General features: G+C 72.7%; 108 protein-coding genes, 2 tRNA genes and 1 riboswitch (2 of these 111 only partly in view). Of the genes, 42 read left to right on the top strand and 68 right to left on the bottom strand.

Annotated features, from left to right (window positions below):
• Positions 1-211: the 5' end (the start) of an extracellular solute-binding protein gene (locus tag ACZ6JS_RS01345; RefSeq protein ID WP_469295020.1), read on the bottom strand. The gene continues 1,070 nt to the left of window position 1, outside the view; 211 of the gene's 1,281 nt are visible here — the first part of the coding sequence; it begins with the start codon at positions 209-211; the stop codon falls past the left edge of the window.
• A 289-nt stretch (positions 212-500) separates the two neighbouring features.
• On the opposite strand from ACZ6JS_RS01345, the gene ACZ6JS_RS01340 reads away from it, so the two are divergent.
• The 3 genes from ACZ6JS_RS01340 to ACZ6JS_RS01330 all read left to right on the top strand — a co-directional run bounded on the left by ACZ6JS_RS01340 (position 501) and on the right by ACZ6JS_RS01330 (position 3,822).
• Positions 501-1,265, top strand: coding sequence for a GntR family transcriptional regulator (locus tag ACZ6JS_RS01340; protein ID WP_400929167.1), 765 nt, complete (start codon positions 501-503; stop codon positions 1,263-1,265).
• 140 nt (positions 1,266-1,405) lie between these two features.
• Positions 1,406-3,628: a carbon starvation CstA family protein gene (locus ACZ6JS_RS01335; protein ID WP_469295018.1), complete on the top strand. Its 2,223-nt coding sequence runs from the start codon at positions 1,406-1,408 to the stop codon at positions 3,626-3,628.
• Positions 3,625-3,822, top strand: a complete 198-nt coding sequence (locus ACZ6JS_RS01330; protein ID WP_469295016.1) for a CstA-like transporter-associated (seleno)protein — start codon at positions 3,625-3,627, stop codon at positions 3,820-3,822. Before ACZ6JS_RS01335 ends, ACZ6JS_RS01330 begins: the two co-directional genes overlap by 4 nt.
• 44 nt (positions 3,823-3,866) lie before the next feature.
• Here ACZ6JS_RS01330 and ACZ6JS_RS01325 read toward each other — a convergent pair whose 3' ends face one another.
• Entirely contained in the window at positions 3,867-4,079 is a 213-nt protein-coding gene (locus tag ACZ6JS_RS01325) for a hypothetical protein (protein ID WP_469295015.1), read from the bottom strand.
• Here ACZ6JS_RS01325 and ACZ6JS_RS01320 point away from each other — a divergent pair.
• From ACZ6JS_RS01320 to ACZ6JS_RS01310, 3 genes are all read left to right on the top strand, one after another.
• The gene (locus ACZ6JS_RS01320) at positions 4,078-4,575 is read left to right on the top strand and encodes a GNAT family N-acetyltransferase (protein WP_469295013.1); all 498 of its coding nucleotides are present in this window, start codon (positions 4,078-4,080) and stop codon (positions 4,573-4,575) included. The genes ACZ6JS_RS01325 and ACZ6JS_RS01320 overlap by 2 nt on opposite strands.
• A 51-nt stretch (positions 4,576-4,626) precedes the next feature.
• A riboswitch (cobalamin riboswitch) is annotated at positions 4,627-4,748 on the top strand.
• Between the two features lie 135 nt (positions 4,749-4,883).
• Positions 4,884-7,265, top strand: a complete 2,382-nt coding sequence (locus ACZ6JS_RS01315; protein ID WP_469295012.1) for a ribonucleoside-diphosphate reductase subunit alpha — start codon at positions 4,884-4,886, stop codon at positions 7,263-7,265.
• Entirely contained in the window at positions 7,265-8,281 is a 1,017-nt protein-coding gene (locus ACZ6JS_RS01310) for a ribonucleotide-diphosphate reductase subunit beta (protein ID WP_469295011.1), read from the top strand. Before ACZ6JS_RS01315 ends, ACZ6JS_RS01310 begins: the two co-directional genes overlap by 1 nt.
• Before the next feature lie 117 nt (positions 8,282-8,398).
• Here ACZ6JS_RS01310 and ACZ6JS_RS01305 read toward each other — a convergent pair whose 3' ends face one another.
• Complete coding sequence (locus tag ACZ6JS_RS01305; RefSeq protein WP_469295010.1) at positions 8,399-8,623, bottom strand: hypothetical protein; 225 nt, start codon at positions 8,621-8,623, stop codon at positions 8,399-8,401.
• Positions 8,624-8,704: 81 nt separating this feature from the next.
• On the opposite strand from ACZ6JS_RS01305, the gene ACZ6JS_RS01300 reads away from it, so the two are divergent.
• The gene (locus tag ACZ6JS_RS01300; RefSeq protein ID WP_469295008.1) at positions 8,705-9,670 is read left to right on the top strand and encodes a helix-turn-helix domain-containing protein; all 966 of its coding nucleotides are present in this window, start codon (positions 8,705-8,707) and stop codon (positions 9,668-9,670) included.
• Here ACZ6JS_RS01300 and ACZ6JS_RS01295 read toward each other — a convergent pair.
• The 9 genes from ACZ6JS_RS01295 to ACZ6JS_RS01255 all read right to left on the bottom strand — a co-directional run bounded on the left by ACZ6JS_RS01295 (position 9,636) and on the right by ACZ6JS_RS01255 (position 19,054).
• A complete protein-coding gene (locus ACZ6JS_RS01295; protein ID WP_469295007.1) occupies positions 9,636-11,324 on the bottom strand; it encodes a PQQ-binding-like beta-propeller repeat protein in 1,689 nt (562 codons plus the stop codon). The two genes, ACZ6JS_RS01300 and ACZ6JS_RS01295, sit on opposite strands and share 35 nt — an antisense overlap.
• Before the next feature lie 102 nt (positions 11,325-11,426).
• Positions 11,427-12,071: a peptide deformylase gene (gene def / locus ACZ6JS_RS01290; RefSeq protein WP_469295006.1), complete on the bottom strand. Its 645-nt coding sequence runs from the start codon at positions 12,069-12,071 to the stop codon at positions 11,427-11,429.
• Between the two features lie 83 nt (positions 12,072-12,154).
• The gene (locus ACZ6JS_RS01285) at positions 12,155-13,147 is read right to left on the bottom strand and encodes a tetratricopeptide repeat protein (RefSeq protein ID WP_469295005.1); all 993 of its coding nucleotides are present in this window, start codon (positions 13,145-13,147) and stop codon (positions 12,155-12,157) included.
• 120 nt (positions 13,148-13,267) lie between these two features.
• Entirely contained in the window at positions 13,268-14,527 is a 1,260-nt protein-coding gene (locus ACZ6JS_RS01280) for an HD-GYP domain-containing protein (protein ID WP_469295004.1), read from the bottom strand.
• Positions 14,524-16,077, bottom strand: a complete 1,554-nt coding sequence (locus tag ACZ6JS_RS01275) for an HD-GYP domain-containing protein (RefSeq protein WP_469295003.1) — start codon at positions 16,075-16,077, stop codon at positions 14,524-14,526. Before ACZ6JS_RS01275 ends, ACZ6JS_RS01280 begins: the two co-directional genes overlap by 4 nt.
• Positions 16,078-16,275: 198 nt before the next feature.
• The gene (gene rsrA, locus ACZ6JS_RS01270; protein WP_469295002.1) at positions 16,276-16,581 is read right to left on the bottom strand and encodes a mycothiol system anti-sigma-R factor; all 306 of its coding nucleotides are present in this window, start codon (positions 16,579-16,581) and stop codon (positions 16,276-16,278) included.
• Complete coding sequence (locus tag ACZ6JS_RS01265; protein WP_046777160.1) at positions 16,578-17,222, bottom strand: sigma-70 family RNA polymerase sigma factor; 645 nt, start codon at positions 17,220-17,222, stop codon at positions 16,578-16,580. Before ACZ6JS_RS01265 ends, rsrA begins: the two co-directional genes overlap by 4 nt.
• 291 nt (positions 17,223-17,513) lie before the next feature.
• Entirely contained in the window at positions 17,514-18,164 is a 651-nt protein-coding gene (locus ACZ6JS_RS01260; protein WP_469295000.1) for an alpha/beta hydrolase family protein, read from the bottom strand.
• A gap of 71 nt (positions 18,165-18,235) precedes the next feature.
• Positions 18,236-19,054, bottom strand: coding sequence for an SOS response-associated peptidase (locus tag ACZ6JS_RS01255; protein ID WP_469294999.1), 819 nt, complete (start codon positions 19,052-19,054; stop codon positions 18,236-18,238).
• A gap of 53 nt (positions 19,055-19,107) precedes the next feature.
• On the opposite strand from ACZ6JS_RS01255, the gene ACZ6JS_RS01250 reads away from it, so the two are divergent.
• The 4 genes from ACZ6JS_RS01250 to ACZ6JS_RS01235 all read left to right on the top strand — a co-directional run bounded on the left by ACZ6JS_RS01250 (position 19,108) and on the right by ACZ6JS_RS01235 (position 22,688).
• Positions 19,108-19,821: a M50 family metallopeptidase gene (locus ACZ6JS_RS01250; protein ID WP_469294998.1), complete on the top strand. Its 714-nt coding sequence runs from the start codon at positions 19,108-19,110 to the stop codon at positions 19,819-19,821.
• A 64-nt stretch (positions 19,822-19,885) separates the two neighbouring features.
• Complete coding sequence (gene aroA, locus ACZ6JS_RS01245) at positions 19,886-21,244, top strand: 3-phosphoshikimate 1-carboxyvinyltransferase (RefSeq protein WP_469294996.1); 1,359 nt, start codon at positions 19,886-19,888, stop codon at positions 21,242-21,244.
• Between the two features lie 8 nt (positions 21,245-21,252).
• A complete protein-coding gene (gene rsgA, locus ACZ6JS_RS01240; protein WP_469294995.1) occupies positions 21,253-22,263 on the top strand; it encodes a ribosome small subunit-dependent GTPase A in 1,011 nt (336 codons plus the stop codon).
• 101 nt (positions 22,264-22,364) lie between these two features.
• Positions 22,365-22,688, top strand: a complete 324-nt coding sequence (locus tag ACZ6JS_RS01235) for a DMT family transporter (RefSeq protein ID WP_366678933.1) — start codon at positions 22,365-22,367, stop codon at positions 22,686-22,688.
• Here ACZ6JS_RS01235 and ACZ6JS_RS01230 read toward each other — a convergent pair.
• Positions 22,654-23,196: a TetR/AcrR family transcriptional regulator gene (locus ACZ6JS_RS01230; RefSeq protein WP_469294993.1), complete on the bottom strand. Its 543-nt coding sequence runs from the start codon at positions 23,194-23,196 to the stop codon at positions 22,654-22,656. The two genes, ACZ6JS_RS01235 and ACZ6JS_RS01230, sit on opposite strands and share 35 nt — an antisense overlap.
• A 156-nt stretch (positions 23,197-23,352) precedes the next feature.
• On the opposite strand from ACZ6JS_RS01230, the gene hisN reads away from it, so the two are divergent.
• Both hisN and ACZ6JS_RS01220 read left to right on the top strand, forming a co-directional pair.
• Positions 23,353-24,156 (top strand): histidinol-phosphatase, encoded by an 804-nt coding sequence (gene hisN, locus ACZ6JS_RS01225; RefSeq protein ID WP_469294992.1) that lies wholly within the window; start codon positions 23,353-23,355, stop codon positions 24,154-24,156.
• Between the two features lie 172 nt (positions 24,157-24,328).
• Positions 24,329-24,721, top strand: a complete 393-nt coding sequence (locus ACZ6JS_RS01220; protein WP_031151587.1) for a CBS domain-containing protein — start codon at positions 24,329-24,331, stop codon at positions 24,719-24,721.
• Between the two features lie 69 nt (positions 24,722-24,790).
• Here ACZ6JS_RS01220 and ACZ6JS_RS01215 read toward each other — a convergent pair whose 3' ends face one another.
• Positions 24,791-26,242: a catalase gene (locus ACZ6JS_RS01215; RefSeq protein ID WP_469294991.1), complete on the bottom strand. Its 1,452-nt coding sequence runs from the start codon at positions 26,240-26,242 to the stop codon at positions 24,791-24,793.
• Positions 26,243-26,389: 147 nt separating this feature from the next.
• Between ACZ6JS_RS01215 and ACZ6JS_RS01210 the strand changes: the two genes are divergently transcribed.
• Positions 26,390-26,806, top strand: coding sequence for a Fur family transcriptional regulator (locus ACZ6JS_RS01210; protein WP_469294990.1), 417 nt, complete (start codon positions 26,390-26,392; stop codon positions 26,804-26,806).
• A 133-nt stretch (positions 26,807-26,939) separates the two neighbouring features.
• Here the strand turns inward: ACZ6JS_RS01210 and ACZ6JS_RS01205 are convergent.
• From ACZ6JS_RS01205 to ACZ6JS_RS01190, 4 genes are all read right to left on the bottom strand, one after another.
• Positions 26,940-27,013 (bottom strand) — tRNA-Met (locus ACZ6JS_RS01205).
• Positions 27,014-27,101: 88 nt separating this feature from the next.
• Positions 27,102-28,958: a tetratricopeptide repeat protein gene (locus tag ACZ6JS_RS01200; protein ID WP_469294988.1), complete on the bottom strand. Its 1,857-nt coding sequence runs from the start codon at positions 28,956-28,958 to the stop codon at positions 27,102-27,104.
• A 192-nt stretch (positions 28,959-29,150) separates the two neighbouring features.
• Positions 29,151-29,224: transfer RNA gene (locus ACZ6JS_RS01195), tRNA-Met, on the bottom strand.
• Between the two features lie 52 nt (positions 29,225-29,276).
• Positions 29,277-32,228: a UPF0182 family membrane protein gene (locus ACZ6JS_RS01190; protein ID WP_469294987.1), complete on the bottom strand. Its 2,952-nt coding sequence runs from the start codon at positions 32,226-32,228 to the stop codon at positions 29,277-29,279.
• Positions 32,229-32,285: 57 nt separating this feature from the next.
• Between ACZ6JS_RS01190 and ACZ6JS_RS01185 the strand changes: the two genes are divergently transcribed.
• Complete coding sequence (locus ACZ6JS_RS01185; RefSeq protein WP_469294985.1) at positions 32,286-32,855, top strand: PPA1309 family protein; 570 nt, start codon at positions 32,286-32,288, stop codon at positions 32,853-32,855.
• Positions 32,856-32,880: 25 nt separating this feature from the next.
• Here the strand turns inward: ACZ6JS_RS01185 and ACZ6JS_RS01180 are convergent, their stop codons facing one another.
• The 4 genes from ACZ6JS_RS01180 to ACZ6JS_RS01165 all read right to left on the bottom strand — a co-directional run bounded on the left by ACZ6JS_RS01180 (position 32,881) and on the right by ACZ6JS_RS01165 (position 36,260).
• Positions 32,881-33,972, bottom strand: coding sequence for a YlbL family protein (locus ACZ6JS_RS01180; RefSeq protein WP_469294984.1), 1,092 nt, complete (start codon positions 33,970-33,972; stop codon positions 32,881-32,883).
• 154 nt (positions 33,973-34,126) lie between these two features.
• Positions 34,127-34,342, bottom strand: a complete 216-nt coding sequence (locus ACZ6JS_RS01175) for a hypothetical protein (protein ID WP_469294983.1) — start codon at positions 34,340-34,342, stop codon at positions 34,127-34,129.
• 164 nt (positions 34,343-34,506) lie between these two features.
• Entirely contained in the window at positions 34,507-34,968 is a 462-nt protein-coding gene (locus ACZ6JS_RS01170) for a molybdenum cofactor biosynthesis protein MoaE (protein WP_030658779.1), read from the bottom strand.
• 113 nt (positions 34,969-35,081) lie between these two features.
• On the bottom strand, positions 35,082-36,260 hold the full coding sequence (locus ACZ6JS_RS01165) for an SDR family oxidoreductase (RefSeq protein ID WP_469294982.1): 1,179 nt from the start codon (positions 36,258-36,260) through the stop codon (positions 35,082-35,084).
• Between the two features lie 194 nt (positions 36,261-36,454).
• Here ACZ6JS_RS01165 and ACZ6JS_RS01160 point away from each other — a divergent pair, with 194 nt between their 5' ends.
• Positions 36,455-37,873 carry a zinc-dependent metalloprotease gene (locus ACZ6JS_RS01160; protein WP_469294981.1) on the top strand — a complete coding sequence of 473 codons (1,419 nt, stop codon included), beginning with the start codon at positions 36,455-36,457 and terminating at the stop codon, positions 37,871-37,873.
• Positions 37,870-38,403, top strand: a complete 534-nt coding sequence (locus tag ACZ6JS_RS01155) for an NUDIX hydrolase (protein ID WP_469294980.1) — start codon at positions 37,870-37,872, stop codon at positions 38,401-38,403. The genes ACZ6JS_RS01160 and ACZ6JS_RS01155 overlap by 4 nt, the downstream gene beginning before the upstream one ends.
• Positions 38,404-38,479: 76 nt before the next feature.
• Here the strand turns inward: ACZ6JS_RS01155 and ACZ6JS_RS01150 are convergent, their stop codons facing one another.
• The 4 genes from ACZ6JS_RS01150 to ACZ6JS_RS01135 all read right to left on the bottom strand — a co-directional run bounded on the left by ACZ6JS_RS01150 (position 38,480) and on the right by ACZ6JS_RS01135 (position 42,292).
• Entirely contained in the window at positions 38,480-39,235 is a 756-nt protein-coding gene (locus ACZ6JS_RS01150; protein WP_469294979.1) for an AIM24 family protein, read from the bottom strand.
• Positions 39,236-39,252: 17 nt separating this feature from the next.
• A complete protein-coding gene (locus ACZ6JS_RS01145) occupies positions 39,253-39,933 on the bottom strand; it encodes an AIM24 family protein (protein WP_469295522.1) in 681 nt (226 codons plus the stop codon).
• A gap of 20 nt (positions 39,934-39,953) precedes the next feature.
• Positions 39,954-41,570 carry a TerD family protein gene (locus ACZ6JS_RS01140; protein ID WP_469294978.1) on the bottom strand — a complete coding sequence of 539 codons (1,617 nt, stop codon included), beginning with the start codon at positions 41,568-41,570 and terminating at the stop codon, positions 39,954-39,956.
• A 182-nt stretch (positions 41,571-41,752) separates the two neighbouring features.
• On the bottom strand, positions 41,753-42,292 hold the full coding sequence (locus ACZ6JS_RS01135) for a M48 metallopeptidase family protein (protein WP_469294976.1): 540 nt from the start codon (positions 42,290-42,292) through the stop codon (positions 41,753-41,755).
• Between the two features lie 222 nt (positions 42,293-42,514).
• Between ACZ6JS_RS01135 and ACZ6JS_RS01130 the strand changes: the two genes are divergently transcribed.
• Complete coding sequence (locus tag ACZ6JS_RS01130) at positions 42,515-43,669, top strand: TOMM precursor leader peptide-binding protein (RefSeq protein ID WP_469294974.1); 1,155 nt, start codon at positions 42,515-42,517, stop codon at positions 43,667-43,669.
• 75 nt (positions 43,670-43,744) lie between these two features.
• Entirely contained in the window at positions 43,745-45,073 is a 1,329-nt protein-coding gene (locus tag ACZ6JS_RS01125) for an ABC1 kinase family protein (RefSeq protein WP_469294973.1), read from the top strand.
• A gap of 12 nt (positions 45,074-45,085) precedes the next feature.
• Here ACZ6JS_RS01125 and ACZ6JS_RS01120 read toward each other — a convergent pair whose 3' ends face one another.
• From ACZ6JS_RS01120 to ACZ6JS_RS01100, 5 genes are all read right to left on the bottom strand, one after another.
• A complete protein-coding gene (locus ACZ6JS_RS01120; protein WP_469294972.1) occupies positions 45,086-45,292 on the bottom strand; it encodes a hypothetical protein in 207 nt (68 codons plus the stop codon).
• A gap of 98 nt (positions 45,293-45,390) precedes the next feature.
• Positions 45,391-45,720, bottom strand: a complete 330-nt coding sequence (locus ACZ6JS_RS01115; RefSeq protein ID WP_469294971.1) for a hypothetical protein — start codon at positions 45,718-45,720, stop codon at positions 45,391-45,393.
• Complete coding sequence (locus ACZ6JS_RS01110; RefSeq protein WP_030029453.1) at positions 45,717-46,088, bottom strand: WhiB family transcriptional regulator; 372 nt, start codon at positions 46,086-46,088, stop codon at positions 45,717-45,719. Before ACZ6JS_RS01110 ends, ACZ6JS_RS01115 begins: the two co-directional genes overlap by 4 nt.
• Before the next feature lie 183 nt (positions 46,089-46,271).
• Entirely contained in the window at positions 46,272-46,595 is a 324-nt protein-coding gene (locus ACZ6JS_RS01105; RefSeq protein ID WP_381626056.1) for a hypothetical protein, read from the bottom strand.
• Positions 46,596-46,762: 167 nt separating this feature from the next.
• Positions 46,763-48,928 carry an ATP-dependent DNA helicase UvrD2 gene (locus tag ACZ6JS_RS01100; protein WP_469294969.1) on the bottom strand — a complete coding sequence of 722 codons (2,166 nt, stop codon included), beginning with the start codon at positions 48,926-48,928 and terminating at the stop codon, positions 46,763-46,765.
• A gap of 170 nt (positions 48,929-49,098) precedes the next feature.
• On the opposite strand from ACZ6JS_RS01100, the gene ACZ6JS_RS01095 reads away from it, so the two are divergent.
• A complete protein-coding gene (locus ACZ6JS_RS01095; RefSeq protein WP_030772737.1) occupies positions 49,099-49,359 on the top strand; it encodes a mycoredoxin in 261 nt (86 codons plus the stop codon).
• Positions 49,360-49,434: 75 nt separating this feature from the next.
• Here ACZ6JS_RS01095 and nudC read toward each other — a convergent pair whose 3' ends face one another.
• From nudC to ACZ6JS_RS01070, 5 genes are all read right to left on the bottom strand, one after another.
• Positions 49,435-50,376: an NAD(+) diphosphatase gene (gene nudC / locus ACZ6JS_RS01090; RefSeq protein ID WP_469294968.1), complete on the bottom strand. Its 942-nt coding sequence runs from the start codon at positions 50,374-50,376 to the stop codon at positions 49,435-49,437.
• 51 nt (positions 50,377-50,427) lie between these two features.
• Positions 50,428-51,843: a dipeptidase gene (locus tag ACZ6JS_RS01085; RefSeq protein ID WP_469294967.1), complete on the bottom strand. Its 1,416-nt coding sequence runs from the start codon at positions 51,841-51,843 to the stop codon at positions 50,428-50,430.
• Between the two features lie 9 nt (positions 51,844-51,852).
• Complete coding sequence (locus ACZ6JS_RS01080; RefSeq protein WP_469294966.1) at positions 51,853-55,758, bottom strand: UvrD-helicase domain-containing protein; 3,906 nt, start codon at positions 55,756-55,758, stop codon at positions 51,853-51,855.
• A 107-nt stretch (positions 55,759-55,865) separates the two neighbouring features.
• Positions 55,866-59,309, bottom strand: coding sequence for an ATP-dependent helicase (locus tag ACZ6JS_RS01075; protein ID WP_469294965.1), 3,444 nt, complete (start codon positions 59,307-59,309; stop codon positions 55,866-55,868).
• Between the two features lie 180 nt (positions 59,310-59,489).
• Positions 59,490-59,900 (bottom strand): MGMT family protein, encoded by a 411-nt coding sequence (locus tag ACZ6JS_RS01070; RefSeq protein ID WP_469294963.1) that lies wholly within the window; start codon positions 59,898-59,900, stop codon positions 59,490-59,492.
• A 119-nt stretch (positions 59,901-60,019) separates the two neighbouring features.
• On the opposite strand from ACZ6JS_RS01070, the gene ACZ6JS_RS01065 reads away from it, so the two are divergent.
• Positions 60,020-62,833, top strand: coding sequence for a lysylphosphatidylglycerol synthase transmembrane domain-containing protein (locus ACZ6JS_RS01065; RefSeq protein ID WP_469294961.1), 2,814 nt, complete (start codon positions 60,020-60,022; stop codon positions 62,831-62,833).
• Between the two features lie 256 nt (positions 62,834-63,089).
• Here the strand turns inward: ACZ6JS_RS01065 and ACZ6JS_RS01060 are convergent, their stop codons facing one another.
• The gene (locus ACZ6JS_RS01060; RefSeq protein ID WP_469294960.1) at positions 63,090-63,866 is read right to left on the bottom strand and encodes a YwiC-like family protein; all 777 of its coding nucleotides are present in this window, start codon (positions 63,864-63,866) and stop codon (positions 63,090-63,092) included.
• A gap of 473 nt (positions 63,867-64,339) precedes the next feature.
• On the opposite strand from ACZ6JS_RS01060, the gene ACZ6JS_RS01055 reads away from it, so the two are divergent.
• Positions 64,340-64,477 carry a hypothetical protein gene (locus tag ACZ6JS_RS01055; protein WP_469294959.1) on the top strand — a complete coding sequence of 46 codons (138 nt, stop codon included), beginning with the start codon at positions 64,340-64,342 and terminating at the stop codon, positions 64,475-64,477.
• A gap of 81 nt (positions 64,478-64,558) precedes the next feature.
• Positions 64,559-66,181, top strand: coding sequence for an alpha/beta hydrolase (locus ACZ6JS_RS01050; RefSeq protein WP_469294958.1), 1,623 nt, complete (start codon positions 64,559-64,561; stop codon positions 66,179-66,181).
• An 86-nt stretch (positions 66,182-66,267) separates the two neighbouring features.
• On the opposite strand, the gene moeZ is transcribed toward ACZ6JS_RS01050, so the two are convergent.
• The 7 genes from moeZ to ACZ6JS_RS01015 form a co-directional block, all read right to left on the bottom strand.
• Positions 66,268-67,446, bottom strand: a complete 1,179-nt coding sequence (moeZ, locus tag ACZ6JS_RS01045; protein WP_469294957.1) for an adenylyltransferase/sulfurtransferase MoeZ — start codon at positions 67,444-67,446, stop codon at positions 66,268-66,270.
• Between the two features lie 63 nt (positions 67,447-67,509).
• On the bottom strand, positions 67,510-68,265 hold the full coding sequence (locus tag ACZ6JS_RS01040; RefSeq protein ID WP_469294955.1) for a spherulation-specific family 4 protein: 756 nt from the start codon (positions 68,263-68,265) through the stop codon (positions 67,510-67,512).
• Positions 68,253-69,263: an NAD-dependent epimerase/dehydratase gene (locus ACZ6JS_RS01035; RefSeq protein WP_469294954.1), complete on the bottom strand. Its 1,011-nt coding sequence runs from the start codon at positions 69,261-69,263 to the stop codon at positions 68,253-68,255. The genes ACZ6JS_RS01040 and ACZ6JS_RS01035 overlap by 13 nt, the downstream gene beginning before the upstream one ends.
• A gap of 132 nt (positions 69,264-69,395) precedes the next feature.
• Positions 69,396-70,298 carry a hypothetical protein gene (locus ACZ6JS_RS01030; RefSeq protein ID WP_469294953.1) on the bottom strand — a complete coding sequence of 301 codons (903 nt, stop codon included), beginning with the start codon at positions 70,296-70,298 and terminating at the stop codon, positions 69,396-69,398.
• Complete coding sequence (locus ACZ6JS_RS01025) at positions 70,295-71,917, bottom strand: DUF3492 domain-containing protein (RefSeq protein WP_469294951.1); 1,623 nt, start codon at positions 71,915-71,917, stop codon at positions 70,295-70,297. The genes ACZ6JS_RS01030 and ACZ6JS_RS01025 overlap by 4 nt, the downstream gene beginning before the upstream one ends.
• Positions 71,918-72,874: 957 nt before the next feature.
• Positions 72,875-74,308, bottom strand: a complete 1,434-nt coding sequence (locus ACZ6JS_RS01020) for a DUF3152 domain-containing protein (protein WP_469294950.1) — start codon at positions 74,306-74,308, stop codon at positions 72,875-72,877.
• 5 nt (positions 74,309-74,313) lie between these two features.
• On the bottom strand, positions 74,314-75,309 hold the full coding sequence (locus ACZ6JS_RS01015; protein ID WP_469294948.1) for an alpha/beta fold hydrolase: 996 nt from the start codon (positions 75,307-75,309) through the stop codon (positions 74,314-74,316).
• A gap of 132 nt (positions 75,310-75,441) precedes the next feature.
• On the opposite strand from ACZ6JS_RS01015, the gene ACZ6JS_RS01010 reads away from it, so the two are divergent.
• The 4 genes from ACZ6JS_RS01010 to ACZ6JS_RS00995 all read left to right on the top strand — a co-directional run bounded on the left by ACZ6JS_RS01010 (position 75,442) and on the right by ACZ6JS_RS00995 (position 77,244).
• Positions 75,442-75,657, top strand: coding sequence for a hypothetical protein (locus tag ACZ6JS_RS01010; RefSeq protein ID WP_469294946.1), 216 nt, complete (start codon positions 75,442-75,444; stop codon positions 75,655-75,657).
• Positions 75,658-75,804: 147 nt separating this feature from the next.
• On the top strand, positions 75,805-76,443 hold the full coding sequence (locus tag ACZ6JS_RS01005; RefSeq protein ID WP_469294945.1) for a TetR/AcrR family transcriptional regulator: 639 nt from the start codon (positions 75,805-75,807) through the stop codon (positions 76,441-76,443).
• A 161-nt stretch (positions 76,444-76,604) separates the two neighbouring features.
• A complete protein-coding gene (locus ACZ6JS_RS01000; RefSeq protein WP_030772789.1) occupies positions 76,605-76,832 on the top strand; it encodes a DUF3107 domain-containing protein in 228 nt (75 codons plus the stop codon).
• A 112-nt stretch (positions 76,833-76,944) separates the two neighbouring features.
• Positions 76,945-77,244: a hypothetical protein gene (locus tag ACZ6JS_RS00995; RefSeq protein WP_469295520.1), complete on the top strand. Its 300-nt coding sequence runs from the start codon at positions 76,945-76,947 to the stop codon at positions 77,242-77,244.
• Positions 77,245-77,340: 96 nt separating this feature from the next.
• Here ACZ6JS_RS00995 and ACZ6JS_RS00990 read toward each other — a convergent pair whose 3' ends face one another.
• A complete protein-coding gene (locus ACZ6JS_RS00990) occupies positions 77,341-78,099 on the bottom strand; it encodes a ferritin-like fold-containing protein (RefSeq protein ID WP_469294944.1) in 759 nt (252 codons plus the stop codon).
• A gap of 447 nt (positions 78,100-78,546) precedes the next feature.
• Here ACZ6JS_RS00990 and ACZ6JS_RS00985 point away from each other — a divergent pair, with 447 nt between their 5' ends.
• The 3 genes from ACZ6JS_RS00985 (at position 78,547) to ACZ6JS_RS00975 (ending at position 81,773) form a co-directional block, all read left to right on the top strand.
• Entirely contained in the window at positions 78,547-80,565 is a 2,019-nt protein-coding gene (locus ACZ6JS_RS00985; protein WP_469294943.1) for a DEAD/DEAH box helicase, read from the top strand.
• A 101-nt stretch (positions 80,566-80,666) separates the two neighbouring features.
• Positions 80,667-81,524, top strand: coding sequence for an alpha/beta fold hydrolase (locus tag ACZ6JS_RS00980; RefSeq protein ID WP_469294942.1), 858 nt, complete (start codon positions 80,667-80,669; stop codon positions 81,522-81,524).
• Between the two features lie 96 nt (positions 81,525-81,620).
• On the top strand, positions 81,621-81,773 hold the full coding sequence (locus ACZ6JS_RS00975; RefSeq protein WP_167344722.1) for a hypothetical protein: 153 nt from the start codon (positions 81,621-81,623) through the stop codon (positions 81,771-81,773).
• Positions 81,774-81,848: 75 nt separating this feature from the next.
• Here ACZ6JS_RS00975 and ACZ6JS_RS00970 read toward each other — a convergent pair whose 3' ends face one another.
• The 4 genes from ACZ6JS_RS00970 to ACZ6JS_RS00955 all read right to left on the bottom strand — a co-directional run bounded on the left by ACZ6JS_RS00970 (position 81,849) and on the right by ACZ6JS_RS00955 (position 84,785).
• Complete coding sequence (locus ACZ6JS_RS00970) at positions 81,849-82,454, bottom strand: MarC family protein (RefSeq protein WP_469294940.1); 606 nt, start codon at positions 82,452-82,454, stop codon at positions 81,849-81,851.
• A gap of 76 nt (positions 82,455-82,530) precedes the next feature.
• The gene (locus tag ACZ6JS_RS00965) at positions 82,531-83,394 is read right to left on the bottom strand and encodes a PHP domain-containing protein (protein ID WP_469294939.1); all 864 of its coding nucleotides are present in this window, start codon (positions 83,392-83,394) and stop codon (positions 82,531-82,533) included.
• Positions 83,395-83,495: 101 nt separating this feature from the next.
• Positions 83,496-84,140, bottom strand: a complete 645-nt coding sequence (locus ACZ6JS_RS00960) for a DUF6758 family protein (protein ID WP_469294938.1) — start codon at positions 84,138-84,140, stop codon at positions 83,496-83,498.
• Positions 84,141-84,200: 60 nt separating this feature from the next.
• The gene (locus tag ACZ6JS_RS00955; RefSeq protein WP_469294936.1) at positions 84,201-84,785 is read right to left on the bottom strand and encodes a suppressor of fused domain protein; all 585 of its coding nucleotides are present in this window, start codon (positions 84,783-84,785) and stop codon (positions 84,201-84,203) included.
• Positions 84,786-85,159: 374 nt separating this feature from the next.
• Between ACZ6JS_RS00955 and ACZ6JS_RS00950 the strand changes: the two genes are divergently transcribed.
• Both ACZ6JS_RS00950 and ACZ6JS_RS00945 read left to right on the top strand, forming a co-directional pair.
• A complete protein-coding gene (locus ACZ6JS_RS00950) occupies positions 85,160-86,275 on the top strand; it encodes a magnesium and cobalt transport protein CorA (RefSeq protein ID WP_469294935.1) in 1,116 nt (371 codons plus the stop codon).
• 185 nt (positions 86,276-86,460) lie between these two features.
• Positions 86,461-86,976 carry a hypothetical protein gene (locus ACZ6JS_RS00945; RefSeq protein ID WP_469294933.1) on the top strand — a complete coding sequence of 172 codons (516 nt, stop codon included), beginning with the start codon at positions 86,461-86,463 and terminating at the stop codon, positions 86,974-86,976.
• 15 nt (positions 86,977-86,991) lie between these two features.
• On the opposite strand, the gene ACZ6JS_RS00940 is transcribed toward ACZ6JS_RS00945, so the two are convergent.
• Positions 86,992-87,783 carry a hypothetical protein gene (locus ACZ6JS_RS00940; protein ID WP_469294931.1) on the bottom strand — a complete coding sequence of 264 codons (792 nt, stop codon included), beginning with the start codon at positions 87,781-87,783 and terminating at the stop codon, positions 86,992-86,994.
• A gap of 187 nt (positions 87,784-87,970) precedes the next feature.
• Between ACZ6JS_RS00940 and ACZ6JS_RS00935 the strand changes: the two genes are divergently transcribed.
• From ACZ6JS_RS00935 to ACZ6JS_RS00925, 3 genes are all read left to right on the top strand, one after another.
• On the top strand, positions 87,971-89,242 hold the full coding sequence (locus tag ACZ6JS_RS00935; protein WP_469294929.1) for a magnesium transporter MgtE N-terminal domain-containing protein: 1,272 nt from the start codon (positions 87,971-87,973) through the stop codon (positions 89,240-89,242).
• Between the two features lie 85 nt (positions 89,243-89,327).
• Positions 89,328-89,921: a DUF1003 domain-containing protein gene (locus ACZ6JS_RS00930; RefSeq protein WP_469295519.1), complete on the top strand. Its 594-nt coding sequence runs from the start codon at positions 89,328-89,330 to the stop codon at positions 89,919-89,921.
• 87 nt (positions 89,922-90,008) lie between these two features.
• Positions 90,009-91,124 carry an Mrp/NBP35 family ATP-binding protein gene (locus ACZ6JS_RS00925; protein ID WP_469295517.1) on the top strand — a complete coding sequence of 372 codons (1,116 nt, stop codon included), beginning with the start codon at positions 90,009-90,011 and terminating at the stop codon, positions 91,122-91,124.
• Positions 91,125-91,197: 73 nt separating this feature from the next.
• On the opposite strand, the gene ACZ6JS_RS00920 is transcribed toward ACZ6JS_RS00925, so the two are convergent.
• The 5 genes from ACZ6JS_RS00920 to sigE form a co-directional block, all read right to left on the bottom strand.
• Positions 91,198-91,950, bottom strand: coding sequence for a hypothetical protein (locus tag ACZ6JS_RS00920; protein WP_469294927.1), 753 nt, complete (start codon positions 91,948-91,950; stop codon positions 91,198-91,200).
• A 137-nt stretch (positions 91,951-92,087) separates the two neighbouring features.
• A complete protein-coding gene (locus ACZ6JS_RS00915; RefSeq protein ID WP_469294926.1) occupies positions 92,088-92,516 on the bottom strand; it encodes a sec-independent translocase in 429 nt (142 codons plus the stop codon).
• A gap of 118 nt (positions 92,517-92,634) precedes the next feature.
• Positions 92,635-94,005 carry a S1C family serine protease gene (locus ACZ6JS_RS00910; RefSeq protein ID WP_469294924.1) on the bottom strand — a complete coding sequence of 457 codons (1,371 nt, stop codon included), beginning with the start codon at positions 94,003-94,005 and terminating at the stop codon, positions 92,635-92,637.
• A gap of 54 nt (positions 94,006-94,059) precedes the next feature.
• Positions 94,060-94,728 (bottom strand): zf-HC2 domain-containing protein, encoded by a 669-nt coding sequence (locus ACZ6JS_RS00905; RefSeq protein ID WP_469294922.1) that lies wholly within the window; start codon positions 94,726-94,728, stop codon positions 94,060-94,062.
• Entirely contained in the window at positions 94,725-95,504 is a 780-nt protein-coding gene (sigE, locus tag ACZ6JS_RS00900; RefSeq protein WP_469294921.1) for an RNA polymerase sigma factor SigE, read from the bottom strand. The genes ACZ6JS_RS00905 and sigE overlap by 4 nt, the downstream gene beginning before the upstream one ends.
• Before the next feature lie 177 nt (positions 95,505-95,681).
• Here sigE and ACZ6JS_RS00895 point away from each other — a divergent pair, with 177 nt between their 5' ends.
• Positions 95,682-96,344, top strand: a complete 663-nt coding sequence (locus ACZ6JS_RS00895) for an O-methyltransferase (protein WP_030032218.1) — start codon at positions 95,682-95,684, stop codon at positions 96,342-96,344.
• A 27-nt stretch (positions 96,345-96,371) separates the two neighbouring features.
• Here the strand turns inward: ACZ6JS_RS00895 and ACZ6JS_RS00890 are convergent, their stop codons facing one another.
• Positions 96,372-96,989 (bottom strand): hypothetical protein, encoded by a 618-nt coding sequence (locus ACZ6JS_RS00890; RefSeq protein WP_469294920.1) that lies wholly within the window; start codon positions 96,987-96,989, stop codon positions 96,372-96,374.
• Between the two features lie 127 nt (positions 96,990-97,116).
• On the bottom strand, positions 97,117-97,284 hold the full coding sequence (locus tag ACZ6JS_RS00885) for a DUF3117 domain-containing protein (RefSeq protein ID WP_003966491.1): 168 nt from the start codon (positions 97,282-97,284) through the stop codon (positions 97,117-97,119).
• Between the two features lie 333 nt (positions 97,285-97,617).
• On the opposite strand from ACZ6JS_RS00885, the gene chcB reads away from it, so the two are divergent.
• Positions 97,618-98,421 (top strand): 2-cyclohexenylcarbonyl CoA isomerase, encoded by an 804-nt coding sequence (gene chcB / locus ACZ6JS_RS00880; RefSeq protein ID WP_469294918.1) that lies wholly within the window; start codon positions 97,618-97,620, stop codon positions 98,419-98,421.
• Between the two features lie 58 nt (positions 98,422-98,479).
• Here the strand turns inward: chcB and ACZ6JS_RS00875 are convergent, their stop codons facing one another.
• Complete coding sequence (locus tag ACZ6JS_RS00875) at positions 98,480-99,091, bottom strand: DNA-3-methyladenine glycosylase I (protein WP_469294916.1); 612 nt, start codon at positions 99,089-99,091, stop codon at positions 98,480-98,482.
• The gene (locus ACZ6JS_RS00870) at positions 99,088-99,420 is read right to left on the bottom strand and encodes a DivIVA domain-containing protein (RefSeq protein WP_030853395.1); all 333 of its coding nucleotides are present in this window, start codon (positions 99,418-99,420) and stop codon (positions 99,088-99,090) included. The genes ACZ6JS_RS00875 and ACZ6JS_RS00870 overlap by 4 nt, the downstream gene beginning before the upstream one ends.
• Before the next feature lie 76 nt (positions 99,421-99,496).
• Here ACZ6JS_RS00870 and folP point away from each other — a divergent pair, with 76 nt between their 5' ends.
• Complete coding sequence (gene folP / locus ACZ6JS_RS00865) at positions 99,497-100,357, top strand: dihydropteroate synthase (RefSeq protein ID WP_469294915.1); 861 nt, start codon at positions 99,497-99,499, stop codon at positions 100,355-100,357.
• A 65-nt stretch (positions 100,358-100,422) separates the two neighbouring features.
• Here folP and ACZ6JS_RS00860 read toward each other — a convergent pair whose 3' ends face one another.
• A complete protein-coding gene (locus ACZ6JS_RS00860; RefSeq protein ID WP_469294912.1) occupies positions 100,423-101,181 on the bottom strand; it encodes an LOG family protein in 759 nt (252 codons plus the stop codon).
• Between the two features lie 64 nt (positions 101,182-101,245).
• A complete protein-coding gene (gene dapE / locus ACZ6JS_RS00855; RefSeq protein ID WP_469294911.1) occupies positions 101,246-102,325 on the bottom strand; it encodes a succinyl-diaminopimelate desuccinylase in 1,080 nt (359 codons plus the stop codon).
• A 78-nt stretch (positions 102,326-102,403) separates the two neighbouring features.
• On the opposite strand from dapE, the gene ACZ6JS_RS00850 reads away from it, so the two are divergent.
• Both ACZ6JS_RS00850 and ACZ6JS_RS00845 read left to right on the top strand, forming a co-directional pair.
• Positions 102,404-103,396, top strand: coding sequence for a hypothetical protein (locus ACZ6JS_RS00850; protein WP_469294910.1), 993 nt, complete (start codon positions 102,404-102,406; stop codon positions 103,394-103,396).
• Positions 103,397-103,676: 280 nt separating this feature from the next.
• Complete coding sequence (locus ACZ6JS_RS00845; protein ID WP_469294909.1) at positions 103,677-104,042, top strand: ATP-binding protein; 366 nt, start codon at positions 103,677-103,679, stop codon at positions 104,040-104,042.
• A 67-nt stretch (positions 104,043-104,109) separates the two neighbouring features.
• On the opposite strand, the gene dapC is transcribed toward ACZ6JS_RS00845, so the two are convergent.
• Both dapC and fdxA read right to left on the bottom strand, forming a co-directional pair.
• Positions 104,110-105,204, bottom strand: coding sequence for a succinyldiaminopimelate transaminase (gene dapC / locus ACZ6JS_RS00840; RefSeq protein ID WP_469294908.1), 1,095 nt, complete (start codon positions 105,202-105,204; stop codon positions 104,110-104,112).
• A gap of 109 nt (positions 105,205-105,313) precedes the next feature.
• The gene (fdxA, locus tag ACZ6JS_RS00835) at positions 105,314-105,643 is read right to left on the bottom strand and encodes a ferredoxin (protein WP_030027294.1); all 330 of its coding nucleotides are present in this window, start codon (positions 105,641-105,643) and stop codon (positions 105,314-105,316) included.
• Positions 105,644-105,760: 117 nt separating this feature from the next.
• On the opposite strand from fdxA, the gene ACZ6JS_RS00830 reads away from it, so the two are divergent.
• A complete protein-coding gene (locus ACZ6JS_RS00830; RefSeq protein ID WP_469294906.1) occupies positions 105,761-106,747 on the top strand; it encodes a GNAT family N-acetyltransferase in 987 nt (328 codons plus the stop codon).
• Between the two features lie 65 nt (positions 106,748-106,812).
• The gene (locus tag ACZ6JS_RS00825; RefSeq protein WP_469295515.1) at positions 106,813-107,538 is read left to right on the top strand and encodes a transglutaminase family protein; all 726 of its coding nucleotides are present in this window, start codon (positions 106,813-106,815) and stop codon (positions 107,536-107,538) included.
• Between the two features lie 164 nt (positions 107,539-107,702).
• Here the strand turns inward: ACZ6JS_RS00825 and ACZ6JS_RS00820 are convergent, their stop codons facing one another.
• The 5 genes from ACZ6JS_RS00820 to ACZ6JS_RS00800 form a co-directional block, all read right to left on the bottom strand.
• Positions 107,703-109,775 carry a peptidoglycan binding domain-containing protein gene (locus ACZ6JS_RS00820; RefSeq protein WP_469294905.1) on the bottom strand — a complete coding sequence of 691 codons (2,073 nt, stop codon included), beginning with the start codon at positions 109,773-109,775 and terminating at the stop codon, positions 107,703-107,705.
• Between the two features lie 205 nt (positions 109,776-109,980).
• The gene (locus ACZ6JS_RS00815; RefSeq protein ID WP_469294904.1) at positions 109,981-110,364 is read right to left on the bottom strand and encodes a DUF6113 family protein; all 384 of its coding nucleotides are present in this window, start codon (positions 110,362-110,364) and stop codon (positions 109,981-109,983) included.
• Complete coding sequence (mshB, locus tag ACZ6JS_RS00810) at positions 110,361-111,257, bottom strand: N-acetyl-1-D-myo-inositol-2-amino-2-deoxy-alpha-D-glucopyranoside deacetylase (RefSeq protein WP_469294903.1); 897 nt, start codon at positions 111,255-111,257, stop codon at positions 110,361-110,363. Before mshB ends, ACZ6JS_RS00815 begins: the two co-directional genes overlap by 4 nt.
• Positions 111,258-111,341: 84 nt before the next feature.
• Complete coding sequence (locus tag ACZ6JS_RS00805) at positions 111,342-111,536, bottom strand: hypothetical protein (protein WP_030036986.1); 195 nt, start codon at positions 111,534-111,536, stop codon at positions 111,342-111,344.
• 360 nt (positions 111,537-111,896) lie between these two features.
• Positions 111,897-112,086 carry the final stretch of an ABC transporter ATP-binding protein gene (locus ACZ6JS_RS00800; RefSeq protein WP_469294902.1) on the bottom strand. Its footprint extends 875 nt past the window's final position, so 190 of the gene's 1,065 nt are visible here — the last part of the coding sequence; the start codon falls outside the window, past its right edge — the gene reads right to left on this strand; its stop codon occupies positions 111,897-111,899.

The raw sequence follows: 112,086 nt of genomic DNA, 5'->3' as shown, positions 1-112,086 counted from the left end.
CGACCTTGACCGTCACACCGGGGTGCTTGGCCGAGAACTCCTTGTTGACCTCGTCGATCCAGGCCTTCGGCGCGGAGCCGTCCATGACCCAGACGGTGATCTCCTTGGGACCCGCGTCGGCCTTGGCCTTGTCGTCGTCCCCATTGCCACACGCCGCGAGTCCGACCATCATGCCCGCGACACCGACCGCCGCGATGAGCTTGCGCTTCACGCCACCCTCCTCAGGGATGCCTGCCTGCACTTCCCTTGCCCGCCGCGGTGACATACGCGAAGTACTGCCGTGGGGCTGGGATCTGATCCATATTGGTGTAGACCAGTAGCTGGAGCTTGGCCTAGACCTTTAGGGGTGTCAAGGGTCTAATGAGCGGGTGCCCGGTCCGTTATCGGACCGACACCTGGGGAGAGAGAAGGCCTGTACCCCCAGTCGTGTCACCATGTGACCGCACATATCGGAGGAGCCGGTGACGGCAGCGAAACTGGAGTCGGGAAGGCGGGCGGCGATGGCCACCGAAGGGGCACTCACGGAGCCGGACGGCGGGGCAGTCACTCGCACGGCACGTGTACCCAAGTACTACCGACTCAAGCGGCACTTGCTCGACATGACCGAGACGCTGCCGCCCGGCACCCCGGTACCGCCGGAGCGCACGCTCGCGGCCGAATTCGACACCTCGCGGACCACGGTCCGCCAGGCCCTCCAGGAACTGGTCGTCGAGGGGCGGCTGGAGCGGATCCAGGGCAAGGGCACCTTCGTCGCCAAGCCCAAGGTCTCCCAGGCCCTGCAACTGACCTCCTACACGGAGGACATGCGGGCCCAGGGCCTGGAGCCGACCTCGCAGCTCCTCGACATCGGCTACGTGACCGCCGACGACACCCTCGCCGGTCTGCTCAAGATCAACACCGGTGGGCGGGTGCTGCGCATCGAGCGGCTGCGCCTGGCCAGCGGCGAGCCGATGGCCATCGAGACCACCCACCTGTCGGCCAAGCGCTTCCCCGCGCTGCGCCGCTCGCTCGCCAAGTACACCTCCCTCTACACCGCCCTCGCCGAGGTGTACGACGTCCACCTCGCGGAGGCCGAGGAGACGATCGAGACCTCCCTGGCCACCCCGCGCGAGGCTGGCCTGCTCGGCACCGACGTCGGGCTGCCGATGCTGATGCTCTCCCGGCACTCCCTGGACGCCGACGGCGAACCGGTGGAGTGGGTGCGGTCGGTGTACCGCGGCGACCGCTACAAGTTCGTCGCCCGACTCAAGCGCCCCGCCGTCTGACCTGGCACTGCGGTTCCGGACCGCGGGCCCGCGTACCCGATTCCTTCACATACCGGATTGCGGACGGGGTCTTACGCTCACCGGGCCATCCCCCGTAGATTCCCTGCGCTTACGCAGATGATCGACGAGGGGACGAGGTCATGCCTGAACCGGAAGCAACAGGAACACAACGGGACACGGCGAGTCCGGCAACCCCATCGGGCTCGCCCTCCCCCAAGTCCATCGCCGTGTGGGTGCTCGTCGGACTCGTCGGCGCCGTCGGCTGGGGCGTGCTGGCGCTCTCGCGCGGCGAGGAGATCTCCGCGGCCTGGCTGCTCGCCGCGGCGCTGGGCTCGTACGCCATCGGCTACCGCTTCTACGCGCGCTTCATCGCGCACCGCGTACTGAAGGTCGACGCGACCCGGGCCACCCCCGCCGAACGCCTCGACAACGGTGTCGACTTCCATCCCACCGACCGCCGGGTGCTCTTCGGCCACCACTTCGCCGCCGTCGCCGGAGCCGGCCCGCTCGTCGGTCCCGTGCTGGCCGCGCAGATGGGCTACCTGCCCGGGACCATCTGGATCGTCGCGGGTGTGATCTTCGCCGGTGCCGTCCAGGACATGGTGACGCTGTTCTTCTCCACCCGCCGCGACGGCCGTTCGCTCGGCCAGATGGCACGGGACGAGATCGGCCCTGTGGGCGGAGCCGCCGCCCTGGTCGCCGTGTTCGCCATCATGATCATCCTGCTGGCGGTGCTGGCCCTGGTCATCGTCAACGCCCTGGCGCACTCGCCCTGGGGCGTCTTCTCCATCGGCATGACCATCCCGATCGCCGTCTTCATGGGCTTCTACCTGCGCGTCCTGCGGCCGGGCCGGGTCACCGAGGTCTCCCTCATCGGTGTCGCCCTGCTGCTGCTCGCCATCGTCGCGGGCGGCTGGGTCGCCGAGTCCTCCTTCGCCGGGACCTTCACCCTGGAGAAGGAGACGCTCGTCATCTGGATGGTGGTGTACGGCTTCCTGGCGTCGGTCCTGCCGGTGTGGATGCTGCTCGCGCCCCGCGACTACCTCTCCACCTTCATGAAGGTCGGCACCATCGCGCTCCTCGCGATCGGCGTGGTCATCGCGATGCCGACGCTGAAGATGCCCTCGATCACCGACTTCGCGGCCCGCGGCGACGGCCCGGTCTTCGCCGGGTCGATGTTCCCGTTCGTCTTCATCACCATCGCGTGCGGCGCACTCTCGGGCTTCCACGCCCTGGTCTCCTCGGGCACCACCCCGAAGATGATCCAGAAGGAGACCCAGGTCCGCATGATCGGCTACGGCGCCATGCTGACCGAGTCGTTCGTCGCCGTCATGGCGATCATCGCGGCCTGCATCATCGAGCCCGGCCTCTTCTTCGCGGTGAACTCCCCTCCCGGGATCATCGGCACCACGGTCGAGTCCGCCTCGCAGGCGGTGACGAACTTCGGCTTCGCCATCTCCCCCGAGGCGCTCACGCAGGCCGCCAAGGACGTCGAGGAAGCCAGCCTGCTGTCACGTACGGGCGGCGCGCCGACCTTCGCACTCGGAATGTCGGAGATCTTCTCCTCCGTCATCGGCGGCACCGGGATGAAGGCATTCTGGTACCACTTCGCGATCATGTTCGAGGCGCTCTTCATCCTGACGACGCTCGACGCGGGCACCCGCGTGGGCCGGTTCATGCTCCAGGACACCCTCGGCAACGTCCACAAGTCCTTCAAGGACGTCAGCTGGAAGCCCGGCGTGTGGTTCGCGAGCGCGATCGTGGTCGGCGCGTGGGGCTACTTCCTGTGGGTCGGCATCAAGGACCCGCTGGGCGGCATCAACCAGCTCTTCCCGCTCTTCGGCATCGCCAACCAGCTGCTGGCCGCGGTCGCCCTGGCGGTCTGCACCACGCTGCTCGTGAAGTCCGGCCGGCTCAAGTGGGCCTGGGTGACGGGTGTCCCGCTGGTCTGGGACGCCACGGTGACCCTCACCGCCAGCTACCAGAAGGTCTTCTCCGAGGACGTGAAGGTCGGCTTCTTCGCACAGCGCGACAAGTACCAGGCGGGCATCGACGCCGACAAGGTACTGGCCCCCGCGAAGAACATGGACGACATGCACACGATCGTCACCAACGCCACGGTCGACGGCGTGCTGTGCGCCCTCTTCGCGGTGCTGATCGTCGTGGTCCTCGCGGACGCGCTGCGCACCTGCGTCAAGGCCGTCCGCGACCCGGGGTCGGCGAAGCTCTCCGAGGTCCCGTGGACCGAGTCGAAGATCGTCGCCCCGGCGGGCCTGATCGCGACCGCCGAGGAGCGGGCCCAGCTCGCCGCCGCGGCCGGCCGCGATTCCGGCGGCGGGCAGGTCAAGGAGCCGGTGGGGTGAACACCGTACGGAGCGTGCTGGCCAGGGCCCGGTTCTACGTACGGGAGTTCTCCGGGGAGGCCGCCTACGACCGGTACGTGGCCCACGCGCGCTCGCACGACCCGGACGCGGAGGTCCTCACCCGCCGCGCCTTCGAACGCGCCCGCACGGACGCCCGCGAGGCGGACCCCCGCGAGGGCTTCCGCTGCTGCTGAACCATGCGAAGGGCCCCGCCGTCGGCGGGGCCCTTGCGCGTTGCTCAGCGCACCCAGTCCTTGAGGACCTCGGTCTGAAGGGTGACGCCGACGGGGCCGGGCAGCGCGATGTCCGTTCCACACGGCACGAGGTGAACGCTCTCGTACCGCCCGCCGTGGGGCTGGCTGTGGACGGAGACCTCGCACGTGGTCCCCGACGGTGTCGCCTCCGACGACAGCGCCGGGCGCCGACAGACGTCCTGCACACTCGACCGCATGGACATGGTGATCAGAACGGCGGTGCCCGCCGACTACGCGCAGCTGGGCGAGATCACGGCGCAGGCCTACCTCGCCGACGGGCACCTGGACTTCAACGAGGACGACGCCTACCTGAACGTGCTGCGCGACGTGGCCGGCCGGGCCGCGCTGGCCGAGGTGCTCGTCGCCGAGCGCGACGGGCGGCTGCTCGGCGGGGTGACCTTCGCCGCACCCGGCAGCCCGCTCGCCGACGTCGCCGGCCCGGACGAGGCCGAGTTCCGGATGCTGGCGGTTGCCCACGCGGCCCGCGGCCGGGGCGTCGGCGAGGCCCTGGTGCGGGCGTGCGTGGACCGGGCGCGGGCCGTCGAGGGCGTCACGGGGGTCGTCCTCTCCACCCAGCGCAGCATGGCCGGGGCCCACCGGATCTACGCCCGGCTGGGCTTCGTACGCACTCCGGAGCGGGATTGGGGGCCCATCGAGGGCCTGACACTCCTCACGTATCGACTCAAGCTGTAGCCACGCCGACACTACATGTGGGGGTTGCCGCACAAGGGCGCCCCCACATGTATGCTCATGCCTGCTGTCGCCGCAGGGGAATCCGGTGGGAATCCGGAACTGTCCCGCAACGGTATGAAGTGTCCGGCATCCGGACACCAAGTCCGATGACCTGCCGGCAGCGCGCCCGGATCGACCGAACCGGGTGCCGACACGTCCGGGCCTCGCGGTTGGGCCGGTGGACGCCATGCGGTGTGCCCTCCTGCCACGCCCGCATGCGCCCGCGCCCGACCGCCGATGACCGGGCCGAGCGAGGGAGAGCTCCCGCCGTGACCATCGCGCCTTCCGCACCGCGCGCCGAGTCCGTTTCTGGCGACAACACCGAGGGCCCGGGGGCCACGCTGCTGCGTACCCTCACCGAACTGACGGCGGACCTCCCCGACACCGACCCCGGCCGCGTCGCCGCCGCCGCGCTCCGCGGCCGCAGCTCCGCCGCCGACGAGGCCGAACTGCGCGGTCTGGCCACCGAGTCCGCGGCCGGGCTGATCTCCGAGGACCCCGCGTACTCGAAGCTCGCCGCCCGTCTGCTGACGCTGGCCGTGCGCGACGAGGCCGCGAGCCAGGGCTCCACCTCGTTCTCCGCCTCCGTCGAGGTCGGCCACCGCGAGGGCCTGATCGCCGACCGCACCGCCGAGTTCGTGCGCACGCACGCGAGCCGCCTGGACGCGCTGGTCGAGCACACCCTCGCCGAGGGCGCCGACGACCGGTTCGGCTTCTTCGGCCTGCGCACCCTGCACAGCCGCTACCTGCTGCGCCACCCGATCACCCGTCAGGTGATCGAGACCCCGCAGTACTTCATGCTGCGCGTGGCCTGCGGCCTGGCCGCGGACGAGAGCGTCCAGGCCGTCGAGGAAGTGGCCTCGCTGTACCGGCTGATGAGCCGCCTCGACTACCTGCCCTCCTCCCCCACGCTCTTCAACTCCGGCACCCGGCATCCGCAGATGTCCTCCTGCTACCTGCTGGACTCGCCGCTGGACGAGCTCGACTCGATCTACGACCGCTACCACCAGGTCGCACGCCTGTCGAAGCACGCGGGCGGCATCGGCCTGTCGTACTCCCGCATCCGCGCCCGCGGTTCGCTGATCCGCGGCACCAACGGCCACTCCAACGGCATCGTGCCGTTCCTCAAGACGCTCGACGCCTCCGTCGCCGCCGTGAACCAGGGCGGCCGCCGCAAGGGCGCCGCCGCGGTCTACCTGGAGACCTGGCACGCGGACATCGAGGAGTTCCTGGAGCTGCGCGACAACACCGGTGAGGACCAGCGCCGCACCCACAACCTGAACCTCGCCCACTGGGTGCCGGACGAGTTCATGCGCCGCGTGAACGCCGACGCCGAGTGGTCGCTGTTCTCCCCGGCGGACGTGCCCGAGCTGGTCGACCTGTGGGGCGACGAGTTCGACGCCGCGTACCGCAAGGCGGAGGCCGACGGCCTGGCCCGCAAGACGATGCCCGCCCGCGACCTGTACGGTCGGATGATGCGCACCCTCGCGCAGACCGGCCAGGGCTGGATGACCTTCAAGGACGCCTCCAACCGCACGGCGAACCAGACCGCCGAGCCGGGGACCGTCGTCCACTCCTCGAACCTGTGCACCGAGATCATCGAGGTCACCAACGACGGCGAGACGGCCGTCTGCAACCTCGGATCGGTCAACCTCGGCGCCTTCGTCGTGAACGGCGAGATCGACTGGGAGCGCCTCGACGAGACCGTCCGCACCGCGGTGACCTTCCTCGACCGCGTCGTGGACATCAACTTCTACCCGACCGAGCAGGCCGGCCGGTCCAACGCCCGCTGGCGTCCGGTGGGCCTGGGCGCGATGGGCCTCCAGGACGTCTTCTTCAAGCTGAAGCTGCCCTTCGACTCCCCCGAGGCGAAGGCCCTGTCCACCAAGCTCTCCGAGCGCATCATGCTGGCCGCGTACGAGGCCTCCTGCGACCTCGCCGAGCGCAGCGGCCCGCTGCCGGCCTGGGAGCAGACCCGCACCGCGCGCGGCGTCCTGCACCCGGACCACTACGACGTCGAGCTGAACTGGCCGGAGCGCTGGGACGCGCTGCGCGCCCGCGTCGCCGAGAGCGGCATGCGCAACTCCCTGCTCCTGGCGATCGCTCCGACGGCCACCATCGCCTCCATCGCCGGCGTGTACGAGTGCATCGAGCCGCAGGTCTCCAACCTGTTCAAGCGCGAGACCCTGTCGGGCGAGTTCCTCCAGGTGAACGGCTACCTGGTGGAGGAGCTCAAGCAGCTCGGCGTGTGGGACGCCCAGACCCGCGAGGCACTGCGCGACTCCTCCGGCTCGGTCCAGGGCTTCGGCTGGATCCCGGCCGAGGTCCGCGAGCTGTACCGCACGGCGTGGGAGATCCCGCAGCGCGGCCTGATCGACATGGCGGCGGCGCGTACGCCGTTCCTGGACCAGTCGCAGTCGCTGAACCTGTTCCTGGAGACGCCCACCATCGGCAAGCTCAGCTCGATGTACGCGTACGCCTGGAAGCAGGGGCTGAAGACCACGTACTACCTGCGTTCGCGTCCGGCGACGAAGATCGCCCGCGCCGCGCAGGCCGCCACCGCCGCTCCGGCGGCGCTCCCGCAGGCCGTCGACGCCGATGCCCTGGCCTGCTCCCTTGAGAACCCCGAGTCCTGCGAGGCATGCCAGTAATGAGCTCCACCGACAACAAGAACCTCCTGGACCCGGGCTTCGAGCTCACGCTCCGCCCGATGCGCTACCCGGACTTCTACGAGCGCTACCGGGACGCGATCAAGAACACGTGGACGGTGGAGGAGGTCGACCTCCACTCGGACGTCGCGGACCTCGCGAAGCTGACGCCCGCCGAACAGCACATGATCGGCCGTCTGGTCGCGTTCTTCGCGACCGGCGACTCGATCGTCTCGAACAACCTCGTGCTGACGCTCTACAAGCACATCAACTCCCCGGAGGCGCGCCTGTACCTGTCGCGCCAGCTGTTCGAGGAGGCCGTGCACGTCCAGTTCTACCTGACGCTGCTCGACACCTACCTGCCCGACCCGGACGACCGCGCGGCCGCCTTCGACGCGGTCGAGGAGATTCCCTCCATCCGCGAGAAGGCGCAGTTCTGCTTCAAGTGGATGGACTCGGTCGAGAAGATCGACCGGCTGGAGACGCAGGCCGACCGCCGCCGCTTCCTGCTGAACCTGATCTGCTTCGCCGCGTGCATCGAGGGCCTGTTCTTCTACGGCGCCTTCGCGTACGTGTACTGGTTCCGCTCGCGCGGTCTGCTGCACGGCCTGGCCACCGGCACCAACTGGGTGTTCCGTGACGAGACCATGCACATGAACTTCGCGTTCGAGGTCGTGGACACGGTCCGCAAGGAGGAGCCCGAGCTCTTCGACGACGCCCTCCAGCAGCAGGTCACCGACATGCTGAAGGAGGCCGTGGAGGCGGAGCTGCAGTTCGGCCGCGACCTGTGCGGCGACGGCCTGCCGGGCATGAACACCGAGTCGATGCGCGAGTACCTGGAGTGCGTCGCGGACCAGCGCCTGGTCCGTCTCGGGTTCCCCCCGGTGTACGGCTCGCAGAACCCGTTCTCCTTCATGGAGCTGCAGGGCGTCCAGGAGCTGACGAACTTCTTCGAGCGCCGCCCGTCGGCCTACCAGGTCGCCGTCGAGGGAACCGTCGATCTGGACGAGGACTTCTAGCCGGACGGGGACTTCCGGTCCCAGATGCGCCGAGAGCCGGGACGCGACGTGATCGCGTCTCGGCTCTTCGCGGTCCGGGGCGGGGGAAGGGACGCCTGCGGGAGGGCGTCGGCGGGCTCAGTGGGCGAGGCGCCCGCGGCGCCACGCCGCGGAGCGCGGTCCGCGCTGGCGCGGGGTGGGCGGCATGCCGCCCGCCTTCTGCCGCGGCAGCCACACGAGCCGGGTCTCGACGGCCCGCAGCTGCCGGTCGGTCCGCCGCTCGCGCAGGACCCCGTACAGGCTGGGGGCGAGCAGCAGGGAGGCGACGGCGAGGACGGCGAGGTAGCTCAGGAACGTGTTCATGTCTCCACTGTCCCTCTGTACGCACAACCCCGCGAGTGGCAGGACTGTCATGAAAGAGTGAATTACTGCCACACTGGATGCATGCTGACCAACGTGGCCGTGGCCCTCCTCGACGAAGTGGCCCCCTTCGAGTTCGGGATTTTCTGCGAAGTCTTCGGGATCGACCGCAGCGACCACGGCCTGCCGGTCTACGACTACGCCGTGTGCGCGGCGGAGGACGGCCCCCTGACCATGTCGGGGACCGGTTTCGCGTTCGCCCCCGCCCACGGACTGGAGCGGTTGGAGAGCGCCGACCTGATCTGCGTGCCCGCCTTCCGCAACGCCTCCGAGCGCACCTACCCGGAGCCGCTCCTGGCCGCGCTGCGCCGCGGTGTGGAGCGCGGCTCGCGGGTACTCAGCGTGTGCAGCGGGGCATACGTACTGGGCGCGGCCGGGCTGCTGGACGGCCGGCGCTGCACCACGCACTGGATGCACGCCGCGGCCCTGGCGCAGCGCTTCCCGCGGGCGCTGGTCGACCCGGACGTGCTCTACGTCGACGAGGGCCCGGTGATCACCTCGGCCGGCACCGCCTCCGGCATCGACGCCTGCCTCCACCTGGTGCGCCAGGAGCACGGCGCCGAGGTGGCCAACGCGATCGCCCGGCGGATGGTCGTACCGCCCCACCGGGACGGCGGGCAGGCGCAGTACATCCAGCGGCCGCTGCCGCGCACGCCCTGCGACACGGTGGGCGAGGTGATCGGGTGGATGGGCCGCCACCTGGAGGAGGAGATCACCGTCGAGCAGCTCGCGGAGCGCGCACACATGTCACCGCGGACCTTCGCCCGCCGCTTCCTCCAGGAGACCGGCACCACGCCGTACAAGTGGCTGCTGCGCCAGCGCGTCCTGCTGGCGCAGGAGTTGCTGGAGTCCACCGACGACACGGTCGACGCGATCGCCGGCCGCTCCGGCTTCGGCAACGCGGCGGCCCTGCGCCACCACTTCCTGCGGACCCTGGGCACCACGCCGAACGCCTTCAGGCGTGCCTTCCGGGGCCCGCAGGCCGCCTGAGGCCCGTCGGCCCGATCGGGCGGTCCCACCCGTACTCCACGATGCGTCCGTCGACCGTCCCGACCAGCAACTGCCCCTGCGGCGCCACTGCGAGGGACAGCGCGCAGGTCGGGACCCCGTCGACGGCGAGGGTGATGCGCCGGCGCACCGCGCCCGTCTCGGCGTCCAGGACCGTCAGGGCCCCGGAGGCGTCGGCGGCGTAGACGTTCTTCCCGTCCGAGTCCAGGGCCGTCGCGCGGTGGTCGCCGCGGTGCTCCCACAGCACCGTGCCGCCCAGGGAGCGCCGTACGACGTAGCAGCTGCCCGGACGGCGCGCGTGCGGCTCGTGGACGGACCCGGCGTACACCAGGGACTGCGCGATCTCCACCGCCGGACCGCCGAGGTGGTCCTCCCCCGGCGGCCGGCCGTGCGGGAAGAGCGGCCGCGGCGTGCCGTCCTCGTCCACCGCGCCGACCCACAGGTCCCGGTGCGACCACTGCGCGTGGTCGCCCACCAGCACGTAGGGCCGGCTCGGACGGCGCACCGGGAACGGGTGGTTGAACAGGGTGAAGGCGCCGGGCTCCGGGCCCCGCGGCACCTCGGCGGCAGATGCGGATGGACCCGCGGTGCCCTCCAGCTCGGACAGCGACAGCCGTTCGCGTCCCGCGCCCGGCTCCCCCACCGGCCGCAGGACCATCCGCCGGCCGCCGCCCGGCACCAGGACCGCGTACCCGTCGGGTCGCACGGTCTCCACCACCCGGCCGGTGTCGACCTCGATGCGGGCGATCCGGGCCCCGCCCGGCTTCCAGCCGGGGGGAGCGTGGGGCCGGAGCCGCTCGGCGTTGGCCCACACGGACGCCGCGTCGCCGGACATCACCAGCTGACGGCCGCCCTCCTCGTCCCGGACCGCCCACTGCCGTTCCCCCGAGGGCAGCCACGACTCCGCGAGGACGCCCTCGAGCGCGGCCAGCACCCGGCCGTCCGGAAGTGCCTCGACCGCCCACACCCGCCGCCGCAGGGACCACTCCCGGCCGGCCGCCCCCGCCAGCTCCGTCAGCAGGCGGCGGGCCTGCGGGCCGCGGTCCGGCCGGTCGTAGGGCGCCACGGGCACGTCCAGTTCCTCGCCGAGGACGTCTCCCGGCCCGACCGCGCCCCAGTCCGCCCGGTGCACGACGGCCGCGTGCCCCTGCTCGTGGGCCACCGGACCCTCCCAGTCCTCGGACGGGCTCAGCACCAGGCGCAGGTCGGCCGCGCCGCACCACGCAACGTCGAGGACCTCCCGCTCGTACTCCAGGGCGGACACGACGCCGCCGGTGTCCAGGCGGACGAGCAGCAGCTCACCTTCGAAGAAGTAGCCGCCGTCGTAACATCCGGTGCCCACGGCCAGCAGCGGCAGGACCGGGTGGAAGGCGAGCGCCCGCACGGGCTTGCCGGAACGCAGCACGTACCGGCACCGAAGGCCGTCCCGCTCGTACACGCCGATGCGGTGCCCGGACCACCCGGTGCCCCAGGGTCCGCCCCTCCAGTGGGCCGAGCCCACGTCGCCGCCGACCGCGAGCAGCCCCGAGCGGTCGTCGGCGACGGCCACGGCGGGGTCCCCGATCTCGGCGAACGGCCCGCCGCCGAGCACGCGCCGCACGGTCGGCTCGGGGAGCTCAGGGGCTTCACGGGTCATACGGTTCCCCCCGGGACGGCGGCACGACGGACCGCCGCCCCCCGGGCGGGGGCGCGCGGAATCCTCATGGTCGGCGGCGGGCCCGGCGCACGCCAGCGCGCCTCAGGCGTTGGGGACGGTCTCGTAGCGCGGGGTGCCCTCGGCCATCTGACGCAGGGCGTCCTTGCGGTCCCGCTTGGACAGCCGGTCGATGTACAGGTAGCCGTACAGGTGGTCGGTCTCGTGCTGCAGGCAGCGGGCGAAGTAGCCGGTGCCGCGGACCTTGATCGGGTTGCCCTGGGCGTCCTGGCCCTCGACCTCGGCGTAGTCCGGGCGGGCCAGCGCGGCGTACGCCGTCGGGACGGAGAGGCAGCCCTCGTTGGAGTCGTCCAGCACCCGCGAGCCGGCGGGGAGCTCGACGAGCTTCGGGTTGACCACGACACCGGTGTGGCGCACGCCCTCATCGTCCGGGCAGTCGTAGACGAAGACCTTGGCGTCGACGCCGATCTGGTTCGCGGCCAGGCCGACGCCCTCGGCCGCCTTCTGGCTGGCGAACATGTCGTCGATCAGCTTGGCCAGCTCGTCGCCGAACTCGGTGACGTCCTTGCACTCGCGGTGCAGGACCGGGTTGCCGACGACCGTGATCGGGCGGGCGGTGCCGCGCTCCCGGTGGGCCAGCTCGCGCGCCTCACAGTCCTCGGTGTCCACGACGTACCCGTCGTTCACGACCTCGCCACCATCGACAACCTGGTTCTCCTGCTGCGCCATGTCCGCCGTACGCCTTCCGTAAGTCCCGGTCACCGGTGGTCGCCGATGGCCACCGATGTGCCCGTACAGCCTACGGCCCCGTTTCAGCAGACTTCTTCGAGATCCCGCCACTCGCGGCTGTCAGGGCTGTCGGCGACCCAGCCGTCGAGGAGGCCGCGCACGAGTCCGGCCGGGGCCGCAATGCCGCATTCGCGCTCGGGCACCCACAGGGATCCCGAGCCGGCCGTACGGTGCCCCAGCGGCCCGGGGTGTCCCGGCTCGCTGTGGTCGTGCGGATCGAGGTGCTCGCCGTCGCCCTCGTCGCTCGGCATCTCGCTCTCCGAGCAGGTCCGGCACAGCAGCCGCACCGACGAGGACCAGTCCTCTGCGGCGAAGCCCGCGTCCGAGGCCAGCTGCTCCAGCGCGTCCCGGTCCGCCTCGCTGGCCGCCTCCAGCAGCACCACCCAGGTCGGCACCGGCGAGGGCGCCCACAGCTCGATCTCGTCGAACACCGGGTACGAGGGGCCTGCCGCGGTCACCCGCTCGCCGTGCGGGACCCCGTCGTGGAGCACGACCTCGCCCCAGCGCCGCCCCGAGGAGGGCAGCGGGATCGACAGCACCTCCAGGCGGGCCGGATCCAGCCTGCGGCCCCACACCACCTCGGCCTCGCCCTCCGGCGAGAGCCGCACGGCGGCGCTGCCGAGTTCCATGCCGACCGGTTCGCCGTTCCCGCCGCCGTGGGGGTCGCCGGGCACCTTCAGGCCGTACGCCTGCCAGGCCCGCCGGGCGAGCGGCCAGTCCTGGAGCGCGGTGGCGGCGATGCCGACGTTCCACCAGTCCGGTGCGCCGGTCTCACGGTCCAGCAGGGCCACGGCGCGCAGTCCGGCGGCCCTCGCCTGCTCCCAGTCGTGCCGGAACTTGTGGAGCAGGGCCAGGTTGAACCAGGACTCGGAGAGCCAGGGCTCCAGGTCCGCGGCTCTGGTCAGAAGCGCGCCGGCGTCCTCGTACCGCCCGTCGCCGATCAGCGTGAACGCGCGGTCGGTGGCCTGCCGCCACGAGGCGGAGGGCCGATGCCGTACCTTCCCGAAGATCCTCACGATTCCCGCCTGCCTGGGGGCACCCTCCCAGCGGTGGCTGGGGGACTACGGTGCAGCCTTGCGGACACTCTTACTGGCATCCAACCATGCCCACTCGGACGGCCGCTCATTACCCATGGGTTACCCCGGTGGGACGGGCACCACTCTGCCACGTCCGCCCCTGGCCAGAACCCTCGCCAGGCACTCCACGACCTCCGGCTGGTAATCGCGCCCGGTGCCCAGACGGAGCTGTTCCAGGGCGGTCAGTGAGCCGCCCGGGTGACGGTTCCCGCCGACGAGGTCGTCATAGGCGTTGACCGCCCGCACGATCCGGGCGAGCGGAGGCTGCTCCCGGTACGGGTCCGCCTGCCGCTCCACCACCACGGCGACCTCGGCGGGCACCCCCGCCTGCCGGGCCACCTCCCCGCCCAGCGCGGCGATCCGGCGGGCCTCGGCGGCGGGCAGCGCGGCGGTGGCCCCGTCCGGCACCGGGTCGACCAGGGAGAGCTGGCCGATGTCGTGCATCAGGGCGGCGTACTCCAGCACCGTGAGCTCCCGTTCCGACAGGCCCAGCTCACGGCCGACGGCGCAGCTCAGGGCCGCCACCCTGCGGGAGTGGCCCGGCGGGGTGTATCCGGCGATCTCGGTGGCCCGGGCCAGGGAGGTGATCGTCTGGCGGTAGGTGGTGCGGATCGCGGTGATCCGGTGGAAGGACAGCTGGGTCAGCAGGAGCGGCACGCTGAAGACGGGGATCGCCCACAGGCCCGCGACGGCCGCGCCGAGCGCGATGACGACGCCGGTGGCGCAGATCGCCGGGCCGATGCCGAGCTGGGCGCGGAGCCCGTCGCGCAACAGGGGGCCGTACGGCCGGCCCGTGCGGGCCCCGCCGAGGGCAGTGGCGAGTACGGCGTCGCACAGGGCGACGAGGACCAGCAGGAGCAGCAGGAAGACGACGAGGTACGGGCCCTGGCCGACCCGCTCCTCCAGCCGGCCGGAGTGGTGGAGCGGCTGGAAGCAGGCGGCGGCGAAGGCGACCGTGAGCACCCGGCGGGCCAGGTGGTCGGCAGCGGGCCCGCCGCCGCGGGCCACGTGCGGGACGATCCCGGCGAGGGCAGCGGCGGCGACGACGGCGACCGTCTCCAGCACCCCGTGGTGGGTCGGCCGGTCGGCATTGTGGCCGAGCAGGGCGTAGGCGAGGGCGCCGGCCGAGCCGAGCGGCGCACCCTGGTGGGCGGGGGCGCCCGGACGGTCCCTGCGGGCAAGCTCGCCGACGGCGACCAGGGTGCCGAAGGCCAGGGCGATCCCTGGCTCGGCCAGGCCGTTCCACAGGGTGAGGGCGAGGGCGACGACGGCGAGCGCCCCGGCCGCGACGCGCACGGCCCAGGCGGCGGCCCCCCTCACCGCCCGCCCCGGGCGGGCGGGAGCGGGCCCTCGGCGCCGCTCTGCCCCGCACCGGCCCGGCGGCCCGCCGGGACGCCCTGACCGGAATCGGGAGCAGAACCGGAACCGGAAGCGGAAGCGCGAGCGGGTCCGGCTCCGGGACCCGCCCGGGAGCCCCGGCCGCGCAGTGCGGCCGGCTCCGCCGCCGCAGTGGGCACCCCGGCGTGCCCGTCGGCGGCGGAAGCGATCACCTGGAGGTCGTCGTCCGAGGTGACCACGGGATGCCAGCCGTGCCGGCCGATCGCTTGCGTCAGGGCCCGCACCATCGCCGGATCGAACTGGGCCCCCGCGCACCGCTCCAGCTCGGCGAGGGCGGTGGGCACCGGCCGGGCCCGGCTGTACGAGCGGGTCGAGGTCATGGCGTCGAAGGCGTCGGCCACCGCCACCACCCGGGCCAGCACCGGGATCTGCTCGCCGGTCAGCCCGTACGGATAGCCGGTGCCGTCGACCCGTTCGTGGTGGTGCAGGATCGCGGACCGGGCCTCTCCCAGGAAGCCGATGCCGCGCACCATCTCGTGCCCGTACTCGGGGTGCAGCTCGATGGTCCGCCGCTCCTGCGGGGTGAGCGGCCCGTCCTTGCGCAGCAGCCGGGTCGGGACGCCGATCTTGCCGACGTCGTGCAGGATGCCGGCGATGCGCACGACTTCCAGGCGGTCCTCGGCCATCCCCAGTTCGCGGGCGATCATCGTGGAGGCCTGGCCGACCCGTTCGCTGTGGCCTCGCGTGTAGCGGTCCTTGATGTCGACGGCGTGGACCAGTGCCCGGATGGTGGCCTGGTGGGCGGCGCGCTCGCGGTGGTACTGGGCGAAGACCCAGCAGGAGACGTACATCGGCAGCAGGACGAGCAGCGCGGCCGGGACCCCGTACGGGCTGCGCCACATGACGGCCATCATCAGGCCGGCGAGGCCGTGGACGCAGTGCGGGGCGAGGGAGCCGGTGGCCAGGCCGTGCCAGGCGGTGGCGGCCGGCCTGCGCTCGGCGGCGGCCAGGATGCCCCCGTCGAGGGCGGTGACCACCAGGCAGAATGCGGCCGCCGCCGCCGTCGCGGGGAGCATCGCATAGGGGAAGTCGGCCGGCCACGCGGGGTGCCCGGCCCCGGCGGAGGGCCCTCCGCCGAGCGCGGCCGGGCCGCCCAGCAGCCGGAACACCTGTCCCGCCGCCCACGCGCCGACGGCCTGCTGGGCTCCGTGCCACACCCGGCGCACCGCGGCGGGCCGCTGGACCACGGTGGCGGCCAGGCCCGCGGGCAGCGCCACCAGCGCGGCGGCGGCGGGCGGCAGCAGGAGGACGGCGGCGAGCACCACGGGGAGGAAGGAGCCGATGCCCTCGGGCACCCGCCCGCCCGGGAGCGGGCAGAGCTTCACGAGTTCGCAGCCGAGGTAGAGCACGGCGAGCAGGGTCACGGCCGGCCAGGGCGTGGCGGGGTCCGTCACGGCCGGGGCGGTGCAGGCGAGCGCCGCCAGGACGGTGCAGAGGACGAATCCCCGCGCGGCCGGCGGAAGACCCCGCATGGCGCTCTCCTCCCCTGGGCCGTGCAAGCCGGGTGCCGAATCGGACCGGTACCGATTGGGGAGAATAGGTGGGGCCCCGAGCGGGGTGGGCCACATTTTCGTATTACGCCATGCGGACGCCCCCGGATTAGCACATTCGGGTGAATGAACTGATCTTCCGGGGGCGGTTGTTCAGCGATCCGACCGTGACCGGAGAGGTCAGCCGGGTGTGGGATTGTCGGCGGTGACGTCGTGGTCGGGCACCGCCTGCCCGGACCGGATCAGCTCGATCCGGCCCATCACCTTCGAGCGCAGGTCCGAGGGCACGTCGTCCGACCCGCAGCAGCGCTTGACCAGCTTCTTCACGGCCTGTTCCAGGCCGTACTTCTCCAGACAGGGATTGCACTCGCCGAAGTGCGTCTCGAACTTCGTGCAGTCGCTGTCGGGCATCTCATGGTCGAGGAACTCGTACAGGTGGTCCAGGACCTCAGAGCACTCTGTCTCGTGCGGCTCTCCGCAACTCATGAGCCCGTGCCTTTCCGGTCGTTCGCCTCTCCCGCGCCCGCGGGGACCAGCCCGCGCTCGCGGGCGTAGTCCTCCAGCATTCCGCGGAGCTGGCGGCGGCCACGGTGCAGTCGCGACATGACCGTTCCGATGGGTGTACCCATGATGTCCGCGATCTCCTTGTACGCAAAGCCCTCTACGTCTGCAAGATAGACCGCGATGCGGAACTCTTCCGGAATGGCCTGCAGGGCTTCCTTCACGTCCGAGTCGGGCAGGTGGTCGAGCGCTTGCGACTCGGCCGAGCGCAGTCCGGTCGACATGTGCGACTCGGCGCGCGCCAGCTGCCAGTCCTCGATCTCCTCCGCGGCGCTGCGCTGGGGCTCGCGCTGCTTCTTGCGGTAGGAGTTGATGAACGTGTTGGTCAGGATGCGGTACAGCCACGCCTTGAGGTTGGTGCCTTCGCGGAACTGGTGGAAGGACGCGTATGCCTTCGCGTACGTCTCCTGGACCAGGTCCTCGGCGTCGGCCGGGTTGCGCGTCATGCGCAGCGCGGCCGAGTACATCTGGTCGAGGTAGCCGAGGGCGTCCCGTTCGAAGCGCGCATTGCGCTCCAGGGTCGTCTCCTCCGCGTGGCCTTCGTCGGTCCCAGCGACAGGACCCACCTCCTCCGACTGCGTGGCGGCTCCGAAAGCGGATCCGCTCGAATCGGAGAATAGTCGACCCTCCCGGGCCCCCGCCGCCCGAAGCGGGCCGCGCTTGGGGGCGGGCAGGACCGTCCAGTCCAGGTCAGCGGCCTGCGGACGGTTCTGGCTGATGACCTGGGTCATGCGTTCCCTCTCCTCCGACGTTTCGTACGTACCGGCATCCGGGACAACGCCGGGGGCGGTGCGGCGCATTCCCCTGCGCGCCACGGGCTTTCGGCTTCCGCCGGGCCGGGAGCCGTGTGGTCCGCGTCACCCGGGAAGCCGCGCGAGCCACTCCCCGACTGCCTCGGTGATCGTCCGCAGGGCCTCCTCCTGGGTGGTGGCGGCCTTCTTCGGCACGGCGAACCCGTGATCGCCGTGGGCCACCTCCACGAGCTCGTACGGGTGCCTCCCGCCCGGCACCGGGAACTCCTCGGGTCGGCCGAACGGGTCCCGGCCGCCCTGGACCACGAGGGCGGGGCGGCCCGCCCCCGTCAGCTCCCCGGCGCGGGACTTCTCGGGCCGGCCCGGCGGGTGCAGCGGGAAGGCCAGGGCCAGTACCCCGGCGGCGCCCAGCTCCTCGGCGGTGCGGCAGGCCACACGGGCCCCGGCGCTGCGCCCGCCCGCAACCACCGGCAGCCCGGGCCGTGCGAGCGCCGGCCACAGCCCTCGCCAGCCCTCGTCCAGCACCTTGGGCGCGGCGGCCACCTTCTTCCCGGCGACCCGCCAGGGCTGTTCGACGAGCGCCACCGTGATCCCGCGGGCGGGCAGGGCGGCGGCCAGGGCCTGGAGGTCCCTGGCCTCGATGCCGCCGCCGGCGCCGTGGCCCAGGGCGAGGACGAGCCGGGCCCCGGGGGCGGTGTGCCACGTGATGCGGGCCTCGCCCGCCGGGGTGTCGACACTCTCGGTACGCGTGGTCATGCCCCCATCGTGCCGTCCCGGCCGGGCAAGGGGGTCTCCTGCCGGTCCGCCCCGATCGGCATGGCGCCCCCTCAGAAGAGGGTGCCCTCCTCCGGCGCGGCCAGCTCGGTCAGCAGTTCCGGCCCGTTGTTGCGCACGCTGCTCACGGCGGTGGACACCGGGTAGGCGCGCATCAGCCCGCCAGGCGGCGGTGCGAGCAGCTCCCGCAGCGAGCCCTCGGTATCGCTGTTCGCGGGGTCCAGCCAGGCGTCCCAGCGGTCGGGGGTGAGCATCAGCGGCATCCGCGGGTGGATCTCGGACAGCGAGCGCGGCCCCTCGGCGGGGGCGACCCCCAGCGGCCCGGTCTCGGCCTCGGTGGTGATCACCGAGCAGGTGACCCACCAGGCGAGGGGGTGCTCGTCGGGCAGGGTCCGGTCGCGCCAGAACTCGTATATGCCGGCCATGGCGAACACGGAGCCGTCGGAGGGGAGCACGAAGTAGGGCTGCTTGCGGGCCCGCTTCTTCCTTCCCTCCACCTCCAGTTGCCGCTCGTCGTGGGCGGTGACCCACTCGTAGTACCCGTCGGCGGGGATGATGCAGCGGCGCTGGGCGAACGCGCGGCGGAAGGACGGCTTCTCCTGCAGGGTTTCCGCCCGGGCGTTGATCATTCGGGCGGCGCCGTCGGGGTTCTTGGCCCAGGAGGGCACGAGTCCCCATTTCAGGACGCGCAGCTGGCGAACCGGACGCGGGTGCGAAGCGTCCTTCAGGGGACGGTCGAGGACGACGTGGACCTCCTTCGTCGGCGCCACGTTGAAGTCGGGGGCCAGGGCATCCTCCGGCTCCCACTTCTCGATGCCGAAGGCCTCCACGAGGTCCTGCGGTCCACGACTCGCTGCATACCGTCCGCACATGGCTGCCACACTGCCATGTCCACCGCACACCACCGCAAGGAGTCCGCCACCCTATGGACAGCAGCACGACGGCCGGCCTGTGGGACCGGCTCACGGGCATACAGACCGCACCGGAGCAGTGGCTGGTGATCGCGACCGGCGTGGTCGCCCTGGCCGCCGTGGGGCCCCGCCCGCTGTGGCGGCTGTCGCGCAACGCCATCACCATCGCGCACGAGGGCGGGCACGGCCTGCTGGCACTGCTCACCGGGCGCCGACTGAGCGGGATACGCCTGCACTCCGACACCAGCGGGGTCACCGTCAGCCGGGGCAGGCCGACGGGGCTGGGGATGATCCTGACCGCGGCCGGCGGCTACACCGCACCCTCGCTGCTCGGCCTCGGCGGGGCGGCCCTGCTGTCGGCGCACCGCATCACGCTGCTCCTGTGGGCGGCCACGGCCCTGCTGGTGGCCATGCTCGTGATGATCCGCAACGCGTACGGGGCGCTGACGGTGGTGCTGACCGGCGGAACCTTCCTGCTGGTGTCCTGGCTGACCCCGGCCGACGTGCAGGCGGGCTTCGCCTACCTCGTCGTGTGGTTCCTGCTGCTGGGCGGGGTCCGGCCGGTCTTCGAGCTGGGCGCCAAGCGGCGGGGCGGTGCGGCGCCGGATTCCGACGCCGACCAGCTGGGCCGTCTCACCCACTTGCACCCGGTGGTGTGGCTGCTCTTCTTCCACGTCGTCGCGCTGTGCTCGCTGGTCGGCGGCGGCCGCTGGCTGCTCGGCCTGTGACCACCCTCTGAGACCGGGAGGCGATCAAGATCCGGGCCCGGAGGAAGCCACTAAAGTGGGGGCCATGACCGAGACCCCCGCCCCTGCCCTCTGGCCCGCTCCGCTCGCCGATGGGACCGTCCACGCCACCGTCACGGTGCCGGGGTCCAAATCGGTCACCAACCGCGCCCTGGTCCTGGCCGCCCTCGCCTCCGAGCCGGGCTGGGTGCGCCGCCCGCTGCGCTCGCGCGACTCCCAGCTGATGTCGGACGCGCTGCGCGCGATGGGCGTGGGCATCGAGGAGACCGTCTCCTCCAGCTCCGCCGGCGCCGGCGCGAGCGGCGAGGCCTGGCGGGTCATCCCCGCGGCGCTGCACGGCCCGACGACGGTGGACGTCGGCAACGCCGGAACAGTCATGCGCTTCCTGCCGCCCGTCGCCACCCTCGCCGACGGCGACATCCGCTTCGACGGCGACCCGCGCTCCTACGAGCGCCCGCTCGGCCAGGTCATCACCGCCCTGCGCACCCTCGGCGCCCGTATCGACGACGACGGCCGGGGCGCGCTGCCCATGACCGTCCAGGGCGGCGGGGCCCTGGAGGGCGGCACGGTCGAGATCGACGCCAGCAACTCCTCGCAGTTCGTCTCCGCCCTGCTGCTGTCCGCCCCGCGGTTCAACCAGGGCGTCGAGGTCCGGCACGTGGGCGGCAACCTGCCGTCGATGCCGCACATCCGGATGACCGTGGAGATGCTGCGTGCGGCGGGCGCCCAGGTGGACACCCCCGAGGCCGGCGGCGAGAAGAACGTGTGGCGGGTCTCCCCCGGCGCCCTGCTGGGCCGCGACATGGTCGTGGAGCCGGACCTGTCGAACGCCCAGCCCTTCCTGGCCGCGGCCCTGATCACGGGCGGCACGGTGACCGTTCCCGACTGGCCGCGCCGCACCACGCAGCCCGGTGACGCCCTGCGCCGGATCTTCACGGAGATGGGCGGGTCCTGCGAACTGACGGACGCGGGACTGGTGTTCACCGGCACCGGCAAGATCCACGGTATCGACGTGGACCTGAGCGAGGTCGGCGAGCTCACCCCGGGCATCGCGGCCGTGGCGTCCCTGGCCGATTCGGAGTCGGTGCTGCGCGGGGTCGCCCACCTGCGGCTGCACGAGACGGACCGGCTGGCCGCGCTGACCGAGGAGATCAACGCGCTCGGCGGCGACGTCACCGAGACCGAGGACGGCCTGCGCATCCGGCCGCGCCGGATGCACGGCGGGGTGTTCCACACGTACGAGGACCACCGGATGGCCACCGCGGGCGCGGTGATCGGCCTGGCCGTGGAGGGCGTGCAGATCGAGAACGTGGCCACGACCGCGAAGACCCTGCCGGACTTCCCCAGGATGTGGACGGACATGCTGGCCGGGGACGCGGGACCCGAAGCGGGTGCGGGAGCGTAGGGCACGTCATGCGCAGGTACGGCAAGCACACCGACGAGGACGACATCCGCCAGCGCCCCAACCCCAAGGGCAACCGGCCACGGACGAACATCCGGCCCAAGCACGAGGATGCCTCCGAGGGCTTCGTCCTGACCGTCGACCGGGGCCGGCTGACCTGCCTGGTCGACGGCCGCACGATCACCGCGATGAAGTCCCGGGAGCTCGGGCGCAAGGCGGCGGTCGTCGGCGACCTGGTCTGGATCGTCGGCGACCTGTCCGGCAAGAAGGACACGTTGGCCCGGATCGTGCGGATCGAGGAGCGCAAGTCCGTCCTGCGGCGCACCGCGGACGACGACGACCCGTACGAGCGGGTGGTGGTCGCCAATGCCGACCAGCTGGCGATCGTCACCGCCCTGGCAGATCCGGAGCCGCGGCCCCGGATGATCGACCGCTGCCTGGTGGCGGCGTACGACGCCGGCCTGGAGCCGCTGCTGGTGCTGACCAAGTCCGACCTGACCTCCGCGGACAAGATCCTGGAGATCTACTCGACGTTCGGCCTGAACTACGTGGTCACCAACCGCGAGGAGCTGGCCGCGGGCGGCGCGGCCGAACGGGTCCGCGAGCATCTGACCGGCCGGATCACCGCGTTCGTCGGCCATTCCGGCGTGGGGAAGACCACCCTGGTGAACGCGCTGGTCGCCGAGGGCCGCCAGCGCGCCACCGGGCACGTGAACGCGGTCACCGGCCGCGGCCGGCACACGACCACCTCGGCGCTGGCGCTGCCGCTGCCCTCGGGTGACGGGTGGGTCATCGACACCCCGGGCGTGCGTTCCTTCGGCCTGCACCACGTGGACCCGTCCCGGGTGATCCTGGCCTTCCCGGACCTGGTGCCCGGTACGGAGGAGTGCCCGCGCGCGTGCAGCCACGACGAGCAGGACTGTGCGCTCGACAAGTGGGTGGAGGACGGCCACGCGGATCCGGCGCGGCTCTATTCGCTGCGGCGACTGCTGGCGACGCGTGAGCGCCGCGAGGGCGACTGACCGACCCGGCGGGTATGCCGTGTTTGTCGGAGGACCTGTCTGGATAAGTGCATAATCGCAGCAAGTGACGCGATGTCACATGACGCGGGGAGGCATTCGCCATGGCGTGGCTGCTGGTCGTCGTCGCGGGACTCCTGGAGACCGGTTTCGCGGTGTGCCTCAAGCTCTCCCACGGATTCACCCGGCTCTGGCCCACCATCGCCTTCGCCTGCTTCGCGCTCGGCAGCTTCGGCCTGCTGACCCTGGCCCTGAAGAAGCTGGATGTGGGTCCGGCGTACGCGGTCTGGACGGGCATCGGCGCCGCCGGTACCGCGATCTACGGCATGGTCTTTCTCGGGGACCTGGTCTCCACCCTCAAACTCGTCTCGATCACGCTGGTCATCCTGGGGGTCATCGGGCTCCAGCTGTCCGGATCGGCGCACTGAGCAGCCCGATCAGCTCCCCCGGCCCCGGCTCCTCCCCCGGCGCGATCACGTAGGAGAGGGCGAGCCGCACCGCCAACTCGCACCGCTGCGGGCCCTCCCCCGGCGTGAGCGCGGCGGCCGCCCGGTCGCGCACCGTCCGGGCGAGTTCTCCGGGCCCCGGGTCGCGCCCGCCCGCCGCGGGCAGGCCCGGCCCCCAGCTGCCGGTGAGCAGGGCCCGCACGAGCGGGTGCGCGCGGGCAGCCCGTACGGTCCACTCCGCGACCGCGGCGAGCCGCTCGGGGGCCCGGACCGGGGTGGCCAGGACCCGGTCCACCCCTTCCAGGTACCGGTCGGCCGCTCGGCGTACCAGGGCGCGGCCCAGGCCGGCCTTGCCGCCGAACTCGTTGTAGAGCGTCTGCCGCGACACCCCGGCCGCGGCGGCCACGTCGACCATCCGGACGTCCGGCCAGGGGCGCGCCGAGAGCGCCGCTGCCGCCGCGTCCAACAAGGACTCCCGGGCTGCTGGCATCCGCGCCTCCCCGCCTCGGTTCTCCGGCCAGAGTTGACGGGCCGCCAGACCCTGTCAAGGGCGCACCGACTGTCAAGGGGCGCGTCCGGCCGGACGCGCGCGGCCGCACTGTGGACCTCGTTGGCCGGTGTCCGGGAGTCTCGCTACTGTTCGGGCATGCCCGAGTATGACGATGACCTGCGCCTTGCCCTCGAACTCGCCGACGCGGCGGACGTCGCCACGATGGAGCGGTTCCGCGCCCTCGACCTGCAGGTCGAGACGAAGCCGGACATGACCCCGGTGAGCGAGGCGGACAAGGCCGCCGAGGAGGTCGTCCGGGCCGGCATCGCGGCGGCCCGGCCCGACGACGCCATCCTGGGCGAGGAGTACGGGCTCGAGGGCAGCGGCCCGCGCCGCTGGGTCGTGGACCCGATCGACGGCACGAAGAACTACGTCCGCGGGGTCCCCGTGTGGGCGACCCTGATCTCCCTGATGGCGGAGGGCGGGGACGGCGTGTTCCGCCCCGTGGTCGGCGTGGTGTCGGCGCCGGCGCTGGGTCGGCGCTGGTGGGCGGCGCAGGGCTCCGGCGCGTACTCGGGGGGCGCGCTGGGCGAGCCCACCCGGATCGGCGTGTCCCGGGTGGGCGAGCTGGGCGACGCCTCGTTCGCGTACTCCTCGCTGAGCGGCTGGGAGGAGCAGGGGCGGCTGCACGGCTTCCTGGACCTCGCGCGGGCGTGCTGGCGCACCCGCGGATACGGGGACTTCTGGCCGTACATGATGGTCGCGGAGGGGTCCCTGGACCTGTGCGCGGAGCCGGAACTGAACCTGTGGGACATGGCGGCCATCGCGGTCGTGGTCCAGGAGGCGGGCGGCCGCTTCACCGACCTGGACGGGGTCGACGGCGTGCACGGCGGCAACGCGGCGGCGTCGAACGGACTGCTCCACGACGAGATGCTCGGCCTGCTCCGCCCGCGCGCCTGACGCGCCCCCGCGCCGGGCGCGCTCCTTTCGCACGCCTCCTTGCTGGCCCTCCCGGTCCGTGGGAATCTGGGAATCCCCCCGCTTGTGCCTTTGTGAAACGTTTCACTGGAGGCGGCTTCGCGTTGTGCACCCACCGAAAGCAGGGGGAATCACCCAGGAGGTGGCTCTCTTCATGCTCGTCCGTGACGCAATGAGCACCGTGATCCTCACCCTCGGACCCGCACACACCCTCCGGCAGGCGGCCTGCCTGATGTCCGGCCGGCGCGTCGGCGCGGCCGTCGTCCTCGACCCCGACCACAGCGGAATAGGCATCCTGACCGAGCGCGACATCCTCAACTCGATCGGCGCGGGCCACGATCCCGACCGCGAGTCGGTGGGTGCGCACACCACCAACAATGTCGTCTTCTGCACCCCCGACGCCACGTTGCAGGAAGCCGCCGAGGCGATGGCCCACGGCGGTTTCCGGCACTTGATCGTGCTGGAGCACGGCGGACCGGTGGGCATCGTGTCCGTGCGCGACGTCATCCGCTGCTGGGTCCCGGCGCGGCGCGCGGTCTCCGCGTGAAACCACGCCGGGCCGCAGACCTCCGAAGAGGTCTGCGGCCCGGCGTCCTGCTACGGCAAGCGGTCCCGATCAGGCGCGGAGGGCCTGGACCGCGGCTTCGAGGCGCTTGCCGAAGTCGCCGTCCGCCTGGCGGAAGTTGTCGATCGCCCGCTCGATGATGTCGTCGCGGGAAACCTTGGCGATGAAGCCGGAGAGGTTCTCGATCAGACGGGTCTTCTCGTCCTCCGAGTACAGGCGGTAGAGGTTGCCCGCCTGGACGAAGTCGTTGTCCTCGCTGTGCACGGGTGCGGCGTGGTTGCCCGTGCCGCCGGTGACCGCGACCGGCTGCCACAGCGGGCGGCCGGTCTCGTGCGGGCCGCCGAAGCTGTTCGGCTCGTAGTTCTTCGCCCCCTTGTGGCGGCCGTCGTACAGGTGGCCGTCCCGGGAGTTGGTGCGCGCCTCGGTGGCGTGCGGACGGTTCACCGGCAGGTGGTCGGCGTTGATGCCGACGCGGTAGCGGTGTGCGTCGCCGTAGCCGAAGAGACGGCCCTGGAGCATCTTGTCCGGGGACGGACCGATGCCGGGAACGAAGTGCGCCGGGCTGAAGATGGACTGCTCGACCTCGGCGAAGACGTTCTCCGGGTTGCGGTTGAGCTCCAGCTTGCCGATCTCGATCGGCGGGTAGTCCGCGTGCGGCCACACCTTGGTGAGGTCGAACGGGTTGAAGCGGTAGGTCGCGGCGTCGGCCGCCGGCATGATCTGGACCTGCACGGTCCAGGTCGGGAAGTCGCCGCGCTCGATGGCCTCGCGCAGGTCGCGCTGGTGGGAGTCCGGGTCCTCGCCGGCCAGCCGGTTGGCCTCGGCCTGGGTGAGGTTCTTGATGCCCTGGTCGGTCTTGAAGTGGTACTTGACCCAGAAGACCTCGCCGGCCTCGTTGTTCCACTGGAACGTGTGCGAGCCGTAGCCGTTCATGTGGCGGTAGGACGCCGGGATGCCGCGGTCACCGAACAGCCAGGTCACCTGGTGGGTGGACTCGGGCGACAGGCCCCAGAAGTCCCAGACGTTGTCCGCCTCCTGCGAGCCCGTGTACGGGTCGCGCTTCTGGGTGTGGATGAAGTCGGGGAACTTGATGGCGTCCTTGATGAAGAACACCGGGGTGTTGTTGCCGACGAGGTCGTAGTTGCCCTCCTCGGTGTAGAACTTCAGCGCCCAGCCGCGGGGGTCGCGCACGGCGTCGGCGCTGCCCAGGTTGCCCGCCACGGTGGAGAAGCGCAGGAAGGTCTCGGTCTGCTTGCCGACCTCGGACAGGAACTTGGCGCGCGTCCACTGCGAGACGTCGCGGGTCAGCGTGAAGGTGCCGTACGCGCCGGCGCCGCGGGCGTGCACCACGCGCTCCGGGATCCGCTCCCGGTTGAAGTGCGCGAGCTTCTCCAGCAGGAGCTGGTCCTGGACCAGGACGGGGCCGCCGAGGCCGGCCGTCTCGCTGTTCTGGTTGTCGGCCACCGGCGCTCCGGCCTCTGTGGTGAGCGGTCCCTGCGTCACGTGCGCCTCCTGCGTCGTTGCTGCGTGCCTGTCCTTGGCGTTCGCCGTACTCGATCCTACGATGGACTTTGTCTAAGTCAAGCAAGCATCCAAGTTCGCACTGGTTCGGGAGTTACACCGAATCCCCTCACTGTTAGGCTGATGTCTATGAGTGACCTGCTGGAACGACTTCGCGGACGCGGCTGGCGCATGACGGCACAGCGGCGCGTCGTAGCCGAGGTGCTCGACGGTGACCACGTGCACCTGACGGCCGACGAGGTGCACGCACGCGCCGTGGCCAAGCTGCCCGAGATCTCCCGCGCGACCGTCTACAACACGCTGGGCGAACTCGTCTCCCTGGGCGAGGTCCTGGAAGTCGCCACGGACCGGCGCGCCAAGCGGTACGACCCGAACGCCCACCGGCCGCACCAGCACCTGGTCTGCGCCCGGTGCGGCGCCATCCGCGACGTCCACCCCGCGGGCAACCCGCTGTCCGACCTGCCGGACTCGGAGCGCTTCGGCTTCGTCGTCTCGGCGGTCGAGGTCACCTACCGCGGCGTCTGCCCGAACTGCGCCGGCGCCTGATCCCGGACGACGGACCCCCGACGCGTGAAGGCCCGGACCCCTGTGGGGTCCGGGCCTTCACACCTCCCGGGAACTTCACCCGTGGAAACGACTCAGGGCCCGGATCCAATGGATCCGGGCCCTGAGTCTTCAGTAGCGGGGACAGGATTTGAACCTGCGACCTCTGGGTTATGAGCCCAGCGAGCTACCGAGCTGCTCCACCCCGCGTCGGTGAACCCAACGTTACGTGAAGGCCCCCGGCAGATGCAAATCGGTTAACCGGGGGCCGGCACAGGGCCGGGGATCGGCCGCCGGGTCACGCAGAGAGTTCCTCCGCCAGGGCCTCCCGCAGCCGGGCCGCACGCTCCGAGACCTCCGCGGGCCCCAGTTCCATGGCCCGGGCGCACCACTTCTGGCCCTCCGCGAGGTCGCCGTGGCGGGCAGCCAGCAGACCCAGCCGCAGGGCGGCGCGACCGTGGCCGGCCACCGCCGCGCGCGTCCACCACAGGGCGGCCTCCGGCTCGCTCCCCTCGCGGGCCAGGAGCAGCCCCAGGTTGAACGCGCCGTTGCGGGACCCGGCCTCGGCCGCCTCCCGGTACCAGCGGGCGGCCGCCTCCATGTCGCCGCGCGCGGCCGCCAGCATGCCGACGCGCACCTGGGCCCGGCGGTGCCCCAGCTCGGCGGCCCGCTCGTACCACTCCTCGCTCTCGGTGCGCGGGGCGCTGCCGACCGGCTCGCCCAGCGCCGGCGGCTCGGGCGGCGGAGCCAGCGACTCCAACAGCGCGGCCAGGCGGAACGCCGCCTCCGCGCTGCCGCCGCCCGCCGCGCACCGCAGATGCCGCTCGGCGGCCCGCTCCTCACCGTCCCGCACCAGCGCGATGCCGACCTGGAGGGCGGCATCGGTGTGGCCGGCCGAGGCGGCCCGCTCGTACCACTTCAGCGCCGTACGGTCCTCGTCGCGACTGGCGAAGAGGATGCCGAGGTTGAAGGCGGCGTCGACACTGCCCGCCTCGGCAGCCTTCGAGAACCACGGTTCGGCGCCCGCAGCGTCGCCGACCTGGAGCAGCATGATGGCCAGCGCGTTGGCCGCCTCGCGGTGGCCGGCGTAGGCGGCGCGCCGGTACCACTGCTCCGCCTGCGCGGTGCGGTCCTGTGCGGCGCACAGCAAAGCAAGGTTGTACGCCCCGTTTTGATCTCCGGCGTCCATGGCGGTCCGGTACCAGCGCTCCGCGGTCTGGGTCTCCCCCCGCGCGGCGTGCAGTGCGCCCAGGGCGTTCGCGGCGTTGCCGTCGCCGTCCTTCGCCGCCCGGTGCCACCACGCGGCCGCGCTCTCCTCGTCGCCGGCGTCGCGCAGCAGGAAGCCGAGCGCGCACGCGGCCCGCGCCTCGCCCTGCTTGGCGGAGGTCAGGTACCAGCGCCCGGCCTCCTTGAGCTCACCGCGCGCCTCCAGCAGGGCGCCCAGGTGCAGCGCCGCCCGCCGGTGCCCGCGGGCGGCCGCCTGGCGGTACCACTGCTCGGCCTCGGCGGGGTCGCCCTTGCGCAGGTGCCTCGCGAGGCGGTAGGCGGCCTCTCGGTGCCCCTGTTCGGCGGCAGCGCGGAACCACCGCTCCACGCCCTTGTCCCCGCGGTGCTCCAGCAGGTCGGCCAGCCCGTACGCGCCCAGCGCGTGACCGGATTCCGCCGCCTGGCGCAGCCAGTACTCGGCGGCCGGCTCGTCCCCGCGCTCGCGGAAGTGGCGGCCCAGGGCGTGCGCGGCGGGCGCGGACCCGGCCACGGCGGCGACCCGCCACCAGCCGGCGGCTTCCTCCGGGTAGCCACGCTGGAGCAGCAGGACGCCCAGGTTGTTGGCGGCGGCGCGGTCCCCCTCGGCGGTGGCCCCTCGCAGGTACGGCTCGGCGCCGTCCAGGTCTCCGCGGCGCAGCAGCAGCGCGCCGAGCACGCTCATGGCACCGGGGTCGCCCTTGTCGGCGGCCACCCGGTGCCGGGCCTCCAGCTCGGCGTCGCTCGCCGCGTCGGTCTCGGCGAACATCTCCTGTGCGAAATCCGCATCGGTCAGCGCGGTCTGCGTGTCGGCAACGGGTGCCGACTCGTTGGCTCCTGTGCCCGCTTCGGCCTGCGCCCTCACAAACCGCCCTGTCTCCAGCAGAGTTGACCTGTCCCCCATAAATCCCATCGTCGCATCACCTGCTACCCGCGTACACCTGGTATGTCGCAGTCAGTGAGGTCACTACAGCGTTTTGTCGACATGCCCACAGTGGGGTAAGTCAAACACGCTCCTGCCCCAACTCACCCACCTCAGCTACCGCGTGTCCCGTCCGGACATGACGAAGGCCCGGATCCCATGGATCCGGGCCTTCGTCTTCAGTAGCGGGGACAGGATTTGAACCTGCGACCTCTGGGTTATGAGCCCAGCGAGCTACCGAGCTGCTCCACCCCGCGTCGGTGAAACCACAGTATCACGACGCGGGACGGAGCCCTCACCCATTGATCATCAGCCGCCCGACGGAGGGGGCGTGGCCTTCGCCTCCGCCTCGATCGCCCGCTTCAGTGCGGCCTTGATGTCGTCCTGGGCCTTGCCGAAGGCCGCCCAGTCACCGGCCTGCCTGGCCTTCTCGGCCTCCTCGATCGCCTTCTGGGCGTCGGAGAGGGCCGCCTTGACCGTCGGGTCCTGGTTGGTCGGGGGCGTGACGGTGCCCTCGCCCGGCGGCTGCGCCGGCGGCACCGGCGTGGTCGGGGCCTCGGCCCCGAAGACCACGTTCAGCGCCTTCTCCAGGGTGTCCTCGAAGGCGGTCTGGTTGCCGTAGGTCACCAGCACCTTGCGCAGCAGCGGGTACTTGAGGCCGGAGCTGCGGACGTAGACCGGCTCGACGTAGAGCATCCCGCCGTCGAGCGGCACCGCGAGCAGGTTGCCGTACTCGATCTCCGAGTCGCCACCGCGCAGCAGGCGGATGGACTCGGCGATCTTCGGTTCGGACTGGAACTTGCTCTGCACCTGACCGGGCCCCTCCGGCGGCTTGCTGGTGGGCATCTTCAGGATGCGGATCTTGCCGTAGTCCGGAGTGCCCGGATCGGCGTTGACCGACATGAAGGCGCTCAGGTTGGGCCGCTCGTTCGGCGTGAACGTCGTGGTGAGGGAGAAGACCTGGTCCTTCTCCTTCTGCTCCGGCATCTTCATCGACAGGTAGTACGGCGGAACCGCCGTGCCGGCCTTGGTCGTCGGGTCGTCCGGGACGGCCCAGGCCTCACTGCCGCTGAGGAAGGTCTGCGGGTCGGTGACGTGGTACCGGGTCAGCAGCTCGCGCTGGACCTTGAAGAGGTCCTGCGGGTAGCGGAGGTGGTCCATGAGCGGCTTGTCGATCTCGCTCTTGGCCTTCACCGTGCCCGGGAACGCCTTCATCCAGGTCTTCAGGACCGGGTCCTGGGTGTCCCACTGGTACAGGTCGACCGAGCCGTCGTACGCGTCGACGGTGGCCTTCACCGAGTTGCGGATGTAGTTGACCTGGTTCTCCTGGGCGACCACCGCGCGCTGGCTGTTGGTCAGCGAGTCCGCGGTGCTCTGGCCCAGCGTGGTGCGCGAGGCGTACGGGTAGCCGTTGGTGGTCGTGTACGCATCGACGATCCACTTGATCCGGCCGTCGATCACGGCCGGGTAGGGGGCGCCGTCGATGGTCAGCCACGGGGCGACGGCCTCGACGCGCTGCTTGGGCGTGCGGTTGTAGAGGATCCGCGAACCCTCGCCGATGGCGCCCGAGTACAGGATCTGCGGCTCGCTGAAGGTCAGCGCGTAGGCGGCCCGGTTGACCGGGTTGTCGAGGTTGACGCCGGAGTCGCCCTGGTAGCTCGTCTCCTTCTCGCCCTTGTCGTCGGAGTAGTCGAGCTCCTTCTGCGGCCCGCCGACGATCGAGTACTGCTTCGTCTGCTCGCCGTAGTAGATCCGCTGCTCGAAGTCCGTGCCGAACATCCCCTTGGAGGGCAGGTCGGACTGCGTGAAGTCGGGCGCGCCGTCCTTCACCGTGGTGCCCTTGGCAGCGACCACGCCGTAGCCGTGCGTGTACTTGAAGTGGTCGTTGATCCAGTTGTTCTTCGGGATGCCGCCGATGTTCAGCTCGCGCAGGCCGATGACCGTGTCCTGGCCGCTGTACCGGTCGACGGCGAGCGTGGACGGGAAGGCGTAGTAGCCCTTGACCTGCTGGAGCTGCTGGAAGGCGGGCGAGACGATGTTGGGGTCGAGCAGACGCAGGCTGGCCGTGGTGTCGGCCGCCGACCGCAGCTTGGTGCGGTCATCGGTCTGCGGCACGCCCGGGTAGTCCTTGACCTCGGCCCCGGCGATCCCGTAGGCGTCGCGCGTCGCCTTGATGTTCTTCTGGACGTACGGGGATTCCTTGGCCTGCTCGTTCGGCTGGACCTGGAACTTCTGCACGATCGCCGGGTAGAGCCCGCCGATCAGGATCGCCGAGAGCACCATCAGGCCGAAGCCGATGACCGGCAGCTGCCAGGTGCGGCGCCACAGCGTCGCGAAGAACAGCACGGCGCAGATCGCGGCGATGGCCACGAGGATCGTCTTCGCCGGCAGGTACGCGTTCGCGTCGACGTACCGCAGGCCCGTCCAGTTGTCGGCGGCCTTGAAGTCACTGGACTTCACGGCGAGCCCGTACCGGTCGAGCCAGTACGCGACCGCCTTGAGCGTGACGAAGAGGCCGAGCAGCACCGACAGGTGCCCGGTCGCGGCCGCGGTGGCCCGGGCGCCCGGGCTCGTGACGCGCAGTCCGCCGTAGAGGTAGTGCACGACGGTCGCGGCGATCACCGACAGGACGACGGCGGCGAAGCCGAAGCCCAGCAGGAAGCGGTACCAGGGCAGGTCGAAGGTGTAGAAGGACACGTCCATGTGGAACTGGGGGTCCTTCGTGCCGAAGGGCACCCCGTTCACGTACATGAGCCAGGTCTTCCACTGACCGGCCGCCGAGGCTCCGGCGATCAGGCCGACGAGCACCGAGATGCCCAGGAGCAGCCACTTCTTGTACGGGGCGATGCTCATCCGGTACCGGTCGAGGCTCTGCTGCTCCACCGACATCGCGCTGAGCGGCGGCCGCAGCCGGTGCGCCAGCCAGATGTTCAGCCCGACCGCGCCCGCCATCAGCAGCCCGAAGACGGCGAAGAGGCCGATCTTGGTCCACAGCGTGGTGGTGAAGACGGTGGAGTACTTCACGGAGCGGAACCAGAGCCAGTCCGTCCAGAAGCCAGCGAACATGATGAAGAGCATTCCCAGGACGGCCAGCACGCCCAGGGTCATGAGAAGAGTGCGAGCACGCCGGGAGGGGCGTCCGACTCTCATCCGTGGCCCGGAAGGGCCTCCGCCGCGGTCCGGCATCTGGAAAGCCAAGGTGCGCACCTCGAAAGTCGCTGAGTACTGGTATTGAAACGGACCCCCGATCGTAGAGCCCATTCATGCAACTTACTGAGGCTCCGGTCAGTTCCCGGTATGGGGCGGAAAGGAGGCAGGATGTTGTCCATGTCCAACGTTTCGCCTTCCCCCGGCACCCCCATGGCGGCCAGCCCGCTGACCCGCGCCTGTCTCGAGATCGACGAGTACGCGGCCGGCCTCGGCTGGGACAAGCCCGCGCGGCTCTTCGCGCTGGTCGACACCGCCCGGCTCAAGAAGCAGGAGCCGCGCCTGGCCTCCACGCTCGGCCTCGACACGGACGACGCCGGCAAGAGCTCCCTCACCCCGATCGAGCAGGACACCGTCCCGGCCGGGACGCCCCTCGACAAGTTCCTGGGCACCATCGCCTGGCCCGACGCCGTCGTCGGGTGTGCGCTGACCGTCGAACGCCTCATGCTGCCGCCGTCCGCGGAGGCCTCCGTACCGGAGGGCCTGAGCGACAAGCAGCTGTCGAAGTGGGTCGCCGGGCACCCGGAGCGGCAGGAGGTCCGGATCACGGTGGCCGTGCTGCGCGACGGCTCGCGGGAGTCCGCCGTACGGCTGCGCGAGAAGGACTCCTCGACGGAGGTCCTCACCGGCGGGGGTCTGGTGCCGGGTCTCGCCGAGGCCCTGGCCGCGACCTTCGCCTAGAGCGGGATCCGGGGAGGCGGACCGGTCAGGGCTTGGCGCTGCACTGCGGCAGCCCGGCCGTGTCCCCCTTGCGGATCTTCTCCAGCGACTTGGTGGCGTCTTCGATGGTGGAGACCTTCACCAGCGTCAGCCCGTCCGGCACGTTGGAGGCGGCGGAGGCGCAGTTGTCGGCGGGGGTGAGGAAGTACTCCGCGCCGGCCTTGCGGGCGCCGATGGTCTTCATCTGGATGCCGCCGATGGGACCGACCTTGCCGGCGTCGTCGATGGTGCCGGTGCCGGCGACGAACTTCCCGCCGGTGAGGTCCTCCGGGGTCAGCTTGTCGACGATGCCCAGCGCGAACATCAGCCCGGCGCTCGGGCCGCCGACGTCGGCGAGCTTGATGTCGATCGTGAACGGGAAGGTGTGGTCGCTGCCGGCCCGGATGCCGACGATGGCACGGCCGTCGCCCTCCGCCTTGCCGGCGGTGACAGTGACCTTGGAAGTGCCGGTGGGCTCGCGGCCGGCCTTCGCCGCCGCGGCGGCGTCGGCGGCGGGCACGACGGTGAATTCGACCGGTTCGCCGGGCTTGTGCTTGGTGACGAGCTTCGCCACGTCCTCGGGCGCGGTGACGGGCGCGCCGTCCACGGCCTTGACGACGTCACCGGCGTGCAGCCGGCCCTCGGAGGGGCTGTCCTTGACCACGGAGGCGACGATCACGCGGGCGGTGACCGGGATGCCGAGCTGCTTGAGCGCCGCGACCTTCGCGCTCTGCTGCGACTGGCTGAACTCCTCGGCGTTCTCCTGTGTGGACTCCGCGTCGGTCTTGCCGTTCGGGTAGAGGTTCTCGTGCGGGACGACGATGTTGTCGCCGGCCAGCCACCCGTAGACGGCCTCCACCAGGTTCATGTCGTAGTCGGCGCCCGTGACGCGGACCGTCGTCATGTTGAGGTGGCCGCTGGTCGGGTACGTCTTGCGCCCCGAGATGTTGAGGACCGGCTCGCCGTGCGAGTCCCCGAGCGTGTTCACGGTCGGTCCGGGGCTCATCTCGGAGTACGGGACCTTGATGAACACCCCTGCGCAGAGCAGCGCGAACAGCACCAGGGTTGAGGCGAGCATCGTCGCGGTGCGGCGTGGCATGGGTCCGACAGTACGGGACGGCCCCGGCGAGCGGCCCTCGGGGCCGGTCCGTACGGGGCCCGCGGGGGAAACTCTCAGCGGATTCTCACGGGCGCGCGAGGAGCGCGGCCGGGGATGGGGCGGGGCGGGACACTCCGCGCCGGGTCCGGCGGCGTCAGACGGTGTCGGAGGCGGAACCGGCCTCGGCCTTCGCCCTGACCTGGTCGGCACTGCCGTGGCCCTGGCCGTTGCCCATGGCTTCACGGAACCGTGCGTATCCCGCGAGCTCGGATATGTCGCCCTGTGTGCGGTCGCGTGCCGCCCAGCTGCCCCATATCGCCGCGCCGATCGCGGCGAACAGCGGAATCAGCAACCACGCCAGAGATGCCATGGGCGTGCCTCCCTACCCCGAAGTGCGTTTCGTTGGTGGCTTCAACGCTCGTGCCCGTGGGGGGGTTACGCAAATCGAGGGCGTGTTGCGCGGCCGAACGGGTGTGAGGGTACCCGCCCGGCGATCACGCTCCGCGACCGGGGTCGGCCGTCGGGCCGAGGCCGTCAGCAGGCGCCGACCCACTCCTCCGAGCCGTCGGCGAAGGTCTGGTGCTTCCAGATCGGGACCTCGTGCTTGAGGTCGTCGATCAGCATCCGGCAGGCTTCGAAGGCCTCCCCGCGGTGCGGGCAGGAGACCGCGACGACCACGGCCAGGTCGCCGACGGCGAGGTCGCCCACGCGGTGCACGGCGGCCAGGGCGCGGACCGGGTACTTGGCCACGACGCGCTCGGCGATCCGGCGCATCTCGGCCTCCGCCGTCGGGTGGCAGGAGTAGCCGAGCGAGTCGACGTCCGCGCCGCCGTCGTGGTTGCGCACCGTGCCGACGAAGAGCGTCGTGCCGCCCGTGGCGTCGTCGCCGACGGCCCGGAAGACCTCGTCGATCGAGAGCGGGGTGTCACGGATCTCGAGCAGCCGGACGGGGTCCTGGGCGGCCTGCTCACCGGGGTGGTCGAAGTGCGGTGCCATACCGTCCATCGTGCCCTAGGCGCTGACGGGGCGAAATAGCTGATTCGCCCGGCCCGCGGCACCGGCCTTGGGAGCCTCCTACAGGATCCGGTGCAGGATCCGGCGCCCCGGGATCAGATCCCGCGGCGCTTGCGGGCCAGGCGGACCGCGGCGGCCGCGCCGAGCAGGGCCACCGTCGCGCCCGCCGCACCGGCGGCCGTGGCGGCGTCCCTGCGGCCCAGCCTGCGGCCCGCGACCGTGTGGCGGCCCGCGACCTCCTGGAGGAGCTCGGCGAGAACCTCCTCGTTGGTCCAGCGCGGCCGCCAGCCGGCGGCGTGCAGGCCGCTGACGCTGACCACCCAGGGGTGCATCGTGTACGCGAGGTCGCCGGCCGGGGACGGGGTCAGGCCGATGCGGTGCAGGCGGGCCGCGGCGCCCAGCGCGACCGCCGAGGGCAGCTCCATGCGGCGGATGCCGCTCAGCTCCTCGACCTCCTCCTGCTCCAGCCACCCCTCGCAGCCCACGGCCAGCTCGCCCTCGACCTTCTCGAGGGCCGCGTACTCCAGGGCGCTGACCAGGTCCTCCACGTGGCAGAACTGCCAGGTGGGGCGGGAGCCCGCGACCACGAGCAGGCGCGGGGACTCGAAGTAGCGGGTCAGGGCGGTGTCGGTGCCGCCGACCAGGACCGCGGGGCGGACCACGGTGACGTTGAGGCCGGGGTGGGCCCGGGGGGCCCGGCGGCCGAGGCGCTCGATCTCCAGCAGGTCGCCGACCCCGGTCGCCTCGGCGGTGGCCCGCAGCTCGGAGTCCTCCGACAGCGGGATGTCGTTGTCGGGCAGGGCTCCGTAGACCATCGCCGAGGTGCACAGCACGACACGGTGCACGCCGGCTGCGGCGGCCGCCGTGAGGACGGTCTGGGTCCCGCGCACGTTGTACGCCGTACGGGCCGCCGGGTCCGTCTCCAGGTCGAGGTCCAGGGCGAGGTGGACGACGACGTCTGCGCCCCGCAGCTTCTCGGCGATCGCCGGGTCCCGTACGTCGAGCACGTGCCACTGGGCGGCCGCGCAGTCACCGCGCCGCTCGTCGATGGCGACGACCTGCTTGACCTCGTCGGAGGCGGCGAGGCGGCTCACGAGGGCCGCTCCGACGCCCGAGGCGGCGCCGGTCACGGCGATCACGGGGCTGTGCCGGCGGGGGCCTTCCGGGTTTCGCGGCTGGCGAACGCCGGGGGCGCCGTCGCCGTGCTCGGGGCGGTCGTCGTCCTGCGTAGCGCGGCTGCGCTTATCCGAAACGTGCGGATCTGGGGAACTCACCGGGCGTCTCCAGCGGTTGTCTTCAGTAGGGACGCGCCGTGACGCGCACCCACCAGGTGATGTCCATCCTGCCGCAGCCCAGGAGTCGGCGGAGCACCGAGCCCGGATGCGGGCTCCGGTGTCTACGCTGGGTGGTGTTGTCGGGACCATTGCCCGCCGGCTCCCGCCGGCGGCCCTACGAGCCGAGGAAACCCGTGAGCGACACCCCATTCGGATTCGGCCTTCCGCCGGAGGAGCCGGACAACGGCGACGAAGGCAAGAAGAAGGGCAACCAGGGCGGACAGGGCGGCCCCGCGAATCCCTTCGGGTTCCCCGGCATGGGGCTGCCGGGCGCCGGCGGCGCCGGCGGCGCGGACAATCCGTTCGCCGCGATGTTCGGTTCGATGAACCCGAACGACCTCGGTGCGGCCTTCCAGCAGCTCGGCCAGATGCTCAGCTACGAGGGCGGTCCCGTGAACTGGGACATGGCCAAGGACATCGCCCGCCGGACCGTCGCGCAGGGCACGGCGGACGGCGTGAAGGACACGAGCGTCGGCATCGCCGAGAGGTCGGCCGTCGAGGAGGCCGTACGGCTGGCCGACCACTGGCTGGACGGGGTGACCTCGCTGCCCTCCGGTGCCACCACGGCCGTGGCGTGGAGCCGCGCCGAGTGGGTCGAGGCCACCCTCCCGGTGTGGAAGGAGCTCGTGGACCCCGTCGCCGAGCGCGTCGGCGCGGCCATGGGCAGCGTGCTGCCCGAGGAGATGCAGGCCATGGCGGGCCCGCTGCTGGGCATGATGCGCTCCATGGGCGGGGCCATGTTCGGCCAGCAGATCGGGCAGGCCGTCGGCGTCCTCGCCGGCGAGGTCGTCGGCTCGACCGACATCGGGCTGCCCCTGGGCCCGGCGGGCAAGGCCGCGCTGCTCCCGCTGAACATCGAGGGCTTCGGCAAGGACCTGGGCGTTCCCTCGGACGAGGTGCGGCTGTACTTGGCGCTGCGCGAGGCGGCCCACGCCCGGCTCTTCGCGCACGTCCCGTGGCTGCGCTCGCACCTGTTCGGAGCCGTCGAGGGCTACGCCCGCGGCATCAAGGTGGACACCTCGAAGCTGGAGGACGTGGTCGGCCAGCTGGACCCGTCCAACCCGGAGCAGCTGCAGGAGGTTCTGCAGGGCGGCATGTTCCAGCCGCAGGACACCCCCGAGCAGAAGGCCGCCCTGGCCCGCCTGGAGACGGCGCTCGCGCTGGTCGAGGGCTGGGTCGACGCGGTGGTGCACGAGGCCGCCAAGCCGCGGCTGACCTCGGCGGACGCGATGCGCGAGACCATGCGCCGGCGGCGCGCCTCGGGCGGCCCGGCGGAGCAGACCTTCGCGACGCTGATCGGCCTGGAGCTGCGGCCGCGACGGCTGCGCGACGCCTCGCGTCTGTGGGCCTCGCTGACCGACGCGCGCGGTGTCGACGGCCGCGACGGGCTGTGGGAGCACCCGGACATGCTGCCGACGGCCTCCGACCTGGACGACCCGGACGGCTTCGTGCACCGCGAGCAGCTGGACTTCTCCGAGATCGACAAGATGCTCGGCGAAGCCGCCGAGAAGCGCGGCCGGCAGGACGACGGCGAGGGCGAAGAGAACAAGTGAGCCTCTACGAAGACGCGATCCTGGTCCTGAAGGGCTACGAGGACCAGACCGAGCTGCGCGACCTCTACCTGGAGCACCTGGCCGCCCACCCGGACGGGGTCTACAAGCCCTGCGGGGCGGGGCACGTCACCGGCAGCGCACTCGTGATCGACCCGGTGGGCCGACGGGTGCTGCTGACCCTGCACAAGAAGCTGGGCATGTGGCTGCAGATGGGCGGCCACTGCGAGCCCGGTGACACGACGATGGCGGACGTGGCCCTGCGCGAGGCCCGGGAGGAGTCGGGCATCGAGCGCGGGCTGACCCTGGTGCCCGGCGGCCCGGTGCGCCTGGACCGGCACGCCATCCCGGCGCCCTGCAACTGGCACCTGGACGTGCAGTACGCGGCGCTGGCCCCGGCCGGCGCGGTGGCGGAGATCAGTGAGGAGTCCCTGGACGTGCGCTGGTTCCCGTACGAGGAGGTGGCCTCGGTGGCCGACACCTCGGTCGTGCTGCTGCTGGAGGCGACCCTGGCCCGGCTCGCCGCGCGCTGATCGCGCGGGGCCGCGTCGGCCCGGCACGACGTTGAGGGGCGGTCCCGTACGGGGCCGCCCCTTTCACCGTCCCGGGTCAGTTCCAGGCGTTGTTCTGGTTCTGGGCGTGGGCGCCGTGCTGGCCCATGCCGAACTGGGCGGCGACGCCCTGTCCGATCTGTGCGTTCTGCGGCGGCAGCGCCTCGCTGGGCTGCACCAGCGCGATGCCGGTGCCGAGGAAGCTGAGCTCCCAGCCCTCGCCGGTGTTGCCGCGGCGCCGCCAGATGCCGCTGGAGTGCGTCTGGGCCTGCATCTGCACCCGCAGGGAGGTGGACCAGGCGACGATGGCGTCCGCGTCGACGTTGACGTACTTGTCGGGCGTGACGTGCATCATCAGCGGCTGCCCGGAGGTCATCAGGGCGACCTTGCCGCGGCCGGAGATGTTGAGCTGGTACTTGCCGGAGCCGGAGATTCCGTACTGGCTGTCCACCGCGATGACCTCGGTGTGCAAGGTGGAGTCCAGGGCCAGGACGTAGCTGCTGTCGACCGTGAGGCCCTCCTGGTCGACATCCACGACGTGGACGTACTGGGCCAGGTTGGCGAGGTAGACCGTGCCCTGCCCGGAGCAGCGCATGAGGTCCAGGCCCTCGCCGGTGCGGCGGCGGGCGTTGCGCTGGCCCTGGCTCTGGTACTCGCCGTCGAAGTCGATGAGCCCCTGGTAGGCGACCATCGCGCCCTTGCGGGCGAGTACGTCGTCGGAGCCCGTCAGCGAGACCCGCAGCAGCTGCGGGTTCTGGACGGTGTACCTGTCCTGGGACTGCGCCTCGGCGTGGGCGAAAAGTGCGCTCTGCATGATGTGTCCGCTCCCCCTCAGCCCCGGACCCGGAGCCGGTCGGTGCTGTCCTCGCTGGGCTGTACGACGACGATGCCCTGGCCGGAGAAGGCCATCTGGTAGGCCTCTCCGCTGCCCCGGCCGAGCATGGACGAGGCCTTGAAACTGCGCTTGCCCTTGACCTTCAGGTTCGGCGACCAGGCGACGAGCGCGTCGGGGTCGACGTACGTCTCGTCCTCACCGCGGCCGCAGTCGACGACGATCGGGGTGCCGCGCGAGGTCAGGGCGACCCAGCCGGTGCCCGCGATCTCGACGTTGAACAGACCCTGGCCTGCGAACTTCGCCAGGCCCTTGACCCGCTCGACGCCCCACTGGAGGTGCGCGTCGAAGGCGAGCAGGTTGGTGCCGTTGACCGACAGCGAGTCGTTGTTGAGGTTGATGACGACGACGTCGGCGCCGTAGTCGGCGAGGTACAGGAGGCCGTCGCCGGTGCACTTCATCAGGGGTGCGCCTTCGCCGGTGGCCCACTGCGAGGCCATCTGGCGGACGGCCGGCGGGTTGGGCTCGTACTGCACGAAGCCCTCGTAGGCGACCATCGAGCCGGTGCGGGCGAAGAGGTCCTGGCCGCTCTGCATGGCGACCTTGAGCATCGACCGCCCGTGGTTCTCCATGCGGGTCGTGACCGGGGTCGGGGCGAAGGCCGCGAGCTGCTGGTTCATTGCGTTCATGTCGGGCTCCCTCAGACCTCGTACGGCTGGACGACGATGAAGTTGCCGGGAGCGCCGCGGAACTGGAGGTTCACGGTCTCCCCGCTGTGGCCGGGGTAGGCGTTGCGCCGCAGCCGGACCTGGCTGGAGAGGATCACCTGCGAGGCGGCCGACCACGCCACGATGGCGTTGCTGTCCGCGAAGGTGGTCGGGGTGACGGGCAGGACGACCGGGACGCCGTGCGTCTTGACGATGACCGTGCCGGTGCCCTGGAACTGCATGGTGAACAGGGCGCCGCCGGGGATGCCGTGGCCCTCGATCCGGCGGACCTCGTGCTGGAGGGACTCGTCGAAGGCGAGGACGTTCTCCGCGGAGACGCAGATGGCGTCGCCCTGGAGCTCGATGGCGTGCAGGTGCGCGCCGTTCTCGGCGAGGAAGACCTGACCGCGGCCGGTGCAGCGCATCAGCTGCATCTCCTGGCCGGTGGCGTTGCCGACGATGCGGCCGGCGAACCCGGCGCCCTTGTAGCTGAAGTCGACCTTGCCCTGGTACAGGACCATGCTGCCCTGGCGGGCGAGGACGGCCTGGCCGCCCATCGCGAGGTCGACGCGCATGAGCTGCTGGTTCTGCGGGGTCCAGCGGGCGCCGGTCGGGGCCTCCTTGTACGGCTGGAGCGCGGCGGCGAGGCCGGCCGCGGGGGCGGCGGCCTGCGGTGCGTAGCCGGGCTGCTGGCCGGGAACCTGGCCCGGGACCTGGCCGTAGCCCGGCTGCTGCCCGTAGGGGGCGGGGGCGGGCGGCGGCACCTGGCCCGGGTACTGGCCGGGGACCTGGCCGTACGAGGGTTGCTGCGGCGGCTGGCCGTACGGGGCGGGGGCCGGCGGGGCGATGGGCGCGGCCATGGTGGGCGCGGCGTGCACCGGGGCGGGGGCCGCGGGCTGCTGGTACTGCGGCTGGGGGGCAGCCGGGGCGGGCGCGCCGAAGGACGGGGCCGCGGCCGGGGCGGGGGCCTGCGGGGCCGCAGCCGGGGCGCCGAATGTCGGGGCCGCGGCGGGGGCGGCCGCCTGCGGCGGCGGGGCGAAGCCGGGGGCGCCGGCCGCCGGGGCCTGCTGCTGCGGCTGCTCCTCGGCGACCTCGCCGCCGAAGTTCTTCAGGAGGGCGTCGAGCCCGCCGTCGAAGCCCTGGCCGACCGCGGCGAAGCGCCACACGTCCTTCAGGTAGAAGTCGCCGAGCATCACGGCCCGCTCGGTGCTGAACTCCGAGCCGTTGAAGGCGTAGCGGACCACCTCTTCGCCGCCGGCCACGATCCGGATGTAGCCCGGCCCGATCTGCGACATCTGTCCGGCGCCGTCGATGGTGGCGGTGAAGGACAGCTTGTGGATGGACGCCGGGACGCGGTCCAGGGTCACCCGGAAGGATTCCGTGTCGCCGGACTGCGCACCGAGCAGCTGAATGGACTCTTCCGGTGACTTCGGCTGGTTGAAGAAGACGAAGTAGCGGTCGTCCGAGAGCTGTTCATTGGCGTCCAGGCCGAAACAGCTGATGTCGAAGGTGAGTCCGGGCCCGGCGATCTGGACGCCTACGTACAGATCGGTGCCCGCCGTGAGATCACTGACCTTGGCCTTGTGGCCGCGTTGGAATTCCCTTGCCATGCGTAACGACGTCCCCCATCCCGACTGAGCATTCGTGCCGCACAGGCTAACGGCATCTGCCGACATCCGGCCAAGCCGGTACCAACCCGGTACACATCACGCTGTGTGACTTGACGGGTGCTGCGGAGCCGGTCCGGGGCGGTCGGGAGGCCGGCCCGACCGGTCCGATCCGCCCGGCGGGGTCACTCCTCGCGGGCGGCGGGCACCTTCGGCAGCCGCTCGGCCGCGACCACGCCCTCCAGGTAGCCCCGGGCCCGCTCGGTGCGCGGGTACGCCTCCAGCAGCTCCCAGAAGCGGGGGCCGTGGCCGGGCACGAGGAGGTGGGCCAGCTCGTGCAGGAGCACGTAGTCGACGACGTACTCCGGCATGCCCTGGAGGCGGTGCGAGAGCCGGATGCTGCCTTCGGCCGGGGTGCAGGAGCCCCAGCGGGTGTTCTGGTTGGTGACCCAGCGGACCGAGCGGGGGCGGGCGCGGCCGTCGAGGTACTGCTCCGACAAACGCTCGGCGCGCTCGGTGAGTTCCGCGTCCCCGAGGGTGCGTTTGCTCTCCTGGGCGGCCAGCTTGTCGAGCATGACGCCCACCCAGCGCTTCTCCTCCGCCTCGGACATCCGGGCAGGGATGAGGACGACCGTACGGTCACCCTCGCGATAGGCGGATACGGTCCTGCGGCGGCGCGCGCTCCGGCGGACTTCGACGGCGCGCTGCGGTGGGTCGGCGGACACGCCACGACGTTACCCGGTGTCGGTGGCGGAAGTCCGCTCGACCGGCGTTCGAACACGGGCGGTTCGGAGCCGGTGTCCGAAGCGGCATTGCTCTTCATCTCATATGCCGAATACCTCCTGCCTGTGGACAAATTTCTGCGCGGATTCCGCGGAAGGGGCACTGTTTTCGGGGAGCGGGAAATGGGGCGGCGCGAGCCGCACGGATATCGAGGGGGGTCGGACATGTTTCCGAGGGTGAAGCCGGCGCTGGCTCGGGCCTGGCGGGATCTGCAGACGGTGCAGTTCGGGGTGACTCCGGCGCATGCGGTGGTGCTCGGACCGGTGGATACGGCGACGGGCGCGCTCGTCGACCGGATCGACGGGACGCGGGGCATGGAGCTGCTGCGGGCCGAGGCCACGCGGATGGGACTGCCCGACGGCCTGGCCGACGCCCTCGTCAGACGGTTGGCGGGGGCCGGTCTGCTCGACGACGCGACGGCGGGCGGTCCTCGGGCGCAGGCGCTGCGCGGGCATCCGGAGACCCTGGAGCGGCTGGGCCCGGACCGGGGTTCTCTGTCGCTGGTCCACCGGGAGCCCGGCGGTGACCTGCGGGGGATCGCGGCCCGCCGGGCGATACGGGTCCGGGTGCGTGGGAGCGGCCGGGTGGGCGCCGTGATCGCGGCGGTCCTGGCGGGAGCCGGCGTGGGGCGGGTCGAAGTGCTCGACGGGGGCCGGGTGGAAGCGGCCGACGTGGCGCCGGGCGGCCTGGGTCCCGCGAGCGTGGGCCGGATGCGGGCCGAGGCCGCGGCGGCAGTGGTCCGCTCCGCGGCTCCGGGTCCGGGTCCGCGGGCCGGGGAGATGGAGGGACCGGAGTCCGGGCTGGCCCTGGTGGTGGTCGCGCCGAGGGACGGGCTGCACGCCTGGGCACCGGATCCGGACACCGCGGCCGACTGGGTCGCCTCGGGGATTCCGCACCTTTACGCGGGGGTGGTGGAGGGGACGGGTCTGGTGGGGCCGCTGGTGCTGCCGGGCACGACGGCGTGCGCCGGGTGCATGGAGCGCGACCGGGTGGACCGGGACGCGGCCTGGCCGAGGATGCTGGTGCAGTGGCGGTCGTCCCACCGCCGCCGCGGGAACGCCTCCTGCGACCTGGGCCTGTCCACGGCGGTGGCGGGGCTGGCCGCGGCCCATGCGCTCGCCTTCCTCGACGGGCAGCTGCCGGCCTCCACGGGCTCCCGCTGGGAGGCGGCCCTGCCCACCCTCCACTGGGAATCGGCTCCGGTCCGCCCCCACCCCGACTGTCCCTGCGGGGCGGCGTCGGAGCCCGCGCAGCGGCTCGGGCCGGCGGTGCGGGCTCCGGGGAGAGGAGTGGGAGCGAACCCGTCGGGAGGACCGTGACAGGATGCTTCGGGACCGAGGTTTCTGCCGAACCGCCGCTTGCGGCGCAGGTGTCTGGGAAATGGAGGGGGCGGCATGTCTGATCTTCCCCGGAAGGCGGTCACCCGTACCGTCAAGCTGGCCGCACTGCCGATCGGCATCGCGGGTCGGGTCACCTGGGGGCTGGGCAAGCGGATCGGCGGCAAGTCCGCCGAGATCGTGGCGCGGGAGCTCCAGCAGCGCACCGCCGAGCAGTTGTTCCGCACGCTGGGGGAACTGAAGGGCGGTGCGATGAAGTTCGGGCAGGCCCTGTCGGTTTTCGAGTCGGCGCTGCCCGAGGAGGTCGCGGGGCCCTACCGGGCGGCGCTGACCAAGCTTCAGGAGGCCGCCCCGCCGCTGCCCGCGGCGACGGTGCACCAGGTGCTGGCGGACCGTCTGGGCGGGAACTGGCGGGAGCTGTTCGAGGAGTTCGAGGACAAGCCGGCCGCGGCGGCCTCGATCGGGCAGGTGCACCGGGCGGTGTGGCACGACGGCCGGCAGGTGGCGGTCAAGGTCCAGTACCCGGGGGCGGGTGAGGCGCTGCTGTCGGACCTGAAGCAGCTGGGGCGGTTCGCCGGCCTGCTGGGCCCGCTCGTCCCCGGCATGGAGATCAAGCCACTGATCAAGGAGTTGCGCGACCGGGTCTCGGAGGAGCTCGACTACGAGCTCGAGGCGGAGGCCCAGCGGACCCACGCGGACGCCTTCGTGGACGACCCGGACGTGGTCGTCCCCGACGTGGTGCACCAGGGCGACCAGGTGCTCGTGACCGAGTGGATGGACGGGACCCCGCTGTCGGAGGTGATCGCGGACGGCACCGACGAGGAGCGCGACCGCGCCGGGCAGTTGCTGGCCCGGTTCCTCTTCTCCGGTCCTGCGCGCACGGGTCTGCTGCACGCCGATCCGCACCCGGGCAACTTCCGTCTGATACCGGGGGCGGACGGCCGGATGCGGCTGGGCGTCCTGGACTTCGGCACGGTCGACCGGCTGCCGGGGGGCTGGCCCAAGCCCATCGGCAGGTCCCTGCGGATGACGCTGGACGGCGACGCCGAGGGGGTCTACGGCCACCTGTGCGCCGAGGGGTTCGTGAAGGAGTCCGTCGAGCTGGACCCGGACGCAGTGCTGGACTACCTGAAGCCGATCATCGAGCCGGCCGAGGCCGAGGAGTTCACCTTCACGCGGCCGTGGCTGCGCGGTCAGGCGGCGCGGATCGCCGATCCCCGCTCCCCCGCGCACCAGTTGGGCCGGCAGATCAACCTGCCGCCCTCGTACCTGCTGATCCACCGGGTGACGCTGAGCACCATCGGCGTGCTGTGCCAGCTGGGCGCGACGGTGCGGCTGCGCGATGAACTGGACACGTGGCTGCCCGGGTTCGCGTCCGACGAGTGACGGCTCGGGCCGTCACCACCAGGAGGAGTCGAGCCTGCCCTCGATCGCTCTGAGGTTGGCGCGGGCGCATTCGACGCAGAAGTACTCTCTGGTCCCGTTCTCCACAGAACAGGTCCAGGTGGGCGGGGCTCCGCCGGGGGACTCTTTGCCGCAGCGCGCGCAGACGACGGGCTGGGCCTCGGATCCCGACGGGTCGGGCTGGGGAGTCGGCTGGTCCACCTCCGGACGATACCTCCGCCGCGGTGGCCGGGCCCCCGCAACGCACCGGGGGGACCGGTCCGTTCGGACCGGTCCCCCCGGGAGGCTGCTTTCGGCTGTCAGTGCATGACGGCCATGGCCAGTGCGCGGCGCGCGCGCATCGAGACGCGCTCGGCTCGCCGCTGCATGCGGCGGGCGGCGACCAGGCGGACGGCGTGACGCTCTGCGTCCGCCTCGCGCATGCGGTCGTCCATATGGGCGCGAGCCAGGGCTTCTGGGATGAGTTGCATTTCGCGGGTCCTGTTCTGACGCGAGGTGATCGCGCCGGCGGTGATGAAGTCTGCGTGGGCGGCGCCGTGGGGCTGCTCGCTCGTGGTGTGGGCGGTCATGAGGGCCTGCTTCAGGGGGTCGTGCGTCAGGGGGCGGTCGATGGTTCCGGTGGCGGTCATGCCGAGACAACCGGGTTCTTGCGCGGACGCCCACGGGGGCGCTTGCGGGCTACGACGACACCCTGGACGAAGAGCTCGCCACCCCAGACACCCCAGGGCTCGCGGCGCTCGACCGCTCCGGCGAGGCAGGCCTCCACCAGCGGGCAGGTGCGGCACAGGGACTTGGCGTACTCGACGTCGGCCGGGGACTCGGCGAAGAAGACCTCGGGGTCGAAGGTGCGGCAGGGAACCGGGACGCCGAGGTTCTCGATGGCGTCGTCGAGCGCGGTCAGCGCGGTGAGCGGGGTCAAGGTGTGGTCCTCCGGGACTGCGGGCGGGGAGATCGTTTGGGTCTGCGGTACGGACGGGGCGTGCGCTTCGAGTTGCACGGTGTTTTCTTCCTCGTCTTGTTCGGCTAGTCGTTCCGGCCGGTCGGCCGGGTGCGGCTGGTACCTGGTTCTGCCAGTCCCGAGGCCCCTTCTCTGTCGTAGCCCCCGGTCGGGGACAAACAGAAGGGCCGCGGATCCCGGGTGGGGTTCCGCGGCCCTGAAGGCGCCGGCCTGATCATGCGATCAGGCTGGATCACTCCAGGGTTCGAGCCCACGGAAGGCCCACATCAGGTGGTGCTGCTGCTTCGTCTGCTTCGTCAGGGATCCGGCACCGGCCGCGGCGGCAAATCCATAGGCGCCATGCGCCTGTGCTTCTGCTGCCAGTACTGCCACCGGTGCCTGGGTCGGTCGCTCATTGCGCTCGCTGACCGCAAGGGTCGCGAGGAGGGCGGGGCGGCCGGCGGAAATCGCGGACGCACCGGTACCCAGAGCGGAGACGGAACCGAGCAGGCAGGAGGCATCAACCGAGCGATCGGTCATTTTGGTGAAGGTCATGAAGCTGGTCACTGGTCTCGCCTCCTCTCGGCGTCTCGGGGACTGGGCCCGAGGGCCTGTCCCATGCGTATTCGGATAAGTACAGCACGGATCCAGGGCTTCGGAGAAGCCACCGTTTCCGTTGCTAAGAACCTATGGGTCTTCGCTGGGCATGTGCAAACTATTTTTCCGACGAGTTTCTACGCGTCGTCAGGATCCTCGCCGCCGGGCTCCTGACCTGCACAGATCGCCAGGACATCAGCTCCGTACCGGTCCAGCTTGCGTCCGCCCACCCCGGAGATCATCGAGAGCTCCCCGGCCTCGGAGGGCGCGGCCTCCGCGATCGCCATCAGCGTCTTGTCCGTGAAGACGCAGTAGGCGGGCAGGCCCTGCTCCTTCGACCGGGCGGCGCGCCAGTCCCGAAGCCGCTCGTAGAGACCCTCGTCCATGTCGGACGGGCAGTCCTCGCAGCGCATGAGTTTCAGCTCGCCCGCCTCGGTCAGGGTCCTGCCGCAGACCCGGCACCGCGCAGGGCCGCGACGGCCGCGCCTGGGGGCCCCTGCCTCGCCCGCGGAGGCCGCCCGGCCTGCCGCGGCCGCCGAGCCCGGCCGCAGGCCGTTCAGGAAGCGGCTGGGGCGCCGGGAAGCCCTTCCCCCGGGGGTGCGGGAGAGCGCCCAGGAGAGGGTCAGGTGCAGACGGGCCCGGGTGACGCCGACGTAGAGCAGCCGCCGCTCCTCCTCGACCTGGTCGTCGGTCTTGGCGTAGGTGATCGGGATCATGCCGTCGGTGAGGCCGACGAGGAACACGGCGTCCCACTCCAGGCCCTTCGCCGCGTGCAGCGAGGCCAGGGTGACGCCCTGGACGGTCGGGGCGTGCTGGGCAGCCCTGCGCTCGTCCAGCTCGACCGTGAGGTCGGCCAGGGTGGTGCCGGGCCGGGTGCGGGCGAAGTCCTCGGCGAGCCGGAGCAGCGCTGCCACCGATTCCCACTGGTCGCGCACGGCGCCGGAACCGGCGGGCGGCTCGGTGGTCCAGCCGGTGGAGCTGAGCACCGCCCGGACCTGGGAGCCCAGGTCGACGATGTCCTCGAGCAGCGGGTCGTTCCCGCCGGAACGGGCCGCTCCGCGCAGCGCCAGGATGGCCTTCTGGACTTCCTGGCGCTCGAAGAACCGCTCGGCCCCGCGCAGCTGGTACGGCACCCCGGCGTCGGCGAGGGCCTGCTCGTAGACCTCGGACTGGGCGTTGATGCGGAAGAGCACGGCGATCTCGCCGGCCGGCACGCCCGCGGCGATCAGGTCGCGGATCCGGCGGGCGACGCCCTCGGCCTCGGCGGGCTCGTCGGCGTACTCGGCGTAGACCGGGTCGGGGCCGCTCTCGCGCTGGGAGACGAGCTCGAGGCGGTGCTCGGCGGCCCGCCCGCTGGCCTGGTTCAGGAGCCCGTTGGCGAGGTGGACCACCTGGGGGGTGGAGCGGTAGTCGCGGACGAGCTTGACGACGGTGGCCTGCGGATAACGCGTGCGGAAGTTCAGCAGGTGGTCGGGGGTGGCGCCGGTGAAGGAGTAGATCGTCTGGCTGGCGTCGCCGACGACGCAGAGGCTGTCGCGCTCGCCGAGCCACAGGTCGAGCAGCCGCTGCTGGAGCGGGCTGACGTCCTGGTACTCGTCGACGACGAAATGCTGGTACTGGCCGCGGATCTGCTCGGCGATGTCGTGTCGGTCCTGGAGGATACCGACCGTGAGGAGCAGCACGTCCTCGAAGTCGATCATTCCGCGGTCGCGCTTGAGCTGTTCGTACGTCGCGTAGATCTGGGCGATCTCGGCCATGTCCCGGGGTGCCTCGCGGCCCGCCTTGAGGGCGGCCGCCGGGTAGTCGGCGGGCACCGTCTGGGTGACCTTGGCCCACTCGATCTCGCCGGTCACGTCGCGCAGCTCGCCGCGGTCGAGGCGGATGCGGCAGCGGGCGCCGGCCTCGGCGACCAACTGGATCTTGCGCTCCAGCAGCCGGGGCACGTCCCCGCCGATGGCTTTCGGCCAGAAGTACTGGAGCTGCCGCAGGGCGGCCGAGTGGAAGGTCCGGGCCTGGACCCCGCCCGCACCGAGCGCGCGAAGCCGGCCGCGCATCTCTCCGGCGGCCCGGTTGGTGAAGGTGACGGCGAGCACGCTGGCCGGCATGAGCTGCCCGGACCGGACTCCGTAGGCGATGCGGTGGGTGATCGCCCGGGTCTTGCCCGTCCCGGCGCCGGCCAGCACGCACACCGGTCCGCGCAGGGTCGTCGCGACCTCGCGCTGCTCCGGGTCGAGGCCCAGGAGCACCGCGTCGGCCGAGTCCTCGGCGGCGGGGAAGGAGGAGGAGTGCGTTGCTGCTGTCACTCCGCCATGCTGCCAGGTCACGTGGGCCGGGTGGGAAATCCGTCCACAGGCGGTGCGGATTCGTCGTATCGGTCACACCGGCGGTACGGATGTGCACGTACGGGAATGGCCGCGCGGTCGCGTACGTTCGAGCATTCGGACCACCGAGCCTTCACGAAGGAGAGCGCAGCATGCAGGACACGGGCACCGTCACGATGTACAGCACGACCTGGTGCGGCTACTGCCGTCGGCTGAAGACCCAGCTGGACCGGGAAGGCATCGCGTACAACGAGATCAACATCGAGCTCGACCCGGAGTCCGCGGCGTTCGTCGAGAAGGCCAACGGCGGAAACCAGACGGTCCCCACCGTGCTCGTGAAGTCCGCCGCCGGCAACGAGTCCGTCATGACGAACCCGAGCCTGGCCCAGGTCAAGCAGGCCCTCGCCGTCTGAGCGCGGCTCCCGCGTCCGCGGAAGGCCCCCGCCCCTCCCGGGCGGGGGCCTTCCGCGTCACCGGCGTGACGAAGGTTACGCAGCGGCCTTCGGCAGCGGCTCGCCGTACCAGAGCTCCACCAGCCGGGCGGCGATCGAGATACCGGACGGCGGCAGCACCTCGCCCGACTCGAACGCCGCGCGCAGCTCGTCGCGGGAGAACCAGCGGGCCTCCTGGATCTCCTCGCCGTCCACGGTGATCTCGGAGCTGGTGGCGCGGGCGTTGAAGCCCAGCATCAGGCTGTACGGGAAGGGCCACGGCTGGCTGGCCACGTACTCGACCCGCCCGACCCTGACACCCGCCTCCTCCCACACCTCGCGGACGACGGACTGCTCGATCGACTCACCCGGCTCCACGAACCCGGCGAGGGTCGAGAAGCGGCCCTCGGGCCAGTGCACCTGGCGGCCCAGCAGCGCGCGGTCGTGCTCGTCGGTGACCAACATGATCACGGCCGGGTCGGTGCGCGGGTAGTGCTCGGCGCCGCAGCCCGGGCAGCGCCGGATGTGCCCGGCGGCCGCGACCACGGTGCGCTCGCCGCAGCGGGAGCAGAAGCGGTGCATCCGCTGCCAGTTCTCCAGGGCCACCGCGTTGACCATCAGCCCGGTGTCGCGGTCGTTCAGCAGCAGTCCGGCCTCGCGCAGGCCGGCCGGGCGGGCCGACTGGTCCATGCGGCCGGGCAGGGCGTCCTTCTGCAGCGCGAAGTACCGTACGCCGTCCTCGTCCGTGCCCAGGAAGTAGCGGTGGGTCTCGGTCACCGGGGCCTCGAAGGCCGGGGTCATCACGATGCCGGTGCCGCCGTCGGGGGTGTCGTCGATCAGCACCTGGCCGCCGGAGACGACGAAGACGCGGGTCGTCGGGTGGCTCCAGGCGGCGGCGAGCCAGGCCTCGTCGAGGCGGTGGTGCGCGGCACGGTCGATCCCGCTCGGCGCGGTGAGCGAGAGAGGTCGCTCGGTATGGGTGCTCACTGGTACTTCCAACTCCCCCGGTGGTGGGACAGACAGGCTCGGTACGACAGGTGTGTGCGCCGGTCAGGCGGGTGTGCGGGGCGTGCGGTGGGCGGCGGCCAGGTCGCCCCAGAGGTATGCGGCCGTCTCGACGCCCTTGAGCAGCAGGTCGAGCTCGACCTTCTCGTTCGGCGCGTGCCAGCCGTCGGACGGCACAGAGATTCCGAGGAAGAGCACGGGCGCACCGAGGACGTCCTGGAGGTCGGCGGCGGGTCCGGAGCCGCCTTCGCGCGTGAAGCGGATCTTCTGGCCGAAGGCCCGGCCCATGGACCGGACGACGGACTGCAGGGCGGGATGGTCCAGCGGTGTCAGGCACGGGCGGGTCGGTGCGCCGAAAGTGATGGAGTGGCGGATTCCGTCCGGGATCCGGGCCGCGACCCACTTCTTGACGGCCGCCTCGACCTCGTACGGGTCCTGCCCGGACACCAGGCGGAACGACAGCTTCACGTGGGCGGAGGAGGGCACGATGGTCTTCCCGCCGGGGCCCTGGTAGCCGCCGCCGATGCCGTTGACCTCGGCCGTCGGGCGGGCCCAGACGCGCTCCAGGGTGGAGTAGCCGGCCTCGCCGGCGGCGGCGTGGGACTTGGCCGTGCGCAGCCACTCGGACTCGTCGAAGGGCAGTTCGGCGATGAGGGCGCGCTCCGCGTCGGTGAGCTCGGCGATGCCGTCGTAGAAGCCGGGAACGGTGACCCGGCCGTCGGCGTCGTGCAGGGCGGCGACCAGGCGGGCGGCGGCGGTCGCCGGGTTGGGCACGGCGCCGCCGAAAGCGCCGGAGTGGATGTCCTGGTCGGGGCCCTGGAGGTCGATCTCGCAGTCGGCGACGCCGCGCATGCCGGTGCAGACGGTGGGGGTGGTCTCGGACCACATGCCGGTGTCGGAGACGATCACGACGTCGGCGGCGAGCTCGGCGGCGCGGGTCTCGACGAGCTCTCGGAAGTGGGCGGAGCCGGACTCCTCCTCGCCCTCGACGATCAGCTTGAGGTGCACGGCGGGGGCGGCGCCACCGGTGGCGGCCAGGTGCGCCCGTATCCCCAGGGTGTGGAAGAACACCTGGCCCTTGTCGTCGGCGGCGCCGCGCGCGTACATGCGGCCGTCCCGGACCACAGGCTCGAAGGGGTCGGTGTGCCAGCCGTCCTCGACGGCGGCGGGCTGCACGTCGTGGTGGCCGTACACGAGGACGGTCGGGGCGTCCGGGTCCTCGCTCGGCCAGTGCGCGTAGACGGCGGGGGCTCCGTCGGTCTCCCAGACCTCGGCGACCGGGAAGCCGGTCTCCTTGAGCTTCGCCGCGAGCCACTCGGCGCTGCGGCGTACGTCGTCCGCGTGCTCGGGCTGGGCCGAGACGGAGGGGATGCGCAGCCACTCGGCCAGGTCGTCGAGGAACGCGGCGCGGTGGGTGTCGATGTACGTGCGGACGACGCTGTCCGGCTGGGGGTCGCTCATGCCCCGAGCCTAGCCGTCCGCCCGGTGGTCGCCGCCGGGGCCCGATTCGCCTTGGAGGATCCGCTCAAGACGGGCCCTGCCGGGGAGGTCGCGCGGGCGGATCACACGGCCGCTGCGGACGTGCAGGAAGGCCGCGGCGACCCGCTCGAGCGGGGTGTTGGTGGCTTCTGCCCAGGCCAGGCGGTAGACGGCGAGCTGGAGCGGGTCCGCCTCGGTGGTCCGGCCGGTCTTCCAGTCGACGATCTCGTAGGAGTCGACGCCGCCCGCGTCGGTGGTCTTGTAGACGGCGTCGATCCGGCCGCGGATGACGCGGCCGGCAAGGGTGAGCTGGACCGGGGCCTCCATGCGGTGGGGCGGGCGGTCGGCGTACGGGCTCCGCTCGAAGGCGGCCTTGAGGGCCTCGAGGTCGGCCTCGTCGGCGATCTCCTGGTCGGAACCGGCGCCGGGGAGGTCGGCGACGGGGTCGAGGACGTCGAGGAAGGGGAGCGGGAGTTCGTCGAAGCGGGACTCGACCCAGGCGTGGAAGCGGGTGCCCAGGCGGGCCGCGGGCTGCGGAGGCTTGGGCATGGGGCGGGCGAGGTCGCGTACGAAGCCCTGCTCGTCGGCGGCGAGGCGCAGCAGCTGGCTGGCGGACAGGGCGGGGGGCAGCTCCACGTCGCGGACGGCCGCGCGAGCACGGCGGAGCTCGCCCTCCAGGGCGTCGAGGTCCCGGTCCCAGGAGGCGATCGCCCGCGCCTCCTCGGACGTGAGCCGCGTGCCTGCGGCGAGGCCGCGCGCTCCGGGCCGCGGCCCGGAGTGCGGCGCGGCCGCGGGGTCGGCGGCCCAGGCCTCGTCGGCCCACGCGTCGCGCGGCGCGGGCACGGCGGGCCGGCCGCCGGGACGGGGACTCGGGCCCGTGGCCCGGTCGGCGGCGCCCCCGAAGCCGTCGGTCCGGACCGTGGCGGCGGGGGGCGCCGCCGCATCGGCGGCTCGGGACCGGCCCGCCGCTCGGGGCGAGCCCAGGCCGCCGAAGCCGGCGGGGTCGCCCGCCAGGGCGTCGGAGTCCCCGTCCTCCGCGGGGACGGCTGCCGCCGGGGGCCGGGCTTCGCCGCGGGGCGCCGCGGACGGCTCTGCGGCCTGCAGCTCCACGCCGGGGGCCGGGATCGCTCCGCCGGGCATGCCGGGATGGGCCGCGGGCGGATGCGCCGGGGGCGGGAGGGCTGCCGGGCCGCCCCACAGGGGGTCCGCGTCCTGGGCCTCGGCCGGGCCGGGGCCGGCAGGGGCCGCGGAGGCATCCCGTTCGGGCTCCCAGCCCTCGGCCGGGCCGGGGTCGGGCTGCGGCCACGGGTCGGCGGGCCAGGGCTCGTCGTCGTAGGCGGGGTCCTCGCAGTCCGGGGGCCACAGGTAGGCGTCGTCCGGTTCGGGCGGTGGCGGGGCCGCCAGGTAGGACTCGACCAGGGCTGCCGCCTCGCGGCGCAGGGTGAGGGAGTGCGGGTCGAGCGGCAGCGGCCAGGAGTGCTCGGCCGCGGATGCGCCCGCGAGGGCCGGGTTCTCCGCGGTCGGCCCGGGCTCGTCCGCCCAGGCCTCGATCTCGCCGAAGCCGGCGACGCAGTGGTCGTACAGGGCGGTGAGGAACTCCGACGGGCCGCGGCGCTTCTTCTGGGTCGGGCCCCACCAGTGGCCCGAGGCCAGCAGCAGGGAACGCGGCCGGGTGAACGTCACATAGCCGAGGCGCAGCTCCTCCACCGACTTGTGGTGCTTGAGGGCGGCCTTGAAGGACTTCAGGCCGGCCGAGGTCCAGGCCGGGTCCGCGGGCAGGGTGGGGGCGTCGCCGCGCAGCGCGTACGGGAGGACCTTCGCGTACGAGGTCCAGGCCTCCGGGGCCTTCTCCTTCGGGAAGGAACCCGCGCACAGGTCGGGAACCACCACCACGTCCCACTCCAGGCCCTTGGACTTGTGGGCGGTGAGGACCTTCACGGTGTTCTCGCCGCCGGGCAGGGCGTGGTCGAGGCCCTTCTCGTACTGGGCGGCCGTGCGCAGGAACGCCAGGAAGGCCAGCAGTGTGGCCTCCCCGTCGAGCGCGGCGAATCCGGCCGCGACGTCCATGAAGTTCGAGAGGGTCTCGCGCCGCCGGGCCGCCAGCGCGTGCGGGGAGGCGGACAGCTCCACTTCGAGGCCGGTGGCGGACAGCACCCGGTGCAGGACGTCCATCAGCGGGTCGGCGAGGGACCGGCGCAGGTCGCGCAGCTCCTGCGCGAGGTGCGCGAAGCGGACCCGGGCCTCCGCGGAGAAGGGGAGGTCGTCCGGGGTCTGTCCGGCGCCGTCGAGGAAGGTCTCCAGTGCGTCGGCCAGGGACACGATCTCGGCCGGGTCCACGCCCTCCACGGCCGCCGCGAGCCGTTCGTCGGGGTCGGCGCCGGCCGGCGTCCGGCCTACGAGGAGCCGCGCCCGGCGGCCCAGGAGGGCCAGGTCCCGCGCGCCGATCCGCCAGCGCGGGCCGATGAGGAGCCGGACGAGGGAGGCGTTGGCGCCCGGGTCCTGGAGGACCTCGCAGACGGCCACGAGGTCGGCGACCTCGGGGAGGTGCAGCAGCCCGGACAGGCCGACGACCTCCACCGGCACGTCCCGGTCCACGAGCACGGCCTGGATCTGCGCGAAGTCACCGGCCGACCGGCACAGGACGGCGATCTCACGCGGCTCCGTGCCCGTGCGCACGAGGTGGGCGACGGAGTCGGCGACCCAGTCGAGCTCCTGGGCGTGGGTCTCCAGCAGGGCGCAGCGGACCTGCCCGGCGCGCTCCGCCCCGGGCGCGGGGCGCAGTGCCTCCACTCCCTCGTGCATGGCGCGCAGCGGGGCGGCGAGGCCGTTGGCGAGGTCCAGGAGGCGGCCGCCGCTGCGCCGGTTCTCGCTGAGGGAGAGCCGGGTGGCGGGGGTGCCGTCGGCGAGCGGGAAGTGCTCGGGGAAGTCGTCGAGGTTGGCGACGGAGGCCCCGCGCCAGCCGTAGATCGCCTGGCAGGGGTCGCCGACGGCGGTGACGGCGTGGCCGGTGCCCGCGCCGAAGAGGCCGGACAGCAGCAGCCGCTGCGCGACGGAGGTGTCCTGGTACTCGTCGAGCAGGACCACCCGGAACTCCTCCCGCAGCAGTGCGCCGACCTCGGGCCGGGTGGTGGCGAGCTGCGCGGAGAGGGCTATCTGGTCGCTGAAGTCGAAGAGGTCGCGGGCTCGTTTGGCGGCGCGGTAGCGGCCGACGAGCTCCAGCAGTTCGAGGCGGCCGCGCACGGCCTCGGGGACCTTGCGCAGGTCCTCGTTGGTGAGCCGGGTGCCGGCGAGCACGTCCAGCAGCGCGGTGTCGTACCGGCGCAGGTGCTCGGGGTCGACGAGGTGCTCGGAGAGCTCCGCGTCGAGGGCGAGGAGGTCGCCGACCAGGTCGGGGACGGACTTGGTGAGCGAGGGGTACGGGCCGGGGGCGTCGCGCAGCACCTTCGCGGCGAGCTGGAAGCGGGTGGCGTCGGCCAGGAGGCGGGAGCTGGGTTCCAGGCCGATGCGCAGGCCGTGGTCCTTGAGGAGCTGGCCGGCGAAGGCGTGGTACGTGGAGATGCGCGGCTCCCCGCCGGCCGCCGGGGCCTCGGCCGGGGAGGGGTCCGGGTCGGTGATGCCGGCCCGCGCCAGGGCGGTGCGTACGCGCTCGGAGAGCTCGCCCGCGGCCTTGTTGGTGAAGGTGAGGCCGAGGACCTGTTCCGGCGCGACCGCGCCGGTGCCGACGAGCCAGACCACCCGGGCTGCCATGACGGTGGTCTTGCCGGATCCGGCCCCGGCGACGACGACCTGGGGGGCGGGGGGCGCGGTGACGCAGGCCATCTGTTCGGGCGTGAAGGGGATCCCGAGGAGCTCTTTGAGCTGCTCGGGATCGCTCAGTACGGGCGCACGCGCGGACACGTGAAAAGGCTAGCCGCCCCCACCGACAGCCCCCGACCGCCGAGCGCGCTCGACCCGGCCCTCCCGACCGCCGGGCACGCTCGGCCACCGGGCTCACCCGGCCGGGCTCACTCGACGGTCTGGCGGCCCTCCGGGCGGGCGCTGCACGAGCTGCGGAAGGAGCAGTGGTCGCAGTGGCGGCCCGCGGCCGGCGCGAAGCGTTCGTCGAGGACCCGGCCGGCGGCGGTGGCGAGCAGGTCGCCGACCCACTCCCCGTCGAGCGGCTGCTGGGCCTGGACCTTGGGGACCGTCTCACCGCCGTCGCGCTGCGCGGCGCCCTGCCGGAGCTGGACGAGCTCGGCGCCGCCGGGTGCGGGGCGGACTCCGTCGAAGACCTCGTCGACGGCTCCCTCGCGGACGGCGAGCTGGTAGACGGCGAGCTGGGGGTGGCGGGCGACCTCGTCCTTGGTGGGCGCGGACTTGCCGGTCTTGAAGTCGACGACGTACGCGCGCCCCTGCGGGTCCGCCTCGACGCGGTCCATGGAGCCCCGGACGCGGACGGCGACGTCGCCGGCTTCGAGCGTGACGTCGAACTCGTGCTCCGTGGCCACGGCCGCCCGGCCCCCGCGGTCGGTGGTGTGCCAGCGCAGGAAGCGTTCCAGGGCGGCGCGGGCGTTCTCCTTCTCCTGGGCCGACTTCCAGGGCGCGTCGAAGGCGAGGGCGTCCCACACCGTGTCGAGGCGTTCCATGAGGACGGCCAGGTCGGCGGGGGTGCGGCCGGAGGCGACCTCGTCGGCGAGGACGTGGACGACGTTGCCGAAGCCCTGGGCGGCGGTGGACGGGGCGTCGGCCTTGACCTCGCGGCCGAGGAACCACTGGAGGGAGCAGGTGTTGGCGAGCTGGTCCAGGGCGCTGCCGGAGAGCGCCACGGGCCGGTCCCGGTCGCGGAGCGGGACGCTGCTGCGGGTGGGCTCGTACAGGCCCCACCAGCGCTGCGGGTGCGCGGCGGGGACCAGGGGCCGGTCCTCGTCATCGGTGAGCGCGGCGAGGCGGGCGAGGCGGCGGGCGGCCGCGTCGCGCAGGGCGGGCGAGGCGTCCGGGTCGACGGTGGTGGCGCGCAGCTCGGCGACGAGCGCCGGGACGGCGAGGGGGCGGCGGGGCCGGCCGGTGACGTCCTTCGGGGTGACGCCGAGCTCGGTGAGGAGGCGGGAGGGCTGGTCGCCGTCCTCGGCGGGGGCCTTGACGGCTGTGACGACGAGGCGGTCGCGGGCGCGTGTGGCGGCGACGTAGAAAAGGCGACGCTCCTCGGCGAGGAGGGCGCCCGGCGTGAGGGGCTCGGCGAGGCCGTCCCGGCCGATGCGGTCGGCCTCCAGGAGGGAGCCGCGCCGGCGGAGGTCGGGCCACAGGCCCTCCTGGACGCCCGCGACGACGACGAGGGACCACTCCAGGCCCTTGGAGCGGTGGGCGGTCATCAGCCGGACCGCGTCGGGGCGCGTGGTGCGGGCCGTCAACGTGTCGGCGGCGATGTCCTCCGCCTCCAGTTGTTCGAGGAAGTTGAGCACGCCGCTGCCGCCGGTGCGCTCCTCGGCGCGGGCGGCGGTGTCGAAGAGGGCGCAGACGGCGTCGAGGTCGCGGTCCGCGTTGCGGCCCGCCGGCCCGCCGCGGCGGGCCTGGCGTTCCAGCCGGTCGGGCCAGGGCGTGCCGTCCCAGAGGATCCACAGGGCCTCCTCGGCGGTGCCGCCGCCCTGGAGGAGCTCGCGGGCCTTGCGCAGCAGCAGGCCGAGGCGCTGCGCGCCCCGGGCGTACGCGGGGTCGTGTGCGGTGAGGCGCTCGGGCTCGGCGAGGGCGCGGGCGAGCAGGACGTCGGAGGGCGCGGGGACCTTGACGCCTGCGGCGCGCTCCTCGTCGCGCAGGGCGCGGCCGAGCCGCCGCAGGTCGGCGGAGTCCATCCCGCCGAGCGGGGAGGCCAGCAGCATGAGCGCCGCCTCCACCCCTTCGTCGGTCCCGGACCCGTACGCCGCCCCGGGCCCACGCGGATCGGCCTCGACGGACGGGCCGGCCGCCGCGGCTTCGGGGGCCGCGGCCGGGCGGTGCGATCGCTCGGCGGACCCGCCCTGCGCGACGTCCGCGCCGGCGGCCAGGTCGGACTGCGGGGCGGTGTCGGCCGGGGCGCTACCGGAGGTCCCGTCCGCGTCCGATTCCGGGCCGGGGTCGCCCGGAGGGGCGGCGGGCGGGGTGGCCGTCAGGCGGAGGGCCGTCAGGAGGGGGGCCACCGCCGGTTCGTGGCGGAGCGGGGTGTCCGTACCGTCCGTCTCGACCGGGACCCCCGCCGCGATCAGGGCGCGACGCATCGCCGGGAGGGTGCGGCCGCCGGCACGGACCAGGACGGCCATGTCCTGCCAGGGCACGCCGTCCTCCAGGTGGGCCCGGCGCAGGATGTCGGCGATGTTGTCCAGCTCGGCGCCGGCCGTCGGGTAGGTGAAGACCTCCACCCGGCCGCCCTCCCGCGTGGCCCGCAGCGCGCGGTGCGCGCGGACCGCGGCCGCGGGGAGGCGGGGCACCGGCATGCGGGTCGTCAGGAGGCGGGTCGCCTCCAAAAGGGCCGCGCCGGAGCGGCGGCCCACCGTCAGGGCCCTGACCTGCGCCCCGGGGAAGGCGGACTCGAAGTCCAGCACGTTGTTGATGTCCGCGCCGCGGAAGGCGTAGATCGACTGGTCCGGGTCGCCGAAGGCGACCAGTGTGCCGCCGCGCCCGGTCAGGGCCCGCAGCAGCCGCAGCTGCGAGGCGTCCGTGTCCTGGTACTCGTCGACGAAGATCGCGTCGTAGGCCGAGGCCAGCGACGGCGTCCGCTCGGCGAGCAGGACCGCGCGGTGCAGGAGTTCCGCGTAGTCCAGCGTGCCCTGTATGTCCAGGACGTCGAGGTATTCGGAGAGGAAGGCCGCCGCCGCCTTCCAGTCGGGGCGGCCGATGCGGTCGGCGAAGTCGGCGAGGGCCGTCGGGCCGAGGCCCAACTCGCGGGCGCGGGCGAGGACCGCCCGGACCTCGTCGGCGAACCCGCGCGTGGTCAGCGCGGCCCGCAGGTCGTCCGGCCAGCGGATCGAGCGGATCCGGCGCTGGCCCTCGAGGAGGGTGCGGACCATCACATCCTGCTCGGGACCGGACAGCAGCCGCAGCGGGTCGGCGAAGAGGTCGGTGTCCTGGTGGGCGCGGACCAGGCCGTAGCAGAAGGAGTGGAAGGTGGTGGCCTGCGGGGCGCGCGCGCCGCCCAGCCGCAGGGCGGCCCGGTCGCGCAGTTCGACCGCCGCCTTGCGGCTGAAGGTGAGGATCAGGATCCGGGAGGGGTCCGTACCCGCTTCCACGCGGGCGGCGGCCGCCTCGACCAGCGTGGTCGTCTTACCGGTGCCCGGTCCGGCCAGGACCAGTAGTGGTCCGCCGGGGTGGTCAACCACCGCCCGCTGCGCTGCGTCCAGCACAGGGGGATCCACCCGTTCCGGCCCGGTGCGCACGAGGCGGTACGCATCGGGGGTCCGCGTACGCCGCCGTTCGGTGCGGTCCGAGGAAGAGGTGATCACGTGAGGTGCCGGTCCTGGTGGGTCTGCGTGGTGTGGCGGTGCTGGCGTGACGGCTCGCGCGGAAGCCGAAGAGGCAACGCTACGGCAACCGGCGCGTGCCGCGCAGTCCCCCCGGGTACCCCGGACGGCCGTTGGCACCGCCGCCCGACCGCCCGCCCCGGCGCCGCATGGCCGAAGCTGTCAGGTGTGAGCCTCGTCGCGCCCGCCGTCCCGTCCGGCCTCCCGTCCGGGGTCCTCTCCGAGGCCCTGTCCGGGGGCCCGTCCGGGCTCCTCACCCGGCGAGCCGTCCCAGCGTGCCCGGCGCATGTCCAGGCGTGGATCGCCACCGGTCGCCAGGCGCAGCGGCGTGGCCTCCGTCCGGTAGTGCTCCAGGGCGCGCGCCTCGTGGCCCGGCAGCGGCAGGCCGTCCGCCCGCACCACGCGCCACCAGGGCACGGCTCCCCCGTACAGTGCCATGACACGCCCGACCTGGCGGGGTCCTCCCTCGCCGAGCCATTCGGCGACGTCCCCGTATGTCATCACCCGCCCGGGCGGAATACGCTCGACGGCCTCCAGTACGCGCTCCGCGTACGCGGGCAGCTCCTCACTCATTCAGCACATGGTGCAGTACGCCGGCCACCCGCCGGTGGAAGTTGTGGTTCCGGACCGGCGCGCACCCTGATGCCCCGGCGGCCCTTCGGTCCGTGCCACCATCTTCCGGGCGGTGACTGGTGATACGTGATCAAGAAGAGACGGATGTGACGACGAAGGAGCAGGGTGTGAGCCCTCCGGAAGGCGCGGCGGGGGACGACGGCGCGCGCCCTGACGACGGCCCCGCCTCCCGCCCGCAGAACCGCCCCGAAGACCTCGCGCCGGACCTGCCGACCGGCCGTACCCCCGGCGCCGACGACAACAGCGGCGCCGACGACGCCGGCGCCGACTCAGGCGCCCCGCACGGCCACGCCCCGACCGACGCCGACCGGGTCGAGGTCGACGAACCGCTGCTCGCCGCCCGCGTGCACCGGCCCTCCGACCTCGTACGCCTCCTCGTGGGCATCCTCGGCATCGCCGTCCTGCTCGGCATCGCCGCCTTCGCCCACGGCACGACCGTCGGCCTCGAGGAGGACATCAGCAAGGGCACCGGCCAGGCGCCGGACCTGTTGATCAAGGTGGCGGCGCTGGTCTCCAGCATCGCGGTGCTGCTGCTCCCCGTCGCCTTCGCCATCGAGCGGCTGATCAAACGCGACGGGCTGCGCATCGCCGACGGCGTCCTCGCCGCCGTCCTCGCGCACGGGGTCACCCTGGCCACCGACCTGTGGGTATCCCAGGCCGCCCCCGACACCATCCAGGACGCCCTGACCCGCTCGGCGGGCGGCGGGGCCCTCACCGATCCCGTGCACGGCTACCTGGCGCCCGTGATCGCGTACATGACCGCGGTGGGCATGACCCGCAGACCCCACTGGCGCGTCGCGCTGTGGGTGGTCCTGCTGCTCAACGCGCTCACCATGCTGGTCAACGGCTACACCACCCCCTTCTCGATCATCCTCACCGTGCTGATCGGCTGGAGCGTGGCCTACGGGACCCTCTACGCCGTCGGCTCCCCCAACGTGCGCCCCACCGGGCAGAACCTCCTCGCCGGGCTGCGCCGCGTCGGTTTCCAGCCGGTCAGCGCGATGCGCGCCGAGATGCCCGAGGGCCCGGAGGCGTCCGAGGCCGGCGACCGCGGCCGGCGCTACCACGTCACCCTGGAGGACGGTCCTCCGCTCGACGTCACCGTCGTCGACCGGGAGCAGCAGGCCCAGGGCTTCTTCTACCGGGTCTGGCGCCGGCTCACCCTGCGCGGCATCACCACCCGCCGCAGCCTGCAGTCGCTGCGCCAGGCCCTGGAGCAGGAGGCGCTCCTCGCGTACGCGGCCATCGCGGCCGGGGCGAACGCACCGAAGCTGATCGCCACCTCCGAGCTGGGTCCGGACGCGGTGATGCTCGTGTACGAGCACCTGGGCGGCAGGACCCTGGACTCCCTCCCCGACGAGGAGATCACCGACGACCTGACCCGCAACGCGTGGGAGCAGGTACGCGCCCTGCAGTCGCGGCGGATCGCGCACCGCAGGCTCACCGGGGACGCGCTCGTGGTGGATCGTTCCGGCAACGTCATCCTCACCGACCTGCGGGGCGGCGAGATCGCGGCCGGCGACCTGGTGCTCCGGATGGACATCGCGCAGCTGCTGGCCACCCTCGGCCTGCGGGTCGGTGCGGAGCGCTCGGTGGCTTCGGCCGTGTCGGTGCTCGGCCCGGACATCGTGGCGGACTGCCTGCCGCTGCTCCAGCCGATCGCGCTGAGCCGTTCCACGCGGGCGACGCTGCGCAAGCTGGCCCGGGAGCGGGCGGAGCGCGAGCGGGAGGCGGTACTGGAGTCCTCGCGGGCGGCGAAGGCCGCGCGGGAGGCGGGATCCGAGGCGGCCTCGGCCCCGACCTCGGCGGCAGCCGAACGCAAGGCCGAGAAGAGGGCCCTCGACGACGCGCTGGACGAGGCCCGCGAGGAGGACCTGCTGAGCCAGATCCGCCGACAGGTGCTGCTCATCCGCCCCCAGGCACCGGTGGAGCCGGCCCGGCTGGAGCGGATCCGGCCGCGCACGCTGGTGTCGTTCATCGCGGGTGCCTTCGGTGCGTACTTCCTGCTCACGCAGCTGGCGCACGTGGACTTCGCAACGATCATCGGCGATGCGCAGTGGGGCTGGGTCGGGGCGGCCCTCGCCTTCTCGACCCTCAGCTACTTCGCCGCGGCGATGAGCCTGCTGGGCTTCGTGCCGGAGCGGGTGTCGTTCCTGCGGACCGTGGTCGCCCAGGTGGCCGGGTCGTTCGTGAAGCTGGTGGCCCCGGCGGCGGTCGGCGGCGTGGCGCTGAACACGCGCTTCCTGCAGCGGGCGGGCGTCCGGCCGGGGCTGGCGGTCGCGAGCGTCGGCGCCTCGCAGCTGTTCGGGCTGGCCAGCCACATCCTGCTGCTGCTGTCCTTCGGCTACCTGACCGGAACCGAGAAGACCCCGGAGATGACCCCGTCGCGGGCGGTCATCGCGGGTCTGCTCACGGTGGCGGTGCTGGTGCTGGTGGTGACGGCGGTCCCGTTCATGCGGAAGTTCATCGTCACGCGGGTGCGGGCGCTGTTCGCCGGTGTGGTGCCGCGCATGCTGGACGTCCTCCAGCGGCCGAAGAAGCTGATGACCGGCATCGGCGGAATGCTGCTGCTGACCGGCTGCTTCGTGATGTGCCTGGACGCGTCGATCCGGGCGTTCGGGGGCGGCGAGGCCATCAGCTACGCGAGCATCGCGGTGGTGTTCCTGGCGGGCAACGCGCTCGGTTCGGCCGCGCCGACGCCGGGCGGCATGGGTGCCGTGGAGACCACCTTGACGCTGGGGCTGATCGCGGCGGGGCTGGAGAAGGAGGTCGCCATCTCGGCGGTGCTGCTGTTCCGCCTGATGACGTTCTGGCTGCCGGTGCTGCCGGGGTGGATCTCGTTCAACTTCCTGACCCGCAAGGAAGCGATCTAGCCTCCGGCTCGGTCTGCGGGGTGCTTCGTGCGGGGGCTGCCGCGCACCCGGGCACTCCGCTCGGGGCCCGTCCCCCGACGGCTCCGCGCCCGCGCCCGAACGCCGCCGGGGCGGTCCGCGCCTGCTCCTCGGCCGCCGGCAGGCCTGGAGGGGCGCGCCCGCACCCCCGCGCGCCGCGAACACCGCCCGGGCTGGAGGTGGGGGCGCTCCACCTCCGCACCCTGGAGGCGCTGGGGCGCGGAGCCTTCGGGAGCCGTCAGAAGACCAGCAGCAGGGTGGTGAGCAGTGCCAGGGAGGCGGCCACCTCGACGGCGCCGACGATCGGGACGCGCAGGCCGCGCCCGGGGAGGGCGGCCGCGCGGGCCAGGTAGGCCGTGAAGGGGAGCGCCAGCCAGGGCGAGAGGCAGGCGGCCGCCGTCAGGGCCGCCGCGTGGTACGCCACCGATCCAACCCGGTAGGCCCGGGAGTTCCGTTCCCGGATCATCGTCTTCACGTACGGCACGGTCCCCGCGAAGTAGAGCAGGCAGGCCGCCGTCGGCCGCCACAGCGCCTGCGGCTCCGCTCCGCCCAGGCGGCCTGCCACGAGCAGCATCCCGCAGGCCGGAACCACCGCCGCCAGGCCGTTCACCAGAGCCCGCTCCCTGCCGCGCCACGCGTAGTACGTGTTCACGGCGACGAAAGGCGCCGCGAGCAGGCAGGCCGCCCACAGCCAGGGGTACAGCACCACCAGGGGCACGCCCGCCGCGGTGAAGGCGGCCGCGGACACCAGGGCCGGCCGCCGGTGGCGCTGCGCCGACCGCAGCCCCCGGGTGGCCAGCCGGAGCCACTGCTGGACGTGGAAGGCCGCGACGTAGCCGAGCAGCCAGGCGGCGAACAGCGCCGCGTGCGCCCATCCCGGCCGGGGCGCCAGGAAGGTGCCCGCGAGGAAGGGCACCGCCAGCATCGCCCACGCCCCGTGCTGGTCCGGGAGCCAGGTGCTCCGCTTCGCGCGGGCCTTCGCTGCCGTCGCCGTCCCGGTTCTCGCCACCGTCACCGCCACCTCCCCGCAAATCGGCATTCCATCGCGCAATTTGCCTGCGCCCGCATGAAGTTGGGTCCTTTCCAGACTCGCATCCACTCGGCTCCGGAAGTACCGGGAATTGGTCATGCGCACGGGGACCTTTGGCCTCGGATTTCCGCAAATCCGCCGGCATGGCAATCGAAATGCACCCTTGATTTCGGCCTGGAGGGTCGCCGTGCAAAGGCGACAGCACGCCGCGGAACAGCTCGTCGGGGCAAGCCGCTTCTTCCCGGGGGCGGGTTGTGGCCTCGGTCGGCCGGGACGGCCCGCCGGCCCGCCCGGACCGGCGCCCGGTGCGCGGTGCGCGGTGCGCGCCACGATCGCCGAGCTCCGCCGGGCGGTGGGAGCGCTGGGCGTGCCCGTCGCGGCGCGCGTGACCCGCCGGCCCCGGGACCTGCCGCAGTACGCCGTCGGCCGCCAAGACCGCGTGCGCGAGACACGACCGTGTGCGCGACATCCGCGAGGCGGCCGCGAAGCTTTCGGACCTCGCCCCGTGCGGTGCCGCCTACGAGGGCGTGGGCATGGCGGCCTGCGTGGCGACGGGCCGCGCGGCCGACAGGCAAGCCCTGGCGGAGGCGGCGTAGGAGCGGACGCGGGCCCCCGCCGGCCGACCCGAACGGGTCAGCGCGCGGGCGGGGGCGGACGGGGGCGCGCAGGATGGTGACATGCCCAGATACCTCCTGCGGGTCGCCGTCGCCGTCGCTCTTGTGGCCGGGGCGGCCAGTACCAGTGGCTGTTCGGACAGCGGGGAGGAGAAGACGCCCAAGGCCGGAGGCACCGAGGGGGCGCCACCTCTGAAGTGGGGGGACTGCGAGGCTCCGACGGCCGCCGAGGGGGGCGGGCAGGCGCCGCCCAAGGGCTGGCAGTGCGCCACGCTCCACGTGCCGCTCGACTACGCGGACCCCGAAGGAGAAACGATTCCTCTCGCCCTGATCCGGGCGAAGGCCAGGAACCAGGACGCGCGCCTCGGCTCGCTCGTGTTCAACTTCGGCGGACCCGGCGGGTCCGGGATCACCACCCTGCCCGGCGCCGCCAAGGAGTACGAGGCCCTGCGCGAACGCTACGACCTCGTGAGCTTCGACCCGCGGGGGGTGGGCCGCAGCGCCCCCGTCCTGTGCCTGGACGACAGGCAGCTCGACGCGTACTACGCCTCGAACTCCTCCCCCGACACCCCGCAGGCGGAGAAGGCGTACCTCGACAACACCCGCAAGTACCAGCAGGCCTGCGAGGCGAACTCCGGGAAGGTGCTCCCGTACGTCGGCACCGAGAACGCCGCCCGCGACCTCGACCGGATCCGGCAGGCCCTCGGCGACGAGAAGCTCAACTACTTCGGGATCTCCTACGGGACCGAGCTCGGCGGGGTCTACGCCCACCTCTTCCCGGAGAAGGTCGGCCGGGCCGTCTTCGACGCCGTCGTCGATCCGACTGCGACCTCCGAGGAGGGCGCGCTCGGCCAGGCCGAGGGCTTCCAGCTGGCGCTCGGCAACTTCGCGCAGGACTGCGTGGACCGGGGCGACGAGTGCCGGCTCCAGGGCAGCACCGCCAAGGAGATCGAGGACAACATCATCAAGCTGCAGAAGCAGCTGGCCGCCAAACCCATCCCGGGGATCGGCGACCGGATGCTGACCGAGTCCTCGGCGACCAACGGCATCGCCCAGGCCCTCTACTCCAAGGAGCTCTGGCCGCTGCTGGAGCAGGGGCTGGACGAGGCGGAGGGCGGCCAGGGGCAGCTGCTGATGGCGCTGTCCGACGCCCTCAACGGCCGTGACCAGAACGGCAACTACAGCAACATCGGCGCCGCCAACACCGCGATCAACTGCGTCGACTCCAAGGACCGCTACACGCTGGAGCAGACCAAGGCGAAACTGCCCGCGTTCCGCGCCGCCTCTCCGGTCTTCGGGGACTTCCTCGGCTGGGCCATGATGGGCTGCACCGGCTGGCCGGTGCCCGGCACGGCGTCGACCCCGGACGTCTCCGCCCCGGGGGCCGACCCGATCCTGGTGATCGGCAACACGGGCGACCCGGCCACCCCGTACGAGGGGGCCCGCAAGATGGTCGAGCGGCTGGGCCCCGGCGTCGGCGTGGAGCTCACGTACAAGGGCGAGGGCCACGGGGCGTACAACAGCGGCGACCCGTGCGTGCAGGGCGCCGTGAACTCCTACCTGCTGGACGGGAAGGTGCCGCCCGCGAACACCGTGTGCACCCCGCCCCCGGAGGCCTCGCAGCCCCCCGCGCAGCCGTCGGCACCCGCGCAGCCGTCGGCACCCGTGGAACCCCTCGGCGCCTGACCGGAACCGCTCCCGGGCGCGCGAAGACAGCGCGAAGGGGCCGTCCCCGCGACGAGCGTCACGGGTGCGGCCCCTTCGCGGACGGATCAGTAGACCGGCTTCTCGGGCTCGATCTGGTGGACCCAGCCGATGACGCCGCCGCCGACGTGCACCGCGTCGGCGAAGCCTGCGGACTTCAGGACCGCGAGGACTTCCGCACTGCGGACACCCGTCTTGCAGTGCAAGACGATGCGCTTGTCCTGCGGGAGGTCCTGGAGGGCGGTGCCCATCAGGAACTCGCCCTTGGGGATCAGCTTCGCGCCGGGGATCGAGACGATCTCGTACTCGTTGATCTCGCGGACGTCGATGATCTCGATCGCCTCGTCGCCGTCGATCCACTCCTTGAGCTGCTTGGGAGTGATCGTGGAGCCCGCGGCCGCCTCCTGGGCCTCCTCCGACACGACGCCGCAGAAGGCCTCGTAGTCGATGAGTTCCTTGACGGTCGCGTTCGGGCCGCAGACCGCGCAGTCGGGGTCCTTGCGGACCTTGACCTGGCGGTACTGCATCTCCAGGGCGTCGTAGATCATCAGGCGGCCGACCAGCGGTTCGCCGACGCCCGTGAGGACCTTGATGGCCTCGGTGACCTGGATGGAGCCGATGGACGCGCAGAGCACACCCAGGACGCCGCCCTCGGCGCAGCTCGGAACCATGCCCGGCGGCGGGGGCTCCGGGTAGAGGCAGCGGTAGCAGGGGCCGTGCTCGGACCAGAACACCGAGGCCTGGCCGTCGAAACGGTAGATCGAACCCCACACGTACGGCTTGTTCAGCAGGACGCAGGCGTCGTTGACGAGGTAGCGCGTGGCGAAGTTGTCCGTGCCGTCGACGATGAGGTCGTACTGGCTGAAGATCTCCATCACGTTCTCGGCCTCGAGCCGTTCTTCGTGAAGGACCACGTTCACGTACGGGTTGATGCCCAGCACGCTGTCGCGGGCGGACTCGGCCTTGGAGCGGCCGATGTCCGACTGGCTGTGGATGATCTGGCGCTGCAGGTTCGACTCGTCGACCTCGTCGAACTCCACGATGCCCAGCGTGCCCACGCCGGCCGCGGCCAGGTACATGAGGGCGGGCGAGCCGAGGCCGCCCGCGCCCACGGCCAGCACCTTGGCGTTCTTGAGGCGCTTCTGGCCGTCCATCCCGACGTCCGGGATGATCAGGTGGCGGGAGTACCGACGGACCTCGTCAACGGTGAGCTCAGCAGCCGGCTCGACCAGGGGTGGCAGCGACACGGGGACTCCGTAGATGGTTACGACTTAACGGTGGTTCTCTCCGTAACACTGCCACGCCCGTCTTCATTCCAAGACACCTGTTCCGATACGTGAGACGATTTCGTCCCAGTACCCGAGCATCGAGGCCCACGGGTCACGGTCCCCCACCGCGCGGCGGTCGGTGAACCAGATCGTGCCGGCGCCCTGCCAGCGAGCCACCCTCATCGCCTCCTCCAGGTGCGTGCGCGGCACCCCGTGGACCAGGTGGCAGAACCGCTCCGGCGGGTACTCCGCCGTCCACTCCGCCACCTGCGACCAGCGGTAGTCGGCCCAGGCCCCGGAGAAGGTGACCAGTTGGTCGGCGGCCTCCGCGTAGCCCTCGTACGGGTGCGTGCCGTGCCCGAGGACGATCCGCAGGTCCTCGCCCAGACCGCGCAGGGTGTCGACGACCCGGCGCACCGATTCCAGGTCCGCCCGGTCGGCCGGGGCGTCGGCGAGGTAGAAGCCGCCGACGCCGTACCAGTCCCGGAAGCGGTGGGCGTCGGAGACGACCTCCCCGAAGGAACGCGATCCGTCCCGCATCGCGAGATGGCCGAGGACCGTGCCGCCCGCCCCGTGCAGCTTCGCGGCCGCTTCGGTGCAGTGCGGATCGGGACGCCCGCCCGGGCCTTCCGACACGTTCAGCACGGCCCAGTGCAGCGGGGTGCCGGGGCGGGTCAGCTCGGCCCACTCCACGGGGGCGAGCAGCGGGTGCGCGTAGCCGGGGATGCCCAGTCCGAGGCGGCCCGCCCCGGTCGCGGCTGCCGTCAGGGCCCCCGGCGGAGTGGTCAGATGCGGCATGCCGCCTCCATCCAGATGTCCGCGAGGGACTCCTCCAGGTTGATCCGGGGCCGCCAGCCGAGCCGGTCGCGGGCGGTCCGCACGTCCGCCTGCTGCCAGGCCCCGCAGCCGTCGGGGTAGGGGTACGGCTGCGGGGCCGCGGCGGCCATCTGCTCGGCGGTGGCCTCGGAGCGGGGGGAGCCGATGGACGCGAGCCCGGCCGGACGGCCGGGGTGCCCGTGCGCCTGCTGTGGCCCGCCGTGCGGCACGTCCAGCTCGTGCAGGGCTCCTCCGTATCCGGCGACCCGCGCCAGGACGGCGGCCGCGTCGCGGAGCCGGACGGCGCGGCCGGTGCCGATGTTCACCACGCCCTGGGCGGCGGACAGGGATGCGGCGTGCACGGCCCGCGCCACGTCCCGGACGTCGACGAAGTCGCGCTGCACGCCGAGCCCGCTGAGCTTGAGCTCGCCGTCGCCGGACTGCATCGCGCGCCGCATGGCCTCGGCGAGCCGGCCGAGCGGGGACCCGGCCGGGGTGCCCGGGCCGACGGGCGAGAAGATCCGCAGGACGACAGCGTCCAGCCCGGAGCCGAGGACCAGCTCGGTGGCGGCCAGTTTGCTGACGCCGTACGGCCCGCCGGGTCTCGGGACGGCGTCCTCGGCCGTGGAGGATCCCGGCTGGCTGGGCCCGTACTCGGCGGCGCAGCCGAGCTGCACGAGCCGGGCCCCGCAGCCGCTGCGGCGCAGGGACTCGCAGATCGTCGCGACGGCGACGGTGTTGTGCCGGGTGAGCTCGCGGGCCCCGCCCCGGGTGGCTCCGGCGCAGTTGATGACGACGCCGGGGTGGACGGCGTCGAGGAAGCGCGTGAGTGCTCCGGGGCTGCCGGTGGCGAGGTCGAAGCGGACGTCGGCGTCGTCGCCGCGGCCGAGCGCGGTGAGCTGTACGGCCGGGTCGGCGAGCAGTCGGTCGGCGACGTAGCGGCCGAGGTATCCGTTGGCTCCGATCAGCAGCACCCTCATCGCGTGACCCCTTGGTTGGTTGGCTGGCCGGTCATGTCTGTTTCTCCTTGCGGACGGGTGGGCGGGATGGGGCGGGGTACAGGGGAGCGCCTCGGCGTCGGCTCCGAAGGGCTGTGGTGGTCCCGGGGGACGTCATGGCCTCGCGTGCGCGGATGCGCGGGACAGGGCGAGGACGGCGTGGACGAGGAGGGCGGCCGCGGCGGCGGTCGCCGCCGCCGGGACCGGGATCAGGGCGAGGGCGAGTGCGGCGGCGGGTCCGCGGCGGGATCCGTGCCGCAGCAGCAGCCGGGTCAGGAAGAGCAGGAGGGCGAGCGGCACGGCCGGCGGGAGCGGTGTGCCGGCGAGCGCGGCGGCCCCGGCGGCGGCCGCGGTGAAGCCCGCGACGGCCGTGAGCAGCAGCGGGCGGGCCCGGTCGGCGAAGTCCTCCAGGGCGCGGCTCGCCTCGAGCCGGGCACGGGCCCCGGCCGCGAAGGCCGCGGCGAGCAGGTGCCCGGGGGCGACGGCCAGCGCGAGGCCGACCGCGAGGGCGGTGCCGTACCGGTACGCGGCCCAGCCGGCGACGGCTGCGGCCAGCAGGTGCACGAGCCAGGGGAAGCGGCCCCCGGCGGCCCGCCCCGGCCACACCAGTGCGGCGACGGTGGCGGCCACGGCGGCCGGCCCGGCCCACGCCTGGTCCGCGGCGGCCGCAGCTGCGGCGAGGGCCCCGGGCAGCAGCGCACAGCCGAAGGCGCGGTGAGCGGACGGCCCGGCCGGCACCGGGGCCGGCGCGGCGGCGGGAGCCTCCCCGCGCGGGCTGCGGGCGTACAGCTCCTCGGCGAGGGAGAAGACGTCCCGGTGGCGGAAGCGGGCGGCGGTGCGGTCGGTGATGCCGTGGGCCTCCAGGCCGGCTGCGATCTCCAACGGGTCCACGGCCCCCTCGCACAGCGCCCGGTGCCGGTGCAGCAGGGCCTTGACGGGATCACCCGCGGCCCGTCGGCGCACCCCTCCGGCCGCCGGTGTGGGTGCGGCCGCGGTGTCGGGGTCGACGGTGGTCATACAACGGCCTCCGAGGTCGGGTCCGGTGCGGGCTTGGCCCAGGTCGGGCTGGTCCAGTGCCCGGGCACCCGCGCCTCCGGGGGCCGGGCGAAGGGGATGCCGCCGCCGTCGGGCCGCCCGGAGCCCTTGGCCAGCAGTCGCAGGTAGATCTCCTGGAAGGCGGCGACGTTCTGTTCGACGGTGAACAGCTCCAGGGCCCGCGCCCGGGCCGCGGCTCCGAGGCGCTCCGCCCGCTCGGCGTCCCCGAGCAGGGAGAGGCAGGCTTCGGCGAGCGCCCGCGGGTTGCGCGGCGGGACGACGAGCCCGGTGCCGCCGATGACCTCGCGGACCGCGCCCACGTCGGTGGAGACGGTGGCGCGCCCGCAGAGCATCGCCTCGGCGAGAGTGACGGGGAAGCCCTCGATCACGGAGGACAGCACGACGACCCGTCCGGCGGCGTACGCCTCGGCCGCGGAGGGCGCCTCGGGTCCGCCGACCTCCTCGAAGGCGACCGGGTTCTCCCCGACCGTGACGCTGTCGGCGGCCTCGTCGGGGAACAGCTGCGCGGCGAGGGAACGGCAGTCGGCGAGGTAGCCGGGGTCCGCCGCCGTGGCGAAGATCCGCAGCCGGGCGCGCGGTTCGGCCCTCCTGACCTCGGCGAAGGCGTGCAGCAGGGCGATGAGGTCCTTGGCGGGTTCCACCCGGCCGACCCACACGATTGCGTCGGGGTCCCCGCGGTCGGCGGACTCCCCGACGGTGGCGAATCGGTCCGCCTCCATCCCCGGGTAGACGGTCCGCAGCCGGTCGCGGCCGGCGCCGCACCGCTCCTGCCAGCGCCGGGCGTGCGCGTTGCCGGGAGTCAGGAAGTCGGCCCGGGCGTAGATCTCGCAGGCCAGCCGCAGGTGGAAGGCGGCGAGCAGGGCCCGTACGGCGGGGCGGGGCTCCTGGCTCCCCCCCGCGCCGAGGTGGGACAGGTAGTGGGCGCGCAGCTGGACCCCGTACTCGGTGACCAGCAGCGGGACCCCGAAGAAGCGTTTGGCCAGCAGGCCGGGGAGCGCCGCCACCCCGCCCGCCGCCGCGTGGCAGACGTCGACCGCGCCGAGGCCCTCGCCCCGGGCGTCCTCCTCGTACCAGTCGAGGGACAGCGGCCGCAGCATGCGCTCCAGTTCGTCCACGAACTCCAGCAGGTCGGACACCTGCGCCGCCTGTACGGTGCGGCTGGCGCCCGGTGCCCGGCAGGCGCCTTCCAGTGCCCGCACCGCCGACTCGGAGCGCAGCGCGGCGTAGAGCCCGCCCTGTTCGCGGGCGAGGCCGGCGAGCCCGTAGAGCCCGGCGGCGAAGGGGTCTGGCGCGCCGGCGCAGATACCGTGGACCAGCTCCCGCAAGAAGTCGGCGAAGAGCCGGCGCTCACGCCGGGAGTAGGTCCGCCCGTCGTCGGCCGGGGCCCACAGGGGGGCCGTGCGGACCTGGGTGACGTGCTCGGGCAGCGGGATCCGGGCGCGTTCCTGCTCGGCGCTGCGGCTCAGCGCGTAGAGCTCGAACTCGTGCTGCGGGAGTCCGCGCACGAGCCGGTCGCACCACAGCCTGGCCTCGCCCGTCGCATACGGATAACCACCTTCCGTGAGTAGTCCGATCCGCACGAGTGGCACCCCCGATCTCCCGTCCAGGCGGTCGCCGTCGGTCAGGCGACCCGCCGCGGAAGAACTCAAGCGGATATGCCGAAGGCGCGACGGACGGTTGTCCGTCGCGCCACCGGAAGGGGTGAAGAGTCGTAACTTTCCCGTACGGTTCGCGTTCGAGCACGCTAGAAGTACAGCCCTGTCGGGCCCCAACTAGGCGGCGGGCAGGGCCTCCTGGCGCGACCAGCGTCATCCCGCGGCCGCCCCCGGGTCCGGCCCGGTCATGGCGACTGGCAGTCGGCGCGCAGTGCCTGCGTGGTCACGCCGAGGGCCGGGACGGGCTCGTCGCAGACGATCAGCCGGGGCCGGGGCCGACGATAGCCCGCGCCGGCGCCGGGGAGATGCCCACGCGCCGGCGCCGGCCGCCGCCGAACTCGTGCGCAAGCCCGCGGGCGCGGCGTGCGCCGTGCGGCGTGCGGTTGTGCGGCGTGCGCGAGGCCCACCCGGTCGAGCACCTCGTCCAGGTGGGTCCGGGCGGCCCGCCGGGAGGCGCCCGGCCGGATCCGGCGGACCCGGGCTCCGGCCGCCGACGGCGGGGTACGGGTCCAGGGAGCCCAGGGGTCCTGGAGGACCATGGCGGCCGTCCTGCCGCGCAGGCGGCGCAGTTCGGCGGGCGCGCCCCCGCGGCCACGCCGGTGCCGCGGGGACGGACGGTGCCGCGCTCCACATGGCTCCCGCGCCTGGGGGCATGGGCGTGCCCGGGCGCGTCGGCGTCACGGAGAGGACGCAAGGGGCGCTCGCGCGGCCGGGCCGGCGTCAGCGGCAGGAGACGGTCGGCCGCACCGTGCGCGGCCACACCGGGGAGCGCGAGCTCAACGGCGGCGCTCGCGGTCGGGGGGTGCCGGGCGACGCGCGAGCACGAGGGCCGGTGACCGGACTCCGTGTCGGCGCGACCACCGGCCCGCCCCCGGCACTGCGTCAGCTCCCGGGAAAGGCCCAGGGGTTGGGCCTGCACTGGACACCGTCGATGTTGAGTGACTTGGTCTGCTGCTGCATGACCGGGGCGAGCGCTCCGGGGGTGCGGCAGTTGACGTGGTCGTGCCCGAGCCGGTGGCCGACCTCGTGGTTGATGAGCATCTGACGATAGATCAACATCTGGTCCGGACCGTAGGTCTCGGAGCCCTGGGCCCACCGGAAGGCGTTGATCATCACCCGCTCCGTGCTCGCCGAGTCGCAGGACACGTTGCCGACGACGGTGTCGAGGTTCGACTTGGCGCACCAGACCCCGGTGGTGCCCGGGCTGGCGAGGGTGATCACGAAGTCCGCCTTGCCGCCCGGCACGCGCTCGAAGGTCATGGCGCCGCCGTGGGCCCAGCTGCGGTCGTCGTTGAGGGTGCGGTGGACGGCCTCGGCGAAGAGCTGCGGGTCGAGGCCCAGACCCTGCTCGACGTCGACCCGGTAGCGCACGATCCTGCCCTTGCCGGGGGCCTTGGCCACGCCCGGCACGGTGTCGAAGGTCCCGGGGCCGGCGAGTTTCGGGTCGAGGGGCAGCTGCGCGGCCATCTGCTGTTCATACGTCAGCTCGGGTGCTGGTGCGGGCGCGGCGGCGGACGGTGCGACCGGTACGGCCGCGCCGCCGTTCGGAGTCGGCCGGCCGTCGGAGCGGGAGGCGGCCGTGTCGCTGCGGTCCTTGCCGGTGGCCGCGGGCGCACCCGCCCGGGCCTCGTCGGCGTCCGTGTCGAGGAACGCCTGGCCGGCGACGACCACCGCGAGGACCGTGGTGACCGCGGCCGCGGCCATCCCGGTGTACGCCAGGGCCTTCTTGCCGCGGCCGGAGGCGGGTCGCTCCTCGACGGGATCGGCCGGCACCCGGGGGCCGGGCACGAGGCGGTGCGAGCCGGTGGAGACGACGGGGTCCGGCGCGGCCGGGGGCACGGGCTCGGGAGCCCGGGGGGCCGGCTGCTCGAACGTGACCTGCGGGAAGCCCACCGCGGGGGTGCCGAAGGCCGGTGTGTCGTAGTCCCGGGGGGCGGCGGGGGCTGCCGCCGCCCGCGCGGCGGGCGCGGGGTCGTCACCGGAGCGCGGGCGGGGTACGCCGTGCCAGTCCCCGTAAACGGAGTCGGGTCCGGCCCCCCACGCGCCGCCGGTCTCGTACTGCTGGGGGTGGCCGCCGGCCCGCGCACCGGCGGCGGGGCGGTCCTGGGGCACGTATCCGTGGTGCGTGACGGTCGGCTCGGGCCACCCGGCGAACGGGTCGTCGTTGCCGAAGACGTCATCCCCGAACGCGTCGTACGCGAACCGGTCCTCGTACGCGGCGTGATCCGGCTGCGCCTGCGGGCGCGCTGCTGCAGGCGCCGGCGCCGGAGCGGACTCCGGAGCGGGCGCCCCGGATTTTCGACTGTGTCGTCCCACGGCCCTCAGCCCCTGCCGTCTTCGGTGTCCCGGACCGCAGCCCCTGCGCCTGTGTCGCGCAGCAGCTCCGTGAAGGCGGCGGCCACCACCTCGGGGTACTCCATCATCGCCACGTGCCCGGCCTCGGGCAGGGTCAGCAGCCGCGAACCCCGGAAGGCTGCGGCCGCCTTGTGCGCCATACGGTACGAGATCAGTTGGTCCCGGCCACCGTAGACCAGCAGGGACGGGGCGAGCACCCGCTGCGCCTGCCGCCACAGTCCGTGCTGGCCGCCGAGGGTGTAGGCGTCGACGATGCCGCGCGAGGTGCGGGTCATCGCGTCCCAGAAGTACGGGAGCGCCATCCGGCGCTCCATCTCCTCCACGGCGTTGCGGAACCCTTCGGGAGTCACCCGGGAGGGGTCTCCGTAACAGAGGGCCGTCACCCCGCGCGTGCGCTGTTCGGCACTGAGGCCCTGTGTCATCCGGCTGAAGAGCGCGGCCACCCCGGGCAGGGCCAGCAGCGCGGTCGGCACGGCCGACCGCTGCACGCGCAGCTCGGGGAGGGCGGGCGAGACGAGCGTCAGCGTGCGCACGAGGTCGGGGCGGACGGCCGCGACCCGGGTGGAGACGGCGCCGCCGAGGGAGTTCCCGAAGAGGTGGACCGGCCCGCGCCCGGCGGCGTCGAGGTGGCGGATGACGGCCCGCGCGAACGCGGTGACGGAGTAGTCGCGGTCGGCGGGAGGCGGGGACCATCCGAAGCCGGGCAGGTCCACGGCCTCGCCGTCGACGGTGTCCGCCAGCTGCTCCATCAGCGCCGACCAGTTCTGCGAGGAACCGCCCAGGCCGTGCACGAAGAGGGCGGGCGGCAGGCCGTCGCGTCGGGGCGGGCGCACCCGGACGGCCAGTTCCAGCCCGGGCAGCGCGGCGGTGCGCAGCTGCTCCCCGTCGGCCAGCCGGACCCCTCCCGCGGGGGAGGACGGTTCGGCGGCGGACCGTACGCCCGGCAGCTCGGTCGAAGACATGCGGGCAATGTTACGAGACGATCACGTTCCACTTGTTGTGTTCGCGGTCACAGTCTCATCGCGGATCCGCATAGCGGCGCTTCGGCGATCCTCCTAGGCTCGTAGGTGACACAAGGAAGCGAGGGGAGCGGCATGACTGTCGACCCTGCGGAGCCGGACACCTTCCGGGAGCAGTTTCCGGAATCCCTCGATCCTGAGGCGCCAGAGGAGGATGTGGCGGAGCAGCAGGCCGATCTCCGGCCCGACGACGACGACCCCGAGACCGGCCGCGAGGCGGGCCAGGCCGCGGACGGCGACGCCGCCGAGCAGGCACGCGTGGTGCAGCTGGACGAGGACGACTACCGCTGACCGACCGTCGATCGACCGCTGACCAGCGCCTCCGGGCCGTCCGTACCGCGAGAAAACTCGGCTCGGACCCCCCAGATTCGGTTACCGAAAAGTACGATGGCGGCGCGGCGCAGAGCGCCTGTGTTCCGAGAGAAAGTGGGAGGCGGCGTGACAGCCATCGAGCAGACCGAGGCAGCGCGTCCGCGGGGCACGCGACTGCCGCGCCGGGCCCGGCGCAACCAGCTGCTGGGCGCGGCCCAGGAGGTCTTCGTCGCCCAGGGGTACCACGCGGCCGCCATGGACGACATCGCCGAGCGCGCCGGGGTGAGCAAGCCGGTGCTCTACCAGCACTTCCCGGGCAAGCTCGACCTGTATCTGGCCCTGCTGGACCAGCACTGCGAGGCGCTGCTGCTGGCCGTGCGCACGGCGCTCGCGTCGACGACGGACAACAAGCTGCGCGTGGCCGCCACCATGGACGCCTACTTCGCGTACGTGGAGGACGAGGGCGGCGCCTTCCGGCTGGTCTTCGAGTCGGACCTGACGAACGAGCCCGCGGTGCGCGAGCGCGTCGACCGCGTCTCGCTGCAGTGCGCGGAGGCGATCTCCGACGTCATCGCCGAGGACACCGGCCTGTCCAAGGACGAGTCGATGCTGCTGGCGGTGGGGCTGGGCGGGGTGTCGCAGGTGGTGGCCCGCTACTGGCTCTCCAGCGAGAGCCCGGTGGCCCGTGAGACGGCGGTCGGCCTGCTGACCTCGCTCGCCTGGCGCGGCATCGCCGGCTTCCCGCTGCACGGCTCGGAGTCCTGACGGCCGTCGCGCGGTCGCCTCGGCGCGGCTCCCGCGACGTCCCCGCCGGTGTTCGCTGCGAGCGTGTCCGCTGTGCGCCGTCCGCATCCCCTCTCCGGGCTAATGTGGACCGCGTACGGCGCGGCTGATCGCGCGAACCGGATCGTCGGAGGGACAAAGCCGTGGAGGTCAAGATCGGCGTGCAGCACGCACCCCGGGAGATCGTGCTGGAGAGCGACCTGAGCGCCGAGGAGCTGGAGAGCATCGTCAGCGCCGCGCTGTCCGGCAACGAGCCGCTGCTGAGCCTCACCGACAACAAGGGCCGCAAGGTCCTGGTGCCGTCCGACCGCCTGTCGTACGTCGACCTGGGTGAGCCGACCACGCGCAAGGTCGGTTTCGGAGCGCTCTGAGAACTGTCCGAAACGGCCCGGTGGTTGAGTCCACCGGGCCGTTTCTCTTTCTTCCGCTTCGGGTAGGACCGCAGTGACCCGGTTTGCCCTGACGTATGGGAGAGACCTGATGCTGCTGATGGAAGTGCTCGGCTCCGCACTGCTGGGGCTCGCCCTGTCCGCAGCAGCCGTCCGAGGGCTCGAGGCCCGACTTCCCTCTCGGCGAGTGGTGCTGGTCAGCGGCGTGCTGGGAGCACTGTTCGGGGCCTATCTCACCCATTTCGCGCTGGGCCCCGGGCGCAACACGCTGTTGGCGACGTTCGTCGGCGCGGTGCTGGTGTCGGCCGTGGTGCTGTCCCTGCTGCTCCGACCGGCCCGCGGGCCCCGCACGCGTCCCCACAGGACTCCGTTTTCGCTCCCGTCGCGGGGGTGACCCCTGAAGCCGGGCCGTGAGGCCCGCTCCCCGGATTACGTACGTCGGCCCCGGCGCGCACATGGCGCGCCGGGGCCTTCGAGGTACGGGGTCCGGTCAGGCGGCGAGGCCGAGGGCCGCCATCCGCTTGGTGTGGGCCTTGGTGATGCGGGTGAACATCTCGCCGACGGCCGCGAGGTCGAAGCCGGCCGCCATCCCGTCGACGCCTCCGACCAGCATGGTCGAGAGTGCGTCACGCTCGGCGACCACGCGCTGGGCCTGTGAGAGGGCCTCACCCATCAGGCGGCGGGCCCACAGCGCGAGCCGGCCGCCGCAGCGGGGGTCGGCCTCGATCGCGGCGCGCACCTTCTCGACGGCGAAGTTGCCGTGGCCGGTGTCGTCGAGCACACCGAGCACGAGGGCGCGGGTGTCGGTGTCCAGGTGGGAGGCGACCTCGCGGTAGAAGTCACTGGCGATGGAGTCGCCGACGTACGCCTTGACCAGGCCCTCCAGCCAGTCCGACGGGGCGGTCTGGCGGTGGAAGGCGTCGACGCCCTGGGCGAAGGGCTCCATGGCGGCGGTGGGCTCGACCTCGATCTTCGTGAGGCGGTCGCGGAGCCGCTCGAAGTGGTGGAATTCGGCGGAGGCCATCGCGGCGAGCTCGGCCTTGTCGTCCAGGGTGGGCGCAAGCTTCGCGTCCTCCGCGAGGCGCTCGAAGGCCGCGAGCTCCCCGTAGGCGAGCGCGCCGAGCAGGTCCACGACGGCGGCCCGGTACTGCGGCGAGGCAGATGCGGCCGCCCAGTCCTGCGAGGCGATCCCCGTGGCCTCGGCGGGGTTGCTGTCGTCGGCGGGCGAGGCGTTTTCTACGGTCGGCATGCTCCGCACAATAGCCCGCCGAATGGCCCCTCAAAGCACCATGTCCACTCCCAGCCTGTCCACCTAAACCCACCTGGCCGGTGAATTCACCCGACACACCTGCGCGATTCCGGGGTACAGTGGTAATGCGCCTGCCGAATACTCGGCGGGCCATCCGAATGAGGATGCCCGGTCGGTGGCCCGATCGGCTCCAACCGACCGCCCTCGGTGTGGTGCGTACGTCCATGCGTACCGCCTCCCACGAGGGGCCCCCTCAGCGGCAGATGCGCTTGAGCGAAGGCCAGTGGTCCCGCGCAGCTTCGTACGTGGCAGTACTGCAAGCACAGCACGGTAGGACCCCCCTCGCCGCCTCGCGCCGCGTCTCACAGAAGAGGCAGCACCCTGACTACGTTCCGAGACCTCGGGATCTTTCCCGAGACTGCCGAAGCGCTTGAAGCCGTCGGCATCGTGTCCCCCTTCCCCATCCAGGAGATGACCCTCCCCGTCGCCCTCTCCGGCACGGACGTCATCGGCCAGGCCAAGACCGGAACCGGCAAGACGCTCGGTTTCGGCCTTCCCCTGCTGGAGCGGGTCGTCGTCCCCGCGGACGTCGAGGCCGGCCGCGCCACGCCCGACCAGCTGACCGACGCCCCGCAGGCCCTCGTGGTGGTTCCGACCCGCGAGCTGTGCACCCAGGTCACCAACGACCTGCTGACCGCAGGCAAGGTCCGCAACGTCCGCGTCCTGGCCATATACGGCGGCCGCGCGTACGAGCCGCAGGTCGAGGCCCTCAACAAGGGCGTCGACGTGATCGTCGGCACCCCGGGCCGCCTGCTCGACCTCGCCGGGCAGAAGAAGCTCGACCTGTCGCGCGTCCGTGCGCTCGTCCTCGACGAGGCCGACGAGATGCTCGACCTGGGCTTCCTGCCCGACGTCGAGAAGATCATGGCCTACCTGCCCCCGAAGCGTCAGACGATGCTGTTCTCGGCGACCATGCCGGGCGCGGTCATCGGCCTGGCCCGCCGGTACATGACGCAGCCGACGCACATCCGCGCCGTCTCCGAGGACGGCGAGGGCGCGACCGTCGCCAACATCACGCAGCACGTCTTCCGCGCGCACAACATGGACAAGCCGGAGCTGGTCTCCCGCATCCTGCAGGCCGAGGGCCGAGGCCTGGCCATGATCTTCTGCCGCACCAAGCGCACGGCGGCCGACATCGCCGAGCAGCTGGAGCGGCGCGGCTTCGCGTCCGGCGCCGTCCACGGCGACCTCGGCCAGGGCGCGCGCGAGCAGGCCCTGCGCGCGTTCCGCAACGGCAAGGTCGACGTGCTGGTGTGCACCGACGTCGCCGCGCGCGGCATCGATGTCGAGGGTGTGACCCACGTCATCAACTACCAGACGCCGGAGGACGAGAAGACCTTCCTGCACCGCGTGGGCCGCACCGGCCGCGCGGGCAACAAGGGCATCGCCGTCACCCTCGTCGACTGGGACGACATCCCGCGCTGGCAGTTGATCAACAAGGCGCTGGAGCTGGACTTCCACGAGCCGGTCGAGACGTACTCCACGTCCCCGCACCTGTTCGAGCAGCTGAACATCCCGGCCGGCACCAAGGGCATCCTGCCGCGCGCCGAGCGCACGCGGGCCGGCCTGAAGGCCGAGGACCTGGAGGACCTGGGCGAGACCGGCGGCCGCGGTGGCCGCGGTGGCCGGTCCGCGCAGGCCGCCACGGTGACCGAGGACCGTCCGCCCCGTACGCCGCGGCAGCGCCGCCGTACGCGCAGCGGGTCCGAGGTCGGCGCCGAGCCGGCCGCAGTGTCCCCCGTGGCCGAGGCTCCGCAGGCACCGGCCGGCGACGAGCCGCGCAGGCCGCGCCGACGCCGGACCCGTGTGGGTGCGGTGCCGGTGCAGTCCGCCCCGGCGGCGGTGGCCGAGGTCCCGGTCGCGGCTCCCGTGGCTGCGGCTCCCGTGGCCGAGGTGGCCCCGGTCGCCGAGGAGGCCCCGGCCAAGCCGCGGCGCGCCCGCACCCGCAAGGTCGTGGAGACGGCGCCGGAGCCGGACTTCCAGATGGCCCCGCTCGTCGAGCCGGCGCCCGTCCGGGCGCGGCGTCCGCGCAGGATCGTGGAGACGGCGCCGGAGCCGGACTTCCAGATGGCTCCGCCCGTCGAGCCGGTCCGGGCGCGCCGCACCCGCAAGGCCGCGGCCGCTCCGGTGACCCCGGTCGCCGAGGCCCCCGCGGCGGCCGTGGCCGAGGAGGCCCCGGTCAAGGCGAAGCGCACCCGGACCCGCAAGGCCGCGGAGGCCGCGCCGGTCGCCACCGAGGCCGCCGTCGTGGCCGAGGAGGCCCCGGCCAAGCCGAAGCGCACGCGCGCCCGCAAGGCCGCGGAGGCCGCGCCGGTCGCCACCGAGGCCGCCGTGGTGGCCGAGGAGGCCCCGGCCAAGCCGAAGCGCACCCGCACCCGCAAGGCCGCGGCCGCGCCCGAGGCGTAGAACCCGGCACCGCATCGGCGGCCCCGGCCCCCTTCCGAGGGGGCCGGGGCCGCCGGCGTACCCGGGCTGTGCCGGAATCTACGGGCCGGTAACCTCGGGCCATGAGCAAGCCCCCGCGCCTCACGCTGCCGTCCGCCGCCCGTGCGTACCGCCTGTCCACCGACCGCGGTTCCTTCGCCGTGCACGAAGCCGGCGAGCCGATCCGCGGCACCGCCCTGCTGGTCCCCGGCTTCACGGGCAGCAAGGAGGACTTCATCGGACTGCTGGAGCCGCTGGCCGCCGCCGGCTACCGGGTGGTCGCCGTCGACGGACGCGGCCAGTACGAGACGCCCGGCCCGCGGGAGGAGTCGGCGTACGGCCTGGAGGAGCTGGCGGGCGACGTCCTCGCGCAGGTCGGGGCACTGCGCGCGGGCAGCGTGCACCTCGTCGGCCACTCGCTCGGCGGGCTGGTCTCGCGCGCCGCCGTGCTGCGCGACCCGTCGCCGTTCGCCTCGCTCACCCTGCTGAGCAGCGGGCCGGCGGCGATCGCCGAGGATCAGCAGGCTCGTACGAAACTGCTGGTCGCCGCGCTGGAGGCGATGGGTGACGACATGGCGGGGATCTGGGAGGCGATGCGGGCGCACGACGCTCAGGACGCGGCCCAGGACTCCCCCGAGCTGACGCACTTCCTGCGCGAGCGGTGGCTGGCCACGGTCCCCGAGCAGCTGATCGTCACGGGCCGGGCGCTGATCTGCGAGCACGACCGGGTGGACGAGCTGAGCCGGGTGGCGCTTCCCAAGCTGGTGCTGTCCGGGGTCGTGGACTACGCCTGGCCGGTCCCGCTGATGGACGCGATGGCAGAGCGGCTCGGTGCGCGGCGGGTGGTGGTCCCGGGGACCGAGCACTCCCCGAACGCCGAGGATCCGGCGACGACGGCCGCCGCGCTGGCCTCGTTCTGGGACTTCACCACCGGCATGTAGTTAGGCAGTGAAAAAATTTCCTTAGCGTAGGGAATGATTGCGGACTACACTTCGTTGAACCAGTGCAAGGAGAACACTGACGAAGGGAGAAGCCCCGTGCGCTTCGAGATTCTGCGCCTGGACGACGTCGACGGGACCGCCGTGGACAGCACCGTCGTGGACGCGGCCTCCGTCAACCGGATCGTGCAGCAGGCCGCGTACGTCGGCCAGCGCATCCTGATCCGACCGGCCGAGAGCGCGTCCATCTGACGCTCCGCGCGAAACGTTCACGCCCCCGCACCGGGACCGGTGCGGGGGCGTTCGCGTACCTACGGTCGCAGGCGCTCAGGATCCCTGGACCACCTGGAGCACGCCGTTGATGATCTGCTGGACGGCGATCGCCGACAGCATCATGCCGGCGAGCCGGGTCACGAGGACGACGCCGCCGTCCTTGATGACCCGGATGATCACAAGCGAGTAGCGCATGGTGATCCACAGCACGACGTGCATGGCGATGATCGCGGCCCAGACGGAGACCTGTCCGGCCGCCCCGTCCGCCTTCTGGACGGCCAGGATGACGGAGACGATCGCACCGGGCCCGGCCAGCAGCGGCATGCCGAGCGGGACCAGGGCGACGTTCACGTCCTTGGTCTGCTTGGGCTCGTCGGTCTTGCCGGTGAGCAGGTCGAGTGCGATGAGCAGGAGCAGCAGACCGCCGGCGATCATCAGCGCCGGGACGGAGACGTGCAGGTAGTCGAGGATCTGCTGACCGCAGAGGCCGAAGACCGCGATGACGCCGAAGGCCACGCAGACGGCCTGCCACGCCATGCGGCGCTGCACCTTGACGGGACGGCCGGAGGTCAGCGCCAGGAAGATCGGCGTGATCCCCGGCGGGTCCATAATCACAAAAAGGGTGAGAAAAAGGGATCCGAAGACGGCGAAGTCGAACACAGTGATGCCTTGCAGGAGAGAGGGGTGTCGCGCAGAAGAAGTCAGGGACGGGTCGAGCGGGCCGCGAAGTGGCCGGTCAGCGCTCGCGCCCGCCCGCGCCCGGCACGGGGAAGGCCCCGGTCGCGCGGCGTGTGATCTCGCCGTAGATCTCGGGGTCGGTCGTGTACTCGCCCAGCCGGCAGGTCTTGCGGCTGCCGTGGTAGTCGCTGGAGCCGGTGGTCAGCAGCCCGAGGTCCGCCGCCAGGGCGCGCAGGCGCGCGCGGGTATCGGTGTCGTGGTCCATGTGGTCGACCTCGACGCCGTCCAGGCCCGCCGCCGCCAGCTCGGCTATCGCGGACGCGGGCACGCACCGGCCGCGCTTGACGGCGGCGGGGTGCGCGAGGACGGTGACGCCGCCTGCCGCCTTGACCAGGCGTACGGCATCGAAGGGGTCGAGCTCGTGCTTCTCGGCGTACGCGCGGCCGCCGTCGGCGAGCCAGTCCGGCGTGAAGGCGTCCGAGACGGTGGGCACGACGCCCAGCTCGACGAGGGCGGTGGCGATGTGCGGCCGGCCGACCGAACCGTCGCCGGCGATCCGCGCCACCTGTTCCCAGGTGACGTCCACGCCGAGGTCCTGGAGCTTGCCGACCATGGTCCGGGCCCGCGGGACCCGGTCGTCGCGGACGAGTTCCCGCTCGCGGGCGAGCTCGGGCTCCTCGGGGTCGAAGAGGTAGGCGAGCATGTGCACGCCGATCCCGTCGAGACGGCAGGACAGCTCGGCGCCCGTCACCAGCGTGAGTCCCGCGGGAAGGGCCGCGAGGGCCTCGCCGTACCCGCCGACGGTGTCGTGGTCGGTCAGTGCGACCACGTCCAGCCCGGCGCCGGCGGCATTGCGCACCAGCTCGGCGGGGGTGTCCGTGCCGTCGGATGCCGTGGAGTGGGCGTGCAGGTCGATGCGCACAGCCGAACTCCATGGGTCGTACGGACGGGGGGACACTCCAGGATAACCGGGCGGAAGGTCCGCTTTCGCCGGAAGGATCTACGGGGGGCGCCCGCAGCGAGCTACACAGGGCCCAGGATGCGCGGGCTGAGGGCCCCGCACGGGAGCAGTTCGACCTCGGCGCCCCCTTCGCGCAGGTCGGTGAGGACCAGCTCGTCGTACAGCAGGAGGCCGGACTGCTGCGGCCATACGATGGCCCACAGCCACAGGCCGCGCGCCTCGCCGGCGAAGACGGCCCGGTCGTCCGGGCCACCGCCCACGTGCCACAGCGGCGTCGGCCGGCCCGCCGCGACCACCTTGGTGTGGGGCGGCCCCTCCATGTTGATGGACCGGCCCGGGTCGAGGCCGTCGATGCCCGCGTACCGCGCGCCCAAGCCGACGCCCAACTCCTCCGCGATCAGCAGCAGCTCCCCCATCCCGCCCACCGGTCCGGGACCCGAGCAGGCGACCACCGTCGCCCGGCCCCCGCTGCGGTCGTCACCGGCGGACGCCACGCCGGTGAACAGCCATCCGAGCGGCAGCGGCCACGGCATCCAGACCGGCACGCGCGCCCGGTGCACGACCACGCCCAGGCCCTCCACGCTCGGCGGGATGACGGGCTGCAGGGGGTGGACGGCGCCGTGCACCGCGCACTGCCAGGAGTCGGAGAAGAGTCCGGGCGCCCTGACCCGGCCACCGCACTTCGGGCAAGTTGGTTCACCCCTCATAGGTAGCCACGCTCCTCCCCGCCCGGCCGCCAGTCAAGGCATCGTCACCCGTCCGGGCTGTCAGTCCAGTGCGACAGCGCTACGCAGAGGATCCCGCAGGTCCGTCCCGCGCGCGAGCCAGCGCTCCTGGAGGGCGGCCGCGCCGTGGACGCGCTTCCAGGCGGCCTCGTTCGCCGTCATCGGCAGCAGCGGCAGGAACCGCACCGGGTCCATGGGCTCGTCGAGTTCCAGGTCCTCGACCAGACCGCCCGGTTCCGCCACGAGGACGGAACTGAACGGCGCCCCCTCCCACAGCGGCCTGCCCACGTCGAGCGAGGCCCCGGGAGCCACGACCAGCCCCTCGACCTGCGGAGAGGCGGCCAGCACCGCGAGCGGCCTGAGCAGCTTGTCGGTGTCCGCCAGCCCTCCCCGTACGGTCAGGACCAGTTCGGCGCGCGGGCCCCGTACGGGGTCGGCGACCACGGCGGTCGGATCGGTCATCGGGTGCGCGGACATCCCCAGGGTCGCGTACCGCACGAGGTCGCCCTCGGCGAAACGGAGTACCTCGATGCGGTCGGTGCCCAGGAAGGTGACGGCGGCGCGGGCGTCGGGTTCACCGAACGCGGTGCGCAGCCGGGCCTCGACGAGGGCCAGAATTTCTGCCATGAAGTGAGCATAGAACTCGTATCAGCCGGGTAAAGGGCGGGTCTTGACCATCCGTCGGCTGATAGTGTTGACAGCTGTTCGGGGCCGCACGCAGAAGCGTTGTTTCAAGGCCCCGGAGACAGGACGTCCCCCACGGGGGACCGGCCGGAGGAGGTGGGGCTGCGGTGGACCGAAGTCGATCGTGCAGTACCAATCGCTCTTCCGCTTCTCCGGCGGGCGCTTCCCGCCCTCTGTGATCTTCTGATCAGTAGAAGAGCGACGGCAGAACGTTTGTCCTCCCGTCCTGTTCCCTCCGCCTGCCCGGGCCCGCCCGTGCGGTGATGGAGGGTCTCCCACCCGTACGGTCCGCAGCCGTGCGTGCGAAGGAGCCTGCCATGTCGATGCTGCCCTACCTGCGTGCGGCCGTACGCCCGTCCCTGCGCAAGTCCACCCCTGTACAGCCCGGCTACGACGCGACCCGCGACCCGTCGGCGAGCAGCGCGGTGGTCGACTGCGCCGTATACCGCGAGGGCCGCCGGGTGCTGGGGCCGACGTGTCTGACGCCCCGTGAGGCGATCCGCCGGGTCCGCGAGGAGGGCGGTTTCGCCTGGATCGGCCTGCACGAGCCGACGGAGGCCGAGTTCGCGGGGATCGCCGCCACCTTCGGCCTGCACCCGCTGGCCGTGGAGGACGCGGTGCACGCGCACCAGCGGCCGAAGCTGGAGCGGTACGACGACACCCTCTTCACCGTCTTCAAGACCATCCACTACGTGGAGCACGCCGAACTGACCGCCACCAGCGAGGTGGTGGAGACGGGCGAGGTGATGTGTTTCACCGGTCCCGACTTCGTCATCACCGTCCGGCACGGCGGGCAGGGCTCCCTCAAGGGTCTGCGCCACCGCCTCCAGGACGACCCCGAGCTGCTGTCCAAGGGGCCCTCGTCCGTCCTGCACTCCATCGCCGACCACGTCGTCGACGGCTACATCGCGGTCGCGGCGGCGATGCAGGACGACATCGACGAGGTCGAGAGCGACGTCTTCGCGGCCCCCGCCAAGGGCAGTGCGCGCGGCGGCGACGCGGGCCGGATCTACCAGCTCAAGCGCGAGGTACTGGAGTTCAAGCGGGCGGTCTCGCCGCTGCTGCGTCCGATGGAGCTGCTGAGCGAGCGGCCGATGCGGCTGGTGGACCCCGACATCCAGAAGTACTTCCGGGACGTGGCCGACCACCTCGCGCGGGTCCACGAGCAGGTGGTGGGCTTCGACGAGCTCCTGAACTCGATCCTCCAGGCCAACCTCGCGCAGGCGACGGTCGCCCAGAACGAGGACATGCGGAAGATCACCTCCTGGGCGGCCATCATCGCCGTGCCCACGATGATCTGCGGCGTCTACGGGATGAACTTCGACCACATGCCCGAGCTCCGGTGGGAGTACGGCTACCCGATGGTGATGGCGTCGATCTTCGGTGCCTGCTTCACCATCCACCGGGCGCTGCGCCGCCACGGCTGGCTCTAGGGCCGTCCCGTGATCGCGGACGTCCCGGTACCGGGCTTCATCCGCGCGCTCCGACAACGCGGCCAGTGCGCCGTGGCTGTTGCCGTGCCCCCGCCGGGGATGACGGACGGCCCCCGGCGCCGCGGCCCCGGTCCGATCGGCGGGACACCTCTCGGGCCCGCGAGGCGACCCCCTACCCTGTCCGCATGACTCTCAGCACGCTCGACCTGGCCCTCGTCGAGGAGGCCACCAAGAAGTCCGGCCTGATCTGGGTCCGCGGCGCCGGGGCCGACCGCGCCCTGTGGCACGCCTGGGTGGACGGCGCGGCCCACGTGCTGGGCGACGGGCCCGGCGAGCAGCCGTTCCCGGGACTGGCGGACGGCGCCAGTGCCGAGGTGACCGTGCGGAGCAAGGACAAGGGCGGCCGGCTGGTGGCCTGGACGGCGACCGTTCGGGAGCTGCCTCCCCGCGGCGAGGAGTGGCAGGCGGCCGTCGCCGAGCTCAAGGGCAAGCGGCTGAACGCGCCCGACTCGGAGGACATGACGGAGCGCTGGGCGCGGGAGTGCCGGCTGCTGCGGCTGGAGCCGGAGGCGGTGCGGTCCGCACTGCCGGACGGCTCGCTGGCCGCGGCCCCGCTGGGCTCCCCGGCGACGACCCGCCGCCCGGTCCCGGCGGCCCTGCCGAAGCTCCTGTTGAAGCGGAAGAAGGCCGCCCGGGGCTGACCGGCGCGAGACGCCCTACGGCTTGGTCGGGTTCGCGCCCTGGCCGGAACCCTTGGAGGGGGCCGGGGCGGACTCGCCGGCCTCCCCCTTGGTCGTCGGCAGCTGGCTGCCGTAGTCGACCGTCTGGTCCTGGGCGGGCGGGTCGAGCTGGAACGGCTTGCCCCACTCCGCGAGTTCCACCCGGCCGGCGCCGCCGGCCCGCTCCATGAGCAGCGGGTACGGGGTCCCCTCCAGGGACACCGAGAGCTTGCCGCCCTTGCCCTCGTCCGCTGTGACCTGGACCGCGCGGGTGTGCCCGACCTTGGTGTAGGAGCCCTTGGCGAGCTTGCCCTCCAGGCCCAGCAGGCCGTCCAGCAGGACGTCCATGTCCGTGAAGCCGCGGAACTGCTTGTAGGAGGGGTCTTGCTCGGGCACCTTCACGTACTTGTCGCCGAGCTTGCCGGCCGAGTCGGTCTGCCCCCAGAACGCCGCGCTGGCCTTCAGGTAGAGCTGCTCCCCCACGCGCAGCAGCTGGAAGGTGTGGTCCTTCGACTTCACCTCGCCCGAGCCGCCGTCCGACTTCAGCCGCATGTCGACGGTGAAGGCCTTGCCGCCGCTCACCAGCGTGCCGGACAGGTGTACCGATTCGGCTTCGCCCGCGGCCGCCTTCGCCTTCGCCTCGATCTTGTCGGCGGTGAGCTTGCCGACGCCGTTCGTGCCCTCGTCCGGGTCGTCCCCGCAGCCCGTACCGGTCACGGCGAGGCCCGCGCACAGCACACCGATGAAGGCGGCCCGGCGCAGCCGCGCGGCGGGGAAGTAGGCGGTCACGGGCAGGTGCCTCTCGTCGTTCGTCTGCGGGCAGCAGGCAGCGTACCCGCCCGTGTGCCGCGGCCCGCGACCGCTCCCCGGGGTCCGCGGGGCCCCGGGCGGCCCTCCCCACCAGGACGCTTGGCTGCGCCACCGGCTAGCCTGAGGGGCGGCAGGACTGTCGATTGACGCTCTAGGAGGCGCTCGGATGGTTGCAGGCGCCCCGCGGATCTTCGTCTCGCATCTGTCGGGTGTGCCCGTCTTCGATCCCAACGGCGACCAGGTCGGGCGGGTCCGCGACCTCGTCGCGATGCTGCGGGTCGGCGGCCGCCCGCCGCGGCTGCTGGGTCTGGTGGTCGAGGTGGTCAGCCGGCGGCGGATCTTCCTGCCGATGACCCGGGTCACGGGGGTCGAGTCCGGGCAGGTCATCACCACCGGTGTCATCAACATGCGGCGCTTCGAGCAGCGCCCCACCGAGCGGCTGGTCCTGGGCGAGCTGCTGGACCGGCGGGTGACACTGGTCGCCAGCGGCGAGGAGGTCACCGTCCTGGACGTGGCCATCCAGCAGCTGCCGGCCCGCCGGGACTGGGAGATCGACCGGATCTTCGTACGGAAGGGCAAGTCGGGTGCGCTGCGCCGGCGCGGCGAGGCTCTGACGGTGGAGTGGTCGGCCGTGACGGGCTTCTCGCTGGAGGAGCACGGGCAGGGCGCCGAGAACCTGGTCGCCACCTTCGAGCAGATGCGGCCGGCCGACGTGGCGAACGTCCTGCACCACCTGACGCCGAAGCGGCGCGCCGAGGTGGCGAACGCCCTCGACGACGACCGGCTCGCGGACGTGCTGGAGGAGCTGCCCGAGGACGAGCAGGTGGAGATCCTCGGCAAGCTCAAGGAGGAGCGCGCCGCCGACGTCCTGGAGGCGATGGACCCGGACGACGCCGCCGACCTGCTCTCGGAGCTGCCGGAGGACGACAAGGAGCGGCTGCTGACGCTGATGCAGCCCGACGACGCGGCCGACGTGCGCCGCCTGTTGTCCTACGAGGAGAACACCGCCGGCGGTCTGATGACCACCGAGCCGATCGTGCTGCGCCCGGACGCCACGGTCGCCGACGCGCTGGCCCGCGTACGGCAGGCGGACCTGTCGCCGGCGCTGGCGGCGCAGGTGTACGTGTGCCGGCCGCCGGACGAGACGCCGACGGGCAAGTACCTGGGCACGGTGCACTTCCAGCGACTGCTGCGGGACCCGCCGTTCACGCTGGTCAGCTCGATCGTGGACACGGACCTGCCGCCACTGCGGCCCAACGCCTCGCTGCCCGCGGTGACCACGCACCTGGCCGCCTACAACATGGTCGCGGTGCCGGTGGTCGACGAGGGCGGGTCGCTGCTGGGCGCGGTGACCGTGGACGACGTACTGGACCACCTGCTGCCGGACGACTGGCGGGAGACGGAATTCCATTCCGAGGAGGCCATCGGTGGCCGCTGAGCGAGGGCGCTTCGACCGGGGGCGCGGCGAGCAGGCGCGCGAGCGGCGCCGCGAGCAGATCCGGGAGCGGCGTGAGCAGGCGCGGATGCAGGCGCGCGAGCACGGGCTGGCGGCGGAGGCGGCGGAACGTTCCGGCGAACGCGTGTTGAAGTCGGGCAGCGGCTCGAGCGCGCTGGCGCGCTCGCGGGTCCGCCTGGACCTGCCGCGGGCGCCGCGCCGATCGCTGCTGCCCGAGTACGATCCGGAGGCCTTCGGGCGGCTGTCGGAGCGGGTGGCGCGGTTCCTGGGCACGGGCCGGTTCATCGTCTGGATGACCCTGGTCATCATCGTCTGGGTGCTGTGGAACATCTTCGCGCCGGACGACCTGCGGTTCGACCCGTACCCGTTCATCTTCCTGACGTTGATGCTGTCGCTCCAGGCCTCCTACGCCGCTCCGCTGATCCTGCTCGCGCAGAACCGGCAGGACGACCGCGACCGGGTCACCCACGAGCAGGACCGTAAGCAGAACGAGCGGTCCATCGCCGACACCGAGTACCTGACGCGGGAGATCGCGGCCCTGCGGATGGGTCTCGGCGAGGTCGCCACCCGCGACTGGATCAGGTCGGAGTTCCAGGATCTGATCAAGGAGATGGACGAGCGGCGTCTATTCCCGGCGGAACGTGATGAAGGCGACCGCTGAACGGCTTTCCTGAGGCGTGCTACCGAGCCGTACCATCGGGGCATGGCTACCGACACAAGCTCCGCCGCCGTGCCTGAGCAGGACGCGATCCTGGACGCTCTGGCGACGGTGAACGACCCCGAGATCCACCGGCCGATCACCGAGCTCGGCATGGTCAAATCGGTGGAGATCGGTGACGGCGGCGCGGTCGCCGTCACGGTCTACCTGACCGTGTCGGGTTGTCCCATGCGCGAGACGATCACCAAGAACGTGACCGAGGCGGTCGAGAGGGTCGCCGGTGTCACCTCCGTGTCGGTGTCGCTGGACGTCATGAGCGACGAGCAGCGCAAGGACCTTGCGGCCACGCTGCGCGGCGGTACCGCCGAGCGCGAGGTGCCCTTCGCGAAGCCGGGCTCGCTGACCCGCGTGTACGCGGTCGCCTCCGGCAAGGGCGGCGTCGGCAAGTCCTCCGTCACGGTGAACCTCGCCGCGGCGATGGCGGCGGACGGCCTGAAGGTCGGCGTGGTCGACGCGGACATCTACGGCCACAGCGTGCCGCGCATGCTGGGCGTGGAGGGCCGTCCCACCCAGGTCGAGAACATGATCATGCCGCCGTCCGCGAACGGCGTGAAGGTCATCTCCATCGGGATGTTCACCCCGGGCAACGCGCCGGTCGTGTGGCGCGGTCCCATGCTGCACCGGGCCCTCCAGCAGTTCCTGGCGGACGTCTTCTGGGGCGACCTGGACGTGCTGCTGCTGGACCTGCCGCCGGGTACGGGCGACATCGCGATCTCCGTGGCGCAGCTCGTGCCGAACGCGGAGATCCTGGTCGTCACCACTCCGCAGCAGGCAGCGGCCGAGGTGGCCGAGCGGGCCGGTTCGATCGCCGTGCAGACCCACCAGAAGATCGTCGGCGTCGTCGAGAACATGTCGGGCCTGCCGTGCCCGCACTGCGACGAGATGGTGGACGTCTTCGGCTCGGGCGGTGGCCAGAAGGTCGCCGACGGGCTGACCAAGACCGTCGGCGCCACGGTGCCGGTGCTGGGCTCGATCCCGATCGACGTCCGGCTGCGCGAGGGCGGCGACGAGGGCAAGCCCGTCGTCCTGTCCGACCCGGACTCGCCGGCGGGCGCGGCCCTGCGCTCGATCGCGGGCAAGCTGGGCGGCCGCGCCCGCGGCCTGTCGGGCATGTCCCTGGGCATCACCCCGCGCAACAAGTTCTAGGCCCTCCGGGGTACGCGGAAGGGCCCCGCCGGCCGGCGGGGCCCTTCCGCGTACCCGTACCCGGTCGCGGCCTCTACTGGTACGTGCCGAGATCCGTGATGGCCGAGAAGCCGAGGCCGTAGGCGCTCATGCCGCGGCCGTAGGCGCCCAGGTGGACGCCGCTGCCGGTGGAGCCGGCCAGGACCCAGCCGAACTCGGACTCGCGGTAGTGGAAGGTCGTCGGCTCCCCGTCCACGGGCAGCGACAGCGTGGACCAGTCCTCGCCGTCGAGGTCGTCCGCGAGCTCCCACGCGGCCTCGGTCTGCTGGTCGAGCCAGTCGTTGCGCAGGGCGTGGTCCATCTGTCCGGGCCAGCTGTAGGCCAGCAGGCCGGAACCGGCCAGCCAGGCGGCCGAGGAGACCGAGGTGGCCTCCAGGACGCCCGTGCCGTCGCCGCTGCGGCGCAGGGGGTTGCTCGCCACGGTGATGACCACCGCGAAGCGTTCCTTCTCGCCGGTGGCGATCTCGCCCCGGGCGGAGGGCTCGTCGCCGTGGCCGGTGGAGCCGTGCTCCACCGTTCCGTCGGCGGCGGTGCCGACCTGCATGAGCCAGCGGGGGCCGGTGAAGGCTCCGTCCAGCCCGTACCAGGGGAAATCGGCCGCCAGGAAGCCCTCGGCCGTCCGGCGGGCCGCCGGCACGGGGGCGGCGGCCTCCGGCTGCTGCGCCTCGGCCGGATCGCCGGTATGCGGGCTCGTATGCGGGCCGGTATGGGGTTCCTGCGCGGCGTCCGCGGCGGCGGATGCCTCGGCGGTCTTCGCCCCTACCAGGCTGCTGCTCGTCGTCTCCATCTGGGCGGCCTCTCGTTCCGTGGGGTCCGGAACGGCCCTCCCCCTCGCTGCGCTGGGGGGACCCCCTCCCTCGGGCGTCCCGCGATCCGGACAGATGGAGGATAGCCACCGGACCCCGGATCGCCGGGCAGGCTCGGTCAGGTGGCGTCGGCGTCGAAGCGCACGCGCTGTTCGGCGGCCGGGGCGGCGGGCTTCTTCAGCAGGTCGGGACCGGCGGCGGACGGGGAGACCGGAGCGGGATCGGGCTCCGGGTTGTTGATGGCGTCCGAGACGTCGTTCAGCTCCTTGCGGAGATCGAAGCTGCTGCGGATCTCCTTGAGGTCCTCGTTCTCCGAGAGCTGCTTGCGGATGAAGGTCTTCGGATTCAGGTCCTCGAATTCGAAGTCCTTGAAGTCCGGTCCGAGTTCGGAGCGGATGTCGTTCTTGGCGCTGTCGGAGAACGCGCGGACCTTGCGGATGAAGCCCGTGACGTCCTGAATGACCTTGGGCAGCTTGTCCGGGCCGAAGACGAGAATGGCCAGGATCACGATCGTGACGAGTTCGAGTGCGCCTATGTCGTTGAACACCTTGCCGCTCCTCGGCTCTCTGTCACTTCGGGCCCGAACACACGGTACCCGCCCTTGCCCGCGGGCCCCTACACGCGTTCCGGACCTGTGAGGGTTTCACCCCCCGGCCACCGCGTGATCATGAGCCGTTCGCCGACCCGAGGACAACGTCCAGCGTGCGTTCCCGGCCGTCGCGCAGCACGGTGAGGGTGAGCGGGTCGCCCGGGCGGTGCGCCCGGATCTTGATGATCAGCTCGTCACCGCCTCGGACCCGCTGGCCGTCCACCTTGGTGATCACGTCACCGGGCTTGATGCCGGCGCGCGCGCCCGGTCCGCCGGCGGTCACGGACGGCTTGCCGTCCTCGCCCTTGTCCCCCACCCGGGCTCCGTCGCCCGTGTAGTCCATGTCGAGGGTGACCCCGATGACGGGGTGTGTGGCGCGGCCCGTCGCGATGAGCTCCTCGGCGACGCGCTTGCCCTGGTTGATGGGGATGGCGAATCCCAGGCCGATGGAGCCGCCCTGCCGGTCGGGGTCGTCCTTGTCGGCGCCGCGGATCGCGCTGTTGATGCCGACGACGTGCGCTCGGGCGTCCAGGAGGGGGCCGCCGGAGTTCCCGGGGTTGATGGGGGCGTCGGTCTGCAGCGCGTCGACGTAGCTGATGTCGCTGCCGTCGCCCTTGTCGCCGCCCGCGGTGACGGGCCTGCCGGTGGCGCTGATGATGCCCGCCGTGACGGTGTTGGAGAGGTCGAAGGGCGCGCCGATGGCCACGACCGGGTCGCCGACCTTCACGTTCTCGGAGTTGCCCAGGCTGAGCGGCCTCAGCCCGCGCACGCCGCTGACCTTGACCACGGCCAGGTCGTAGCCGGAGTCGCGGCCGACCAGCTCGGCGGTGACGCTCTCGCCGGTGCTGAAGGTGACCGCTATCTCCCTGGCATCGGCGACCACGTGGTTGTTGGTCAGGATGTGGCCCTGCGGGTCGAGCACGAAGCCGGTACCCGTGCCGCTGTTCTTCGCGCCCCGCACGTGCAGGGTGACCACCCCGGGCAGCGCGGTGGCCGCGATCCCGGCCACGCTGTCGGGCGCCCGGCCCTTGTCCGCGACGGCCGCCTGGGGCAGCTCCAGCCGAGTGCTGCTCTGCCGTTCGGCGAGTACGCCGACCCAGCCGCCGATGCCGCCGGCGAGCAGGGCCGTCGCGGCGGCCAGGGCCGCCACCTGCCACAGCCCGAAGCCGCGCCGGTCCCGGCCCCGGTCCACGGCCTGGAGGGGCTCTGCGCCCCAGGGGTCGTACCGCACCTCCGGGGCCGGCGCATCCTGGACGTGGGCCACCTGCCCGCCGGCCCCGCCCCCTTCCGCGCCGTCCGCCGCGCACCCGTCGCCCTCGCCGGCGCTGCCGCCGCCGTCGCGGGTCTCGGGGCGTGGGGCGGGAACCCCGTCACGACGGCTGTCGGCCGTGCCCTCGGGCCGGCTCCACCACTGTGGAGCCGGGTCGGTCTGCTGCCTGTCGGCCATGGGCGCTCCCCGCGTACCTGTGCGCATGTCCGGCCGATTCAACCAGGTCCGCGGTCAGCGGAGCAGGGAGACCGGACGGGCCGAGCCCGGCGGGGAGGGCTGGGGAGGCGGCAGCGGGCTCGCGACGGCCGTCAGGAGGCTCGGTACGGCCGCGGGAGTGGGCAGGCGGTCGCGGACCGCCGCGTCGCTCACGGGCAGGGCGGGGCCGGGCCTGGAGGCGGGCACCGGGGAATCCCCCCGGACGTTGGGTTCCGTGGCCTCCATCGGCAGCGTGCCGCCCAGCGCGAGGGCGGCCAGCGACACCGCACCGGCGGCGACGAAGGCCAACCGGCGGCGCGGACGGCCGACCTCGTGGATGCGGAAGCCCTCCTGCTGCGGCCGCACGGCGGCGGCGACGGGAAGCCCGTACGCGAAGGCCTCGAACGGGTCGGGTTCGGCGGCGCCCGGTCCCGGTGGGCCCAGGGTGCCGGCGGGGCTGTCGAGACCGCCCCCCGGGAGCCCCTGAAGGCGCGCGAGCAGGCCCGCGGACAGCGGCGGCGGCGCGCTCTCCACGAACATGGTCTTCAGGCGGCGCTGGGCGTCGGCCTCGGCCTTGCACTTGGCGCAGGTCGCCAGGTGGGCGAGGACCCGCTCGCGGGCGTCGTGCTTCAGCTCCCCGTCCACCAGGGCGGCAAGCCGGTCACCCAGGTGCTGTTCGGCAGGGGAAGGACTGGATCCGGTCACTCGGCTCCGCCCTCTCTCCTGGCGTCCGGCGCGCCCGTGGCCACCCCGGCCAGCGCCCGCTGCTCGGCCCTGGCCGAGGGGGACCGGTGCTTGAGCGCCTTGCGCAGGTGCGAACGGCCTCGGTGGATGCGGCTGCGGACGGTGCCGAGCTTCACGCCGAGCGTCGCGGCGATCTCCTCGTAGGACAGGCCCTCGATGTCGCACAGCACCACGGCGGCGCGGAACTCGGGGGCGAGGGTGTCCAGCGCCTGCTGGACGTCCGCGTCGAAGTGCGTGTCGTGGAGGACCTGCTGGGGGGACGGCTCACGGCTCGGCAGCCGCTCGGCGGCGTCGTCGGCGAGCGCGTCGAAGCGGATTCGCTGCTTGCGGCGGACCATGTCCAGGAACAGGTTCGTGGTGATGCGGTGCAGCCAGCCCTCGAACGTGCCCGGGGTGTACGTGGACAACGAGCGGAAGACGCGGACGAAGACCTCCTGGGTGAGGTCCTCGGCGTCGTGCTGGTTGCCCGTCAGACGGTAGGCAAGGCGGTAGACCCGCGCGCTGTGCGTGCTGACGATCTCCTCCCACGAGGGAGGGGTCCACGCCTGCGATCCCGCATCTGCGGCAAAGGTCGCGGTGGTTGCGGTGTCTGCGGTGTGGAAGCGGTCAGCAGTGTAGGTCACGGATTTCGGCTCACCCGCCGACCAGAAGAGGCGTCTGAACACGCCTCCACGATCCACAGGCGCAGCCGCACCTCCCCTGTCGGCTCTGGTGGTGTCCAGTGGAGTCCCTACCATAGCCACCCCCTCTGTCAGCTCCGGATAAGGGTTTTTGCAGTATCTTTACGCAAGCCTTAGGCCCTGGGGCGGTCCCCGCCGCCGATCTGCCCGGCGCCGTCCTTCTCATCCCGCCTCCACCCCTCACAACGCCCGGTCCCATCTGCGGGTTCCCGACGTCAACGGATACAGTCACCGTTGCGCCAACTATGGGGACAGGAGAGGGTCATTACCGGCAACCGGCAGACGAGCTGGGCGTTCGCCGACGCGTTTGTCGCCGAGGACGACGCTCTGCGATGGGCCCGCGACCGGTCCAGGGAAGCGGGCCTGCGCTCCGTCTCCCCCGGGACCGGCGCCGCGCTGCGCCTGCTGGCCGCCACGGCGGACGCCAAGGCGGTCGCCGAGATCGGTACCGGAACCGGAGTCTCCGGCATCCACCTCCTGCACGGGATGCGCCCCGACGGGGTGCTGACCACGGTGGATCCCGAAGCCGACCGGCAGGCCTTCGCCCGCCAGGCCTTCCGCGCCGCCGGCTTCGCGGGCAACCGCGCCCGCTTCATCCCCGGCCGCGCCCTCGACGTCCTGCCCCGCCTCGCCGACGGCGGGTACGACCTCGTCTTCTGCGACGGGGACCCGACCGAGTCCCTCGACTACCTCGCTGAATCGTTGCGCCTGCTGCGCCCCGGGGGGCTCGTGTGCTTCGAGGGGGTCTTCTCCGACGGCCGTACGGTCGACTCCGCGGCCCAGCCCGTGGAGGTGCTCCGCGTCCGCGAGCTGCTGCGCAGCGTCCGGGAGAGCCCGGCGCTGGAGGCCGCGCTGCTCCCGGTGGGCGACGGCCTGCTGTGCGCCGTGCGCCGCTGACCCCCGACTCCCCGGCCCGGGTCCGGGTCAGCTCAGGAGCGCGAAGGTGAGCGCCGCCGTACCGCCCAGGGCGGTACCGGCGATCAGCTGCGCCGGGGTGTGCGCCCGCAGCGCAAGACGGGACCAGCCGACGGCGGCGGCGACCGCGGCCGCGGGGAGTACCACCGGGCCGAAGACGAGCAGCAGGATCATCACGGTGCCGCCGGCCACCGACATGTGGATGGATATCTGCCAGCCCACCGTCACCAGCAGGGACGAGACCAGGCCCACGAGCATCGCGACGACGAGCGCGAAGACGTCCGCGGGAGCGCCCAGCACGTGCAGGAGGGCGACGCCTGCCAGGACCGAGACCAGGCTCAGCGCCATCGGGACGACCCGCTGGCGCCGCACCCGGATGTGCTGGTCGGTCAGCGCCCCCCGCCTGACCCCGACGGTGATGACGCCGATCGGGACGACTCCGCAGAACAGGGCTGCGAGCAGGCCCCAGCCGAGCCCCGTCCACGACCCGGTGCTGTGCCACCCGACGAGCAGGAGCAGGGCGACCACCAGGTTCGCCGGGGCCAGGACGTCGGACAGGACGCGGGCCGCCTTCTGGCGCGGGGTGCAGTCGGCGAAGGCCGGCGGCGCGGGCGGGGAGAAGGTCACGTGCGGCTCCGCCGGGGTTGCTGGGGACAGGGGTACTCGGACACGACACAACGCTGCCCCGGCCGCTGATCGCGGTCGGGGCAGCGCAGAGCATGCAAAAGCAGAAGGTGGAAGTGCTGTCAGCGGGTCAGCCGACGACCTTCTTCAGGGCGTCACCCAGGGCGTCCGCCTCATCGGGGGTCAGCTCGACGACAAGCCGACCGCCGCCCTCGAGCGGTACGCGCATGACGATGCCCCGCCCCTCCTTGGTGACCTCGAGCGGGCCGTCGCCCGTCCGCGGCTTCATGGCCGCCATGCTCGTTCCCCTTCCTGAAACCAGCTCATCGTCAGCCGACGGCCCCATTCAGGCGCCTAATACCCGGCATCGAACACATTGCTTCCCAGCCATTATCCCGCATGTCAGGACCCGATGACCAACATCACCCGGGAACGCTTGGGCAACGCGCTCGACCAAAACCACTCATTTCGGGGATCCGCCTGCGATACTTCGCCGCCGCACCTGGGGAACGGCTCCGGCTTTCTTTGACACACATCACATGTGCGCTGCCGGTCCGGTCCGCCATGCTGACCCTTGCACCGGCCGGTACCGGCCGGTAGCCAAGCCCGCGACGAAGGGGGACCCCCTGCCATGGCCGACAGTGTGCTCTACGAAGTGACCGACGGACTCGCGACCATCACGATCAACCGTCCCGACGCGATGAACGCGATGAACAACGAGGCCAAGGTCGCGCTGCGGGACGCGGCACTGGCGGCGGCCGCGGACACGGCGGTCCGGGCGGTCCTGCTGACCGCCGCCGGCAACCGGGCCTTCTGCGTGGGCCAGGACCTCAAGGAGCACATCGGCAACCTCGCGGCGGACCGCGAGAGCGGCTCCTCGCTGACCATGAACACGGTCAAGGAGCACTACAACCCGATCGTGCGGGCGCTCACCGAGATGCCGAAGCCCGTCGTGGCCGGTGTCAACGGCGTCGCAGCCGGGGCCGGCTTCGGTTTCGCGCTGGCGGCCGACTTCCGGGTCGTCGCCGACACCGCGTCCTTCAACACCTCGTTCGCCGGCGTGGCCCTCACCGCCGACTCCGGGGTCTCGTGGACGCTGCCCCGCCTGATCGGCGCCTCCCGCGCCTCGGACCTGCTGCTCTTCCCGCGTTCGATCAAGGCGCAGGAGGCCTACGAACTCGGCATCGTCAACCGGCTGGTGGCGTCGGACTCCCTGCACGCCGAGGCAGAGGCGGTGGCCCGCGCGCTGGCCGCGGGCCCGACGGTCGCCTACGCGGCGCTGAAGGAGTCCCTCGCCTACGGGGCCTCCCACACGCTCGCCGAGTCCCTGGTGCACGAAGACGTGCTGCAGACCCGCGCAGGGGCCTCGGAGGACCACTCCATCGCCGTCCAGGCCTTCCTGGCGAAGCAGCCGCCGAAGTACCTCGGGCGCTAGGCCGTCTTTTCGGATCCTGCCGGGCCCGCGCCGCCCGAACAGGATCCGGAAGCGTCCACTACTCCTTGCGCGCCGCCCCGGCCTGCGCCGGGTCGCGCAGGGCGCAGGCGGCCAGGTGGTCGTTGACCAGCCCGCACGCCTGCATCAGGGCATAGGCGGTCGTCGGGCCGACGAAGCGGATGCCGGCCTTCTTGAGGGCCTTGGCCAGGGCGGTGGACTCCGGGGTGATCGCGGGGACCTCGGCGGTCGTGCGCGGGGCGGGGCGGGGCTCCTCGGGGGCGTGGGACCAGATCAGGGTGTCCAGCTCGCCGGGCTCCCAGTCGGCGAGGACCTTCGCGTTGGCCAGGGTCGCCTCGATCTTGGCCCGGTTGCGGATGATCCCCTCGTCGGACAGCAGCCGCTCCGCGTCCGCCGTCCCGAACCCGGCGACCGCCGCGATGGAGAAGTCGGAGAAGGCCTTCCGGAAGCCCTCGCGGCGGCGCAGGATCGTCAGCCAGGACAGCCCCGACTGGAAGGCCTCCAGGCACAGCCGCTCGTAGAGGGCGTCGTCGCCGTGCACCGGGCGGCCCCATTCGGAGTCGTGGTAGGCGGCGTACTCCCCCGTGGACCCCGTGGACAGCGCCCACGGGCAGCGCAGAAGCCCGTCCGGGCCCGCGACCGGTCCGCTCACCGCTCGCCGCCCTTGCTGAGGTCGACGCGGCCCGGCGCGTCCGCGGGGGCCGTCAGCTGCGCGATCCGGGCGTCCCGTTCGGCGAGCTCCGCGGCGAGCCGCTCCAGTACGTCGTCCACCTCGGCCATCCGGTAGCCGCGCGGCGCGACGGGCAGCCGGAGCGCGTCGATGTCCTCCCGCACCACGGGCCGGTTCTCCGGCAGTCCGTCCGCCACCCGGTCCGGCTCCGCCTCCGGCAGGACGGCTTCCGAGCCGCCCCCGATCACGGCGAGGGTGACCGCTGCCACGACCACGACCAGCGCGATCATCAAGAAGAAGAACACGATCAACTCCCCTGAGAGACTCCGGCCACCAGGTTAAGGTCGCTGGCGAGGCGCGAGGGCCGCCGAAGGAGGAAAGACCGGGATGCTGCGACTGGGCACGCGCGAGTTCGACACCCACGAGCCGGTGATCATGGCCATCGTGAACCGGACTCCGGACTCCTTCTACGACCAGGGCGCGACGTTCCGCGACGAGCCCGCGCTGGACCGGGTCGAGCAGGCCGTCGCCGAGGGCGCCGCGATCATCGACATCGGCGGTGTCAAGGCGGGCCCGGGCGAGCACGTGGACGCCGCCGAGGAGGCGCGGCGCACGGTCGGTTTCGTGGCCGAGGTCCGGCGCCGCCACCCGGACGTGGTGATCAGCGTCGACACCTGGCGGCACGAGGTCGGCGAGGCCGTGTGCGAGGCCGGGGCGGACCTGCTGAACGACGCGTGGGGCGGGGTGGACCCCAGGCTGGCCGAGGTCGCGGCGCGCTACGGCGTCGGCCTGGTCTGCACGCACGCCGGCGAGGTCGAGCCGCGCACCCGGCCGCACCGGATCGCGTACGAGGACGTGATGGAGGACATCCTGCGGGTCACGGTCGGGCTCGCCGAACGCGCCGCGGCCCTCGGTGTCCGCCGGGACGCGATCATGATCGACCCGGGCCACGACTTCGGGAAGAACACCCGCCACTCCCTGGAGGCGACCCGCCGGCTGGAGGAGATGACGGCGACCGGCTGGCCGGTCCTGGTCTCCCTGTCCAACAAGGACTTCGTCGGCGAGACCCTCGACAAGCCGGTCAAGGAGCGGCTGCTGGGCACCTTGGCCACCACGGCCGTCTCGGCCTGGCTGGGCGCCCAGGTCTACCGCGTCCACGAGGTCGCGGAGACCCGGCAGATCCTGGACATGGTCCGCTCCATCCAGGGCCACCGGCCCCCTGCGGTGGCCCGCCGCGGCCTGGCCTGAGAGGCGGCGGCAGGCCTGCGCAGCCTGGTCCCGCGGGCCGGCCGCGGCCGGCCTGCGGAAGCGGCCTACTTCCCGACTTCCTTCGTCACCAGCGCGATCGCCTCGTCCACGTCGTCGGTGACGTGGAAGAGGTAGAGGTCCCTCTCCGAAGCCTTGCCCTGGGCGATCACCGTGCCCCGCAGCCAGTCGACGAGCCCGCTCCAGTACTCCGTGCCGAACAGCACGATGGGGAAGCGGGTGATCTTCTGGGTCTGGACCAGGGTCAGCGCCTCGAACAGCTCGTCCAGCGTGCCGAGGCCGCCGGGCAGCACGACGAAGCCCTGGCTGTACTTCACGAACATGGTCTTGCGGACGAAGAAGTACCGGAAGTTCAGGCCGAGATCGACGTGCTGGTTGAGCCCCTGCTCGAAGGGGAGCTCGATGCCGAGGCCGACCGAGATCCCGTTCGCCTCGCGGGCGCCCTTGTTGGCCGCCTCCATCGCTCCCGGACCGCCGCCGGTGATCACCGCGAACCCGGCGTCGACCAGCGCGCTGCCGATGCGCACGCCCGCCTCGTACTCGGGCGAGCCCGCCGGGGTGCGGGCCGAGCCGAACACGCTGATCGCGGGCGGCAGCTCGGCGAGCGTGCCGAAGCCCTCGATGAACTCCGACTGGATGCGCAGGACCCGCCAGGGATCGGTGTGCACCCACTCGGAGGGCCCGGCGGAGTCCAGCAGCCGCTGGTCCGTCGTACTGCCCGCCTGCACCTGGCTGCGCCGCCTCAGCACCGGCCCGAGCTGCTGCTCCTCGGGCCGACGACGAGCGTTGCCTTCGGGGTTGCCCATGATGTGCTCCCTCCTGCTGATCGTTGGATCAGGGTAGGCGCACAAAGGTGACGAGAAGCGGAATTCAGGAGGTCAGCCAGGAGCGGAGTCGTTCCTCGCAGTGCAGGATCGCCTTCGTCTCCACCCGCTCGTCCACCTTGTGGGCCAGCAGGGCGTCGCCCGGGCCGTAGTTCACCGCCGGAACGCCCAGTGCGCTGAAGCGGGAGACGTCGGTCCAGCCGAACTTCGGCATCGCCCGGCCGCCGACCGCCTCCATGAACGCGGCCGCGGCCGGGTGGGAGAGGCCGGGGAGGGCGCCGCCGGAGAAGTCGTCGATCACGAACTCGTCGACACCGCAGTCCGCGAAGACCTCCCGGACATGGGCGATGGCGTCGTCCATGCTGCGGTCCGGGGCGAAGCGGAAGTTGACCGTCACGGTGCAGGCGTCGGGGATGACGTTGTTGGCGACGCCGCCCTCGATGCGGACCGCGTTGAGGCCCTCGTGGTACTCCAGGCCGTCGATGACGGGCTTGCGGGCCTCGTACGCCGCGAGCCGGGCGAGGATCGGGCTCGCCGCGTGGATGGCGTTGGAGCCCATCCAGCTGCGGGCGGAGTGGGCGCGCTCGCCGGACGTGCGCAGCAGGACGCGCAGGGTGCCCTGGCAGCCGCCCTCGACCTCGGCGTTCGAGGGCTCCAGCAGGACCGCGAAGTCGCCCGTGAGCCAGTCGGGGTGGGCGCCGGCGACCTTGCCGAGGCCGTTGAGGTCGGCGGCGACCTCCTCCTGGTCGTAGAAGACGAAGGTGAGGTCCCGGTTCGGCTCGGGCACGGTCGCGGCGATGCGCAGCTGCACGGCGACGCCGGACTTCATGTCGGTGGTGCCGCAGCCCCACAGGACGCCGTTCTCGTCCAGGCGGGAGGGGACGTTGCCGGCGATCGGCACGGTGTCGAGGTGGCCGGCGAGTACGACCCGCTCGGCACGGCCGAGGTGCGTGCGCGCGACGACGTTGTTGCCGAAGCGGTCCACGGTGAGGTGGGGCAGGCCGCGCAACGCGTGTTCCACGAGGTCGGCGAGTACCTTCTCGTCGCCGCTCACGGAAGGGATGTCGACGAGCCGGGCGGTCAGCTCGGCGGCGTCCAGGGTGAGGTCCAGCTCGGATTCGGACATGGAACTGACCCTAACGCCCCGGGGTGTGGCGAAGCGTCCCTCGTCCGGCCGGTGGACGCGCCATATGCCTCAAGTACGGTGGGCCGCGTGTCCGAGATCCGTGTACCCCGTCCTCGCCGCCGCAGGCTGCTGCGTGTGGTCGTCGGCCTGCTCGTTCTCCTTTCGGTGATCGGGTACTTCGCCGTGCAGCGCGCCTCGGTCGGCGGTGGCGCGCCCTTCTGCGTCGCCAGTGCGGATGCGTCCGAGCGTGGCGGCGAATCCGAAAAGTACGAGATGTCTCCGGAACAGGCGGCGAACGCGGCGACGATAGCCGCCGTCGGCATCGCCAAGGGGCTGCCCGACCGGGCCGTCACCATCGCCCTGGCGACCGCCATGCAGGAGTCCGCCCTGCGCAACCTCGACCACGGCGACCGGGACTCGCTGGGCCTCTTCCAGCAGCGGCCGTCGATGGGCTGGGGCACGCCGGAGCAGATCACCGACCCGGTGTACTCGGCCGGAATCTTCTACGACCACCTCGTCGACGTGCCCGGCTACTCGCGGCTGCCGCTGACGGTGGCCGCGCAGAAGGTGCAGCGCAGCGGCTTCCCGCAGGCCTACGCCAAGCACGAGCCGGACGCGACCGTGCTGACCGCGGCCTTCGCCGGCGGCGGCAGTCTGGACTGCGGCGGGCCGGCGCCCGCGCAGCCGGGCGACCCGGAGAAGGTGCGGGAGGGTCTGGTGAGGATCTTCGGCCAGGACGGGATGCACACCTTCGGACCGCAGGGCGGCCAGGGCGGTCAGGCCGGCCGCAACGGCGGCGGTGGCCGGTCCGCCCCGGAGCCGGAGATCACGATGGTGGAGAAGCAGGAGGCGGGGGAGGCCGCGACGCGCCGCAGCCGGGCGATGGCCCACTGGGCGGTGGCCAACTCCCGCGAGATGGGGATCGCCAGGGTCTCCTACGACCTACGCGGCTGGGTCGCGGGCAAGGACCGCGGCAGGTGGCAGGACAAGGGCGGCCCGGGCGCGAAGAGCGGTGACGGGGACCCCTACGGCGCGGCTCCCGGCGAGGTGCGGATCTTCATGGCCCGCTGATCCGCGACCGCCGCGGCGCCCTGCCGCCGCGGCGGAGCCGGCGGGGTCAGCGGGGAGCGCCCGGCCGCGCGTGCGAGTGATCACTCCTGCGGGGGTGATCGGCATTGCGCCGGCGAGTGCCGCGAACGGACGGAATCCCTGGTCGGCGAGGCTCCAGTGCTCTTGTCGCGGAAGCCGATTAAACGATGCGTTACCGATCCTTTACCCGGCGGCGCCGCAACTCCACCCGCCCCACGAGCGGTTAGTCAGGCGTACTCAGCCGCTACCGCTTAGGAGCATCATGTCCCTCCCCCTGACCCGTCGGATCGCCCGTGCCGCGCTGCTCGTCGCAGCCGGGGCAGCGCCCGTGGTCGGTGCGGCCGGCGCGGCCAACGCCGCCGGTCTGGAGTCCGTGCCGCAGCTGGGCGCACTCACCGCCACGGACGCCCCCGCGGCGACCGCCGAGACGGCCACGGGAACGGCCACCGACGCCCTCGGCAACGCGGGCGCCGCCACCAAGTCCCTCCCGGCCCCCGCCTCCGACCTGGCCGGCCAGGCGGGCGGCCTGCTCGGCGGGCTGCCCACCACCCAGGAGCTGCCGGTCTCCGCACTGCCCGTGGGCGGTGTCCTGCCGGCGGGACTGCCCGGCGGCGCACTGCAGGGCTGACGCCCGGGGAACACCGAGGGGGCCGGGAGTCTCGCACTCCCGGCCCCCTCGGGCTGTCACGGGCCGGTCAGCCGAGGCGCTTGACCGCCGCCTCCACCCGCTCGTCGGTGGCGGTGAAGGCCACCCGTACGAAGCGGGCGCCCGCCTCGCCGTAGAAGTCGCCCGGCGCGACCAGGATGCCCAGGTCGGCGAGGTGGGCGACGGTGTCCCAGCAGGGCTCGTCCCGGGTCACCCAAAGGTAGAGGCTCGCCTCGCTGTGCTCGACGCGGAAGCCGTGCGCTTCCAGGGCCGCCCGGAGCGCCGTCCTGCGGGCCGCGTAGCGCTCGCGCTGCTCCGCCACGTGCCGGTCGTCCCCGAGCGCCGCCACCGTGGCCGCCTGCACCGGTGCGGGGGTCATCATGCCGCCGTGCTTGCGGATCTCCAGCAGTTCGCCGAGCACCTCCGCGTCACCGGCGATGAAGGCCGCCCGGTAGCCCGCCAGGTTGGAGCGCTTGGAGAGGGAGTGGACCGCGACGATGCCCTCGTAGGTGCCCCCGCACACGTCGTCGTGGAGGACGGAGACGGGCTCGGCCTCCCAGCCCAGCTCCAGGTAGCACTCGTCGCTGAAGAGCAGGATCCCGTGCTCGCGCGCCCAGGCCACGACCCTCACGAGCTCGTCCTTGCCGAGGACCCTGCCCGTGGGGTTGGACGGGGAGTTGAGCCACAGCAGCTTCACACCGGCCGGGTCGAGCTCGGTCGGGTCGTCGTAGACCACCGCCTCCGCGCCGCACAGCCGCGCGCCCACCTCGTACGTCGGGTAGGCGAGCCGCGGGTAGGCGACCTTGTCCCCGGCGCCGAGCCCGAGCTGGGTCGGGAGCCAGGCCACCAACTCCTTCGAGCCGACGACCGGCAGGACGTTGCGGTGCCCGGCGGCGCTCGCGCCGAGCCGGCCGCGCAGCCAGCCGGTGATGGCGTCGCGCAGGGCCTCCGTGCCCCACACCGTCGGGTAGCCCGGGGAGTCGGCGGCTTCGATCAGGGCCTGCCTGATCAGCTGCGGGACCGGGTCCACCGGCGTGCCGACGGACAGGTCGACGATGCCGTCCGGGTGGGCCGCCGCCGTCTTCTTGTACGGCTCCAGCTTGTCCCAGGGGAAGGCGGGAAGACGGTCGGATACTGCGGCCACGGTGGTCTCTGCTCTCTCTCGGTACTGGCTGGTAGCGGATCGGAAAACACCGCGGTCCCGTGCGGCGGGAAGGCCGTACGGGACCGGGGGGCGCTTCTGCCGTGAAAGGTCAGTGCTCGCCGTTGATGCCGGCGGGCAGCCCCGCGACGAAGGGGTGATCGCGCTCGATCAGGCCCAGCTTGGAGGCACCACCGGGCGAACCGAGCTCGTCGAAGAACTCGACGTTCGCCTTGTAGTAGTCCTTCCACTCTTCCGGAGTGTCGTCCTCGTAGAAGATGGCCTCGACCGGGCAGACCGGCTCACACGCACCACAGTCGACGCACTCGTCCGGGTGGATGTACAGGGACCGCTGGCCCTCGTAGATGCAGTCGACGGGGCACTCTTCGATGCATGCCTTGTCCTTGACGTCGACACAAGGCTCCGCGATGACGTAGGTCACGCTCTCGTTCCTCCTCGGTAGGGCTTTCCATATCGCGCGGGAGCGCGGCGTCGTCGATGCCCGCACCTAGTATCTCCGTTCCCGGGCACGATCCGAACAGGAGGGGCGGACAGAGCTGTGGAAATCACTGCCGGAGGGCTGCTGGAGGTCCGAATCACCCCGGCTGACGTGGGTAAACGTGTCTCTGTACGACGGGTGGAGACCGGACTGAGCGGATCACCCGAGTTCACGGACACGGTCGGTGTTCTCACATCCTGGGACCGTGGTGTGCTGCTGATCACAAAGAAGAACGGACAGTCCGTCCGTATCCCGGAATCCTCGCTGGTGGCGGGCAAGGTCGTGCCCGCGGCCCCGGCCCGGCGGCGGGGTCCGGCGGCCTCCTTCGAGGAGCTGACGAGGGTCTCGGCGCGGGCCTGGCAGCCGCTGGAGAGCGAGCCGCTGGGCGGGTGGACGCTGCGGGCTGCGGCGGGGTTCACCCGGCGGGCCAACTCCGTCCTCCCGCTGGGCGACCCGGGCATACCGCTGGACGATGCACTCGCGCGAGTGACCTCCTGGTATGCGGAACGAGGACTTCCGGCCTATGTGCAGGCCGCCACGGGGGCCGCCGGAACGCAGGAGCTGCTCTGCGCGGAGCTGGAGCGCCGCGGCTGGGCGTCCGAGGTGTCGGCGGAGGTGCGGATCGGGGCGCTGGCCCCGGTGGGCGACGTGGACGCGCCCGCGAGCGGGTCCGTGACTCTGGCCCGTGTCCCGGACGAGGAGTGGCTCGGGCGCTACGGGAGGGTCTCCGACCCCGTCGTGGCCCGGCGGGTCCTGGTGGAGGGGCCCTCGGTCTGGTTCGCCTCGCTGCCCGGAGGGCGGGCGATCGGCCGGTGCGTGGTGGACGGCCGGTGGGCCGGCTTCGCGGCGGTGACGGTCGATCCCGAACACCGGCGGGAGGGGCTCGCGACGGCCGTGATGGCCGCCCTGGCGCGGCGCGCGCTGGAGGAGGGCGCCTCGGCGGCGTGGCTGCAGGTCGAGACGGACAATCCGGGGGCGCTGGCGCTGTACGACGGGCTGGGCTTCGCGACGCACCACGCGTACCACCACTTCCGGGCGGCCCCGTGAGCACGGCGGACCGGCGGGAGCAGTTCGCGGCGGAGGCCCGGGCGGAGCGGCCCGACCTGGCGCTGATGTGCCTGCTGCTGGCGGCGGAGGCAGACCCGGAGCTGGACGAACGCGCCATGGACTGGGCGCAGATCGAGCTGGACCGGCTGGCCGGGATGCTCCCGTACGGCCTGCGGACCGGTTCGGCGTGGGCCTCGGCGGTGACGGAACTGCTGGGCGGGCGCCTCGGTTTCCACGGCACCCCGGCGGACTACGAGCGGCTGTCGTCCTCGCTGCTGCACGAGGTGCTGCGGCGCCGGCGCGGCCTGCCGATCCTGCTGTCGGTGGTGTGGCTGGAGGTGGCCCGGCGGGCGGGCGCGCCGGTGTACGGGCTGGGCCTGCCGGGGCACTTCGTGGTGGGCTTCGGCGACCCGGAGGAGGGCGTGGTGGTCGACCCGTTCGCGGGTGGCGCCTCCCTGGGCACCGGACCGGCGGAGCTGGCGTCGGGGCCCCGTACGCCGGCCCGGACGCTGGACATCGTCCTGCGGATCCTGACCAACATCCGGGCATGGGCCTCGACCCGCCCGGAGCAGTCGGGGGTGGCCCTGTGGGCGCTGGAGCTGTCGCTGCTGCTGCCGTCGCATCCGGCGTCGCTGCGCTACGAGCGGGCGCGCCTGCTGGTGGAGCGGGGCTCCTTCCGGGAGGGCGCGGCCGAGCTGGACGCGTACGCCGAGGTGGTGTCGGCGGTCGACACCGACGCGGCGGCCCGCATCCGCGCCGAGGCCGTCTCGGCCCGAGCCCTCATGAACTGACCCGGGACGCCATTTCCGGGCCGGGAGCCCGGCGCCGGCACCCGCGCCCGGTCGGCGCCCGGCCCTGGGCCGGGGCCGCGTGCGGGCCGGAGGGCGGGAATCGTGCGGCGGAGACGGCGGTGCCCCCGTCCGGGGTCCGGACGGGGGCACCTCCTTGCCGTGCCTCAGCTCGCGTTGGTGTCGATGACCACGGTCCGCTCGGCCGTGGTCCTGCCGCGCAGGGCCTTGCCGAGCGCGCCTGCGACGTCCTGCGGGGTGACCGCCGTCTTGGCGCCGGTGCCGCGGGTGATCAGGACGCCGTCGAAGGTGTTCCCGTAGGTCGCCTTGAGCGCCTCCAGGTCGAACTTCTCCGTGAGCCGGCCGTCCACGGCCTGCATGCTGAGGATCTTGGGCAGCGACAGCTTGCCGAAGGCGATGGACTTGGTGCCGGCCTTGACGGTGGCGTTGGCGGACATCGCCGGCTCGGCGAACTCCTTCATCGCGCGGTCGAGTTCGGCCTGGCCCACGACCGGTTCCTTGGTGACGGTCGGCAGCTGCACGACGGCCGCCTTGCCGGTGCCGACCTGGTCGCGGAAGGCCTTGGTGACGAGGTCGACGGAGCCGTCCACGTCCAGGGCGGTGCCCGCCTTGCCGGGGACGGCGACGGCCTTGCCGCCTTCGAACGTGATCGTGCCCTCGGTGACGGAGCCCGCCGTACCGGCGAGTTCCTGAAGCGCGACCTGCAGCTTCTCCTCGTCGACGGGCATCACGGCGTCGGCGACCCGCTCGTTGCCGAGCAGGGAGCCGATGACCGTGACGGGGTTGTAGTCGCTGCCGGCCGCGTTGCGGACGGTGGTCTGGGCGTCCAGGGTCAGACCGGCCTTGTCGGGCTTCAGCTCGACCGGCTTGCCGCCGACGCTCAGCTGGATCGGAGCCCCGGCACGGGTGCCGAAGGCCGTCTGGAGCTTGGAGACGGCGTCGTCGCGGCTGCCGCTGATGTCGACGCCGAGGACGGTGGTGCCCTTGGGGACGTCGGAGTGGTTCAGGAGCAGTCCGGCGCCGTAGGCCACGCCGACGAGCGCCACGATGCCGCCGCCGACGAGGACCAGCTTGGAGCGGCCCTTCTTGGCCGGCTTCGCGGCGGCCTTCTTGTCCGCGGGCGGCGTGGCACGGGGAGCGGCCGGCGCGGGCGCCGGTACGGGCGTGGGCAGCGGGCCGTCCAGGTCGGGGCCGGGCCAGCCGGCGGCGTCCGCCGCGGACGGTCCGCCGGCGGCGGGGCCGGAGCCGAAGCCGGGGCCGCCGGTGGTGGGGCCGGCGGGGCCGCCGGTGGTGGGGCCGGCGGGGCCGCCGGTGGTGGGGCCGGCGGGGCCGCCGGAGTGGCTGTCGTAGACGGGGAACGCCTCGGTGGACGGGCCGCCGTCGCCGTGGTCGGTGCCGTACGCGGGGAAGCCCTGGGTCGCTCCGACGCCGGGGCCGCCGGGCATCGGCGCCGCCGGGCCCGGCGTCTGCGGCTGGGCGTAGCCGGTGCCGTAGTCGGCGACCGGCGGCGGCGGGGTGCGCGGCGGCGCGTACGCGGCGTCCGGCTCCGGCGGGGCCTGGAGGTTCTGCGGGGGCGCGTAGCCGGCGCCCGGCACGGGGGGCGGGGTCGGCGTCGCACCGACCCCGGCGCCCGGCACGGGGGGCGGAGTCGGCGTCGCACCGGGCACCCGCTTGGCGAGCGGCGGCGCCGGGGCGGCCTGCGGCATCTGCGCGGCGGGCGCCGCGGGCGCGGGAGCGGGGGCGGGCGGCTTGCGGGGCGCGAACCAGTTGCTGGCGGCCGGCTCCTCGGCCTGCGCCGGGTCCGGCTCGGGCGCGGCCTCGACACGGGTCGGCCGGGGCCCCGGACGCTGCGCGAGCGGGGGCCTGTCCTGCTGCGCCGGTCCCTGCTCCGGCTCCGGCGGGGTCTGCGACCCTCCGCCGGACGTGCCGGAGTTGGTGCCCATCGACTTGCGCACGACCACCGGCGGGATCGGCCGCGAACCCGGGATGTTGATCCGGATCCGGGTCGTCAGGGTCGTCTCGGTCTTGGGCCCGTCGGATTCGGGCGTGGACGGATTCGAGGTCACAGGGTTCTCCTCCGGGGCGGTCGCCGCGCCAGGCCCGGGTGGCACAGTCGTGGACGGGTACTGGCCGGTTCCGTACGGCGGCGTACCCGAGGGGTAAGCGGCTCCACCGTGCCCCTTGGGCCCGGAGGACGAACTGTCGGTTTCACGACTCAAGGCAGGTTCTCCCGGTTGGCTCCGCCGCCCGTCATACCGTGCGCGGGCAGCTCGGCGGCCCGTCCACCATACTGGCCGCCGCCCGCGCGCAACTGACCGCGGCGCATCAGGGGTTCCTCACGGGACCCGGCAAACCGCCCTGAAGCGCCCCGAGAGTCCCTGCCCGGAGACCTCGGCCGGGCTCCCTACGAGGTCCGACACCACGTCACTTGACGGGCCGGGAGGCCGAAAACGGCCGATCGGCCGGAAGGCTGATCGTGGCACACATCACAGCCAGCGCCGCTCCGCCCAAAAGGTAGGCGTACATGCCGATTCCGGACGAACTGAGAAGGAAGTCGCCCTCGGGGCGCGGGAGGCTGAGCACCACGTAGGCGAGGAACCAGCCGACGGCGCCGCCACCCACCCCGAGGGCGGTACCGAGGGCGAGCCGGCCGCCGAGGAACAGCCCGAACAGGGCCAGCAGCGCGAGCAGCAGCCCGCCGGGGAACCACAGGTCCACGACGAGCCAGCCGGCCGCGCCGGTCAGGGCTCCCAGCGCCAGCAGGCCCAGGCCGCCGGCGATCCGGCCCGCCGTGAGGGTGCCGGTCACGCCTGCACCCCCGCGAAGAGGTCGTGTTCGCGCTCGCCCGCCGCGGCGCCCGGCCGGCCTTCGGCCAGTTCGTAGTACTCGCGCGCGAACAGCGGCTGCGCCAGGTCGTTGGAGAGGGCGAAGAAGGGCCCGTCCACGGCGATCTGGGTGGCGTGCGCGCGCATGGCGGCGGTCTTGGCCGCCACGAGGGCCTCGTCGGCCTCGATCTCGGCGGTGATCCGCCCGTCCTCGACGACCCCCGGCACGTCCTCGGGCGAGGCGAGCCCAGGGAAGGACACCTCGGCCCCGGCGGCGGCCAGCCTCGCGAAGCCCTCCTCGACCACCGAGAGCGGGACGCGGTTCCAGTAGATCTTGCCGATGGCGTGAGGGGCACCGAGGTCGCGCCGGTACGCGGTCTCCGCGGCCAGTTCGGCGGCGCGCATGGCGACGCGGTGGGCCTGGATGTGGTCCGGGTGTCCGTAGCCGCCGTCCGGGTCGTAGGTGACGAGCACCTGCGGGCGCAGCTCCCGGATCACCTCCACGAGGTACGCGGCGGCCTCGTCCACGTCGGCGGACCAGAAGGCCTCCGGGTGGCGGTTCTGCGGGGCGCCCATCATCCCGGAGTCGCGGAAGCGTCCGGGGCCGCCGAGGAACCGGTGGTCGTGGACGCCCAGTTCGGCCATGGCGGCGGCGAGTTCACCGATCCGGTGGGCGCCGAGGGTGTCGTCGCGGTCGGCCGCCAGGTGGGCGAGGCCGGGCGGGATGACCTCACCCTCCTCGCCCAGGGTGCAGGTCACCAACGCGACGTGGGCGCCCTGGGCCGCGTACTTGGCCATGGTGACGCCGTTGTTGATCGACTCGTCGTCGGGGTGCGCGTGCACGAAGAGCAGACGACGGGCGGGAAGACCGTTCATGGGGCTAGCGTAGGGGGTACCCCGCGCCGGCCCCGGCCTGCCCGCCCTGCCCGGCGGGCCCCGGCCCGGCCGCCGGGACGCAGCCTAGAACTTGATGCCGCTGATCATGCTCGCCACGTTCGAGGTGAGCTGGCTGAGGGTCGGGGCGATGGTGGAACTCGCCAGGTAGAAGCCGAGCAGCACACAGACCACCGCGTGTCCCGCCTTCAGGCCCGCCCGGCGGACCAGCAGGAAAACGATGATCGCCAGCAGCACCACGGCAGAGATCGAGAGTGCCACGGCGTTTCACCTCCACGTCGAGCGGACATCGGTACGCGCATTCGTGCTCGGCGAGAGTCATACCCACCGTGCGCTACGGATCATAACTATCCGTGCCAGCGCATCGATCGAAATCCGGCAGCACAAGGGGCGCATGCCGCGCACGGGCGGGGTCACGGAAAGGCCGGCCGGGGAGCGATTGCGCCCCCCGGCCGGCTGTCGGCACCCGCACGGCCGCACTGCACCCAGGCTGCATGCCCCAGATCTCGGGGCAGAAACGGTCAAGTTGCCCGCAGGTAAACCGTGTTGGGTCACCACGGCCGCTCCAGCAGTCGGCACATGCCGGGTGGCCGGAAATCGTCGGTCTGTGGATAAACCGTCTCAGTCCGTGTCCTGTTCCCCGGGTACGTCCGGCCCTTCCGGCGGCATGTGCGGGACCACCCGCTTCTCCGCCGCGAAGTGGCACGCCGAAGGATGCGCCGCCGGGCCGGAGGGGAACACCTCGGGGATCGCCAGCAGCGGAACCTCCGCCGCACAGCGGTCCCGGGCCTTCCAGCAGCGGGTGCGGAAG

It is taken from the genome of Streptomyces sp. NPDC046349, assembly GCF_055587885.1.
The sequence above is the reverse complement of the archived record's forward strand: the minus strand, read 5'-3'. Positions and strand labels throughout refer to the sequence as shown.

Coding starts and splice junctions, on each gene's coding strand:
- ACZ6JS_RS01340 (WP_400929167.1), top strand. CDS start 501: ATGGCCACCGAAGGGGCACTCACGGAGCCGGACGGCGGGGCAGTCACT.
- ACZ6JS_RS01335 (WP_469295018.1), top strand. CDS start 1,406: ATGCCTGAACCGGAAGCAACAGGAACACAACGGGACACGGCGAGTCCG.
- ACZ6JS_RS01320 (WP_469295013.1), top strand. CDS start 4,078: ATGGACATGGTGATCAGAACGGCGGTGCCCGCCGACTACGCGCAGCTG.
- ACZ6JS_RS01325 (WP_469295015.1), bottom strand. CDS start 4,079: ATGCGGTCGAGTGTGCAGGACGTCTGTCGGCGCCCGGCGCTGTCGTCG.
- ACZ6JS_RS01310 (WP_469295011.1), top strand. CDS start 7,265: ATGAGCTCCACCGACAACAAGAACCTCCTGGACCCGGGCTTCGAGCTC.
- ACZ6JS_RS01305 (WP_469295010.1), bottom strand. CDS start 8,623: ATGAACACGTTCCTGAGCTACCTCGCCGTCCTCGCCGTCGCCTCCCTG.
- ACZ6JS_RS01300 (WP_469295008.1), top strand. CDS start 8,705: ATGCTGACCAACGTGGCCGTGGCCCTCCTCGACGAAGTGGCCCCCTTC.
- ACZ6JS_RS01295 (WP_469295007.1), bottom strand. CDS start 11,324: ATGACCCGTGAAGCCCCTGAGCTCCCCGAGCCGACCGTGCGGCGCGTG.
- def (WP_469295006.1), bottom strand. CDS start 12,071: ATGGCGCAGCAGGAGAACCAGGTTGTCGATGGTGGCGAGGTCGTGAAC.
- ACZ6JS_RS01275 (WP_469295003.1), bottom strand. CDS start 16,077: ATGCGGGGTCTTCCGCCGGCCGCGCGGGGATTCGTCCTCTGCACCGTC.
- rsrA (WP_469295002.1), bottom strand. CDS start 16,581: ATGAGTTGCGGAGAGCCGCACGAGACAGAGTGCTCTGAGGTCCTGGAC.
- ACZ6JS_RS01260 (WP_469295000.1), bottom strand. CDS start 18,164: ATGACCACGCGTACCGAGAGTGTCGACACCCCGGCGGGCGAGGCCCGC.
- ACZ6JS_RS01255 (WP_469294999.1), bottom strand. CDS start 19,054: ATGTGCGGACGGTATGCAGCGAGTCGTGGACCGCAGGACCTCGTGGAG.
- ACZ6JS_RS01250 (WP_469294998.1), top strand. CDS start 19,108: ATGGACAGCAGCACGACGGCCGGCCTGTGGGACCGGCTCACGGGCATA.
- aroA (WP_469294996.1), top strand. CDS start 19,886: ATGACCGAGACCCCCGCCCCTGCCCTCTGGCCCGCTCCGCTCGCCGAT.
- rsgA (WP_469294995.1), top strand. CDS start 21,253: ATGCGCAGGTACGGCAAGCACACCGACGAGGACGACATCCGCCAGCGC.
- ACZ6JS_RS01235 (WP_366678933.1), top strand. CDS start 22,365: ATGGCGTGGCTGCTGGTCGTCGTCGCGGGACTCCTGGAGACCGGTTTC.
- ACZ6JS_RS01230 (WP_469294993.1), bottom strand. CDS start 23,196: ATGCCAGCAGCCCGGGAGTCCTTGTTGGACGCGGCGGCAGCGGCGCTC.
- hisN (WP_469294992.1), top strand. CDS start 23,353: ATGCCCGAGTATGACGATGACCTGCGCCTTGCCCTCGAACTCGCCGAC.
- ACZ6JS_RS01220 (WP_031151587.1), top strand. CDS start 24,329: ATGCTCGTCCGTGACGCAATGAGCACCGTGATCCTCACCCTCGGACCC.
- ACZ6JS_RS01210 (WP_469294990.1), top strand. CDS start 26,390: ATGAGTGACCTGCTGGAACGACTTCGCGGACGCGGCTGGCGCATGACG.
- ACZ6JS_RS01200 (WP_469294988.1), bottom strand. CDS start 28,958: ATGGGATTTATGGGGGACAGGTCAACTCTGCTGGAGACAGGGCGGTTT.
- ACZ6JS_RS01190 (WP_469294987.1), bottom strand. CDS start 32,228: ATGGGCTCTACGATCGGGGGTCCGTTTCAATACCAGTACTCAGCGACT.
- ACZ6JS_RS01185 (WP_469294985.1), top strand. CDS start 32,286: ATGTTGTCCATGTCCAACGTTTCGCCTTCCCCCGGCACCCCCATGGCG.
- ACZ6JS_RS01180 (WP_469294984.1), bottom strand. CDS start 33,972: ATGCCACGCCGCACCGCGACGATGCTCGCCTCAACCCTGGTGCTGTTC.
- ACZ6JS_RS01175 (WP_469294983.1), bottom strand. CDS start 34,342: ATGGCATCTCTGGCGTGGTTGCTGATTCCGCTGTTCGCCGCGATCGGC.
- ACZ6JS_RS01170 (WP_030658779.1), bottom strand. CDS start 34,968: ATGGCACCGCACTTCGACCACCCCGGTGAGCAGGCCGCCCAGGACCCC.
- ACZ6JS_RS01150 (WP_469294979.1), bottom strand. CDS start 39,235: ATGCAGAGCGCACTTTTCGCCCACGCCGAGGCGCAGTCCCAGGACAGG.
- ACZ6JS_RS01145 (WP_469295522.1), bottom strand. CDS start 39,933: ATGAACCAGCAGCTCGCGGCCTTCGCCCCGACCCCGGTCACGACCCGC.
- ACZ6JS_RS01140 (WP_469294978.1), bottom strand. CDS start 41,570: ATGGCAAGGGAATTCCAACGCGGCCACAAGGCCAAGGTCAGTGATCTC.
- ACZ6JS_RS01130 (WP_469294974.1), top strand. CDS start 42,515: ATGTTTCCGAGGGTGAAGCCGGCGCTGGCTCGGGCCTGGCGGGATCTG.
- ACZ6JS_RS01125 (WP_469294973.1), top strand. CDS start 43,745: ATGTCTGATCTTCCCCGGAAGGCGGTCACCCGTACCGTCAAGCTGGCC.
- ACZ6JS_RS01115 (WP_469294971.1), bottom strand. CDS start 45,720: ATGACCGCCACCGGAACCATCGACCGCCCCCTGACGCACGACCCCCTG.
- ACZ6JS_RS01095 (WP_030772737.1), top strand. CDS start 49,099: ATGCAGGACACGGGCACCGTCACGATGTACAGCACGACCTGGTGCGGC.
- ACZ6JS_RS01085 (WP_469294967.1), bottom strand. CDS start 51,843: ATGAGCGACCCCCAGCCGGACAGCGTCGTCCGCACGTACATCGACACC.
- ACZ6JS_RS01070 (WP_469294963.1), bottom strand. CDS start 59,900: ATGAGTGAGGAGCTGCCCGCGTACGCGGAGCGCGTACTGGAGGCCGTC.
- ACZ6JS_RS01050 (WP_469294958.1), top strand. CDS start 64,559: ATGCCCAGATACCTCCTGCGGGTCGCCGTCGCCGTCGCTCTTGTGGCC.
- ACZ6JS_RS01040 (WP_469294955.1), bottom strand. CDS start 68,265: ATGCCGCATCTGACCACTCCGCCGGGGGCCCTGACGGCAGCCGCGACC.
- ACZ6JS_RS01035 (WP_469294954.1), bottom strand. CDS start 69,263: ATGAGGGTGCTGCTGATCGGAGCCAACGGATACCTCGGCCGCTACGTC.
- ACZ6JS_RS01030 (WP_469294953.1), bottom strand. CDS start 70,298: ATGACCACCGTCGACCCCGACACCGCGGCCGCACCCACACCGGCGGCC.
- ACZ6JS_RS01015 (WP_469294948.1), bottom strand. CDS start 75,309: ATGTCTTCGACCGAGCTGCCGGGCGTACGGTCCGCCGCCGAACCGTCC.
- ACZ6JS_RS01010 (WP_469294946.1), top strand. CDS start 75,442: ATGACTGTCGACCCTGCGGAGCCGGACACCTTCCGGGAGCAGTTTCCG.
- ACZ6JS_RS00990 (WP_469294944.1), bottom strand. CDS start 78,099: ATGCCGACCGTAGAAAACGCCTCGCCCGCCGACGACAGCAACCCCGCC.
- ACZ6JS_RS00980 (WP_469294942.1), top strand. CDS start 80,667: ATGAGCAAGCCCCCGCGCCTCACGCTGCCGTCCGCCGCCCGTGCGTAC.
- ACZ6JS_RS00960 (WP_469294938.1), bottom strand. CDS start 84,140: ATGAGGGGTGAACCAACTTGCCCGAAGTGCGGTGGCCGGGTCAGGGCG.
- ACZ6JS_RS00955 (WP_469294936.1), bottom strand. CDS start 84,785: ATGGCAGAAATTCTGGCCCTCGTCGAGGCCCGGCTGCGCACCGCGTTC.
- ACZ6JS_RS00950 (WP_469294935.1), top strand. CDS start 85,160: ATGTCGATGCTGCCCTACCTGCGTGCGGCCGTACGCCCGTCCCTGCGC.
- ACZ6JS_RS00945 (WP_469294933.1), top strand. CDS start 86,461: ATGACTCTCAGCACGCTCGACCTGGCCCTCGTCGAGGAGGCCACCAAG.
- ACZ6JS_RS00935 (WP_469294929.1), top strand. CDS start 87,971: ATGGTTGCAGGCGCCCCGCGGATCTTCGTCTCGCATCTGTCGGGTGTG.
- ACZ6JS_RS00930 (WP_469295519.1), top strand. CDS start 89,328: ATGCAGGCGCGCGAGCACGGGCTGGCGGCGGAGGCGGCGGAACGTTCC.
- ACZ6JS_RS00920 (WP_469294927.1), bottom strand. CDS start 91,950: ATGGAGACGACGAGCAGCAGCCTGGTAGGGGCGAAGACCGCCGAGGCA.
- ACZ6JS_RS00910 (WP_469294924.1), bottom strand. CDS start 94,005: ATGGCCGACAGGCAGCAGACCGACCCGGCTCCACAGTGGTGGAGCCGG.
- sigE (WP_469294921.1), bottom strand. CDS start 95,504: ATGGTAGGGACTCCACTGGACACCACCAGAGCCGACAGGGGAGGTGCG.
- ACZ6JS_RS00885 (WP_003966491.1), bottom strand. CDS start 97,284: ATGGCGGCCATGAAGCCGCGGACGGGCGACGGCCCGCTCGAGGTCACC.
- chcB (WP_469294918.1), top strand. CDS start 97,618: ATGGCCGACAGTGTGCTCTACGAAGTGACCGACGGACTCGCGACCATC.
- folP (WP_469294915.1), top strand. CDS start 99,497: ATGCTGCGACTGGGCACGCGCGAGTTCGACACCCACGAGCCGGTGATC.
- ACZ6JS_RS00860 (WP_469294912.1), bottom strand. CDS start 101,181: ATGGGCAACCCCGAAGGCAACGCTCGTCGTCGGCCCGAGGAGCAGCAG.
- dapE (WP_469294911.1), bottom strand. CDS start 102,325: ATGTCCGAATCCGAGCTGGACCTCACCCTGGACGCCGCCGAGCTGACC.
- ACZ6JS_RS00845 (WP_469294909.1), top strand. CDS start 103,677: ATGTCCCTCCCCCTGACCCGTCGGATCGCCCGTGCCGCGCTGCTCGTC.
- ACZ6JS_RS00825 (WP_469295515.1), top strand. CDS start 106,813: ATGTGCCTGCTGCTGGCGGCGGAGGCAGACCCGGAGCTGGACGAACGC.
- mshB (WP_469294903.1), bottom strand. CDS start 111,257: ATGAACGGTCTTCCCGCCCGTCGTCTGCTCTTCGTGCACGCGCACCCC.